A 115,343-nucleotide genomic window follows, 5' to 3' on the forward strand; every position below is an offset into this window, starting at 1 on the left:
CTATTGGCATGGCTTTAATAGCGTCAGAATAAGATACCGTGCCACAATAGCCATTAATCACCGGCAACTGAACTAATACCACCCGTTCTTGATATAATGCGGTTTTTAACGTATCCGAAACTTTAGCCGGGATTTTGTCATAATAACTTTGATAAGGCAGACCGACTTGCTGTAGGACAGGGTAAAAGTCTTTACAACTTTGGGGCTGATTAACCAGCTGGTTGACGATATCATCATAACCACTGTCATAAAAATGCTTGATGCGTGTTGGTTTTGGCTGATAAGAGAAGGACTGTGACGCCTCATCTTCCTCCCACATTAACCACTGCTTTTTTAACATCAGTTGATAAAGATACACAGGCTTTGCTATTCCTTAGCGCGTTTATTATTAAAATGGTTGTTATGACTCTTTATACACGAATTCGGTTAGTTATAGCATGCCACTGTGTGAAGGGGCAAGAAAAAGATAGGCGCGGCTCTATTTTTACCTTAATTACATAAAACCATTTTATTTGATCTGCTCCGATTTTAACGGAGATTTTTAATAACTATGTAAATCTTACATCTGAATAAAATATCGTAACATTCTATTATCATCGTTTTATGAAATCACCTGCCAATGCCATTAGGTGAAAGCGAAGATAAAGCTTGTTCCTTCAAGATTTGATATGTTACATATCCAGTAAAGATTATCAAAATAACTATGTTATACGCATCTATACAATTACAAACACAACTACTCAGCGCCAATTTGTGCTGTCATTTTAATTTGCCGATGTTCGCTAATCTCTAGATGACTTAATACGATTAACTGCGTGAAATGCCGCCGTAAAAAACGAGACAGCATCGGTCGTAATGTATGATTCGTCAATAACACCGGTGGTGCGCCTAATATATTTTGCTGTGCTAAGGCCTGTTGTGTTTGCTCAACAATTCGTTCAGCTAAACCGGGCTCTAATCCACTACCATTTTGCATTGCTTGTATTAGTATTCGTTCTAACCCCATGTTAATTCCGATTACCTGTATCTCATCTTTACCGGCAAACCACTGTTGAGTAATGGCGCGTCCTAAAGCCACACGCACAATGCTGATTAGCTCCGTCGGATCAGTTTGCTGAGGGGCATGTTCACAGAGCGTTTCAATAATGGTACGCATATCGCGAATCGAAACTTGTTCGGCAATTAAATTTTGTAACACTTTATGAAATACTGTTAATGTTACCACGGAAGGAATCAAATCTTCGACGAGTTTTGGTAGATCTTGTTTAATGCGATTAATTAATTCTTGCGCTTCCTGACGACCGAAAAGATCACCCGCATATTGTTGTAGTAAATGGTTTAGGTGAGTTGCTATCACGGTACTGCCATCTACAACGGTATAACCTAAAATCTGAGCATTTTCTTTATTATGACTATCAATCCAAATTGCCGGTAAACCAAAAGCCGGTTCGGTGGTGCTGATCCCCTCGATGGTTTCTGATACATGCCCAGGATTAATAGCTAACCACTTATTATTTTGAATTTCGCCGTTACCAATCTCCACCCCTTTCATTAAAAATTTATATTGATAAGGATTGAGTGATAAATTATCGCGAATATGTACCGACGGTGGTAAAAAACCAATCGTTTGCGCAAACTTCTTGCGTAGGCTACGAATACGCCCTAACAGTTCGCCATTTTGCGCTTGATCAACCATCGGAATCAATCCATAACCAACTTCCATCGCCAGTGCATCCTCAATAATTACATCTGACCAATTTGCTTCTACTGTGGAAGGAGTGGTTGCAGGTGGAGGAACCGGCTCATTTAATGCTGTTTGTGATTTTTTCTGGCGCGTTGTTACCCACCAAGCTAATGTTACTAATCCCCCCGTAAATAATAAGAAAACGATATTGGGCATACCAGGAATTAAGCCCAATAAACCAATCACTAATGCGGCTAAAATTAAAATTTGTGGGTTATTAAATAATTGCCCGAGCATCTGTTCACTAATATTCTGCTCTGAAGCCACCCGTGTTACAATAACGCCAGCCGCAGTAGAAATGATTAATGATGGAATCTGTGCCACCAACCCATCGCCAATAGTAAGTAATACATACGTTTTCGCAGCTTCACCAATTGCCAAACCATGTTGCGCAACCCCTACCAATAAACCACCAATAATGGTAATGGCCATAATCAGTAAACCAGCAATAGCATCACCGCGAACAAATTTACTCGCTCCGTCCATTGAACCGTAAAAATCCGCCTCTTGCGTGACTTCAGCACGGCGGATTTTCGCTTCATCTTCACCAATTAATCCAGCATTTAAATCAGCATCGATTGCCATTTGTTTACCCGGCATACCATCTAACGCAAAGCGTGCACCAACTTCTGCAATACGTCCAGCACCTTTGGTAATCACCATAAAATTGATAATGACCAGTATAATAAATACCACAATGCCAATGGCAAAATTTCCGCCAACTAAAAAATGTCCAAAGGCTTCAATTACTCGTCCCGCAGCATCACTACCAGTATGACCATGTAGTAAGACCACTCGCGTTGATGCTACATTTAACGACAGTCGTAATAATGTAGCAAACAGCAAAACCGTTGGAAATGCAGCAAAATCTAATACCTGACGGGTAAATAACGCCACAATCAAAATGATAATTGCTAAAGCAATATTAAATGTAAAAAATAAATCTAAAAGAAAAGGTGGTAACGGCAACACCATCATCGATAAAATTAGTAGGATTAATAAAGGTCCGGCCAATACCTGATAGTGAACATTTTTTAAGTTATGCTTAGCAAAAAAAGCAAATAATGGTGATTTATTCATGAGATTGGCGATGTCCTTTTTTGACTGCTGGATCAAGTGATGTCGGTACCGGTAAATGCTGCGGTTTTACCGGTGCTGTACCACCACGCTGGTGCCAACGTTTTAATTGATATACCCAAGCCAAAACTTGCGCAACCGCTGCATATAATTCAGCCGGGATTGTTTCACCGACTTCACTATGCCGATATAGCGCGCGTGCTAATGGTGGTGCTTCTAATTGAGGAATTTGATGTTCGCTAGCCAATTGCTTAATTTTAAGTGCGATTTTATCAACTCCTTTGGCAAGAACTTTAGGAGCATGCATGGTCTTTTCATCATACTGAAGAGCCACTGCATAATGAGTTGGGTTAGTAATAATCACATTGGCTTTATTCACATCGCCCATCATACGGCGCCTAGCGATACTTTGTTGCATTTGCCGTATGCGTCCTTTTAATTGTGGATCCCCCTCTTGCTCCTTAAATTCATCTTTAATTTCTTGCTTTGTCATCTTTAATTTTTTTAAATGGCTCCAAAATTGATAAAAAATATCAAAACCAACCATCGGTGCTAGTGATACCACAACTAACACCCCACAAAATAGAATCAAATTCATTGATTGACTTAATGCATGTACAAAAAATGTGTTCGGCAATGAAAGTATTGTCGGCAAGGTCGCCCATAAAAATCCCCCTGTCATCAAGGTAATTAATAACACTTTGAGTAAGCCTTTTAATAATTCAGCAATGATTTTACTGCTAAATATTCGCTTAAAACCGCTGACAGGGTTCAAACGTTTAAGATCAAATTGCATGGATTTACTACTAAATAATAAACCACCTATACACATCGGGGCGAATAATGCCACAATAACTAAAGCACATAGAATTGGTACGATTAACCAGAATCCTGTCTGCAATGAATGCATAAAATTGATCAGCATTAACTTTTCATCATTGCCAAACTGACTAACGACCATACCTTGCTGCATCATCATTGTTAAACTTGCGCTCATTTGCGATCCGAAAAAATATAATGATGCCAGCCCCACTAAAAGAATGACTACGGAGGTCAATTCCCGCGATCGGGGAATTTGCCCTTCTTCTTTGGCTTTTTTTAGTTTGCTATCGGTTGGCTGTTCACTTTTTTCTAAATCACTATCATTTGCCATAATGGCACGACTCTCGATGTGAATAACAATAAAGGTTATGCAGAGGGATCAGTATCGCGCTAAATCACGCACACTATTGGCAAGAAAAGACATCATTTTGTTACGTATTTTTAGCGTTTAACGAGGTTAACACCTCGCTAAGCAAGGTGTTGATTAAACTTTAGCGCGGGTAGTTGAAACCGTTTCTGTCGGTTGATAACCACCATTAGTATAAACGTTGGGATTATTTAATTTATTCAAAAAATCAATTGCTTGTTGCGCTTTATCCATACGATTTTGTAAAATTGCACCATTTTCACGGTTCATTTGCGCTAATAATGCCGTCGTTTCAACAATCGATACCCACTGACAGGATAATGATGGATTATCATGATAAGGTGATTCGATTTTCTGCTGTTTACCCATAGCAATACGCTGTTCATCAAGAATTTTTAAGCTAATCAATAATTGATTTTTTTCATCAATAATATTACTTAATTTATGCGCAGGATTACTTTCCAGTAAGATCATTTGTTCTGTATGAAGTATCTCTATTAATTGTTGTAATATTTCGACCATTTTGTTTAAAACATTATGGATTTCAACCATCATTATTCACCTTCAAAATCCATTTCATAGGTGATTTCTTCGAGAGAATTTTTGAGTAATGCATCAGCGATTTTAGCTGTATTAATGACTAAATCGCCGGCTTCAATTGCCTGTTTAATTTTAGCAATTTTTTCCATATTGATGTCATTGGTTGGTGAAACCAATAATGATGATGTCTCTTTTAAACTAACATTGGTACTGGCCGCTACAGCGTGTTCAGCTTGCAGCGGTTGACTTGGATGTTTTGGCTGAGCATTAATTAAATCTCGGTTCATCGTTCCGGTTATTGTTAAAACGGGTTTAGTTGACTCTATACTCATAACATTTCTCTTGATTATTGTTAGTTTAAACATTTGCTCAATATGATTATCGGCATTTTTTCGGATTTCATTAATTTTTTTTGTTGAAAACAGTAATGCCTTGATTGGTAACTGTTCCTAAAATAATTTTGCCACTTTGGGTACGCACATTAACGCTCTCCCCTAGTGCGGCATTGGTTAATGGTTTACCTTGGGTAATAATTTGGTAACCGTCCCCCGTAATCACTAATTGGACAAGTTGCCCAGCTTTAACTTGCCACGGTTTTCTAATCATCGTCGTTTTGATAGGTTGATCAACCACAATATTACGTAAAGCAATATGATTAATAACTTGATTTTTTTGTAAAATAACTGTTGATGGTAATTGATCTAACCGACCAGACTGTAAACGAACATGATCTGTTGAGATTAAACTTCCTGCAGCAATCGCTTGGTTAGCCACCACATAATTCCCCGCCACTGCAACATTCACAGGAATAAAAGCTTGCTTATTTGCACATTGGGCTTTTATCGTCACATTACCTGACATTTTATGTCGATTGAGCAAAGCTAATGTTGGTTTATCACAACTTAATTGTGGTCTTTGTTGCGAATAATGAATTGTAATATCATCAGCAATATCACGCCATTGTTCCGTAATAAATACTTCTATTTGTTGATCCAGTGAATTGGCAAACACGATATTGCCAGTCAACAAAAGGTAACTAGCAAAAAATAACATTTTAATTTTTATCATTATTTATCATCTAACTTATTAATCATTACAGCAATTTTACGCCATCAATAACATGCTTAAAGCAAAAAATAGGGACACTTTTTGTAGTTATTTATACGATGATTTTTTTTTGTGTCGCTTAAAATTCTTACCATACCAATAACAGAGTAGATACAATGCTTGATAAATTAGACACAATGATTGGATTTCACCGCCAGGCGCTCAATTTACGTGCCCAACGTCAACAGATCTTAGCCGCCAATATTGCCAATAGTGATACACCTAACTATCAGGCGCGTGATATCGATTTTAGAGTGGAATTAACCAAGGCTCTCGAGCAACATCAAGTCAAGCGACAAACCGCGATCGGATTGCATGTTACATCTCCTCAACATATACAAGTTAACCTACCACAGCAATTTAGCCCAGATGCATTATATCGGATACCCTTTCAGGATTCGGCCGACGGCAACACCGTTGATATGGATCTAGAACGTATGGCATTTATGGATAACAGTGTGCACTATCAAGGTAGCTTAACGTTTTTAGGCGAACAATTTAAAAGCTTAATGTCAGTCTTGCAACAAGGATAATAATCATGAGTTTCTCCATTTTCAATATTGCTGGCTCAGCGCTTACTGCTCAAACGCAACGCCTGAATATCAGCGCCAGTAATCTGGCCAATGCTGATAGTATCACTAGCACGTCTGGCGAAGCTTATCGTGCTAAACAGGTCATTTTTCGGGTTGATGATCAAGGCACCGGTAGTGTGATTGGTGGAGTAAAAGTAGCGAAAGTTATCGAAGATCCAGCGCCAATGAATCTGGTTTATGAACCGCATCACCCACTAGCGGATGCCCGTGGTTATATCCAAAAACCTAATGTCGACATCGTAAGCGAAATGGTCAACACCATCTCGGCCTCACGTAGTTACCAAGCAAATATTGAAGTGATAAATACTGCTAAAAACTTAATGTTAAAAACCCTCACCTTAGGACAATAACAAGGAATTATTATGGGCGTTTCGAGTATACCGGTTTCAGCAAATGCAATCGATCCGGCTAGTCGGTCAGTAAAAGCAACTCCATCTGATGGTAATAGCAGCCAAGAGTTACAAGATCATTTTTTAACCTTACTCATCGCACAGATGAAAAACCAAGATCCCACTAATCCAATGGATAACAGTCAGTTAACCTCTCAATTAGCCCAAATCAGTACCTTATCGGGTATTGAAAAACTTAATACCACTTTAGGTATAGTATCTGGGCAAATCGATAATAGTTTATCGGTTAATGCCAGTAATATGATTGGTCGTGGGGTAATGGTGCCAGGTGAAAAAATTTTGGTCGCCACGACGCCGGCTGAAGGTAGTACAGACAATGAAAACAATATGGAAACCATTACCACACCATTTGGTTTTGAATTATCGCGAGATGCGGATTCAGTTGTCATTACGATCCGTGATGAAAATGGTAATGTTGTGCGGGAAGTCGATCTAGGTAAAGTGCCAGCAGGCGTCAGTTCATTTTCATGGGATGGTGAACTTAATGATGGCACAATCGCTGCTGATGGTAGTTATACATTTACCGTCAACGCTAGTTATGATGGTCAAAAAATACCCGCAACACCACTCTCATATTCTATGGTATATGGCGTCATTAACAGCCGCATTAATAACACCGTTTTACTTGATTTAGGTATATCGGGCACAGTAAGCATTCACGACGTACGTCAAATTCTTTAAGGATCATTTATTATGGGATTTTCTCAAGCAATCAGCGGCATGAACGCCGCCGCACAACAGTTAGATGTCATTGGTAATAATATTGCTAATTCGGCAACCGCTGGCTTTAAAAGTGCTAGTATCTCTTTTGCTGATATGTATGCTGGTTCAAAAGTCGGTATGGGCGTGAAAGTGGCATCGGTGATGCAAAACTTTAATGATGGCACCGTTACCAGTACTAATAATAGTTTAGATGTAGCAATTTCTGGTAATGGTTTTTTTCGCTTAGTGGATAGTTCTGGACAGGCCTACTATACACGTAATGGTCAGTTTCAAATGGATAGTGAACGAAACATCATCTCTGCTGATGGTTTATATTTAACCGGTTATCTGGCAACAGGTAATCCACCAACCATTCAGCAAGGCGCTACGCCACAACCATTGAGTATTCCACAAACCATGCTTAATGCATCAGCTACCACCAAAGCAGCACTACAAGTAAACCTTAATTCAAATCATAGTGTTCCGAGCAAATCTCCAATTAATGCGAGTGATGCTGATACGTTTAACTATTCAACCACGATTACCACTTATGATTCACTTGGTAATCCGCACAATGTGCAACTTTTCTATGTTAAAACAGCAGATAATCAATGGGATGTGCATTATCTCGATAGTAGTGATCCTGATGCTGAATTGACTAAAGCTGGTGTAATGGCCTTTGATACATCTGGTAAACTGATAAGTGAACCCGAGATGAGCATTAATATTAACGGTATCAAAGGAGCTGCGGCTAATAGCTTTACCTTATCCTTAGCTAACAGTAGTCAACAAAATTTAGATAAAGAAGCCGGTAGTGTAAAAACACCTATTGTTGATGGTTATGTTGCCGGCGAACTAGTGGGTTACAGTATCAATGATGATGGATCAATTTATGGTATCTATTCTAATCAACAAACCATGTTATTAGGGCAAATCGCCATGGCTGACTTTGCCAATATTAACGGACTTGAATCCGCCGGAAATAACAACTGGCGGTCGACCAATCAATCAGGTGATGCTGTTATTGGTATAGCAGGTTCAGGAACATTTGGTTCTTTAACCAGCGGAGCGATTGAAAATTCAAATGTTGATATGAGTCAAGAATTGGTTAATATGATTGTTGCGCAACGTAACTATCAATCCAATTCTCAAACCATTAAAACTCAGGATCAAATTCTTAATACGTTAGTTAATTTACGTTAATTACATAAAAGGAATAAGTTAATGGATCGCGTTATTTATACTGCTATGTCGGCAGCCAGTCAGGCTCTTAACCAACAAGCAATTACTAGCCATAATTTAGCCAATGTCTCGACCACCGGATTTCGAGCACAACTTGCCACCATGAAAGCGGTTCCAATTCAAGGTAATAGTATGGCAACGCGAACATTAGTCACTACAACAACCCCACAATTTGACAATACAATGGGGACGTTAAATTATACTGGTCGTGAACTTGATATCGCATTAGCGCAAGATCATTGGCTGGCAATTCAATTACCTGATGGTAACGAAGCTTATACCCGTAACGGCGCAATTCAAGTAGACGAGAACGGCACCCTCACCGTTCAAGGCTACCCGTTACTGGGTGATAGCGGCGTGCTTACTATTCCTTTACAAGCTGAGGTGAGTATTAGCACTGATGGTACGCTTTCATCACTAGGCGCTGGCGACGATCCCACTACCATTGCCCAAGTGGGGAAAATTAAACGTGTTGCGCTACAACCGAACGAAATTGTACGAGGTGATGATGGCTTTTTTCATTTGACTGCTCAAACCAAAAATCAACGTGGCACGACCTTACCGGATAACCCAAACACCAAATTAATGTCTGGTGTATTAGAAGGCAGTAATGTCAATCCGGTTTCTGCCATGGTTGATTTGATCAGTCATTCGCGTAAATTTGAAATGCAGATGAAAAGTATCATGACCGCTGATGAAAATGCTCAAAAAGCTAACCAAATCTTATCATTAACTTAAATAGGATAAACAAATGATCAAATCATTATGGATTGCCAAAACAGGATTATCCGCTCAGCAGATGAACATGGATATTATCTCGAATAATCTTGCTAATGTCAGTACTACTGGATTTAAACGTCAAAGGGCCGTGTTTGAGGATCTACTTTATCAAACAATGCGGCAACCAGGTGCGCAATCTTCAGAACAAACGACCTTACCATCAGGATTACAGATTGGTACAGGAGTACGCCCTGTGGCAACCGAACGAATCCACAGTCAAGGTAATTTAGAATTGACAGATAACAGTAGTGATATTGCGATAAATGGTCAGGGTTTTTTCCAAGTATTGCTGCCCGACGGTACCCAAGCATATACCCGTAGCGGTGCATTTCAAGTCAATCAGAACGGTCAACTCGTCACCGCAAATGGGTATGAAATTCAACCTACTATTAATATCCCAAGCAATGCTACCAAAATGACCGTATCACGCGATGGTATTGTTAATGTCACACTGGCTAATCAATCCAGTCAAGTGCAAGTGGGACAGTTAACACTACATACCTTTATTAATGATGCTGGGTTAGAAAGTGTCGGTGAAAATCTTTATTTAGAAACTGAAAGTTCTGGAGCGCCAACTGAAAATACCCCAGGTTTAAATGGTGCCGGTTTGCTTTATCAAGGTTATACCGAAACATCGAATGTTAACGTAGCAGAAGAATTAGTTAATATGATCCAAGTACAACGTGCATACGAAATTAACAGCAAAGCCATTTCAGCATCAGATCAGATGCTACAACGGTTAAATCAACTTTAAGTTTAACCTATGGTCAACGTGATGAGATATGTTTGTATTATTACTGCTGTGCTTGTAACTAGTTGTGCTCAGTTACCGAAAAAAGCATTGGTGGAAGGTGAAACCAGTGTAACGCCACAAGTCCCCACTATCACCAATTATAGTGGTTCAATTTACCAAGCAGCACAACCCAGTAGCTACGGTTATCAACCTATGTTTGAAGATCGTCGACCACGCCATATTGGTGATGTATTAACAATTGTGTTGCAAGAAAACGTTAGCGCCAGTAAAAGTTCTTCGATTACAGCCGGACGAAATGGTTCAACTAATCTAGGGGTGAAAGCAATCCCAACTTTTCTTGATGGAGCCTTAGGTCGCGGTAAAATCGATGCGGATATCACTGGTGGTAATGACTTTAAAGGTTCCGGCGGTGCCAATGCCAAAAACACCTTTAGTGGTACCATAACAGTCACCGTTCAGGACGTTATGATCAATGGTAATTTAAAAGTAGTTGGTGAAAAACAGATTGCGATTAATCAAGGTACTGAGTTTATTCGTTTTTCAGGCGTCGTTAATCCAAGAACAATTAGCGGTAATAACACGGTGATATCAACCCAAGTCGCCGATGCGCGCATTGAATATGTTGGTAATGGTTATATTGACGAAGCACAAACAATGGGTTGGTTACAACGATTATTTTTAAATCTTTCACCTTTTTAAAACGGTTTATTATGTTAAAAAAATTGCATTTATTCATTTATCCTATTTTGATTATGATCATGTTACTAAACGACTGTTATGCCGAGCGCATCCGCGATTTAGTTACTATTCAAGGGGTAAGAGAAAATGCCTTAGTTGGTTATGGTATTGTCGTAGGATTAGATGGTACTGGAGACCAAACATCACAAACCCCATTCACCATTCAAAGTATTACCAATATGTTGTCACAACTAGGCATTACAGTCCCAACTGGGAGTAATATGCAATTAAAAAATGTAGCAGCCGTCATGGTAACAGCAAAATTACCACCTTTTCCACATATTGGTCAGCAAGTCGACGTAGTAGTATCATCACTGGGTAATGCGAAAAGTTTACGGGGTGGTACATTAATTATGACACCATTAAAAGGTGCAGATAATCAAGTCTATGCGATCGCACAAGGCAATTTACTGGTAGGAGGGGTCGGTGCCAGTTCTCAAGGGAGTAGTGTTAGTGTGAATCAATTAGCGGGTGCAACCATCCCGAAAGGTGCTACCATTGAGCGAGAACTCATCAGTAGTTTCGAACAGCAAAATGTTATCCATTTACATTTGCATCAATTCGATTTCACCCGTGCTTTAACCATTTCTAACGCGATTAATCAATGGCAAAAAGATTCGGCTATCGCCTTAGATGGCAGTACTGTTGCTGTAAAAATTCCCTCTGAAAGCAGTGAACGGGTTAAATTTTTATCATACGTGCAGGATTTACCGGTCGCCAGTACACCGGTTAGTGCTAAAATCGTCGTCAATACTCGTACCGGTGTGGTCGTGATGAATCAAAATGTTATGTTAGACAACTGTGCAGTAGCTCAAGGTAATTTATCAGTTATCATCAATAATCAATTGAAAGTGAGTCAACCTAACACGCCATTAACGGAAGGCGATACCGTTGTTGTTCCCGAAACACAAATAGCCGTGCATCAAACAAATGGTTCGCTACATAATATATCTACCAGCACCAATCTCAACCAAGTGATTAACGCACTGAATGAATTAGGTGCCAAACCAAGCGAATTAATATCAATTTTAGAAGCATTGAAAACAGCAGGCTGTTTACATGCTAGTTTAGAAACCATGTAGTTGTGATATCGTTAATGATGAATAATATTAATCACTATTCTAACCGCTTAGCTTTTGATATGTCAGGTTTACACCACCTTAAACAGCAGGCAATAAATGGTTCAGCTGACAATATCAAATATGTTGCCCAACAATTTGAAACATTATTTATCAATATGATGATGCAAAGTATGCGTAAAGCAGTACCGGAAGGCGGATTGTTTAACAGCTCTGCGACACAGATGTTTACGTCGATGTTTGATCAACAAGTTGCCCAACAAGCGGCCGGTAATGGTTTGGGTCTAGCCGATATGTTAACCAAGCAGTTGACGGCATCGATATCATCAGACACATCACAATCGAAATCTCCACATGCATTACAGATAACAGCCAATCAGGCACCAACATCATATTCTTTAGCCGAATCATTATTTACTGATTCGACAAATGTTTCCGTAAAAAATCTTGGACAAGTCTTATATCATAATCTAGCAAATCAACCATTTATCCAACCAACAGATAACTCACTTACGACAAGCTATTCCCCTGCGCAACACAATGATAATAATGTTGCACAATTTATTAATCAATGGCTAGATCCAGCGATCAAAGCAGCCAAGCAAACGGGTATTCCATATCAAGTCATTATTGCCCAAGCCGCACTAGAAACAGGCTGGGGGCAAAAACAGATTACAACTGATGATGGTAAACCGAGTTATAATTATTTTGCAATTAAAGCAGGTTCAACATGGCAAGGTAAAACAACGCAAATTACTACCTCAGAATATACAAAAGATGAAAAAATTAAAACCATACAGCATTTTCGTGTTTATGATAATCTTCGGCAAGCTGTCGAAGATTATGTCCGATTATTAAGTCAAAACCCACGTTATCAAATGGTGACCCAAGCGCCAACAGCCAAGGATGCAGCTATCGCATTACAACAAGCTAACTATGCCACCGACCCTAATTACGCTGACAAACTCATTCAGTTGATTGATAAGATCGAAACAATGATAGAATCAATTCGCCTACCACAAGCAGCTGGATTTATGCCAATCAAAATTTAATTTTTAGTTTTTGTAGATGATGTAGGAAATGGTTTTCTTACACCATGGCGTTATTTCGGGCATTAATCACTACAGTACAAAAGTTAACGCCTATCTATGCCGATTCATGGGCTGGCTTCCCACTCGCCATCGTGCGCTACAACACGCGAGCCGAGAGGTTGCGTTTAAAACCCTCGGCTCAGCTAAGTTCCAGTAACCATATATTGAGCGCGTTGCTATAAAGGCGAAACCAATAACAGGGTAAGCGAGCAACTGGCAGCTATAGTTAAAAATATTTCCTAATTATTCCCGGTAGCGGCTTTCATTGCGATTACAAAATCTGCTAATTTTTTCAGCATAACAGTAGGATTTGTTTGATTTTCCGCGATAATTTTTACCGTTGCCGAACCCGCAATTGCTCCAGCCGCTCCAGTTTGTATCGCTTGACTGACTTGTTGTGGGGTTGAAATACCAAATCCTTGAATCGCCGGCGGCGCATTAAACTGTTTGAGTTTGCTGAGTAAATGCGTTAAGGGTTTATTAGCTTTATTTTCGGTACCCGTTACACCAGCACGCGATACTAAATAGGTATAGCCTTGACCATTTTCCGCAATCGCTTTTATTACGTTATCATCGGCATTCGGTGGACAAATAAATATCGGTGCAATACCATGTTTTAATGCAGCTTGTTTAAATGGTGTCGATTCAGAAAGTGGCACATCCGCAACCAATACCGAATCTACGCCAGCTTGAGCACAGCGAGCATAAAAATTATCGATACCACCTTTAAACACGAGATTAGCATAGAGCAATAAGCCGATTGGAATGGTTGGATGTTTTTGGCGAATTTGGCTTAAAATCTCAAAACATTTAGCAACATTGATACCACCAGCAAAAGCACGTAAATTGGCTTCTTGAATTGTCGGACCGTCAGCTAATGGGTCAGAAAATGGAATTCCTAGTTCTAATGCATCAGCGCCAGCATTCACTAAGGTATCAATAATTTGCAAGGAGAGTTCTGGAGTAGGATCACCGATCGCAACAAAAGGGACAAACGCACCGCGATTTTGCTTAGTCAATTCTGTAAATAAGTCTTGATAGCGATTAGATATGGTAACTTGGCTCATGCGATTTCCCCTCTTGCTTTTAAAATATCGTATACGGTGAAGATATCTTTATCTCCTCTACCGGAAAGATTTACGATAAGTAATTGTTCTTTTTCTGGATCTTGTTTAATTAATTTCATTGCATAAGCCAATGCATGTGATGATTCTAATGCAGGAATAATCCCTTCATGGCGTGATAAGGCTTTAAAAGCTTCTAAAGCTTCATCATCAGTGATCGAAACGTATTGTGCTCGTCCGATGCTATCAAGATAAGCGTGCTGAGGTCCCACTGACGGGAAATCGAGTCCAGCAGAAATGGAGTAGGACTCCTCAATTTGCCCCTCTTCAGTTTGCATCATAGGTGATTTCATACCAAAATAGATACCGAGTTTACCATGTTTTAATGACGCACCATGATGACCCGTTTCAATACCGTGCCCGCCGGGTTCGACGCCAATAAGTTGAACGTTAGCTTCATCAATAAAATTGGCAAACATACCAATCGCATTTGATCCACCGCCAACACAAGCGATTACGGCATCAGGTAACCGGCCTTCTTTTTCTTGTACTTGTTGTTTGGCTTCAGCACTAATCATTTGTTGGAATTCTCGCACAATAGTTGGGAAAGGGTGCGGACCTGCTGCAGTACCAAGCATATAATGTGCACGTTCATAACTGCCTGACCAGTCACGCAATGCTTCATTACAGGCATCTTTTAGCGTGGCACTTCCACTGGTAACTGGAATCACGGTTGCCCCCATTAAACGCATCCTAAAAACATTGGGAGCTTGGCGCTGAACATCTTTTTCACCCATATAGATGCGACATTTCAAACCAAGTAGAGCGCAGGCAAGTGCAGAAGCAACCCCATGTTGACCGGCGCCTGTTTCAGCAATGATTTCAGTTTTACCCATGCGCTTAGCCAGTAATGCTTGACCTAATACTTGATTAGTTTTATGTGCACCGCCATGCACTAAATCTTCACGTTTCAGATAAAGCTTGGTTTTACTACCGGCGGTTAAATTACGACAGAGCGTCAACGGTGTAGGACGACCAGCATAATTCTTCAACAAATCATGAAATTCTTGTTGAAATGACGGATCATCTTTAGCGGCTAAAAATGCTTGTTCAAGCTCATCAAGTACAGGAATGAGTATTTGAGGTACATATTGACCACCAAATTCACCAAAATAAGGATTTAATTTTGCCATTATGTTTTCCTTTTATGGTTATCGATAAGATAACTTAAAATTTTTTATTCATCATTATTGGGTTAAGCAAAAGGGTAGCATCTTAACCGTGCAAAGAGTGTGTGTAATTGTTGTGCATCTTTTTTCCCCGGCGAGACCTCAACGCCAGAATTAATATCAAGCCCCGTTACACCCGTTTGTATCGCAGTGACCGCATTGTCTGGATTGATTCCCCCAGCCAAAATGACATTATCAAGCTTTTGATTAGCCAGTAATTGCCAATCAAAAGTTTGCCCTGTTCCGCCTTGTCCTTGATCAAAAATATAACGCTGGATAGCCGAATGAGTGTGGTCGGGTATAACATCCTGAATACTAAGTGCTTGCCAAATTTGGCACCTTTTTGGTAATAACGTCGCTAAGTGTTGGATATAGTTTTGATCTTCACTGCCGTGTAACTGTACCGCATATAATTTAAGCTGTTTAGCTAATTGAGCAACCTGTTCAGGGGTTTCATTTCTAAACACACCGACCCAATTCAATTTAGCAGCCGACATCACTAGGCGGGCTTGTTGTGGTTCAATATAGCGTGGTGAATCTGTTACAAAGATTAATCCGCCATACACCGCCCCAGCTTGATAAGCGGCTAATGCATCTTGCTTGCGAGTTAAACCACAGATTTTATTTTCACCCAATATTACTTTGCGAACCGCTAGTTCAAGGTTATATTCTGACATTAAGGCACTTCCAATTAAGAATCCCTGCGCATAATGACTTAAATCTAGCACTTGAGCATGAGTATAAATACCTGATTCACTGATCACAATGCGATCTGTCGGAATTTTTGCTGATAACTGTTTAACACGATTAAGATCAACTGAAAGATCACGCAAATCACGATTATTAATGCCGATCACTTTAGCATTTAATGTAATTGCTCGTTCGACCTCTTGTTGGGTACTGGCTTCCGTCAGTACCCCCATATTTAACTGATGTGCCAGCTGACTTAATGCTAGGTATTGCGCATCACTCAGTATCGATAACATCAATAACACTGCATCAGCTTGATAATAACGTGCCAAATAGATTTGATATTCATCGATAATAAAGTCTTTACAGAGTATCGGTTGATGGGTGTGCTGTTTCACTATCGGTAAAAAATCAAAACTGCCCTGAAAATATTTTTCATCGGTTAATACCGAAATCACATTCGCATAAACGGCATACGTTTTAGCTATCATTTCTGGATCAAAATCATCACGAATTAATCCCTTAGATGGCGATGCTTTTTTACATTCTAAAATAAATACACTATGTTGATCTGTTAATGCCTGATAAAAATCACGATCACTTGGCGCTAATTGTTCTTTAAAAGAAGTTAACGGCTGAGTTTGTTTTCTTTGAGCAAGCCAAAGCGCTTTATCAGTCACAATTTTTTTTAGTACTGTCGCCATTGCGACATTATTTTGGAGTGATTCCATTGCCATAAAATTAACCTCGTTGTGCTAAAGCCGCTAACAACTGATAAGGTTTACCACTGCGCATCATCGCAATCGCTTGTGCCGCATTAGCTGGTAAATCGTTGTGATCAAAAAGTTTCATTAACATGGCCACATTAACGGCAATCGCAGCTTCATTAGCCGGTTTACCACGACCTTGTAATATATCGGTTAAACTATCCCGATTTTGCTCTGGGGTACCGCCTTCAATATCTTTTAAAGTGTAAGTTGGTAACCCAAAGTCTTGGGGTGAAACATCATAATAGGTAATATTACCGTCGATAACTTCTGCCACATTACTCGTACCATGAATTGCCACCTCATCCATACCTGAGCCATGCACCACAATAGCGTGCTGATAACCTAACATACACAAGGTTTGCGCAATCGGTTCTAGTAAATCTCGATGATACACGCCCAGTAATATTCGTTTCGGTTTAGCTGGATTAATTAATGGCCCTAATATATTAAAAATTGTTCGTGTTTTAAGCTGTTGACGAATTGGCGCGGCATGACGAAAACCAGAATGGTATTGCTGGGCAAACAAGAAACAAACACCTAAATCATCCAGCGCTTGTCGTGCGATATCGGCAGACATATTCAGCTTAATCCCCAACGCAGCTAATACATCTGATGATCCAGATTTACTTGATACTCCACGATTACCATGCTTCGCCACTTTGAATCCTAATGCTGCAGCAACAAACGTACTGGCTGTGGAAATATTAATACTATTTGAACCGTCGCCACCGGTACCAACGATATCGGCAAAATCATAATCTGGTGTAGTAAACGGATCAGCATGGCTTAATAAAGCTTTAGCTGCACCAGCGATTTCTTGCGGTGTTTCGCCACGAACTTTCATACTAATAATGGCGGTAGCAAGTTTAGTAGGCTCTAATTTACCTTGAATTATTTGACTAAATAGCGTTTCACTTTCTGTTTGTTCAAGGGGTTGACCTTGATACAATTTATTTAAAATCGGTTGAATCAACCGTTCACTGGTTTGAGCTGCTGTTTTTTCCGGTGTGACGGAATCGGTTAACAAAATTGGCGGCGGCGTTAAAGCACATTCAATGGTTTGATTTAATAATTGTGCACCATTAATGGTTAAGATAGATTCAGGATGAAACTGAAAACCATATACACGATCTCGATCATTTCTCACCGCCATGACAATATTATCAAACATGGCATTGATCGTTAATGATTCAGGAATATTCTCACCTTTTAATGAATGATAACGTGCTACAGGTAACGGATTAGGTAAATCTTTAAACATCAATTTACCATCATGTTTAATCAATGACGCTTTGCCATGCAATATATCACCTGCTGGCACAATGGTGCCACCATAGGATTCCACAATCGCTTGATGCCCCAAGCAAATACCAATAATCGGTAATTGACCTTTTAAACGTTTTAATAGTTCAGGCATGCAACCGGCTTGACTTGGTGTACCAGGCCCTGGCGATAAAAACAGAATCGGATTATCAAGTTGAGACAGTTTATCAATGATGACTTGTGCCGGTAGGGTGTTGCGGTAAATTGTCACTTGATGCCCACTATAGCGGAGTTGATCTACTAAGTTATAAGTAAACGAATCAATATTATCAAGAAATAGAATATTCGCCATTAGAATTCTCCTGTGACATGATGTGCTTGTGCAATAGCCTGAATTACCGCACGGGCTTTATTACGAGATTCGTCAGCTTCGGATTGTGGATTGGAGTCTAACACCACTCCCGCGCCTGCTTGCACAGTGGCAATACCGTTTTCAACATACGCACTACGAATAACAATACAGGTATCTAAATCGCCATTAGCAGTAAAATAACCGATTGCGCCACCATAACTGCCACGTTTAGTTTTTTCTGATTCTGCAATCAACTGCATGGCTCGTACTTTTGGAGCACCGGTTAAGGTACCCATATTCATGGTTGCCTGATAGGCATGTAAAGCATCCAAATCGGTACGTAATTGCCCAACAATACGAGAAACTAAATGCATTACACAAGAATAACGATCCACTTTTAATAATTCTTTAGTATAACGACTCCCTGGTTGGCAAATTCTCGCTAAATCATTACGCGCCAAATCCACTAACATTAGGTGTTCAGCTAATTCTTTCTTATCGGTTCGCATTTCCAACTCTAAACGACTATCTAAATCATAATCGATAGCGCCTTGGGCTCTAACGCCTCGTGGACGAGTACCGGCTATCGGATAAATTTCCACTTGATTGGTCGATTGGGTATATTTTAGTGCACTTTCAGGCGAGGCGCCAAAAATCGTAAAGTCAGGATCTTGCATGTAAAACATATAAGGACTAGGGTTATTCTGCTTTAAAGTATGATAAGCGGCTAAAGGTTGCGGACAAGGTAAAGTAAAGCGTCGTGATGGCACCACCTGAAAGATTTCGCCTTGCTGAATTGCATCCTGCATCTTTTTCACAATGGTATTAAAATCATCATCACTGAGATTACAATCAATATCAATGTTAGTTAAAGATTGTTGTTGAATGGGTTTTAAAGGCTGTGCTAATTGTTGGCTAAGTTGCAATAACCGTTGTGTTAAACGCTCTTCTTCAGCTTGGTTTGGTGTAAATATACTCGCTTTTAAGGTGCTAGTAATATTTTTATGATTAATTTCCAATAAGGTTTCCGCAAGGTAGAAACAATAGTCTTGACAACGCTGCTCAGTAGCAAGAATTGGTAAATTTTCGAATCCAGCAACTAAATCATACCCAAATAATCCACCTAGAAATATAGCATCATTAGTTGCATCTGACGGTAATTTGACTAATTTCATCAGGTTACGTAATACATCAAAAACAGATAATGATTTTAAGCGTGAATCTTCATCTTGCACTTCATCAATTGGTGTAAAATTGATCGTAAGTGTTTGGGTTTCGGTGGATAATTGTTTTGTAACGTTTGTATTAAATGATTGTGCTAGTAACGGGAGTAATGTCGCGCCATTTTTCGTTAATGCTGCGACTTGAACTTGATGATTTAATGCGGTAATCCGTAGTGCTGAATCGATAATCATCACACTTTTAATACCTTGTTTATTATCAATTTCGGCTGACTCTAAAAGTAGTGTAGCATCGCGTTTTTCACAAAGTTGATTGAATATTTGGGTTGGATCGTTATTATAATGAACGATTTTTTTTAGTTGTTGCAACGTTGGCATTGTAATCCACTCCTTATTTAGATGAATATGGCATAAAAAAACCCAGTTAACTGGGTCAGGTTTTATTGATTATCGATTAAATCACATACCTCACCCGCCAAGTCAGGTTTGCCAACATAACGATATGTTTGTTAAAAAAAATATGAATCGTAAACCATGCATTTTGTTATTCTCAAGATTATTTTGTACTACTATACTAGTTCAGTGGTTGTTGTCAAGCTGTAAATCTTAGCCAAAATACCTTATTTAACCTGAATGTAAACTAATATAATTAATATTAGTTTACATTCAGGCTATTTTTAGGCATCATATTGCGGTTCACTAAAAATAAGAAAGGTCATTATTATGAAAAATCAGTCAACATATTGTTCACCATTTATTGACACCCTCGTGTCATTAACATCTTGGCAACGTAAATTACTTACAACATCAGTTGCTACACTATTTTTAGGCATAGCAGCTAACATCAGTATTCCAGCTTATCCAGTACCTTTTACTTTGCAATCATTAGCGGTATTGTTGGTCGGTGCCTTCCTAGGTCGTAAACTAGCAGCATTGTCTTTAATGCAATATTTATTTGTCGGAGCCCTTGGTTTACCCGTATTTGCTAATGGTAGTGGCGGTTTAGCAGCATTAATGTCACCTTCAGCAGGTTATTTATATGGTTATATCTTTGCGGCATATGTAGCAGGCTATGCTGCTGAACGTGGCTATGATCGTAAATTGTTAAGTGGCATTATTACTTTTGCCATTGCACATCAAATTTTATTTATTTTTGGCGTAGTTTATTTGAAATTTTATTTCCAAATCAGTTTATTTGAAGCATTTGAAATGGGTTATTTACCTTTTGTTGGTATTGATGCATTAAAATTCATTATTGCGACATTGATTATGTTTAGCTTATGGCGTCAAAGTGCTAAAAAATAATTTCTGTGTAGGCTGCATTATTTTTCAAAGCCTTGATAACGAGGATGAGTTTAATCATGCAGTTAGCTGCTCCGGTGCAACATTAGATTCGGTTAATATTGCGCAGATAAACCATGTTGGTTTATATATCGGTAATGGGCAAATCATTGAAGCAACTCAAAAACAAGGGGTGATCATGCGCCCCTTGTCCGCCTTTCTTGATGACGCTAATGAAAATGTGATTACAACCATTAATGAACCATCACTGATTGCACCAGCCATAGCGCGTGCTAAATCTTACTTGGGATTACCCTATAATTTTAGTTTTCATCCAGATGATAAAGGATTATATTGTAGTCAATTAATTACCCATGCTTTTAAAACACATCAAGGTAACGATTATTTTCAATGTTATCCAATGAATTTTAGAGATACTACCACTCAACAAATTCTGCCATATTGGATTAACTATTATGACAAGTTAAAACAAATCATTCCACATGATTTACCCGGTTCCCACCCACAACAATTATTACGACAAAGTTCATGTTTTGCGTCCATAATTCACTTAAAAACTCATGAAATGCTAACATTTGCTTGAGTATTCGGATACTCATCATATTGGATATTTTTACAGATAACTAATCGCAATATGTTTGACATTAAATCCATCGATTAATCTTAATTATGTACATCCATCTACGTAAACTAAATAGAGAAATTGAGAGAGCTATAGCAAAATCAGTCATCGTTATGGCACAAGATCTATTGAATCGATATCTTAGACAGATGCTAACAATTTAGCCACATTTTCGGTATGATATGTGGCAGATATTTTTGATTTAATGTAGGTTCACTAATGAAAACAGCATCAACAGCCATTTTTCCGGGTACATTTGATCCTATAACTAATGGTCATATTGATTTAATTACCCGGACAGCGTTGTTATTTCCACGTTTAATTGTTGCCGTAGCAGAAAGTCCCAATAAAAAGACTCTATTTACCTTGAATGAACGGGTTGAATTGGCAGAAAATTCACTTGCACATTTAGCGAATGTCGAAGTCATTGGCTATGCTAATCTAATGGCTGATTTTGCTAAAGCACATCAAGCTACAGTATTGGTGCGAGGCGTACGTACTACTTATGATTTTGAATATGAGCGACAATTAGCAGAAATGAATCGCAGCTTAAAACCTGATTTAGATACTATCTTCTTGATGCCTTCACTGGTAACAGGATTTATTTCCTCAACCATTGTCAAAGAAGTGGCGCTTCATCATGGCGACATTAGTGGTTTAGTACCAATTCATGTCAAGCAGGCATTATTAAAACGTGTTAGTTAAGTAGAATTGCTATGGTTTTATTTTATTCACCACCTAAAAAAACAGTTTCATCCAAAACAATCGATGTGACAATTCATGCCCTTGATGCGTTTGGGCAAGGTATTGCTGATTATCATGGTAAAACAGTATTTGTCAAAAATGCATTACCTCAAGAACAAGTCAAAGCAAAATTGACCGAAGATAAAAAGCAGTTTGCAAAAGCTAGTGTTATACAATATCAACGTAAAAGTCCGCAACGTATAACACCGCAATGTAACCATTATCAAAGGTGCGGTGGCTGTGAAATGCAACATATTCCAGAGCAATTACAACACGATGTTAAAGCTCAAGCCTTAGCGAATCTACTAAAAAAAGAGGCCGATTACACACTGGAAACAACAAACATTAATGTTATTGCAGCAACGCCCTATCATTATCGTCGTCGTGCACGTTTAGCAGTAATGTGGCAAAAAAATCAGTTATGGATGGGATTTAGACAAGTTGAATCAAATCAAATTGTCGATATAAAAATGTGCCCAGTATTAGTGCCAGAATTAGAACATTTATTGATACCATTAAAAAATTGTTTAACCCATTTAAAGGATAAAAAAGCATTCGGACATATAGAACTGCTCCATACTGAAAGCGGAAGCATGATAATTTTGCGGCATATCAAACCATTTTCTGATCAAGATATCACCACCTTAGTCACCTTTGCCAAACAACATGCGCTTAGCTTGTATCTTTTGGGGGAATCATTAGTTCACTATAGCGGTCCTCAGATGCACTATTATGACATTGATGGCTTAACTTTGACATTTAGTCCGCTGGATTTTATTCAAGTTAATAGCGAAATCAATCGTCAGATGATAGCTCAAGCACTTAATTGGCTTGATCTACAGCCAACCGATCAGGTATTAGATCTCTTTTGTGGCATGGGTAATTTTTCATTACCGTTGGCGAAGCGTTGCCAAAAAGTCATTGGCGTAGAAGGCGTTCCGGCTCTAGTTGAAAAAGCTAAGCATAATGCTATATTAAATCAGCAAAGTTTATTAGCCGAGGTCGATTTTTTTGTCAGTAATTTAGATGAAGTAACTAACCAACCATCTTGGTTCACGGCTGACATTAATAAGATATTACTTGACCCTGCTCGTGCTGGCGCTTACCCGATAATGGATAAAATTATTGCACATCAACCAAGCCATATTGTTTATATATCCTGTAATCCGGCAACGCTAGTCAGAGACAGTAAAAAACTAATTGAAGCCGGTTATCAAATTATGAAAGCTTCAATTTTAGATATGTTTCCACAAACTAAGCATATTGAGTCGATGCTACTGTTCATAAAATAAGGAACACAACTAATGGTATCAATACGAGAAGCACATCAATACAGTAACGAGCTTATTGCGTTAGAACAATTTGATGTTGAGCAATGGGCTAAACAAATCTTATGTTTAACCAATTCAAAATCGTATATCAAGTTTAAGTCGATATGGGATTTTTGTTTTGAGCATAGTGCTGGCTCACCTGAGCAAAGTGCCTATTTTCAATATGCGATTGAGATGGTGGAAATTTTATCTAAGCTTAATATGGACATTGATAGCTTATGTGCCGCATTAGTTTTCCCTTTTTTAGATGCTAAAATCATTCGCCATGAAGATATCAATGAAGAGTTTGATCGTGAAATCTTACATTTAGTGACCAGTATTATTCGTATGAAAGGTATTCGCCAATTAAGTGCAATTCGTAATGGTACGGCAACACTTGAACAGATTGATAGCATCCGTCGCATGCTATTAGCAATGGTCAACGATTACCGTAGTGTGATTATTAAACTGGCAGAGCGTATTACCTATTTACGAAAATTGATTAATGAACCTCGCGAAAAACAAATTCTGGCAGCAAAAGAGTGTTTCAATATTTATGCGCCGTTAGCTAATCGCTTAGGTATCGGTCAATTAAAATGGGAAATTGAAGATTTTTGTTTCCGTTATTTACATCCCGATGATTATCGTACCATTGCGAAAAACTTAAAAGAAAAACGACTTGATCGTGAACGATATATTCATGATTTTGTGGCAAATTTACAAAACATGATGGATCAAGACCATATTCGTGCTGAAGTTTACGGTCGACCAAAACACATTTACAGTATTTGGCGTAAAATGGAACGTAAACACTTATCCTTTGAACAACTTTACGATATCCGAGCTGTAAGAATTATTTGTGATAGAGTTGAAGATTGTTACGCCGCATTAGGTATTGTTCATAGCCAATATAAACATATAGCTAAAGAATTTGATGATTATGTTGCCAATCCCAAACCAAATGGCTATCAATCAATTCATACTGTTATCTATGGACCGCAAGACAAAACCATTGAAATTCAAATTCGCACTGAGCAAATGCATAATGATGCCGAATTAGGTGTTGCTGCCCACTGGAAATATAAAGAAGGCAGTACCGATAAAATGACAGCTTATGACCAACGAATTACTTGGTTGCGAAAACTGTTGGCCTGGCAACAAGAGATGTCAGAAAACGGTGAAATTCAAGAGCAAATCCGCAGCCAGGTTTTCGATGATCGGGTATATGTTTTCACGCCAAAAGGCGATGTTGTCGATTTACCGACTGGATCAACACCACTTGATTTTGCGTACCATATTCATAGCGATGTTGGGCACCGTTGTATTGGTGCCAAAGTAGGTGGACGGATTGTGCCATTTACTTATCAATTGAAAATGGGGGATGAGATTGAAGTAATTACCCAAAAACACCCTAATCCAAGTCGTGACTGGTTAAACCCAAATACTGGTTTTGTCAACAGTAGCCGAGCCCGAGCTAAAATTCAAGCTTGGTTTAAAAAACAAGATCGCGAAAAAAATATTGCGACAGGTAAAGATATACTTGAATCAGAATTAATACCATTAGAGTTAAATTTGAAAGATGTCGATAAACTGCTAATAAATCGTTACAACGCTCACACTTTTGAAGAAGTGTTAGCCGGGATTGGCAGTGGCGATATTCGTATTAATCAATTAGTCAATTACATTAATGCGCAATTTAATAAACCAACTGCCGAAGAAGAAGATCAGGCTGCATTAAAACAAATCACACAAAAAACCAATAACCTAAATAAAAACAGTAAGAAAAACAACAGTGAAATTATTATTGAAGGTATAGGCAATTTAATGATTATTATGGCGAAATGTTGTCGACCTATTCCTGGTGATGAGATCGTTGGTTTTGTCACATTAGGTAGAGGGATTTCAATTCATCGTGCCGATTGTGAGCAATTAATTGATTTAAAACAACATGCACCAGAACGGATTGTTAATGCAACATGGAATAGCAATACATTTAGTAGCTATACCATGGTAGTGAGAGTGATTGCTAATGATCGTAGCGGTTTATTACGTGATATCACCACGATTGTTGCTAATGAAAAGGTGAATGTTTTAGGCTTTTCCAGCCGACTCGATGCAAAAGGACAAGTCGCAACAATGGATATTGATATGCAAGTCAATAATCAAGAAGCAATCACACGGGTATTAAATAAATTAGCACAACTGCCAGACGTCATTGAAGCCAAAAGACTTACTAGCTAACATTTTAATAACCGACCGTTATTATTAATGATTTTGTGCAGGTTATTCTCTCGCTTATCGCACTGTTTGTTTCACCTTATAAGCAACAGCGCAATACATACAAAGTTGCGCTCAGACTGCCGAAGGTTTTTAAACGACCCCCTTATGCTCCTGCGTTCTGCAGCGCAGGGGTCAGGTCAAGGTAGTTTTGCAACTTATTTTTAATTATTAATCAATTGGTTATATAATACTATTTAGCTTTCTCACTTGCGGACTACCTAGTACAGCGATTGTCATAGAGTATTCGGCATGAATGCTAAATAAACTGTAAGCATATAGGATATACGATACGCGGAGGTTGATTAGTAAAATCGCTGAACTGAAGGAAGTCACCTAAAGAACTCTTGGTCGTGGGCGCCAGCGGGGGTATTAAAGTGCTAGCTTGAGCCACTAACTCCGACATGGGTAACATGTTAAATATTGTATTTTTGCCATTAGAATGTGAAATATTTAACACTTTTTAAGAAATTTTTGTTCAATGTGTTACAATAGATAATAACCGATTGTTTCTACATAATTTCCTAAAAAAACTTATTTAACACATTGCCTGGTATCCCTTTTCGTTTCTTAATTATCCTCAAATCATGTTTTATGATATGATAGTCGCCAGAACAATGAATAGATTTTGTATGTGATGTTATGCCCGCTTCATTCAATCCAACCAGACGATTATTAGTAAAAGGTATCGCTGCCGTTTGTTTATTATCTGCCACGCGTGTTGGTTTTGCCGCTCCCGCACAAATGGTTGCTGTACGGGTATGGCCTTCATCAACATATACACGAGTGACATTAGAATCAAATACGGCGTTAACGTATAAGCAATATATGTTAACTAATCCCAAGCGTTTAGTTATTGATATTGATGATCTCAACCTTAATGCCACATTTCGCAATATTTCCACCTTGGTGAAAACAGATGATCCTTATATTAAATTGATACGTGTTGGTCAATTTGATGCTAAAACGGTAAGGTTAGTGATTGAATTAAAACAAGATATCAAACCTAATTTATTTACCTTAAAACCGATTTCAGAATTTAAAAATCGTCTGGTTATTGACCTTTACCCTGCTCAAAATAATACTGGAGATGATGATCCTTTATTAGCACTTTTAAATGAATTTAATAAAGGACAATTAGATGACAATGAGCCGCCGGTGACAACAACGATTCAAAAAGATAAAAATAAAATTATTGTGGTTTTAGATCCTGGTCATGGTGGCGAAGATCCTGGCGCAATAGGTTACTATAAAACCCGTGAAAAAGATGTCGTATTACAGATTGCTCGCCGATTACGTGATTTATTGAAAAAGGAAAAAAATATCGCTGTACATATGACCCGTAATGAAGATGTGTTTTTACCTTTAATTGTGCGGGTTGAAAAAGCACGCGCATTACGTGCTGATCTGTTTATTTCGATCCATGCTGATGCTTTTATTAAACGTAGTGTTCGCGGTTCTTCGGTTTTTGCTTTGTCAACTAAAGGCGCCAGTAGCTCGGCTGCTAATTATTTAGCTCAGACCCAGAATGAAGCTGATGAAATCGGTGGTGTAAGTCGTAGTGGTGATCACTATTTAGATCATACGATTTTAGATTTAGTGCAAACAATTACTAAAAGTAATAGCTTAATTTTGGGAAACGCTATATTAAGTAAAATGAAAAATGTTAGTACGTTACATAATAGTCGGGTTGAAAAAGCTGGATTTGCAGTATTGAAAGCCCCTGATGTGCCTTCAGTCTTAGTTGAAACGGCATTTATCAGTAATCTTAATGAAGAGAAAAAATTGAAAACAGCAACCTTCCAAAATCAAATGGCTAAGGCGATATTTGAAGGAATCAAAGAGTATATTAAATTACGAAAAAAATAATTTAGGTATTTTGGCAAATTTTACTGACCTTTCATTGCAAAATTAATCCAAGACAGTCTCAACTCACGCCGTGTTGTGTCATTAGTTATAGAAAATAACTATATCAAATAATAATTAAATAGAATTATTCAATAACAAATATATTTGTTATCTTTAATTAAAGACAAAAATTAATCAATTAATTAAGGAAATAAATATGGCTACATCTGTTATTGGTTATCCAAGAATCGGTAAATTACGAGAACTTAAATTTGCAATTGAAGGGTATTTTAAAGGTGATAAAAGTCAAAATGAATTACTTGATTTAGCACAATCATTACGTAAAACTCACTGGCAAGATCAAAAACAATCTAACATTCGTTATATTTCTTCTAATGATTTCTCTTTTTATGATGCGGTACTCGATACAGCATGTTTACTTAATATCATCCCGAAACGTTATCAACAATTAGGTTTAGCTGAACTCGATCAATATTTTGCCATGGCGCGTGGTTATCAAGGTGATAAAGGTGATGTGCATGCACTGGCTATGAAAAAATGGTTTAACACTAATTATCATTATTTAGTACCTGAAATCGAAGAAGACACCGAAATTAAATTAGTGGGTAAAAAACCGTTCAATGAATATTTAGAAGCCAAACAATTGGGAATTGACACTAAACCGGTAATTATTGGTCCACTCACTTTATTAAAATTAGCTAAACGACCAAAAGGGCAAACTTACCAAACTTATGTGGCAGCAGTTGTCAAAGCATATCAAGATATTTTACATAATTTCGCACAATTGGGTGCCAGTTTAGTCCAAATTGATGAACCGATTCTAGTGACTGATCTAACTCAACAAGATATCCAATGTTTTGAAAACATTTATCAAACACTTTTAGCTGATAAACAAGTTAAGGTGTTATTACAAACCTACTTTGGTGATATACGCGATTGTTATCAGCAAGTGATTAATTTACCGTTTGATGCCATTGGTTTAGATTTTGTCGAAGGTAAATTAACCTTAGATTTGGTAAAAAAACAGGGTTTTCCACAAGATAAACTGTTATTTGCCGGTGTAGTAAATGGTAAAAATATTTGGCGTAATAACTATGCAAAAACATTAGCACTGCTTGAGCAAATTCAATCTATTACACAAAACATTGTGATTAATACCTCATGTTCACTGTTACATGTACCTTACACGTTACAAAATGAAACAAAATTAACGATTGCACAAAAAGCTTATTTCACGTTTGCTCAAGAAAAACTGCAAGAATTGGCGGAATTAGGTGAATTAGTAACACAAAAAAATCCAAAACAGCATGCAAATTATCAATCTAATCAAACATTATTTACACGTGAAAGAGAAGGCACTAATCAAACAATCCGTGATAAAGTTGCCGCCTTAACAGCGCAAGATTTTGTTCGTTTGCCGGTGTTTACTGAACGTGAAGCACTACAAAAGCAAGCGTTAAAATTACCACTGTTACCAACAACAACTATCGGTTCATTTCCACAAACCAGTGATGTTCGTTTAAATCGTGCTAAATTTAAGAAAGGTGAAATTACACTTGAACAATACACGACGTTCAATCAACAAAAAATTGCTGATTGTATTACGTTACAAGAAAAAATTGGTTTAGATGTGTTAGTGCACGGTGAATTTGAACGGAATGATATGGTGGAATATTTTGGTGAAAGCTTAAATGGTTTTGTATTTACCGAAAAAGCTTGGGTACAATCTTATGGAACACGTTGTGTTAAACCTCCAATCATTTGGGGAGATATCTCACGTTCAAAACCAATAACAGTTGCTTATTCGCAATACGCACAAAGTTTGACAGATAAACCTGTAAAAGGCATGTTAACCGGTCCGGTCACCATTTTAAACTGGTCATTTCCACGTGAAGATATTTCTTATAAAGACTCGGTATTCCAAATTGGTTTAGCCATTGCCGATGAAGTACTTGATTTAGAAAAGGCGGGTATCAATATTATCCAAATTGATGAAGCGGCATTAAAAGAGAAGCTACCATTGCGTAAAGCTGACTGGCATAGTGAATATTTAGATTGGGCGATTCCAGCATTCCGTTTAGTTCACCGAAAAGTGAAACCGACCACACAAATTCATACCCATATGTGTTACAGCGAATTTGACGATATTATCAAAGAAATTGATGATATGGATGCAGATGTTATTTCGTTTGAAGCCTCACGTTCCAATTTATCATTAATTGATGTATTAAAAGCGAATCATTTCAAAACTGAAGTCGGACCTGGTGTATATGATATTCACTCACCACGAGTTCCCTCTGTTGACGAAATTCGTCAGGTAATTGAAAAACTGTTAGCAAAAATCGATAAGTCAAAGCTATGGATTAATCCAGATTGTGGTTTGAAAACCCGTGGTGAATCAGAAGTCATTGCGAGCTTAACTAATTTAGTAAAAGCCACTCAGGATGTGCGCTTGGAGTTATAAAAATGAAAGTTAATCAGTTATTCAAAGATAAAACTGTATTGTCGTTTGAGGTTTTTCCACCTAAGAAGACCTCACCACTCGCATCGATTTACGGTACACTGCGGGAATTGGGTCATCTTAAACCTGATTTTATCAGTGTAACATACGGTGCTGGGGGCAGCTTAAACGGCGAAACGACCATTAATATTGCCCATGCAGTTAAACATACTTATGGTATTGAAAGTGTAGCGCATTTACCAAGTATTAATTTTAGCAAAGAAGAAATGATAACACTCATTGAACAGCTGAAATTAGCCGGTATTGATAATATTTTGGCTTTACGGGGTGATATCACCCCGGATGTAAAACCAAAACAAGATTTCCGCTATGCCAGTGAATTAGTTTCATTTATTAAGCAACATGGCGATTTTAATATTATTGGTGCATGTTATCCGGAAGGCCACACTGAAGCCGTAACTGTAAAACAAGATTTAATTAATCTTAAAGAAAAAGTAGATGCGGGTACCGATCAATTGATATCACAGTTATTTTTCGATAATGATTATTTTTATGTCTTTCGTGACAAAGCTGCTGATATGGGAATTCATGTACCGATGGAAGCAGGGATTATGCCTGTCGTAAATAAAAAACAGATCGAAAGAATGATTGCTATTTGTGGCGTGAATTTACCGAAGAAGTTTAAACAAATGATGGAGAAATATGAACATCATCCCGAGGCATTCCGTGATGCTGGGATTGCCTATGCGATTGATCAAGTGGTAGACTTAGTCTCCCAAGATGTCGATGGCGTACACTTATACACCATGAATAATTCCTTGATCGCTCGACGAATCCATGAGGCTGTCGCTTCGTTATTTACAATTCCTAAACACCCCACTGTTAAAGTATCCGCTTAAGTTAGTTTAACAAAATAAGTATGGGTCATACCGACCCATTCCCAACAATTAAGTTGTTGATTTTAATACACTTTTAAAATATATTAAAGAAATATTATCTATGTTCAGTTTATATAACAATCAACGTATATTACTTAAAATAATATCAACATTTTATGGAGCATAAAAATTGGGATAGAGAATATAGACGTAATAAAGAAGAATTGGTTGCGGGGGCTGGATTTGAACCAACGACCTTCGGGTTATGAGCCCGACGAGCTACCAAGCTGCTCCACCCCGCGTCAAAGTTGCGACTATAATATAGTATTTTGAAAATATTGCAATATTTCTCTCTCATTTATTTCGTCTTTTTATAAAATTATTCGATTTTTTATCAGAAAAATCGATTAGTTGCCAAGTTAAATGATAATAAAAATAGGATATGTTAGACTGCTAAAGTCTAATTATTAATTTAATTTTCTAACGAGAAGTAATAAAATGAGTCTGAGAAGTTTTGGTACAGTATTAATATGTTTATTGTCTAGTCTGAGTTATTCGATCACTGCTGTTGCTGGCTCATCAATCCATCAACAACGATCATTATATAAAGAATGGCAAACTAAATACACCACTTGGAATGATTCAAAACAACTTGAACAGCTTGCAGCATTAAAAGATTATCCTCTTTATCCTTATGCACAATACCAATATCTTAAGGCTCATTTGAGTACGATATCATCTGATGAAATTCAGATGTTTATCAAAAAAAATCACGATTTTCCATTGTCATCATCCTTAATGCAATCCTATATTGAGATGCTAACCCAACAAAAAAAATGGCAAAAAATTATTGAATTACCGATCGATAAATCCTTGGCGTCAAATTGTCGTTATAAATATGCGCTTTCCCAGCTCAATCAGCCAGATAAAGCCTTCGTTAATGTACAGAGATTGTGGCTATCAGCTAATGATTTACCTTCAGCATGTGATCCTCTTTTCACTGAATGGGAAAAAACCGGTGCCAAAACGGCTAATCTTATTTTGCAGCGAATTGAGTTGGCACTTAGCAAAAACAATATTAAATTAGCATCTTATCTAACTGAGCAACTTCCAGATAATTACAATACATTAAAAAAGAATCTATTAGCAGTACTTAAAAATCCACAAAATCTTGCCGATTTTGCCAAAAATATTACTGCTACACCTTTTAGTAAAAAGGTTGTCATACTATCATTTGCAAGATTGGCTAATAATAATACAGACTTAGCAACATCACTACTACCCACAATAAAACAACAACAGAATTTATCAGAAGAACAGGTAATTCAATTACAAAAAAGCATCGCTTTGAATTATTTTAATGCATCAGCTATAGAAGAACAGATTAATTGGCGTGACCATTTTATTAGTTTACATGGTGATACGCAGTTAGTCGAAAAACGGATTCGACTTGCGTTAAAAAATAATCAGTTAGATCAAGTGGCATATTGGCTAAATCTTTTACCAGAAACAGATAAACAAAAAGATGAATGGCGTTATTGGCAAGCTGTTATTTTAACTAACAATAATCAAAATGACGAGGCAAAAAAGATTTTACAAGGTTTAGCTAAAGGGCGCGGTTTTTATGCAATGTATAGCGCCCAAAAACTAAAACAAAAATATCATTTTAACTTTGAATATCCGGTAATAGCTAATGCTTCGCCAAAAATAGAATTAGCACGCTTGGTCGATCAATATGCTAAATTACCAGTTATACAACGTATTGAGGAACTTCGTTATTGGGACAATCTCTCTGAAGCTATTGCCGAGTGGCGATATTTTCTTCAGGATAAAAGTAATTCAAAGCACTATGCTGCAATTGCTCGTTATGCTTATTTACGTGGATGGGGTGAACATAGTATTCAAGCAACCATTATTGGTAAATTATGGGATAATTGGCAAGAACGCTTTCCAATAGTTTATCGCAAATTGTTTCATAAATTTACGCAAGATAAAGCTATATCATTATCCTTTGCTTTAGCTATTGCGCGTCAGGAAAGTGCATTAGATCCAACCGTACAATCACCAAGTGGAGCCAAAGGATTGATGCAATTAATGCCGGCAACAGCTAAAGATAGTGCGAAAAAAGTGGCTTTGAAAGAATATAAAAATGCTACGCAACTTTATGATCCCCTGATCAATATTCAACTTGGTAGCTATTATTTAGATTATGTTTATCAATTGTTTAATAAAAATAGAATATTAGCTTCCGCAGCCTATAATGCTGGACCAAATCGTCTCAACCGTTGGTTACAGGAAATAGCTAATGATTTGGATGCAGTGGCTTTTATTGAAAGCATCCCTTTTACAGAAACACGAAATTATGTTAAAAATGTGTTGGTTTATGATTATATTTATCAATTAATTTTAAATCAAAAGCCGTCTGTAATATTGAATACTAATGAATTAACCCAAAATTACCATAATGCGATAAATAAATGATAGTTTACATGACTCATTAAATGCATTATTGAATAATTAATTCTTTTAATCATTCGGCCCATTATTAGACAGAGATTAAATCAAATGTTTATAGTAAATTTTTTTAATTTAATGATTTTTTAAGAGAGTAAAATGGAAAAAGACGATTGGCAAAAAACGGTAGATTTTTTACAGCAGGCTTTTAACAATAATTATCAATATGATGTATTAAAATTACTTTTAACCCCAGATGAACGAAATGCTTTAATTACCCGAGTAAAAATTATATATGCTTTACTTGATGGCTCTATTAACCAACGGCAGTTAAAAGATCAACTTGGTATTGGCATTGCCACAGTAACACGCGGATCCAATTCCCTTAAAGAGGTCTCCCCCAATTTTCGCGCTTGGATCGAAAAAAACCTTTTAGAACAGCGTTAATAATCAAGAAAAATTATTGACGCTAATCCAATAAAAAACAACGTTAGCAGCTATTAGGTATTCATTTTTCATTTATGCACAATGGGGATACAATAATCGCATTCTATAACGTTAATGTCAGTAATATTATCTAATTTGGTTAATTGATTGTGATTACTGTAAATTTCAATAATTTTTCCTCGGCGCAATTGGACATTTAATAGTGGTATAGCTGAAAAATAAATTTGCGATAGGAAATCAATAAAACCAGCTGGTGCGCCAATATATTTAAAACATAGATATAAGCCACCAGGACAGACTATGCGTTCAACATTTTCTGATGAAATACTTTGATCATCGATTGCTATGCTATATAGCAATTCTTGTTCATCTTGACGATCTTTATCTTTACTTTTGACTAAGCAACTAAGCGAATAAATTTTGTCCGGTATCACTTTCTTTTTACTTAGTGTTTTTGCTAAATAATCATTAAAAAATTGCTTGCGAAATGCCACATTTTCATTAATAAAGGTATTCAAATCACAATTATTCTTATAAGTAATACCCCAAAATTCTTGCTCGGGTAGCGTTAAAAAAGTTGGTTCTGGAATCGAAAGATGATTTTTCTGTAATTCAATTGGCGGGGTCAATCCGCTAGGATTCCATAAATCATTACGTCGATAAGTTGCTGGCGTAACATTAAATTGTTTTTTAAAAGAACGGGTAAAAGTTTGTTGCGAATCAAAACGATATTGCATGGCAATATCAAGTATTGGTTTACTCGTCAGACGTAATGCTAGTGCTGCATGAGTAAGACGACGATGACGAATATAGGTTCCTAAAATTTGCCCAGTCACCTTCTTAAACATTCTTTGCAAATGCCATTTTGAATAACCCGATTTTTCGGCCACATGGTCAATGGACAAAGGTTGTTCAAGATTTTTTTCAATCCATTTTATTAAATCAGTTATAATATTTATTTGATTCATAGTATTCCATTAATTATGCAGTAAATCTTTTGGATTATGCCGTAACTATTGGTATAAGAAAAGAAAAATATTTAATTAATTTATTAACAATAAGAATGACTACCAGCTTGGTGGTCAGTTAAATCCTGCACCCCTTTTATTTCTGCAAATTCAGTCATGATTTGTGCTTCAATGCCTTCTTTTAAAGTGATATCAACCATTGAACAACCATTACATCCGCCACCGAATTGAAGTACAACGTAATTATCTTCAGTGATTTCTACTAAATTAACATGCCCACCATGGCTAGCTAACTGCGGATTAATTTGTGATTGAATCAAGTAATTAACCCGTTCAATTAAGGGAGCATCATCCGCCACTTTGCGCATTTTTGAATTGGGAGCTTTCAAAGTAAGTTGAGAACCTAATTCATCTGTCACATAATCAATGACGGTTTCTTCAAGAAATGGCGCACTAATTTCATCAATATAAACGGAAAAACCATTAAATTTTTCTTCAATATCGGTATCTTCAATACTATCTGGTGGACAGTACGATACACCACATTCAGCGGTTGGTGTTCCTGGATTTATCACAAAAACCCGAATTTGAGTTCCTTCAGCCTGTTTGCTTAATAAATTTCTAAAATGCATTTGTGCTGCATCTTGTATTGTGATAATTGACATAAATTTTACCTGAGCGTTCACTATTACCACTGGCTATAACGTAATCAGCCAAACGACAATAAATAGTTGATATGTTTAATCAACTATTATAAGGGTTGTTTTTGCTTTTACAAGCTTGTGCGACACAAACAGATGATCTGTATATGTTGTACACCTTGTTGGCGTAATACCTTACATGCGGCACGGATGGTATGCCCCGTCGTAACAATATCATCAATAATTGCAATCGATTTACCTTGGAGCGATGTTTGACAACTAAATACATTAACAATATTATCTTTGCGTTGTTGTTTAGACAAAGTTTTCTGATCGTAGGTCTGTTTTTGACGTTTGATCAAATATGGTTGGAAGTGTTTATTTAACCAATGACTAATTATTTTAGCCAATAATTCTGATTGATTATAACCACGAGACCAATAACGGCGTTGATGAAGTGGTATGCAGGTAATAATATCAGGTTTACGTATTCCGGTTTCATTACGAGCAGCTAACCATGCTAACATCATCATTCGTGCCAAAGGGTAAGCCAATTCAGGATGATCATTAAGTTTAAATCGATAGATTAATTTAGTAAAAGGTGGTACAAAATCGGCAACAGCAATAAGATTATCCCAATTAGGTTTTAATTTATCACAATGATGACAAGGTTTCGTAACAGGAAAAAGCGGTAATCCACATCTATGACAAACCGAAATTAATTTTGGTAAATAATGATAACATTGACTACAAATACCCCAGCTCAATCTGAGCGGCAATTGACAAATTATACAACGCAAAGATACCTCTTTTTAATATTTTTATGGTTTTACTGTGAACTCATTGAAATCATTCTAGTCAAACGAATTGGGTATTGGTATTATATATAGTAAATTTGAGAACTTGGTGCGAATAATAATTTTTCAATTTTCTTAAAAAACTAATTTATCGTTAAACAAGTCTCTATAATATAAGAATCAATTGAAGGATGTGAAATTGTGAAAAAAATAAAAATAATTGTTTTATCAGCTGTAATATCACTACTTTCTGGTTTCGCTCTTGCTGATACCAAAGTGTTAATGCAAACGAGTATGGGCGATATTGAGATTGAGTTAGATAGTCAAAATGCACCACTCACAACGAAAAATTTCCTTGAATATGTTAATGAAAAATTTTATGACGGTTTAACCTTCCACCGAGTGATTCCTGGTTTTATGATCCAAGGTGGTGGTGCAGATAAAGAATTAAATTTTCCTCAACCACACGCTCCAATCAAAAATGAAGCGAACAACGGACTAAAAAATGATCGTGGTACTATCGCCATGGCGAGAACGAGTGCGATTGATAGTGCTGCAAACCAATTTTTTATTAATGTCGTAAATAATAATTATCTTAATTATCAGTCACCCGAAGTTTTTGGTTATGCTGTGTTTGGTAAAGTAATCAAAGGTATGGATGTTGTCGATCAGATCGTTAATGTTAAAACCACCCGTAAAGGTCCACATCAAAACGTCCCTGTTGAACCTGTTTACATTATTAAAATGACTGTTGTGGATGAATCTGTACCAGAAAATCCGACAGGATCTGAGCAGTAAACGGTTTTTTTAAATAGAATCCTCTTGGGCGAGTCATAATTAGCTCGCCATTTTCATTGTATGCTGGCGTTAATGCTTTACCATTAGCTGCTTTAGGTCTAATTTGTAGATATTGACCTTGGCGGGCAGTAATGCGTTCTATTTTACCTAGCACAATCATATCCATCAATTCCTGCCAGTCATTTTTGAGTTGTAATTCTTGCTTAGCAGTTGGTTGCCATAATATTGGCATCCCAATTCGACGTAAGGCTAAAGGAATCGCTCTTTCTCCTTCAACAGGAATCCATAATACTTTACTAAGTTTATTTTTAACATGACTTGTTTCCCATGTAATTCCATGATTGGCCACCAAAGGCGCAACACTTACAAATGTCGTCTCTAATGGATAGCCATAGCGATTAACCGGTAATGTTTTCAATTCAATACCTAAATGGGCAAAATCTTGTTCAGCTTTACTCCCAGCATTGGCCCCTAAATAACATTCAAGTAACATGCCAACCCAGCCCTTTTGTTTTTGTAAGTTTTGCGGCACCGTTAACGACATCCTATTGGCGACATCACTTAAATTATATCCCGCAATTAACCGTGCACGCTGCATCAATTCAAGTTCATTTTTAGGAGGAGACTGTATGTTCATAATATTATTTTATTTGAAATAATTTGCCCACAATGGCATCTAATATTGAGGTATTTTAGCGCATTAACTATTATAGCTAAAAGGTTCTTACATTAAATTATGGTAGCACGATTAATAACATTGAGCGATGACACTAAACTTTAAAAAATAATTTTTTGGTTTTACCATATCATGGTTGTGGTATCGGGAGTGAATACCCGATACGAAATTAATAATATCGGAATGGTTTTAGAAGTTCAGATATAATGAATTATGACAACCCATTAAGCCGTTTTTTGAACCCAAGCAGCATAAGCATCAATAAATTGTTGTAAAAAGCTTTTACTCTTATCAGCAATATTACCGTTTTCATCAAATACATTAGCTACACCGCCAAAATATGCTTCAGGCTGTTGCATTGTTGGCATATCCAAAAATACGAGTGATTGACGCAAATGGTGATTGGCACCAAATCCACCTATTGCACCAGGTGATACTGAAATAATGGCTGCTGGTTTTTTACCCCATACACTTTTACCATAAGGACGCGACCCCACATCAATGGCATTTTTGATAACAGCAGGTACAGAACGATTATATTCTGGGGTGACAAATATGACGCCTTGACATGTCATTAGTTCTTGCCTAAATCGTGTGTAACTAGCGGGTGGGTTATCAGTATCAATATCTTCATTATATAAAGGTAAATCACCAATTTGAATTATTTTAAGTGTAAGCGTACTTGGTGCTAAATGTTCTAATACCTTAGCTACTTTAAGATTATATGAATCTTTACGTAAACTACCAACAAGTACAGCGATGGTTTTATTCATATTCAATCTATCCTTCTATAAAATAAAACAGCCAAAAAAATCGCCACGTTAAGTGGCGATGAATAAATGTAATTAATGACCTGATGAATCCATCTTACGTCCAGTCTCAAATAAAAACCAAGCACGTTTTTCAGTTTGATCAATCCATTCTTCAATTAAGCTTGCTGTTGCAGTGTCATTATATTTATCGCAAATATCATGAGCGACACGCATACGGGCTGTTAATTTGATATTATCCTGACATAATTCCGCTAACATATCAGATGGTTCAACAAAATCTGCATTGTTGTCGGAAATACTTTGTAACTTCGAAATATGACCAATTGAACGCAACGTTGTGCCGCCCAATTTACGTACGCGTTCGGCAATAGGATCAGTCATCGCAAATAGCTCTTCACCATGATCATCTAACATTAAGTGATAATCACGGAAATGTGGTCCACTGACATGCCAATGAAAATTTTTGGTTTTTAAATAGAGTGCAAATACATCAGCTAAAACTGAATTCATCGCTGCAGATATCTCTTTAGATGCCTTTTCGCCAAGATCAGTTGGAAATAGAATTGAAGATTGCTGCAATTTTTTAGCTTTTTCAACTTTTGCAGGTGCTAATTTTTTTGCGGTGGACTTTGGTGCAGTTTTAGCTGCCGATTTTGTTGAAGATGCAGCTTTAGCCATAATAAATCTCCTTATTTAACCTTAATTTGCATTTGATAAAAAATCATTAATAACTAGAATGTTATTTATACTAAAATAGCAATGTTTATATGCTAATGTCCAGTAAAATAAGAATTTTTTTAACTATCACTGCTATTTGTATTTAAATTAAAAAGCTTAAAAAATGACTATAATTTTCAACGAGAAGTGATCAAATAACTTATTTAACATTAATATTCAACTCCTTAATTTTTCGAGTTAAGGTATTTCTTCCCCAACCCAATAATTTAGCTGCATCTTGTTTATGACCACGGGTAAATTCGAGCGCACATTCCAGTAAAATTTTTTCAATATTATAAGTTATATCTGGCAAAATATTGTCTTCTCCATTTTTGAAAGCCTGCTTTGTCCATTGGCGAAGGCATTGTTGCCATTCTGGTGTATTATTGCTAAGCACTAATGGTTGATCAGTAAGGGGATTACTTTGTGATTCTGAATTAGCAATAGTGGAATTTAATAACAAATCGTGGGGCAAATCTTGTGGTAACACTTCTTTGCTTGAAGCCATAACTGTTAACCAACGGCAAAGATTTTCCAGCTGTCGTACATTTCCCGGCCAATTGAGTTTTGCTAATATGGTTAATGTTTCTGGAGCTAGCACTTTGGCCTCAACGCCAAGTTCTTTGGCGATAATTTGTAAAAAGTGATGTGTAAGTGCAGGAATATCTTCTACCCGTTCCCTTAATGAAGGTAGCACAATGCGAATTACGTTTAATCGGTGAAATAAATCTTCTCGGAATTTACCTTCTTTTACGCGTGATTCTAGATTTTGATGTGTAGCAGCAATAATTCTCACGTCCACTTTAACCGGTGAATAGCCACCAATACGATAAAATTGACCATCTGCTAATACTCTTAACAGGCGAGTTTGTACATCTAACGGCATATCACCGATTTCATCCAAAAATAGCGTGCCACCATTAGCTTGTTCAAAGCGCCCTTGTCTGACTTGATTAGCACCGGTAAAAGCACCTTTTTCATGGCCAAATAATTCTGCTTCAATAAGATCTTTAGGGATTGCAGCCATATTTAGAGCAATAAAGGGAGCATGCGGACGTGGGCTGTGTGTATGTAAAGCTTTCGCGACCAATTCTTTACCACTCCCTGATTCACCATTGATCAGTACACTAATTGATGATTTTGATAAACGACCAATAATTCTAAATACATCTTGCATGGCGGGTGCTTCGCCAATAATACCCGTACTGGTTTTGCTGTTTAGGTGTTCTGCAGCCTGATTTTTTTGATTATGTACAATGGCACGTTGTACTAAATGCACAACCTCATCAACATCAAAAGGTTTGGGTATATAATCAAAAGCGCCTTTTTGATAAGCATTTACTGCAGCATCCAGATCAGAATGGGCTGTCATAATAATCACCGGCAAAGCTGAGTAATACTCTTTAATGTATTTAAGTAAGGTTAAACCATCAATCTCCGGCATTTTAATATCAGAAATTAATACTGCAGGTTTTTGCTGACTACTTTGCAAAGTATTTAAGGCAATTTTACCATTTTCAAAACTCGTACAATGAAAGCCTGCTTGATTAAGCGCTTTTTCAAGTACCCAACGAATTGATTTATCATCATCAATCACCCATACTTCTTTTTGTGATTGAGAAAATGCTGCCTCTTGCTGCGGATAATGAAGATTTTTGTTAATGTTGACTTGATAATTCATAACATAACTCCTTATTAACGTATAGGCAGATAGATAGAAAATTCGGTATGGGTTGGCCAACTGATAAAGTCAATTTTGCCATGATGTTGATCAATAATATTGCGAGCAATGGATAGTCCTAAACCAGAACCATTTTGTCGGCCACTGACTAAGGGGTAAAAAAGAGTATCTTGCAAATGGACCGGAACGCCAGGTCCGTTATCTTCAATATCAATACGTGCACATAACCGATAACGCGTTCCGTGGATGGTGACTTGAAAAGCAGTACGGGTACGAATAGTAATCATACCATTTGCTTGAGTATCTAACGATTGTAGGGCATTGCGTATGATATTGATAATAACTTGTTCAAGTTGTTCTGGATCGTGTGAAAGTTCAGGTAAGCTTGGGTCATAATCACGAATGATAGCAATATTATCAGGTTTTTCTAACTTTAATAATGCGTATGTTCTTTCCAGTGCTTGATGAATATTAAGTACCTTTTGTTGTAATAGTTGTTGTGGTCCTAATAATCTATCGACTAAGTTTCTTAAACGATCGGCTTGCTCAATAATAACCTGAGTATATTCTTGAAGTTCATTATTAGGTAATTCTCGAGATAATAATTGTGCGGCACCTCTTAATCCACCGAGCGGATTTTTGATTTCATGCGCAAGCCCACGAACTAAATCACGGGCTGCCGTTTGTTGGGCATGCTGTAATTGTTCTTGTGATAAGCGCTTATGATTATTTAACGGTGTCATTTCGATCAGAATTCTATCGTTTGCAAATGGTTGAGCAGTGAGTGACAAAACAGATAGCTGATCGTTAATCACAATATTGACTTCGTTATCAGTGAACCCTTGTCCTTGTGATAACGCAGTATTCATTAGTGAAATATCTAACGAAGTATAACTTAATAAATCAGGAAAATAACCACCATACAGTTTTTTAGTGCTTTGTGCTAAAAGCTGTTGTGCTGCAGTGTTAGCGTAAATAATATTTAGTTGATTATCTAGTAACAAAATATTAGTAAGTAATGTATTCAAGATGGCATCAGTTTCGGATAGACTTTCAACAACCAAAATTTGCCTCCCTAAATAACGATAACAAAAATTAATATCCGAATTGTGCGCAGTGATAACACACAATCGGATAAAGAATCACATCAAGTCAGAATTAAAGACTATAGTAAAGTTCAAATTCAACTGGATGCGGAGTCATACGAACACGATCAACTTCTTCTGTTTTTAGTTTTATATATGCATCGATCATATCATTACTAAATACATTACCTCGTGTTAAAAATTCGCGATCAGCATCTAATGCATTAAGCGCTTCTTCAAGCGATCCAGCAACTTGCGGAATCAACTTCGATTCTTCAGGAGGGAGATCATATAAGTTTTTATCCATTGCATCCCCTGGATGAATTTTATTAATAATTCCATCTAGACCTGCCATTAATTGTGCAGCAAAAGATAAGTATGGGTTACTGGTTGGATCAGGGAAACGCACTTCGATACGACGCGCTTTAGGGCTACTAACAACAGGAATACGAATTGATGCAGAACGGTTACGTGCCGAGTAAGCTAACATAACTGGTGCTTCATATCCTGGTACTAAACGCTTATAGGAGTTGGTTGTGGCATTAGCAAATGCATTTATCGCTTTAGCATGTTTAATGATACCGCCGATATAATAAAGCGCCATTTCAGACAATCCAGCATATTTATCACCAGCAAATAAGTTTACCCCATCTTTGGCTAAAGATTGGTGACAATGCATACCTGAACCATTGTCACCAAACATTGGTTTTGGCATAAAGGTAGCTGTTTTACCATAAGCATGAGCGACATTTTGCACCACATATTTATAGATTTGCACTTCATCGGCTTTCTTAGTTAAGGTATTAAAACGGCAAGCGATTTCATTTTGACCGGCGGTTGCCACTTCATGGTGATGTGCTTCAACAACTAATCCTAATTGCTCCATAATGATACACATTTGTGAACGTATATCTTGTGATGAATCAACCGGCGGAACGGGAAAATAACCACCCTTAACACCGGGACGATGACCTTTATTACCTTCTTCGTATTTTTTACCACTATTCCATGCAGCTTCGATATCATCAATATGAACAAAGCTACCTGACATTGGGGTACCAAAACGAACATCATCAAATAAGAAAAACTCTGGTTCAGGTCCAACAATTACGGTATCTGCAATACCTGATGATTTTAAAAACTCTTCTGCTCGTTTTGCGATTGAACGAGGATCGCGATCGTATCCTTGTAATGTCGCCGGTTCTAAAATATCACAGCGGACATTAATGGTGATATCTTCATAAAATGGATCAATAACTGCAGTTGAGGCATCTGGCATTAATACCATGTCTGATTCATTAATCCCTTTCCATCCAGCAATGGAAGAACCATCAAACATTTTACCGTCTTCAAAAAAATCAGCATCGATTTGACTAACTGGAATAGTGATATGCTGCTCTTTTCCTTTAGTGTCTGTAAAACGTAAATCAATGAATTTGACATCATTTTCTTTTATCATTGTTAAAACTTTTTCTATCGACATGTCGTTTCTCCATGATGGGAATGAATTATAAGGATTATTAACTAATCCCTTGTAATTAATATTGTTATTCATTAAGCAATAAATATGCCAATTTTATTGCCGGCTAAAATTAATATAACTCATTTAATTTTCTATATATTATGCTTTTTGTTGTGTAATGGAAAAGTTTATATCATCAAAACGCACATGAGCATGCACTATTTTTGCACTGAATTAAGAAAATTGCACCAATATAATGCAAATTTGTTATTCATAGAAAAATAAATGAATTATTAATGAAATTGATTCCAAAAATAAACAGATTTTGGCTAAATTTTTAAAAATGATATTACTATTGGGCTAATGCGTTATTTATGGCACAGGTAAAATCATATACTTTTCGATTCAATACTATATTTCAAGCAATAATATCGCTATAATTTGAACTTAAATTTAACTAATTCATAAAATAGTAGGTAACCGTATTAATATGGACTATATCGTAAATGAGATTTTCCCATTTTTTAAATTACATCCAATTTTAACGTTAGGATGGCTGGTACTATTTATCATGCTCATCAATATCAGTATCAAAATGAAATTATCTAAAGTAAAAAGCATTAGTAATTTGCTTGCTGTACAGATGATGAACAATCAAAATGCCGTCGTGGTCGATTTGCGTTCTGCAGATAATTTTCGTAAAGGTCATATCACTGATTCAATTAATATTTTACCCATTGACATTAAAAATGGCAGCATAAAAGAAATTGAAAAATTTAAAGCATCACCAATAATATTAGTTGATGATAATGGCATTAATACAACAGAATCAGGAGATATCTTGTCAAAACAAGGATTTAGTCAAATCTTTACGTTAAAAGACGGTATCGCAGGTTGGAATGGTGAAAATTTACCATTGGTCAAATAAATAAAATAACCACAGGAAATAAGGGATTTATTATGTCAGAGCAAAATAGTAACCAACAGCAAGAAAATGGTTTTTCCATTCAACGTATCTATATCAAAGATATATCCTTCGAAACACCAAATGTACCACAGATTTTTACTAAAGAATGGCAACCAGAAGTTAATATTGAACTAAACACATCTTCACAAGTAATTGTTGACAATGTTTATGAAGTCTCTTTACGTTTGACCGTTACCACCAAATCAGGCGATCAAGTTGCTTATATTTGTGAAGTCACTCAAGCGGGTATTTTTTCAATTTTAGGATTAAATGGGTCGCAATTACAGCATTGTTTAGCGGCATTTTGTCCAAATATTCTATTTCCTTATGCCAGAGAGATGATTTCAAGTTTAGTGAATAAGGGGTCATTCCTACCAATCAATTTAGATCCAGTCAATTTTGATGCGTTATATGCCAATTATTTACAACAGCAACAAACCGAACAAACACCGGTTACTGATTCACCAGAAAATCTACAATAAATATTGCACAGATAAATTATCAAAGTAGGTAAATATGACTCGTCATTTAAGTTCAACAACTTCATCAAGTATCAGTGTTATTGGTGCAGGTTCTTATGGCACAGCCTTAGCGATTTTATTAGCACGCAATGGTTATGAAACCCTATTATGGGGACATGATCAGGCTGAAATGCAAGCTCTTGAACAAGATCGACAAAACAAAAAGTTCCTACCAGATATTTTTTTCCCTGCTAATTTAGCTATTGAATATGATCTTCAAAGCGTTGTATCGTCTTCACCAATTTTATTAATTGTCGTACCGAGTCATGCTTTCGGTGAAGTACTAAGTAAAATAAAGCCTTTTCTGCGGCAAGATTCAAAAATTGTATGGGCTACCAAAGGACTTGAGGTGAATTCTGGTCGGTTATTACAAGATGTCGCAAAAGAGATTTTAGGGGATGCGATCCCCTTGGCTGTAATTTCTGGTCCGACCTTTGCCAAAGAGGTCGCATTAGGTTTACCTACAGCAGTCACCGTTGCATCTACTGATGAGGCTTTTTTGAATGAATTACAAACGCTTTTTCATTGTAGTAAAAGTTTCCGTGTATATAGCAGTAAAGATTTTATTGGTGTACAGCTTGGTGGTGCAATTAAAAATGTAATTGCCATTGGTGCTGGTTTGTCTGATGGGCTGGGTTTTGGTGCCAATGCACGTGTTGCATTGATTACCCGAGGTTTAGCAGAAATGATGCGTTTAGGGGCTGCATTGGGTGCTGATCCAATTACCTTCATGGGCATGGCTGGATTAGGTGATTTGGTCTTAACCTGTACAGATAACCAATCTCGTAATCGTCGCTTTGGTATATTATTAGGGCAAAATAAATCGGTTGAAGAAGCAAAAGCCATTATTGCTCAAGTTGTCGAAGGTTGTCAAAATACCAAAGAAGTATGGACACTAGCGCAAAAATATCATGTAGATATGCCAATTACGGAACAAATTTATCAAATTCTGTACCGTAATAAAAATCCATTAGAAGCAGCAAAAACGCTGTTAGGTCGTACTCAAAAAGAAGAGTTAGCCAGTTCCAACACTAAATAAATGAGCATATTATTTATTGATAGGAGCATTATGTGAGTGTAGCAAAAAAAATAGTTAAGCCTGAACAATTGTGGACAACAATTCGTCTAGAGGCAACTGAATTAGTGAAATGTGAACCAATGTTGGCAAGTTATTTTCATGCTACCTTGCTTAATCATGACGATATTGCCAGTGCAATCAGCTATATTTTGGCAAATAAACTTGCTACTGAAGTAATGCCTGCAATAGATATACGAGAAGTGATTCGTCAAGCTTATCAAGCCGATCCACATATTATAAAATCAACGATAACCGATATTATCGCGGTTTATGTCCGAGATCCGGCCACCAATAAATATTCAACACCTTTACTATATTATAAGGGATTTTTAGCACTCCAAGCGTATCGGATCGGTCATTGGTTATGGAAACAAGAGCGAGAAGCATTAGCAATATTTTTGCAAAGTCAGATCGCTATTGTATTTGGGGTTGATATTCATCCCGCAGCTAAAATTGGTTGTGGTGTGATGTTTGATCATGCAACAGGTATTGTGATTGGGGAAACAGCAGTTATCGAAAATGATGTTTCAATTTTACAATCCGTGACACTCGGTGGAACGGGAAAACAAAACGGTGACCGACATCCTAAAATTAGGGAAGGCGTTATGATAGGTGCCCATGCGACTATCCTAGGCAATATTGAAATTGGTTGTGGCGCAAAAATTGGCGCAGGTTCGGTTGTGTTAGATCCCGTTCCGCCTCATACAACCGTTGCAGGGGTACCAGCTAAAATCGTTGGCTGCCCAGATTGCGATAAACCGGCACTGAATATGGATCAAGTTCTCTGATTGATAAAATTTTTTATAAAATAGGTTGGATACAATTCCTACTGTATATCAGTATCCAATAAATCTTATCTAATATTAATATCCATCGTTGGGAACGGAATATTAATATTATTATGATCCAAATCATTCTTTATATTTTCTAAAACTAAGGTTCTTACCGGCCCATAATTATCATTATCTGTCCAAACCATGACTAAAAAATTAATACTTGAAGTCGCTAGTTCATCAAGACGGATAATAATACCTAAATCTTTCATCACATTCGGAGTTCGTTCAACCGCTGATTGGAGTATCTGATAAACTTCTTTGATATCTGCCTTATAATCAATACCAATAGTTAAATCAATACGTCGATTAGGCTGACGGGTAAAGTTAATGATACTAGTCGCTAATACATGGCTGTTAGGAATTGTTACCGCTTCGCCTGTTGGGGTTAAAATCGTAGTCGAAAAAATTTGAATCGCATCAACTGTACCACGAATATTACTGACAATGACTAATTCACCCACTTTAAACGGACGAAATAAAATCAATAATACCCCTGCGGCGAAATTGGATAAAGATCCTTGTAAGGCTAAACCAATAGCTAAACCAGCGGCACCGATAATCGCTACGATAGAGCTCGTTTGTACACCAAGTTGACCTAATACTGCAACCAAGGTCAATCCCATAATGATATAACGGGAGGTAGAGCTGGTAAATTTGATTATAGTCGGTTCGACATTTTTGGCATTAAGAATTCTGCGTAATTGACTGCTAATAAACATAGCAATAAATCGTCCGACGATAAAAATCACAATTGCTAACCCAAAATGGATTACATAACCCAAAATGGCACTATCATATTTTTCAAAAAATTGTACGCTTCTGTTAATAATTTCCATGCTTAACCTTCTTATTGATTTTCAGGTTACCTGTTTAAATCTCAATTTAATCAGATATGGTGTAGCAACAAAAATGACTTAATATCGTCTTTTGTTACCTAAGCATTAACAAATTTTTGTTCTTCTTGTCGTTAATTGAATAATGAATATAATCTATTTTATAAATAAATCAAATAGTTAATTTCGATTAAAATGCAGTATTTTTTAATGAAGTTATAAATGCAGATGTTTAGAACAAACACCTGCTGATTTCAGTCATATTAATTGTTTACTAAGTAATGACCAGCGGATTTCAAAATCAGTTGTTGGTAGGAATTTGAAGCCAGAGCGCACATAGCGCGCCATCATTCCTTCACAAAACGCCAGTATTTGAGCTGATAATATTCGTTCATCGATAATAAAGCCACTTCCTTCACGAATCTTACGTTCACGAAGGATTTGTTTAAATTGCGTTTCAATACGATCAAATAATTGACTGACGCGATCTTGCAATTTTTCTTGCTCAAACATTAAAGCATGACTAGTCATTATTCGAGTTAAACCCGGATTTTTTTCCGAAAATCCTAAAATTAACGCCACAATTAATTTCAATCGGGTTTCAGTCTCTCTTTCTTCTTGTAAGATAAAATTAATTCGTGAAAGCAATGTATCTTCGATAAAGACAATTAAGCTTTCAAACATATTGGTTTTACTTGGAAAATGACGATAAAGCGCAGCTTCCGAAACCCCGACAGTTGCCGCTAATTTAGCTGTAGTAATCCGTTGAGAACCTTCGTTTGATTCAAGCATGGTAGCCAATGCTTGTAAAATGTCCTCTTTACGATTTTTGCGTTTGGTTGTCACGATTATTTCTTACCTGAATGACCAAAACCACCTTCACCACGAACTGACTCAGTGAATTCTTCTACAATATTAAACTCAGCCTGTACCACTGGTACAATAATTAGTTGAGCGATTCTGTCACCAATTTCAATGGTAAAAGGGTGTTGACTACGATTCCACAGAGGTACAAATAATTGACCTTGATAATCTGAATCGATAAGTCCAACTAAATTACCTAAGACAATACCATGTTTAGAACCTAATCCAGAACGTGGTAATACCAAAGCAGCTAGTTGCGGATCAGCAATGTGCATAGCAAGCCCCGTAGGGATTAAAATCGTCTCACCAGGTTTGATTTCAGTTGTTTTATCAAACATAGCACGCAAATCAATACCCGCTGACCCTGTTGTTGCATAGGTCGGTAAAGGAAATTCATGACCAAATCGTTTATCTAAAACTTTAATATCAATTTTTCTTTTCATTGTTATACTCATCATAATGTCTAATTATTTCATTAATAAGCTGTTGTGCTAACTTGGTTTTATTGGTTAATGGTAGCGATAATCTACCGGTTGACCAATATAAGGTAAGCGCATTATTATCACTGTTAAAGCCTTGTCCTTGTGAAGATACATCATTGGCACAAATCATATCCATGTGCTTGTGAGTAAGTTTTTTCAATGCATATTGTTCAACATTATTGGTTTCAGCAGCAAATCCAACCACAAAAGGACGATTGTGTTGTAAATTAGCGACATCAGCTACTATATCAGGATTTTTCACTAAGGTAATCGTTAATTCTTCACTACCTTCTTGTTTTTTTATTTTCTGATCAGCAATGCTTGCCGCCCGGTAATCGGCTACAGCTGCACAGGCAATAAAAATATCTGCAGTCTTTACCGACTCAAGAGTTTTTTGATGCATTTCTAGAGCTGTTTTAACATTATACCGATTAACATTTTGTGGGGTGCATAAATTTACCGGGCCACTAATTAAAGTAACCTTTGCTCCGAGCTCAGCGGCAGCCTGTGCAATCGCAAAGCCCATTTTACCCGAGCTATGATTAGAAATATATCGTACCGGATCTAAAGCTTCTTGCGTTGGTCCTGCAGTAATAACGATATTTAGATCTGTCAATTGCGCTGACAAAGCAAACTTTTCAACGATTTTAGTACATAGCTGTTGTGGTTCAAGCATACGACCTGGTCCGACATCGCCACAGGCTTGTTCACCTTGATCCGGTCCCCAAATAGAAATACCACGATGACTTAAATGTTGAAGATTATGTTGCGTAATTGTAGCAAGATACATATATTGATTCATCGCTGGAGCAATAGCAATTGGCGCCGTGGTTGCTAAGCATAAAGTCGTTAACAAATCATCGGCAATACCATGAGCTAATTTAGCAACCATGTTGGCAGTACATGGAGCAATAATTACTAAATCCGCCCATTTAGCTAACGCAATGTGCCCCATTGATAATTCCGCAGAGGAATCAAATAAATCGTAGGAAACATGATTACCCGACACAGCCTGAAGGGATAACGCTGAAACAAAATGTTTGGCTGATTCCGTCATGACAACTTGTACTTCAGCTCCCATTTTTTTCAATTGACGAACTAAATCCGGACATTTATAGGCCGCAATACCACCGGTAATCCCTAATAAAATATGTTTATTGGTTAAGTTCATATTGGTTATCTCTTACTCATAAAACGATAGTGTATCTTATCATAAATAAAATCAATAATTAAATGACTAACGTTGGTAAGATAATGTTAATCTTCAAAAGCTTAATTGATTAATAACAATATTAACTTATTAAAAGCTCTTTGGCATTTGCTAGGGTATTAGCAGTAATTTTATCGCCACCAAGTAAACGAGCTAACTCATTTAACCGCTGTTCACTATCCAATATTGTCATCCGCGTTTGAGTATGTTTACCGTCAGTCTGCTTAGCGACAAAATAATGATAATGAGCGTTACCGGCTACTTGAGGTAAATGGGTAACGGTTATAACTTGGGTTGATTGTCCCAATTGTCTTAATAATTTGCCAACTTTAGCAGCGGTTGGACCACTAATACCAACATCTATTTCATCAAATATTAGTGCTGGGGTTTCCATTTTCTGAGCGGTAAGCACTTGTAATGCTAATGCAATTCGTGACAATTCACCACCCGAAGCCACTTTTGCAATTGGCTGTAAGGGCTGTCCTGGATTGGTAGTCACTAAAAAGATCACTTGACTAAAACCAGACTCTGTTAACTTATTTTCATCTGCCTTAACATCGATATTAAAATGACCGTGTGGCATGGAGAGCTCACGAATACTTTTGGTAATTTTTTTTGATAATGTGGTTGCTACTTTTAGGCGTTTTTTATGTAATGTTTCCGCAATAGATAACGCTTGTTGATAATAAGTTTCAATGTCTTTTTTTAACTGTTCTCCATACTCGTCTTGAGAAGTTATCTGTTTAAGTTCATCAAGAAGTTGTTGATGTAAGTTTGGTAACTCTGCGGGTTTAACATGGTGTTTACGTGCCAAAGAGATTTGTTTTGATAAACGTTGTTCAAGTAACATCGACCTTGACGGATCAAGTTCTAAATTATCTGCATAATGATGCAGTTCATAACAGGCTTCTTTTATTTGAATATAGGCTTCTTCTAAAATAATAGCAACATTGTTGAGCTGATTATCCAGTTCTGTTACCTTATGCGCAATATTTTTAGCCTGATTGAGTTGGCTAAGGATATTAAATTCCGTATTTTCATCTAATAAATCAATTAATTGTTGATTGGTGTTGATTAATTGTTCACTGTTAGATAAACGCTTATATTCCTCATCAATTTGTTCATATTCCCCTTCGATCGGAGCGAATTCATTAAGCTCTTTCAGTTGATATTGTAACAACTGGATATGTGCTTCACGTTCATGACGAGACTTTTCATAGTTTTGATACTGATCTTTGGTATCTTTCCAGAGACGATAAGCCGCTTTCATCTTATCTAACAAATGATTATCAGCCAGATATTGATCCAAAATTAATTGTTGATGCTCAGTACGTAACAGTTGTTGGTGCTCATGTTGACCATGAATCTGGATTAACATTTGCCCCAGATCTTTTAGCTGACTTAGCGGAACAGCGCTACCATTAATAAAAGCTTTAGAACGACCGTCTTGACTGATAACCCTCCTTAAAATACATTCGTTATTATCATCCAATTGATTTTGGGTCAGCCATTTAAGCGCACTTGGTGTATCATCTAAAATAAAATGAGCAGAAATATCCAGACGATCACATCCATGACGGATGAATGAGACATCAGATCTTGCGCCTAAACAGAGGTTTAATGCATCGACTGATATTGATTTACCTGCGCCGGTTTCACCAGTAATCGCAGTCATTCCTGAATTAAGGTCGATAACCAAATGATCGACTATAGCAAAATTATTTACCGTTAATTGTGTCAGCATATTTTTATTATCAATAATGTTAGATTGATGAATATTATAGCAACAAAGACACTGTAAATAAATACAGTTTTAAATAAAAGTATGATGACTACCGCTAATGGCAATAGCTAAAATATCATACATAATCTATCATCTTAATTGATCCATAAACATAGCCAAGGCAATTTATCTAATGATATTAATAGATTATTTTATAGAACAAACAGTTAGTAATATTTGTATCAAGAATAAATAGTAGTGATATTTTATACGTATGTAAAAAAATAAAACGACATGGGTTAAAAATAAAAAACCACCTTAACGGTGGTTTTCTATCTACAACCATTGATGAATAACAATTATTCATAGATGCCTAATTTTTTTTCTAAATAATGGATATTAGTGCCACCTTTTTGGAAGTTTTTATCTTCTAAAATAGCAAAATGTAAATCGATATTAGTTTTAATACCATCAATAACTAATTCTGATAACGCATTTTTCATACGAGCAATAGCAATTTCTCGTGTTTCACCATAAGCAATCAATTTACCAATCATTGAATCATAATGTGGTGGTACGGTGTAACCAGCATAAATATGTGATTCCCAGCGAATACCAAAACCACCCGGAGCATGAAAACGCGTAATTTTACCCGGTGATGGCATAAATGTTTTTGCATCTTCGGCATTGATCCGACATTCAATCGCATGACCTTTGATATGAATATCCTTCTGCTTAATTGATAACGGAAAACCTGACGCGATACGAATTTGCTCTCTAATCAAATCAACACCGGTGATCATTTCTGTTACTGGATGTTCTACTTGAATACGGGTATTCATTTCAATAAAATAAAACTGATCGTTTTCAAATAAAAATTCAAAGGTTCCTGCACCACGGTAGCCAATTTCAATACAAGCATTAACACAACGCTCACCAATAAACTGACGCATTTTACCGGTAATACCAACTGCTGGAGCTTCTTCCAACACTTTTTGATGACGACGCTGCATTGAGCAGTCTCGTTCACCTAAATAAACAGCATGACCTTGCCCATCGGAAAGCACTTGAATTTCAATATGACGAGGATTTTCAAGGAATTTTTCCATATAAACCATATCATTATTGAAAGCTGTTTTCGCTTCCATTTTGGTCATTTTGATGGATTGTTCAAGATCTTTTTCGTTACGAACGATACGCATTCCACGACCACCACCACCGCCGGAAGCTTTGATTATTACCGGATAACCAATATTTTTAGCTATCTTTTTATTTAATTCTATATCGTTTCCTAACGGACCGTCAGAACCTGGTACACAAGGAACTCCAGCCGCTTTCATGGCATTGATGGCAGAAACTTTATCCCCCATCAAACGGATAGTATCCGGTTTTGGACCGATAAATATAAATCCAGAACTTTCCACTTGTTCAGCAAAATCGGCATTCTCTGATAAAAATCCATAACCAGGATGTATTGCCGATGCGCCAGTTACTTCTGCCGCAGCGATTAATTCTGGGATATTTAAATAACTTTTTGCTGATGGTGCAGGACCAATACAAACACTTTCATCGGCTAAAAGTACATGCTTAAGTTCTTTATCAGCTGTTGAATGTACTGCAACAGTTTTGATGCCAAGTTCTTTAGACGCTCTTAAGATGCGTAAAGCAATTTCGCCCCGATTAGCAATTAAAATTTTGTCAAGCATATCAAACCTCTAAGCAGCTATTTTAGTATTCATGTCATATAGAAGCATATTGAGAAGGACCAATATTATTCAATGACAAACAATGGTTGATCAAATTCAACCGGTTGACCATTATCAACTAAAATTGCTTTGATAGTTCCTGCTTTTTCAGATTCAATTTGATTCATCATTTTCATCGCTTCAACAATGCATAATACATCGCCGACATTAACTGTTTGGCCGACTTCAACAAATGCTTTAGAATCCGGGCTTGGAGTACGATAAAAAGTACCAACCATAGGCGATTTAATGGTATGACCTGTCATTGCACAAGCATCATTTTCACCTGTTGCAGGTTGAATGGTTTCATTAATTGGAGCACTAACCACTGCTGGTGCAGGTTGCGGTATATGAATATTTTGCACCGGATAGGCTACTTGAGAAACGGCACGACTAATTCTAACTGATTCTTCACCTTCAGAGATCTCTAATTCAGAAATGCCAGATTCTTCAACTAATTCAATTAATTTTTTTATTTTACGTATATCCATAAATAACACCGTATTTTCGTTTCATTGTCAAGATAAGGTTAATTTACTCTAAACCACCTGCTATCAACTCAATTGTGTTTATCATAAATAACTGATATGACTATTTTTGCCGAAATTAGCTGATAAATTGCTAAATTTTAAGACAATTATGTTCAGCGCGCAAGCATACACCTTTAATTTAAATTTGTCATTATATATCTCTTCCAATTGTGGATTTTACAAAAAAATTACAATAAAAATCCGATTAAATACAAAAATTCTAATTATTTGTAACTATGCGTTACTATATAAATAAGATACAATATCAGCCAATTTTTTGGATGCAACTAAATTAGGAATAACTTTTATTATGTTTAAAAAAATTCGTGGCATTTTTTCTAATGATCTCTCTATCGATTTAGGTACTGCAAATACGCTTATCTACGTTAAAGGACAGGGGATCGTCCTTAATGAGCCATCGGTTGTTGCTATTCGTCAAGATCGTAATGGTGCACCTAAAAGTGTTGCAGCCGTCGGTCACGCTGCTAAACAAATGTTGGGTAGAACACCTGGTAATATTGCAGCGATTCGCCCTATGAAAGATGGCGTTATTGCCGATTTTTCCGTTACGGAAAAAATGTTGCAATATTTTATTCGTCAGGTTCATAGCCACAGTTTTTTAAAACCAAGCCCACGAGTTTTAGTCTGCGTTCCTGTTGGTGCTACTCAAGTGGAAAGGCGCGCTATTCGTGAGTCAGCTTTAGGCGCTGGTGCTCGTGAAGTGTATCTCATCGAAGAACCTATGGCTGCTGCGATTGGTGCTGAATTACCTGTATCAGAGCCAACCGGATCTATGGTGGTCGATATTGGTGGTGGTACGACAGAAGTTGCGGTTATTTCATTAAATGGTGTGGTATATTCCGCTTCAGCAAGAATAGGCGGTGACCGCTTTGATGAAGCTATCATCAATTATGTTCGGCGTAATTTTGGCGCGTTAATTGGTGAAGCAACCGCTGAACGCATTAAACATGCTATCGGTAGTGCTTATCCAGGAGATGAGGTCTTAGAAATTGAAGTCAGAGGACGTAACCTTGCCGAAGGTGTGCCAAGAAGTTTTACCTTAAATTCCAATGAAATTTTAGAGGCTTTACAAGAACCATTAAGTGGTATTGTCAGTGCAGTTAAAGTCGCTTTAGAACAGTGCCCACCAGAGTTAGCTGCCGACATCTCTGAACATGGTATGGTTTTAACGGGTGGCGGTGCTCTGTTACGAAATATTGATAAATTGCTTTCAGCGGAAACGGGTATCCATGTTGTAATTGCAGAAGAACCATTGACTTGTGTTGCTCGTGGTGGTGGTAAAGCGCTTGATATGGTGGATTTGCACGGTGGTGATCTGTTTAGTGAAGAATAACTACTGTCCTTTTGCTCAAATCACTTTTTATTTTAGTAATAAAGGGTGGTTTGGCGAATGAAGCTGATTTTTTCTAAAAGTACGCCTTTGGGATTGCGTATTTTTTTGGCGTTGTCCTTTGCAATATCATTAATCATATGTGATATAAATTACCAACCTTTCACCGTTATAAGATATTATTTAGATACGGCTGTTTCCCCTTTATATTTTGTTTCTAACTCTCCATTATCAGCATTTAATACATTGAATAATTTATCCAAAACGCAACAAGAATTATTAAATGAAAACAAAACGTTAAGAAAACAATTACAAATGCAAGAAAGCGATTTGATTCGATTAAACGCCTTAAAGAAAGAAAATAATGAATTAAGAACATTATTAGGTTCACCATTACGTCATGATGAATATAAAAAGGTTGCCCAAGTTTTATTGGCTGATACTAACCCTTATGCCTATCAAGTTACCTTAGACAAAGGATCCCGGGAAGGTGTATTTGTTAAACAGCCTGTTGTTGATGAAAAAGGCGTCGTTGGTCAAATTTATAGCACTGCTTACAATACCAGTCGGGCTATTTTGATCTGTGATTCACAACATGCTATCCCAGTACAGGTTTTAAGAAATGGTTTAACCATGGTCGCTGTAGGTAATGGTTGTAATAATGACTTATTATTAGATTTTCTCCCGAATAATGTAGATATTCAAGTAGGTGACTTGCTGGTGACTTCAGGTTTGGGAGGGCGATTTCCACAAGGTTATCCGGTTGCTACAGTAAGTTCAGTTAAGGTTGATGAGCATGATTCAACACCAATTATTACTGCGGCACCAATCGCGGATTTAAAACGGTTACATTATCTTTTATTATTATGGAATGAAACTAATAAGCCTCAGGTAATAGCACCGGATCAAGAGACAAACACTAATGAATAATATTGCACATAATTATTGGGTGATTTGGGTAACAATTATTATTGGTCTGCTATTACAAATCATGCCATGGTCATCATCATTTTATATTTTTAAACCACATTGGTTAATGTTAATCCTTATTTATTGGATTGTTGCATTACCGCATCGAGTTGGCATAACAACTGCATTTTTGGTCGGTATAATTATTGATCTTTTCTTGGGTACCTTACTCGGTATACATGCGTTTATTTTTTCATTGATCGCTTACTTAGTACTATTTCGTTTTCAACTTATTAGAAATTTAGCGCTCTGGCAACAATCTTTCATTATTTTTGGTCTGTCAATTTGTTATGATTTATTACTATTATTATTCCAGATCATTCTTTATCGAGTGATTACCATCACACCATTAATTTTCTTTTCCAGTTTTGTCGACGGAATATTATGGGCATGGGTATTTTTACTCTTACGACAAATTAGACGTTGTTTTGCAATCGATTAAATGAGGAAATTATGTCAGTCGAATTGTTTATGAATATCACCCCTTCTGAAACACGAGTTGCTTACATTGAAGATGGTATTCTACAAGAAATTCACATTGATCGAGAATCGAAAAGGGGTATTGTTAGTAATATCTATAAAGGTAAAATTATTCGTATTTTACCGGGTATGCAGGCGGCATTCGTTGATATTGGCTTAGAAAGAGCCGCTTTTTTACATGCTTCAGACATTATGCCACATACGGAATGTGTATCAGATTCTGAACAAGAACAATTTCAAGTAAAAGATATTTCTGAATTAGTTCGCCAAGGTCAGGATATTATGGTGCAAGTGGTAAAAGACCCGATGGGCACGAAAGGAGCGAGACTAACCACAGATATCACATTACCGTCACGCTATCTGGTTTTTATGCCTGGACCAACTTCCGCTCATGTGGCCACTTCGCAACGTATTGAGAGTGAAGAAGAACGTCAACGTTTAAAAAATATTGTGGAAAAATATATTACCACAGAAGGGGGATTTATTGTCCGAACGGCAGCTGAAGGCGCAAGTGAACATGAAATTGCACAAGATATCCAGTTCTTACGACGTCTCTGGAAGAAAATTCAAGAAAGAATGTCACGCCCTGGTAGTAAAAATTTACTTTATGGTGAATTAGTCTTGTCGCAAAGAATACTACGTGATTTCGTTGGAGATCCAATTGAAAAAATTGTAGTCGACTCTAAAAGAACGTTTGATCTATTGTTTGAATTCACTAAAGAGTTTATGCCTGAGGTGACAAGTAAATTGGTGCATTATAAAGGTAATATGCCAATATTTGATCTTTATGATATTGAAAATGAGATACAACGCGCTTTAGATCGAAAAGTACAATTAAAATCAGGCGGTTATTTAATTATCGATCAAACTGAAGCTATGACAACTATCGATATTAATACCGGCGCTTTCGTTGGGCATCGTAATCTTGAAGAAACCATATTTAATACCAATATCGAAGCAACCATTGCCATTGCCAGACAATTACGACTACGTAATCTTGGTGGTATCGTTATTATTGATTTTATTGATATGCAACAAGCACTTCATCGAGAACGTGTATTACAATCATTACAGGAGTCGCTGAGTAAGGATCGTGCTAAAACCACCGTAAATTCATTTTCAGCATTAGGTTTGGTTGAAATGACACGTAAACGTACTCGCGAAAGTATTGAACATATTTTATGTGAAGAATGTCCTTCATGTCGTGGTCGTGGGATGGTTAAATCAGTCGAAACGATTTGTAATGAGATATTACGGGAAATTGTCCGGGTACATAAAGCTCACCGCAGTGAGTATCTGTTAGTTTATGCTTCTTCAGCGGTAGCAAATGCATTAACTGCTGATGAATCACATGCTTTAGCTGAGGTTGAAGTATTTGTCGGTAAACACGTAGAAGTGAAAGTCGAACCTTTTTATGTACAAGAACAGTATGATGTCGTATTAATGTAAGTAATTACTCACATTAACCATCTAATGTCATCTATGAGCAAGAGTTATTAATGATTAAATCGATTATAGGATATATATGATTTTAACAGAAGTTAGTGATCGCCTGCTTACGGCTAATAATCTTAAGCAAAATGATATCGCAAATTTATTGGATATCTTAGCCGGCAGGCAAATTGATTATAGTGATTTATATTTCTCATCCGGTTACTATGAAAGTTGGACATTGGAAGATAAGATTATTAAAAGCGCTAATTTTCATCAGGATCAAGGGGTGGGCGTACGAGCAATATCTGGTGAAAAAACCGGATTTGCTTACACAGATCAAATATCAATGGCAAAATTACAACAAAGTGCCATTGCAGCGCAAAGTATTACTAAAACGACAATCCCGTTACATGTAACCCCATTAAAATCGAGTAAAATTGTCCCAATTTATACCAACATAAATCCGATCAACAATACCAAACAAGAAGTAAAGATTGCATTACTCCAACATATCGATCGATTAGCTCGTTCCCTTGACCATCGTGTCATTGATGTGGTTGCCACCTTAGTGGGGAGTTACGAAGATGTGCTAATTGCGGCTACGGATGGCACCTTCGCAGCCGATACTCGTCCGTTAGTTCGATTATCAATTTCGGTGTTAGTCGAACAAGATAACATTCGCGAACGTGGCACAAGTGGCGGTGGCGGACGTTTTGGTTATGATTATTTCTTTTCAATCAACCCAAAAACAGGCGACAGTCAAGTTGATAGTTATACCAAAGAAGCCGTTAGATTAGCATTAATTGCTTTATCGGCTGAATCTGCACCGGCGGGCTCAATGCCAGTCGTATTGGGTGCTGGCTGGCCAGCAGTACTACTTCATGAAGCGGTTGGACACGGTCTAGAAGGTGATTTCAATCGTAAACAATCTTCGGTATTTAGTGGCAAAATTGGTCAACTTGTTACTTCAGAATTATGCACTATTGTAGATGATGCAACAATTAAAGATCGTCGTGGTTCATTAACAATTGATGATGAAGGTACCTTGGGTCAACGTACGGTATTAATTGAGAACGGCATATTAAAAGGTTATATGTTTGATAAACTTAATGCTAAATTGATGGAAACTTCATCGACAGGAAATGGTCGCCGTGAAGGCTATGCTTATTTACCAATGCCACGGATGACTAACACTTATATGCTTGGGGGTCAATCAAGCTTTGATGAAATAATTAACAGTGTTGATCGTGGTATATATGCGCCTGGTTTAGCGGGTGGGCAGGTTGATATTACTTCCGGTAAGTTCGTGTTTTCAACATCAGAAGCGTATTTGATCGAAAAAGGTAAAATAACTAAACCGATAAAAGGTGCAACATTAATTGGTTCAGGTATTGAAACGATGCAAAACATATCAATGGTTGGTAATGATATGACATTAGATATGGGGGTTGGCATGTGTGGTAAAGATGGACAAAGTGTTCCTGTCGGTGTCGGTCAACCGACGCTAAAAGTTGATCATTTGACAGTAGGTGGCACAATAAAGTAATAAAATTTATTTAGTATGTATTTTGGAGGGAAATAAAATTAATGGAAACAATCGTTACACTCTATAGTGCCTTTGTTAATTTGGACTATGCAACCCTATCTAATCCCAATGTGTTATGGATATTGTATGGTATGTTGTTTATGATCATTCTATTAGAAAATGGAATCTTACCAGCTGCTTTTTTACCCGGTGATAGTTTATTATTTTTAACCGGTGTATTAATTAGCCAAGATGTCTTTCATTTTGGTTTAATCAATGTGATTTTGATCTCTGGTGCAGCGTTTGGCACTTGGTTAGGTTACATTCAAGGTCGATGGCTAGGTAATACTAAAATCGTCAAAAGTTGGATGGAACATTTACCAGAAAAATATCATCAAAAATCAGAAGTTTTATTCCATAAATATGGCTTACAAGCATTATTTATTGGTCGCTTTATCGCATTTGTCAGAACTTTATTACCAATGATGGCAGGCTTATCCGGTTTACACAGTAAAAAGTTTCATATTTATAACTGGATCAGTGCAACGTTATGGATTTCATTAATTGTGACCCTTGGCTATCTATTTGGTAATTCACCTTTTTTCAAAGATTATGAAAAGCAAATTATGTCATTGCTGATGTTGATTCCAGTATTTTTATTAGTTATGGGATTAATATTCTCGGCTTGGATGGCATTGAAACGTTGGTTAGCCAATAAGAAATCGTCACAAACCAGTGTAAATAAAGATAAGAATTAAAAAGAAATCAACCGATAAGCCGGGTTCTGTCGAGGACAATCATTCATCTAGGCTAATGCTCACGCATTAGCTCAAGCAGTCTACCCGGATTCAACGCGGGCCGCGCCAATGAATCCCTATTTGACCTTGCTCCGAGTGGAGTTTACCATGCCACAACGGTTGCCCATTGTGCGGTGCGCTCTTACCGCACCCTTTCACCCTTACCTGATCTTAATTCAATAAGCCATCGGCGGTATACTCTCTGTTGCACTTGTCGTGAATTTTCGTTCACACAAAAATCCCCCAGGCGTTACCTGGCACTCTGCCCTATGGAGCCCGGACTTTCCTCCCCTTTATTTGTCTCCCCAAAAGGACAACAATAAAGCAGCGATTGTCTAGTTGATTTCCAAGGCAAGGATAACCGATTAATTCTGGGTTGTAAATGATTTTACCGATTATCCCAACTTGATTGTCGCATTTACCACTAATAAGCCATGAATTTTTTTGCTATTCTTCACGATTAAGTTTATCTGTTAATGCCTCACTTAACGTAGAGTAGAATGCGAGTTTATTTTCTATTGGCAGTAATTTAGCACGGGCCAATGTTTTTAATGGCTGAAACTGTAGTTCAGCAATAGATAAATCAACATCAGCAGGTAATGCATCAATAAAATGCGTCAACGCATTGAGACCACCAGCATCAAGTAATGGTACGGCATCCCACTGTAACACGATATGTTTATAACCATTAATACGATTATATAATTCTAAAAATATCTTTTCTGCGGCGGCAAAAAACAGTGGCCCATTGATACGTACAATTAACGTTTCTTCGGTACTTAATGGTGACTCGACTAATCTTGTCATGCGCGAAATACGACGCATAAATAGTAATGACGCTAACACAATTCCAAACGTGATAGCAATCACCATATCAAAAAGCACTGTTAACGACATACAAATTAACATAATAATAATGTCATCTTTAGGTGCACGTTTTAAAATATAGACCATTCGTTTAGCTTCACTCATGTTCCAGGCCACAATTAATAACAATGCCGCCATCGCCGATAATGGCAAGTAGGATAAAATCGGGGCAAAGCTTATTAATGCTAATAATACAACAATCGCATGAAAACAAGATGAAAGTGGTGATGTGGCGCCAGCTTTCACATTTGCAGCAGAACGAGCAATAGCCGCTGTTGCAGAAATACCACCAAAAAACGGCGCAAGAATATTACCTATTCCCTGACCAATTAATTCACTATTTGAATTGTGCTTAGTATGCGTCATTTCATCTAGCACAACTGCACACAATAAGGATTCTATTGCACATAGCATTGCCATGGTTAAGCCAATAGGTACTAATGCCGAAAATACCGCCCAATCCCAATGTAACTCGGCTGATTGCCACGGTAAAATAAATTCAGGTAATACCGCTGGAATACCATGTCCAATAGTACCATCAGGAAGAGTATAACTAAAACGCGAACCAATGGTTTCTACTGATAAACCAAATTGCTGTAAAAAAAGCATGACAACAACACCAACTAAAATAGCCGGTAAATGACCAGGAAATTTGAGCCTCAATTTTGGCCAAATAATCAAAATTACTAAGGTTGATATACCGACAAGTAAATCTGTGAATTGTAAGGTGGGAAAAGCTGTAGCTATAGCTGTCACTTTGCCAATATAACTCTCCGGCATATGTTCAATGTTCAAACCAAACAGATCTTTTATCTGCATTGTGGCTATAGTTATACCAATTCCGCAGGTAAAACCTAGGACAACAGGTAACGGGATATATTCAATCAACCGCCCTAAGCGAATGATCCCCATTAAGATGAGAAATATGCCGGATAACAGTGTAGCAATTAATAATCCAGATAAACCATATTGCATTGCAACAGGATAAAGAATAACCACAAAAGCCGCAGTGGGACCTGAAATACTAAATCGTGATCCCCCCGTTAAGGCGATGACAATCCCAGCGATAATAGCGGTATACAGACCATGTTGTGGTGCAACACCACTTGCAATTGCGAGTGCCATTGATAAAGGAATCGCGATAATACCAACGGTAATACCAGCAATAATATCTTTTAATAAACGTTGTTTGTTATATGGGGTCGTGATACAGGCAGCTTTAACCGCACTGCCGATCTGAATGATACTAATATTATGCCACTTCATGTTAATTTATTCATCAAAATCAGAATGTTTGATTAAACGGCTCTTTATTTATGACAATTACAATTAAAGCGAGCAAGACTAATCAAACAATTGGTTAATTAAGTGATTAATAAGATACGCCTTTTACATAAAAATAAAAGAGAATCACCACTTCATTAACAAAAATATTTGTCACGAAGCCATGTTATACATGCAATAAATGGTTAGATTTGTAACCAAAAAGTGACAGGACCATCATTAATGAGTGAAATTTGCATATCAGCGGCAAAAATTCCTGTTTGTGTCGGAATACGTAATTGACATAATGAGACAAAATACTCATATAAACGCTTCGCGTCTTCAGGCTTAGCACCTTTGGTAAAACTTGGTCGCATACCTTTTTTGGTATCAGCGGCTAATGTAAACTGAGAAACGACTAAAACACTACCATTTACCTGTTGAATATTAAGATTCATTTTACCGTTTTCATCACTAAAAATACGATACCCTAGCACCTTATCACATAATCGCTGTGTTGTTTCTTCATCATCGCCTTGTTCAACCCCGAGTAAGATTAATAAACCCTGTTCAATTTGGCCGACAGTTTGTCCAGTGACATCAACACTGGCTTGTTTTACACGTTGTATTAAAGCGATCATAATCTATCCTATTAATTATCTTCTTTTAATGCGAGATTGCTTTTACGATGATTATTATATTCTGCTAATGAAGCAGCAAATTCAGCACCAAACAAAATGATACACCATGAAAAGTAAATCCAAATTAATAACAGTGGTATTGACGATAACACACCATAAATTAGTTGATAAGTTGGGAATGACGTTACATACAGGGTAAATGCCCGTTTACCTAACTCAAACAAGATCGCAGCTAACACTGCGCCACACACCGATTCAATAACCGGTACTGCTTCTGTCGGTACAATACAATAAAGTAACCAGAACCCCACCACCGAAATAATGAAAGGAAGAGAATTAAGGAAAATTGAACTCACCGTTGAATCACTTAGCCATTTTGTAGAAAAAATATACGAACTGATCGCAACACTAGCTCCTATCAAAATTGGACCGAGTGTCAATACCGTCCAATACATGGTTAAGTTATACATAATTGAACGACGACGCTTGGTTCGCCAAATAAAATTTAATGCACTATCAATTGAACGGATTAATAATAAAGATGTAACGATTAAACCAATAATGCCAAATACCGTCATCCGATTAGTATTGGCAATAAATTGCTCAAAATAAGGAACCAATGTGTCACTAGCCGTAGGAGCTAAATTGTTATAAATATAAGTTTTAACATTGCCACTTACTTTATCAAAAATAGGAAAGGCAGAAAGTAATGAAAAGATAACGGTAATTAAAGGAATCAACGATAAAATGGTAGTATAAGCCAAACTTGCTGCAGAAGTGGTCAGTCGATCACGGATAATATGTTGTAATAAAATATTTATAAAGGTTTGAGCATCTTTGGTTGTATGACTTAAATTCAATTTAATCAGCTTCATTGATCTTCCTCAAGCAATTATTTTGGAGATAAAATACAGTCTGATATTCCATTACTTTCTAAACGCGTTTTAATACTTTCAGCTTCCGTTTTTGAATAGGATCCATCAACCATTACCCGATATAATTTATCGTTAACAATGGTTGCTGTCACACCAAACATCGCTAATTTTGCTTTTGCAGTTTCAGCATTGTCTTTATCTTTGAAAGCACCGCATTGTAAAATCCAATTATTTAACTGGGTTGCTGGGTTGGTCATCATATTAGCACTATCATTTATAAAATGATCGAGAATTTGCTGACGTTCTTGATTTTGTTGCTGTTTTATTTGTTGCTGTTGAATAGATAATTGATGATTTTCGGCTTTCTCTAACTCTTTCAAATAAGTCCAACGTTCTTCTGGTTTACTTGGTAAAGTGAATTGTGGTTTTTCAGTAATTTTTTTTATCGGGGGAGTCGGTTTATTACTGTTATTTGAGGAAACAAAATACAAAATAGCCACAAATAAAATGACCAAAAGAGAAACTAATACCACTAAAATATTAGGTATTTTACGTGATTTATTACTGGACTTAGCCTTACTTTTTTTTCTGGTACTTTTTTTGACATAATCACGTTGTGCCACAATTTTGCTCTCTTAATACGCTTCATTTAAATAGATTGTATAATGTACAAATAAAAAAAGTGGTTTACACCACTTTTATTTAGATTTAAACAAAATGTCTAAAAGCACAAAAATCTGTGCTTTTACGTCATTAACAGATTTAAGCTAATGCGCTGATCTGTTTTGTTAAGCTTGCTTTATGACGTGCAGCTTTATTCTTGTGGATTAAACCACGAGCCGCCTGACGATCAACAACAACTTGCATGTCTTTAAATGCTACTTGCGCTGATTCTTTATCACCAGCTGCGATAGCTGCGTATACTTTCTTGATATAAGTACGCATCATTGAACGACGACTTGCGTTGTGTTTACGGCGTTTTTCAGATTTAACTGCACGCTTCTTAGCTGATTTAATATTAGCCAAGGTCAACTCCCAAAATTAGTTTAACTAATTAAAACATAATTATCATTAAGGCGGAAAAATATGCCTTATTTAAGCTATTTTGTCAACAAGAAATTTTTGTTAAATCCATTTTTAATTTATCCTTAGTAAACTTTTTTATGATAAAATAGCGCACAGTTTTTTTGAATTATAAATTTTAGAAAGGGGAAGTTTCATGGCAATTATTAGAATGAAGGATCTTGATCTTAAAGGTAAACGTGTTTTTATCCGTTCTGACCTTAATGTCCCGGTAAAAGACGGTAAAGTCACTTCCGATGCACGTATCCGTGCATCACTGCCAACCATTGAAGACGCCATTAAACAAGGGGCGAAAGTGATGGTAACATCACACATTGGTCGCCCTACAGAAGGTGAATATAATCCTGAATTTTCACTTCAACCTGTTGTTGATTATCTAAAGGCTCACGTTAGTTTTCCTGTCCGCTTAGTAAAAGATTATCTTGATGGCGTAGATGTCAAAGAAGGTGAATTAGTTGTATTAGAAAACGTTCGTTTTAATAAAGGCGAAGGTAAAGACGATGAAGCACTATCTAAAAAATATGCAGCATTATGTGATATTTATGTTATGGACGCGTTTGGTACAGCTCACCGCGCTCAAGCATCCACTCATGGTGTAGGTCGCTTTGCTCCCGTATCTTGCGCGGGTCCATTACTTTCTGCTGAATTAGACGCGTTAGGTAAAGCATTAGATAATCCAGCGCGCCCAATGGTAGCGATTGTAGCGGGTTCTAAAGTATCAACTAAATTAACCGTACTTGATTCTTTATCAAAAATTGCTGACCAAATTATTGTTGGTGGTGGTATCGCCAATACTTTCATCGCTGCTGAAGGATATAATGTTGGTAAATCATTATATGAAGCCGATTTAATTCCTGAAGCAAAAAAACTTATGCAAAATTGCACTATCCCGGTTCCAACCGATGTTCGCGTTGCCACTGAATTTAGTGAAACAGCAACAGCAACATTAAAATCGGTAAAAGATGTGCAGAGTAATGAGCAAATTCTTGATATTGGTGATGCTTCTGCTGAAGAATTGGCTAAAATCATTAAAAATGCTAAAACAATCCTTTGGAATGGTCCTGTGGGTGTATTTGAGTTCCCTAACTTCCGTCGCGGTACTGAAATTGTTGCCAATGCGATTGCCGATAGTGCAGGTTTCTCTATTGCCGGCGGTGGTGATACATTAGCTGCGATCGATTTATTTGGTATCGAAGATAAAATCTCGTATATTTCTACTGGCGGCGGCGCTTTCCTTGAATTTGTGGAAGGTAAAAAATTGCCAGCTGTTGCAATGTTGGAAGCAAGAGGCAAATAATTAACTTTAACATAGTTACCAAGGATGAGAAATGACTCATCCTTTACTTTTTATAAAATCTATAGGTAAGAATAATGACAAAAATTTCAGATGTAGTAAAACCAGGTGTTATTACTGGTGATGATGTTCAGAAAGTGTTTCAAGTAGCACGAGAAAATAATTTTGCATTACCTGCTGTAAACTGTGTCAACACTGATACAATCAATGCTGTTATTGAAACTGCAGCTAAAGTTCGCTCTCCGGTTGTTGTACAATTTTCTAACGGTGGTGCACAATTTATGGCCGGTAAAGGATTAAAATTAGAAGGTCAAGAAAGTGCTGTATTAGGTGCAATTTCAGGTGCTAAGCATGTTCATTTGATCGCTGAAAAATACGGTGTACCTGTTTTAGTACATACTGACCATTGTGCTAAAAAATTACTACCTTGGGTTGATGGATTACTTGATGCGGGCGAAGCACATTTTGCCCGTACCGGTAAACCACTGTTTTCTTCGCATATGATCGATTTATCCGAAGAATCTTTAAAAGACAATATTGATCTATGCTGTCAATATCTTGCGCGCATGAAAGCAATCGGTATGACATTAGAACTTGAATTAGGTTGTACTGGTGGTGAAGAAGATGGTGTTGATAACAGCCATATGGATAGTTCTGCGCTTTATACCCAACCAGAAGATGTAGCATATGCTTACGAACGTTTAAATGAAATCAGTCCTCGTTTTACTATAGCTGCTGCATTTGGTAATGTTCATGGTGTTTACAAACCAGGTAATGTTAAATTAACACCAAAAATTCTCGATAACTCACAAAAATACGTATCAGAAAAATTCGACCTACCAGAAAAATCCTTGAACTTTGTATTCCATGGTGGTTCTGGCTCGACTCCAGAAGAAATTGCCGAAGCAGTTAAATATGGTGTAGTAAAAATGAATATTGATACAGATACACAATGGGCTAACTGGGAAGGTATTTTAAAATACTATAAAGCTAACGAAAGTTACTTACAAGGCCAATTAGGTAATCCAGAAGGTCCTGATTCACCAAACAAAAAATACTACGATCCACGTGTATGGTTACGTAAAGGTGAAGAATCTCTTATCGCTCGATTAGAATTAGCATTTAAAGAATTAAATGCAGTAGATGTTTTATAATCCACTAAGCATCTTGAGGCTACCAACCCACTATTATATAGTGGGTTTTTTTATGATAAAAATTTAATGATTTTGCTAGTTGAGTAATAATAAACAATGGTTATTTAGTCTGTTTACCAACCTTCAATCGGATCTACATCAATACTCCAACGGGTATTTTTGGCTTCTGGCAATTGTTCAATCATTAAAACCAATTCATTTAGCAGGATTTGTAATTTACTGCGTTGACTATGTTGTAGTAATAACTGCCAACGAAAATAACCGGCTTTTTTGGCTTGATTAGCTTGGTTTGGCCCCAGTAACCACAAATCAGGATCTGGGTAATGATCATTTAGCCACATGGCAACTTTTTGTAATAATTGTGGTGCATATTGATTATTGCGATCAGCGGCATGAATTAATACCTGATAGCTAAACGGTGGTAAAAATGTGTTTTTTCTTTCGACTAAGGTTTGCTTAGCAAAAGCGGGATAACCTTCATGTAATAAGATATTCAGTAACGGATGCTCAGGGTGATACGTCTGTAAAATCACCTCGCCAGTTTTATTTTCTCGTCCAGCACGTCCAGATACTTGGGTATAGATTTGCGCAAACCGTTCGGTAGCACGAAAATCACTGGAAAATAAAGCACCATCAACATCCACAATACCAACTAACGTTACATCAGGAAAATGATGACCTTTAGCGAGAATTTGGGTTCCCACTAAAATATGTCTTCCCCCTTGGTGAATAGCTTGCAGGTAATGATCCAAGCACCCTTTTTTACTAATTGAATCGCGATCAATGCGACTAACAGGAATACCAGGAAAGAGTATATTTAGTTGTTTCTCCAACTGTTCAGTACCAAATCCAATAGGAACCAAATGGGTTGAACCACATTTGGGACATTGATCTGGAATAGCTCGTGGTGTATCACAATAATGACAAATTAATTTATTTTGGTTCTGATGATAAGTAAAAGGTTTATCACACCGTGGGCACTCTGCAATCCAACCACAATCATGACATATCAACAATGGAGCAAATCCTCGGCGATTTAAAAAAAGCATCACTTGATTATCATTTGCTAAATGTTGATTAATTTTAGCAATAAGTGGTTGCGATAAGCCTGCCGCTAATACTAACCCTTTAATATCTAAAATGGTCTGCTTAGCCAGCTCTGCTTCACCGGCTCTTTCAGTCAATAATAAATGATGATATCGCTTACTTTCAGCATTATTTAATGTTTCTAAAGATGGGGTTGCCGAACCTAATACGATAGGTATATTCTCTATTTTGGCTCGTAATATCGCTAAATCACGCGCATGATAACGCCAACCCTCTTGTTGTTTAAAGGATGTGTCATGTTCTTCATCAACAATAATCATACCGAGATCACGAAATGGTGTGAATAACGCCGAACGCGTACCAATCACAATCGCAATATCACCACAACGACATTGCAGCCAGGCCGCTAAGCGCGCTTTTTCACTCATTGCCGAATGAAGCACTACCATCGGCACATTGAATCGTTGCTTAAAACGTTTTATTGTTTGGGGAGTAAGACCGATTTCCGGAACTAATACAAGTACTTGTTGTCCCTTACAAATCACTGATTGAATTGACTGTAAATAAACTTCAGTTTTCCCGGAACCAGTCACCCCTTCTAATAAATAAACGGCAAATTGAGTAAGATGTTGTTCGATACTCGCTATAGCATTAAGCTGCTGCGCATTGAGCTGAAAGGCTGGTTGTTGAGCTACAATATCCATATGCCAATGGTGTCTTACGGGTAATACTGCAACTTTTTCGATTAGTTTTTTTGCTTGTAATGCCTTAAAAATGGTCGGTGAAAAATCTGAATTATCGATTTTTCCACCAGATTGCATTAATTTCAATAAGGCTTGTTGTTTATGGGAACGTGTTAAATTACGATAATCAAATATTGTCCCTTTTTGGGTTAATTGCCATACCCATGTTTCTGCCAAAGTGGCAGGTCTCCCTTGACGAAGTAAAATGGGCAAAGCATGAAATAATACTTCCCCCAATGGATAATGGTAATAATCAGCGGCCCGCTTTAAGAATTGCCATAATTTGGCTGAATATAACGGTTGCTCATCAAGTAATAGATGAATTGATTTTAGTTTATCTGACGCAAATTGACTGTTATGACACAATTCAACGACGATACCAATTGCTTGCCGTCGACCAAAAGGCACTTGCACGCGTTGTCCAATACCAATGGTTTTCACCAGCACATCAGGCACAATATAGTCAAAAATCTGATGTAAACGAATGGGTAATACAACTTTGGCTATTAACATAACAATACAAGAAGAGAACGCAAAGCACTATATTACCACATTTATACTAATTTAGTTTGTTACCTATCATAAGTAAATGTGATTTTAACCAATCACACGAAATAATAATTTACCATAAATCATGATCCAAACGCTTCTACAAAAAACCGTTTATAAAATAGATAAAAGCTGTTTTATTAAGCTTATTTATCGGGTTTTGTTAATAGTACCACTTATTAAAATAATTATTTTACAGAAAAATAAACTTCTATTATTTTTTAATTTTGCAAAACCAAAACGCGCAAAAAATTATTATAATTTATAATGTTACATTAAAATTAAACGTGAGATAAATGAAAAATATGCTATAATTATTTCTAATAATCAGAAAGGGGAAATCTTACGATGAGTTGCTATAATAATATTTCTTTGAAGTATATATCGCATCGGCTTGGCCATTTTTGTACAAAAAAAACTGCCAATTTACGATCAAATCCATTTAAGTTTTTTGCAATTACACAAAGGGATTTTGTAACCTCTCGAAAGGATCATGTATTATCAACAACGTCTAAATTTTGCTTACTGTTTTTAATGGTATCTAGTTTAGCTGAAGCAGCACTTACGGCACAATCTGCCAATAGTATACAAGGTACAGCGCCTTATTTTACCTTTGATAAAGGAAAACATAAAATTACTACCACTGATGATTTGTTATGGATGAGTTTTAATCACGACGATCAAATGATTATCTATACAGGTGCCAACAACACATCATCGCTGGATGAACCAATTGAAGTACCACCATCAATTAGTACTTTTACTGATATTTTTTTACCCGTGCCGGTAGATGCTCCTTTTTCGAGAGACGGTAGTCAAACGATAAGTTTAGATGCGTTAGTGCGTCCTCCCTATTCCTATTGGGATGATGATGAAGGTGATGGTAAAAATAATGATGAAATTTCTGCACAAGGTAATTTGCGGCTTGAAATACGTGATGAAAATGGTTGGTTGATTAAACGGACAGACCCATTCGTCCCATGTAATTCAGATTATTATCGTATTATTTTAACCAATACCTCTGGCAAATTAATGACCAAATATGGCGTACCTAATTCCACTTCATTTATGATTAAACCGGTTACATTTTATATCCGTCATAAAGCGCAACCTTATGCTTGTTGGGCCGCACCCTACTTATTATCAAATGGTGGTCCTGCAAATAATAGTAATTATAATGGCCCAAGTAATCAATGGGATTTTAGCAAAGGATTTTTTCTCCAAGATTTGAATACCCCTTCTAGAAATTTTCCTACCATCGCGAGTAAAGGAAATTTTTTTACTTTAACAATGGCTGTATCGCAGGTAAGTGATATCTCATATAGCAAACAACCAAGTGATTCTAAATTAAGTTTAATTATTAGTAGTGCATCAGAAAGCCGTAATGTTGCAAAGATTGAAATCCTCGGACCAAGTGATGGTGCTACAGCTCAACAAGCTAAATTCACCCCTACGACTTTCACCATTTATGCCAATCAGGAACAAACTAAAGTTATTTATACATTTAAAATTAATAAGTGGTTTATTGTTAAGCCAGTAGAAAATACAGGCACGAGACCTATTCCTGGCATTTACTATTCTGAAGCGGAACAATACTGTAACGATTTAGGTTATCGTGTCCCTGGTGTATTAGAATTAACTAATGCGAATAATAGTTATGAACCCATCGAATGGAATAATGGACTTGCTGATCAACCTAATAATTATCAAAGAATCATTGGCGGTGGGTTATTAGCTGAATGGGGGAAAATGTTAAGCACCATATACACTAATGATGTGCTGGTAACTAAATTTTGGACCGCAGATTTTAAAAAAGATAATGATCAAATATTAAGATATACTGTTGGTACAAATACTGGTGATATCTACATATCTCAAGATAGCAATGATGCTCAAGGTATTTGTGTTTCACCATGATATATTGTTATATCATGGTTTGATATTTCATGGTTATCAATTTTTATAAAAGGGTATGAATGTGAGTGAATTAGCGCATCAACATTCATACCTATAAGTGTTAACAATTAATCATGATTAAGATCTAAACTTTTTGATTGCCATTGTTTAGACTTCCAACGCCAAGCATTAGCTAATCCTCGTAACCATTCGTCACAAGCAAAGCCGATCCAGATCCCAAGTAAACCCATTTGTAATGTAATACCTAAATAATAGCCAATTGGAATCGCAACACCCCACATAAAGATTAATGCCATATAAAACGGAAAACGCGCATCTCCCGTTGCTCTTAACGCATTAACCATAATAATATTTTGTGTTCGTCCTGGTTCCAAAAATAGCGATAAAATAAAGATTGGCAATAAAATTGTCATCACATCACTATTATTCGTAAAACCAGCAACAATGGTTTCCCTAAATAAGAAAAAGGGGATTACCACAATCGCCGTAACAATAATACCAAGTTTCAGGCTGCTAAAAGTTTGCTTATACGCTTGCTCAAATTTTCTTGCACCAACCAGATGGCCAACGATAATCTCATTACCCACACCGATTGCAATAGCAAACAGCATCATAAAATAGGCTAGCTGTAAATAAAGTGCTTGAGCAGCTAAAGTGGTTTCGCCCATTAACCCAATGAAAGCTGTCATAACAAGCACTTGTCCGGTCCATGACAAATTTTCACCAGCTGACGGTAAACCAATTTTTAAAATTTGTTTTAATACAGTCTTATTCCAATGAATAAAGAGCCTCAATTCCGCTTTAATCTTTAAATGATATAACATTATAAATGTGAGTAACAACACTCCTATCACTCGTCCCAAGACGGTCGACCAAGCAACCCCGACTAATCCCCATTGAGGAAATCCCCAATAACCATAAAGGACAAGAAAATTACCGGAGACCGTAATAATATTCATAATTAAAGAAACATACATCACGGCTTGAGAATAACCATATACTCGAATACACGAAGCCATAATAATGACAATTGCTTCAAAAAATAAGCAGACCCCTAAAATATGAAAATATTCAAAACTTAAATCTAAAATTGAGTTTGGAGTATTCATGGTTTTTAATACTTGATAACCAAACAGTGAAATAAATAGATAACAAAGTAAACCAATAATTAAATTGAATGCTATTGATAAATGAATAGCATGGCGGGCCTGCTGATAATTTTTAGCCCCTAAATATTGAGCCACAACAACGCTACAACCAATGCCAATAAAGTTGAAGATCGGAATAAAAATATCAAAAAATTGATTAGCGACCGTTGTTGCTGCCAACATCGCTATTGACACACGACTGATCATATAGGTATTAATTAATAACGTCGATAAATGTAAGAAAATATCAATAAATATCGGCCAACTTAATGAAAAAAGAGATTGATCGACAACCGCACGATCTGCTTTCATAAAATCCTGCTATAAAATAAATAAATTATAATTTTATTTTACATTATTTAAACTAAGAGGCGATATATCACTCTAAAAGGTAATGAATAAAATCGGAAGGAAAATGCCACGTTATTTATCATATTAAATAGCGCGACATTATGATTAACTAAGCCAAAACGTTAACAATTGATTCACACAGTAAAGACATATTATCTAGTGTCATACCAGCCACATTGATTCGACCAGAATTAACGATATAAATACCATAATCATTTCTTAACGTTAGAACTTGCTGTTCTGTTAAGCCACTAAATGAAAACATGCCATTTTGTTTAGCAATAAAACTAAAATCTTGCTTGGTCCCTTTTTCTTGTAAAGTTTTAACAAACAATTGTCGCATACGGTGAATACGTTGACGCATAACCGTCAACTCGGTAATCCATTCTTCTTTTAATTCTGGATTGTTGAGTATATAAGCAACAACATTTCCACCATGAGAAGGTGGATTAGAATAATTTGCTCGAATAACCGTTTTAACTTGACTAAATGCTTTATCCGCTACTTCAGCATTTTCAGCAATGAGGGTTAATGCCCCAACCCGTTCATTATACAAACCAAAATTTTTTGAATAAGAACTCGCAATTAATAATTCTGGTAAACTATTGGCAAATAGTCTGACCCCCAAAACATCTTCTTCAATACCTTGTCCAAAACCTTGATAAGCTAAATCAAATAGCGGTAACCAACGTTTTTTTATCGCAATATCTAAAATGATTTGCCATTGTTCAAGTGTTGGATCAATGCCTGTAGGATTATGACAACAACCATGGAAAAGTACAGCATCACCTTGCGGAATACGATTTAAATCTGCAATAAATGCATCAAAATTAATATCGTGATTCTTGGGATCGTAATAACGATATTCTTTAACTTTCAAACCGGCAGTCTGAAAAACATTACGATGATTAGGCCAAGTTGGATTACTTACCCATATGTGTTTAACTTTAATTTTACTGGCTAAGAATTCGGCCATGATTCTTAAAGCGGCTGTTCCTCCTGGTGCTTGTGCCGTTTTGACTCTATTTTCTTGAATTAGTTGGCTATCGTTGCCAAGAATTAGCTGTTGGGTTGCAAGATTAAATGTCGCTAAACCGTCTATAGGTAAATAGGTTTTGCTCTGTTCGTTTTTTAGTAAATAAGTTTCTGCTTTTTTAACGCTATTTAACACTGGTGTTAAGGTATTTTCATCTTTATAAATACCAACACTTAGATTAATTTTATTAATACGCTCATCTGCTCTAAAAATGTCAGCTAATCCCAGTATAGGATCGGCTGGTGCTTTGACTAAACTCTCGAACATGCGAACCTCAATAGTTATTTTTATATTGAGCTAATTATTATACGCTTGAAAAATCCAATTGAGCAATAGGTTTTAGCTGCGCTAAAAATTCAATTAAATTATCTGCTAGCAGCGTATTTTTATTATCAATTAATCTTTCCAATAAAATATTACCCGTTTGATTGTCGATAGATATAATTTCAGTATCATCATTCGTTGAAGCAATAAATACCGATGGTCGACGTTTAAGTTTTTTTTGCATAGTCAGATGAGCAATCAAGTGTTGTTCTAAACGAGCAAAATCCTCATCATTCCATACTTGAATTAAACTCAATGACACATCATTAAACACCGCTTGCATATCACCAGCATATTGCGTTTGATAAAAATAATGTGCGTCAGGATGTAACGTGATATTGATAACCTGCTCAACAATGGTTAATGACTTTCCTTCAGCTGCTACAGGGCGCCAAAATACCACCGAACCTTTTGTTTCAGTGATACAAGGTGATGGCATATCATATAGCGCCTCACTTTTAGGATCGTGTTGATAGGTAGCTTGCCATAGTTCAACGTAACGTTGCGTAAATTGCTCAAGTGCGGTTGATGGTTTTGTTATAATATTCATATTGACTAAATAATACCTTTAGTTTTAATGCTAAATTAGCTATGCTTAGTTAACTATAGATAGTGTAGCGAAAAATTACCAGCTTAAAATCATAATAAACGGTAGTAGCCATTTCAACACCAATTTGAATCAGAAAGAATAATTTTAAAATAAACGAGGTAGTTGTGATTACTCAAATTAGTCCTTTAGGATCCATGGATCTGTTGTCACAAATTGAAGTCAATACATTAAAACGTTCTGCCAGCAGTGAATTATATCAATTGTTTCGCAATTGTTCTTTGGCAACGCTTAATGCTGGAAGCAAAACAGATAATACTAAACAATTATTGGAACAGTTTTTATCATTCGAAATTAATGTCATTACTAATGAACGCGGAGTTAAACTCGAACTGATCGATCCTCCTCAAAGTGCATTTGTTGATAATAAAATTATTCGTTCCATTCAGGCTAATCTTTTTGCTGTATTACGTGATATTTTATTTGTTAACAGTCAAATTGTATCTATCAAAGGTTTATTACCTGACGAAATGAAAAAAGAGCATGATACTTATTACATTACCAACTTAGTTTTTGCTATTTTACGTAATGCCAATGCCCTTCATGTTGGCGAAGATCCTAATATGGTTGTCTGCTGGGGGGGACATTCCATTAACGAAACGGAATACTATTATGCGCGTCAAGTTGGTATGCAACTCGGTTTACGCGAGCTCAATATCTGTACTGGCTGTGGCCCAGGAATCATGGAGGCACCGATGAAAGGTGCCGCGGTGGGTCATGCGCAACAACGTTATAAAGACAGCCGATTTGTGGGTCTAACTGAACCGTCTATTATTGCCGCAGAACCACCAAATGCATTAGTCAATGAATTAATCATTATGCCAGATATTGAAAAACGCTTGGAAGCATTTGTACGTATGGCACATGGCATTGTGATATTTCCTGGTGGTCCAGGAACAGCTGAAGAATTATTATACATTTTGGGAATACTGTTAGATCCGGCTAACCAAACTCAAGCTTTACCGTTAGTTCTAACTGGACCGAAAGAATGCCGTGATTATTTTCAAGCTATTGATAGTTTTATTTATAATACATTAGGTGAACAAGCGACTAAACTTTATCAAATTGTGATTGATGCTCCTGAAGAAGTCGCTCGTATTATGAAAAGTGGTATTAAACAAGTAAAAGCGGCACGATTAGTTAGTGGTGATGCTTATGGTTTTAACTGGACATTAAAAGTAAATCAGGCCCTACAACATCCATTTGAACCAAGTCATCAAAACATGGCTGCACTTAATCTTCATAAAGACCAACCAATAGAACAATTAGCGGCAGATTTACGACGTGCTTTCTCAGGTATTGTTGCCGGTAATGTGAAAGAAGTTGGTATGCAAGAAATTGAAAAATATGGTCCATTTAAACTGCAAGGCGATCCGCAAATCATGCAACAATTGGATCAATTATTACGGCGCTTTGTTGCTCAAGATCGTATGAAATTACCCGGTGGTACTGCTTACAAACCATGTTATGAAATCTGTTTTTAAACTGATAACATCATGATTATTAAGGCAGACATCTCTTGATGTCTGTCAATCGTTTTAAATCAATTAATGATAAAAATCGCTATATTTATTAAGCCTGTATAGATATTGACTATAAAAATGATAGATTGAGGTAACCACGAAAGTCGGTATACTTATCCTTTATAAACCAAAAATAACATAGATTAAATATGCTATTTCCTATAATGATTACAAAGGAGCAATAACTATGGCCTATACTCTTCCTCCCTTACCTTATGCCTACGATGCATTAGAACCTTATATTGATGCCGAAACAATGCATTTGCATCACGATAAACATCACCAAACTTATGTTACCAATGCTAATACGGTATTAGCCACATTATCAGCAGATTTACAAAAATTGGCTCCTGAAGCATTATTAAAAAACTTAGATAATGTTCCCGCTGACAAATTAACTGCCGTGCGTAATAACATTGGAGGACATGTTAATCACACTTTATTTTGGGAACTACTTAAAGTTGGAACTGAATTAAAAGGTGATTTAAAAGTCGCCATTGAAAGAAGTTTCGGTTCGGTTGATGCTTTTAAAGAAAAATTTGCAACTGCTGCCGCAACCCGTTTTGGCTCCGGTTGGGCATGGTTGGTGGTACAAAATGGTGAATTAGCAGTGGTATCTACTGCTAATCAAGATAACCCAATCATGGGTGAAAAATTATCAGGTACCTATGGTACGCCGATTCTAACCTTAGATGTGTGGGAACATGCATATTATTTAAAATATCAAAATCGACGAGTTGATTATATCGGCGCATTTTGGCATGTCGTTAACTGGGATAAAGTTGCAGAATTATACGCAGCAGCGCAATAATTTTCTAATTAATATACCTCATTTTTGGGCACGTTTTAACGTGCCATCTCTTTTTTATTGTTATTAGCTCACACTTTTATCTTATTTCCCATCAAAAAAATTGAATGATTTATTTTCGTCAATAAAATAAGATTGAGATCTTCATCACTATTTTGCTTTTTTATTGCTCGTTTCAGTGACTAAAATCACAAAATCAAATTAATTAATTTGTGACGTGAAATATGTTAGTTCATTATAAAACTATCGAAATATATAAGTTCATATTCCAATAACATTTGAATTTATTATATTTTCATTTATAGCTGATTTTTTAAGACAGCATTTTACTTATCTCTGCCTTTTAGGAAGCAATGAAAATGAATAATGATAACCAATTAGTATCAAAATCACTAAAGAAATACCCTTTTTTAAAACGTTCCACTGCTTTTATAGTAAGTTCGTTGTTACTGTTTGATACTGTGCCTGTGTACGCTAACCATTTCTTAGAAGATGGATCCGTTACCGGAAATATTTTCTTCTGGAATCGAGACCGTGAAAGAAAAGATATCTCACAGGATCTAAATGGCAATAGGCAGTATCACGGTTATAAAAAGAATATTCGCCAATCCACTTTTAACGCTAATCTAGATGTAAAATCTGGTTTTATTGCTGATATACTAGCATTTGAAGTAGGTGGTTACGGCGCCTGGGAGGTGAGTAATGGCGGTAACGGTCATCCAAATGAAATTGGCTTCAGTGGTAAAAGAACTCGCTGGGATGAAAATTGGAAAAAAGATGTCAGTGGCGCCAGTGTTTATAAAGCATTAGTCAATTTAAAACTGGATGATAAATTTTGGCTTAAGGCCGGTTATATTCAACCATCCGGACAAACTTTGCTCGCGCCACATTGGAGTTTATTACCAGGTACTTACCGTGGTTTTGAAGCCGGTACAGTGTTTGATTTTCAAGACAATGGTGTATTATCCATGTCTTATATGTGGGCAGACAAATATAAAGCGCCATGGTATAAACGTGTTTACAATTTTCGCCAATGGGATAATAAAACTGAAATCAGTTATCTGCATTCCGCTGGTTTAAAGTATGATTTTAAAAATAATCTCGTACTTGAAGGGGCTTTTGGTCAGGCTCATAATTACATGAACCAATATTTTGCTAAAGCTTCCTATAAAATGGATGTATTAGATAACCCATTATCCATGAGCTATCAATTTTATGGCGCTAAAGATCAACATCACCGTGGCTTAGATGTATATGATGGATTAGCTTGGCTACAATCAGCAAGTTTACAATATCAAATAGGGCCAGTAGGTTTACGAGCTGAAGGGGTTATTGTTAAAGCCGAAGGTAATCAAGGCTTCTTTTTACAACGTATGACACCAAGTTATGCATCATCTAACGGTCGTCTTGACGTATGGTGGAATTCACGTTCAGACTTCAATGCCGATGGCGAAAAAGCATTGTTTGCTGAAATCAGTTATGATTTAGGTCATTTATCTAATTACTTGGCTGGTTGGCGTACCGCGACTTCCTATGCCTATGGTTGGGACGCAAAACCTAATTCTTCAAAAAACCAAAGTGGTCAGCGTAATTTCAAATCGCAAAGATTGATCGAATCAGCTTGGAACATTGATTTATCTTACACTGTACAAGAAAGTTGGGCGAAAGATAGTTCCTTCCAACTCCATTATACTCGCTATAATAACCACTCAAATAACCCAAGCTGGAGTAATGGTTACGACAATATTTTTCAAGATGAACATGATATAAAATTTATTGTGACTTTACCTTTCACCATTTTTAGCCCGAATCAAAAATAGGAAAACCGTATTATGAAAAGCTTTAAAACGACCTTATTAAATGCATCTATTACCGCATTATTAACGACTTTGGGATCATCAGCATTTGCGTCGCAAACCATTGTTGATACCCTTAGTCAACAATTAAAGGTAAATTATAAAGTGGTGGATAATCATGCAGCTAACCATGGCGTTGATTGTTCAAACTTAGGTGGTGATTGGGGAGCATGTAACAAAGCAACGATTTCTTTAACTAATAAAGGACCAGCAATTCAGGATAAAGATTGGGCGATCTATTTCAGTAGTATTCGTATGATTTTAGCCGTCGAGAATGAACAATTTAAAATAACCCATCTTACAGGTGATTTGCATAAAATCGAACCTACTGATAAATTCAGAGCTTTTCCAGCAAATGGCACGATCACAATTCCAATCATTGGTGAATATTGGCAATTAAGTGAAACAGATGTGCTACCACGTTGGTATGTTACATCAACGAATGCTAAACCAAAGATTATAAAGAATACTGACACCGAAACATTAGCCAATATTGTTTCGCCAATTGGTGAGCAATGGCGACGAACACCTGATGATCATAATATTTTGATGACACCACAGAGCCGTTTTGAACGGAATGCTGATGTTAAAAAATTGGATGCTAGCGCATTACGAGGTCAGATTATACCTACTCCAACTAAATTTACGTTGGCAAATGCGAATATTACATTGGATAACAACGGTGTTGACTTACAATTAAACAATCTTAACACCGCAAGTCAATCAGTGTTAAAAGAACAATTTAAAAAATTAGGTATTCCTTTAACAAATAAAGGTTATAAGATTGAAGCTAACATTAATACCAATAAAGCCAATAACACTGTACCCGGTGCCTATCAACTCAATATCACACCTAAAAAGGCTACTATTATCGCTTATGATGAAAGTGGGATTTTTTATGGTGTTGAATCAGTCTTATCATTAATACCAGCCAAACAAAAACCCGTTATACCTGAAGTTAGCGTCGAAGATGCACCGCGTTTTCAATATCGAGGTATTATGCTTGATACTGGACGAAACTTTAAAAGTAAACAGGCTGTCTTACGGCTTTTAGATCAAATGGCGGCTTATAAACTTAATAAATTCCATTTCCATTTAAGCGATGATGAAGGTTGGCGAATTGAAATACCTGGTTTACCAGAATTAACAGAAGTAGGTAGTCAACGATGCCATGATCTCACCGAACAAAGCTGTTTATTACCACAACTTGGTTCAGGACCGAACAATGATAATTTGGGAAGTGGCTATTTTAGTCGTGATGATTATATCGAGATAGTCAAATATGCAAAAGCACGATTCATTGAAGTTATCCCTGAAATTGATATGCCAGCACATGCCAGAGCGGCGATCGTTGCGATGGAAGCTCGTTATAACCGTTTAATGGCAGAAGGTAAGGAACAACAAGCGAATGAATTCCGCTTAGTTGATCCAACCGATACTTCAAATACTACAACGGTGCAATTTTATGATCGTAAAAGTTATCTTAACCCATGTTTAGACTCTTCAAAACGCTTTGTCGATAAGATTATTACCGAAATAGCGCAAATGCATCAAGAAGCAGGACAACCGATTTCTGTTTGGCATTTTGGTGGTGATGAAGCTAAAAATATTCATTTAGGTAATGGTTACCAAGATATTAATGCCGCCGATAAAGTCACTTGGAAGGGAACCATTGATCAAAGTAAAGAAGATCATCCATGGGCAAAATCACAAGCTTGTCAAACCTTAGTTAAGCAAGGTACGGTGAAAGATATTGAATATTTACCAAGTTATTTTGCAATAGAAGTAAGTAAAATCATTAAAAATCATGGCATTAATCACATGCAAGCATGGCAAGATGGTGTAAAACATGCCGAAAATGCTAAATCCTTCGCTGTCGATAAAGTGACGGTTAACTTCTGGGATGCACTATATTGGGGTGGATATGATTCGGCAAGTGAATGGACAAATAAAGGTTATCAAATGGTGATTTCAAACCCTGATTACGTTTACTTTGATTTTCCTTACGAAGTCAATCCAAAAGAAAGTGGTTACTATTGGGGAACGCGTTTTAATGATGAACGGAAAATTTTTAGCTTTGCCCCAAATAACTTACCACAAAATGCTGAAACGTCAACCGATCGAGATGGCAATGTCTTTAGTGCCAAAGGAACAATGAATTGGTCAGGTAGTTATGGTTTATCCGCTCAATTATGGAATGAAATTGTCCGTACTGATAATCAAATGGAATACATGATGTATCCTAGATTGTTGGCTGTTGCAGAACGGGCATGGCATCAATCAGAGTGGGAAATACCTTATGTTAAAAACCGTGAATTTAAACAAGGTGAAACACATTATGTTGATCAAACAAAGCTATTAAGCGATTGGACGCGTTTTGCCAATATTGTTGGTCAACGTGAATTAGCGAAACTTGATTTAGCGGGCATTGATTACCGTTTACCACTACCTGGTGCTAAAATTGTCGCCGGAAAATTAATGGCTAATATCGCGCTTCCTGGATTAACCATAGAATATTCATTAAATAATGGTAAAACTTGGTTAACCTATAAAGAAGAAACTGCAATTACCAAAAAACAGACAAATATACTAGTACGTAGCCGTTCTCTAGATGGTAAACGAACTAGCCGTAGTGAAATTGTTCAGTAGTTAGTTTATAAACGCTCCATCGCTTAGTCGGTGGAGCGTTTTTTAACTTCAATCCGATTTGTTTAGCAAAGTTTATTCTCATATTTTCGATATGATAGTGAGTAATACCATTATCAGCATCACTAATAAGTGGAAAACTAAAAAATTACTGGATTATCGCTGGTAAATATAAGAAAAAGCCACTAGCTTGATGAGCAAGTGGCTTTTAATTGAGTTAACTTAAGCGTATATCAAAACAAAATTGTTATAACACCATTCTGACAATATCAATCTCACCAAGTTCTTTATAGAGACTTTCGATCTGCTGAATATGTGTTGCATTAATCGTAATAGACACCGAATGATAATTGCCTTTACTACTTGGTTTTATCGATGGTGTATAATCGCCTGGCGCATGGCGTTGAATGACTGAAATCACCTTATCAACCAGCTCTGGTTTAGCTTCCCCCATCACTTTATAAGTAAAAGAACAAGGAAATTCAAGTAATTCATTGAGTTTGGTTGGTTGCATAATAATCTCTTTCGTTGTAATTAAGCTTATGATAAATATGGTGCTATATTTTTATTTATCAACTGTTTTTAACCCATTATAGTTAACTTTCACCTTTAGGATGTAAAATTAATCAAAAAAATAGCTAAACCACTGTCTAAATTTAAGTGCCACATAATCAACAGCCATACCAAAGAGTCCTGTTTCTTCGACCTTTTCTAATGTGACTAATGGTTTTTCTGCCACAACTTGATCATTAAGTAAAAATTGCATGGTACCTACTTTTGCACCTTGCTCAATCGGTGCGGAAATGTAGTCAGAATCCATTTTATATTTAATCTGTAAATTAACAGCTTGACCTTTAGGTACAGTAACATAGATATCGTCCATTGAACCTAACTCAACCTTATCTTCTTTGCCATACCAGATAGTTTTGGTAACTTTAGATTCATTGGCTTTCACTGGTGTTGTCGTTTCAAAAGAACGGAATCCCCAAATCAATAACTGCTTACTTTTTGATTCACGCTCTTTATCAGATTTGGCTCCCATAACAACTGAAATCAAACGTGTATTACCATCAACAGCTGACGCTACCAGATTAAAACCGGCATTATTGGTATGCCCAGTTTTAATGCCATCAACATTCAAGGTTGTATCCCATAATAATCCATTACGATTTAACTGTGGTTTATTCAGATTATATTTAAACTCTTTTTGTTTATAAATCGCATATTCATTAGGTAAATTATTAATTAATGCCTGTCCTAAAAACGCCATATCATGAGCGGTTGTATACTGATCTGGAGCATCTAAACCATGGACAGTTTGGAAATGAGTATTTTCTAAACCCAATTGTTTGACGTAATTATTCATTAATCCAACAAATGAATCCTGACTACCTGCGACATGTTCTGCCATAGCGATACAAGCATCATTACCAGATTGAATAATAATACCTTTGTTAAGGTCCTCAACCGAAACTTGTTTACCCACTTCAAGGAACATTAACGACGAGCCTTTTAAGACGGGATTACCTGTAGCCCAAGCATCTTTACTAATTAAGACCATATCCGAATTACTGATTCGGCCTGATTTAATTGCTTCACCAATGACATAACTGGTCATCATTTTAGTTAAACTTGCTGGATCACGACGTTGATCAGCATTGTGTTGCGTTAAAATTTCACCTGACTTAGCATCAATTAGAATATAAGCACCAACATTTTGCAATTGTGGTGCATCTGGAATAGGAAAATTAATATCCGCCTGTACGCTGCTATAAGCCGATAATGCTAAAAGTGCCAAGGTACATTTAAAATGTGTAAAAAATTGTTGTTTTCTCATCATACAAATCCAACGATAATTGAAATTTCAATAAATTATATGTTCTTTGATAACATATATCGGTGAGTGTGGATTGACATAATAATGCCAAAACTAGCCATTAAGACGATCAGAGATGAACCACCATAACTAATTAAAGGTAATGGTACACCAACTACCGGTAAGATACCACTAACCATCCCAATATTAATAAAAACATAGATAAAAAAGACCAATACAAATCCACCTGCTAAAATACGCCCAAAGGTATTTTGTGCTTGGGTTGCAATTATTAATCCACGAATGATTAAGCATAAAAATAGTGATAATAGGATTACTGCACCAATATAACCAAGTTCTTCGGCAATCACTGAAAAAATAAAATCGGTATGTCGCTCCGGAATAAACTCGAGCTGTGATTGCGTACCTTGTAGCCAACCTTTACCCCATATTCCACCTGAACCAATCGCTGTTTTCGATTGTAAAATATGGTACCCTTTTCCAAGTGGATCACGTTCAGGATAAATTAACGTTAAAACTCGCTCTCTTTGATAATCATGCATTAAATATAACCACATGATTGGAATAAAAGCAGCAACCGCCGAAAAAGCACAGAATATAAATTTCCAACTGATTCCAGCAAGAAAAATGATAAACAGACCTGACATCGCAATTAAAATAGCTGTTCCTAAATCAGGTTGCATCGCAACTAATAATGTTGGTACAGCAATAATTAACAGTGTTTGGATAATTGTTAATAATGGCGGTGGACAGTCACTGCGTTTAATAAACTTTGCCACCATTAAAGGGACAGCAATTTTAGCAATTTCTGATGGTTGAAAACGAATGAACCCTAAATTCAGCCACCGTTGTGCACCTTTACTGGTATGACCAAATATATCGACTAAAAGTAAAACGATAATGCAACCAACATAAAGATAAGGGGCAATTTTTTCATAAAAACGTGGGGGGAATTGCGCTAAGGTAATCATAACCATCAACCCTAAGATAATTTGTATTATCTTGCGTTGAGTCATAGCGACATCTTGACCACTAGCACTCCATATAACGTATACACTATATCCGAGTAATAAAACAATAAATAATAAAAATAATGGGTCAAGATGTAATTTTGACCAAATCGACTTTTTTCTATGGTTTATCATTAATCATCTCGTCTTCTTAAAGAATCTGATTCGTTCAAATCAGTTGATTCATCACCCAATAAATAATAATTCAAAATGCGTTTAGCCACTGCACCACCATTGGAGCTACCACCACCACCATTTTCTAACACTATCGCTAACACAATCTTTGGTTTATCAAAGGGAGCATAAGCAATAAATAACGCATGATCACGTAGGTGTTCTGGAATTCGGTCGGCATTATAAATTTCATCATTTCTTAAGCCATACACTTGTGCCGTACCGGATTTACCCGCTGCTTTAAATTGTGCATCGGCATAAACTTTACGTGCAGTACCTTTTGAGCCAAACATTACTTTATACATTCCTTCCTTAGCAATTTTCCAACTATTTTTATTGACTAAATTTGCTAGCGAAGCATCCTCAATAGGTAAGGTTTTATCCGGTTTTGATAGTGTATCATCCAGCAAATCTGATTTTTTTTGCAGTAGCAGGTGTGGTGTGTAAACAATACCTTCATTCACTAAAATAGTTAATGCTTTGGCCATTTGTAATGGCGTTGCCGTCCAATAGCCTTGGCCAATACCAACCGGAATGGTATCGCCTTGTAACCAATTTTGCTTATAACGGTTCTTTTTCCATTCTCGATTAGGTAGAACCGCTTTACTTTCTTCATTCTGTGAAATATCAATGCCACTACGTGAACCGTAACCAAATTTTTTCATCCAATCATTAATGCGGTCAATACCCATATCATAGGCTACTTGATAGTAAAAAGTATCCACCGATTCTTCAATGGATTTAACGGCATCAACTTTACCATGTCCCCAACGTAACCAGTCTCGATATCGTTTAGTTGTTCCAGGAAGCTGCCAGTAACCTGGATCATGTATTACGGTTTTTGGTGTGATGACTCCTTCACTCAAAGCGGAAACGGTTAAAAAAGGTTTAACGGTTGATGCTGGTGGATAGGAACCTAACATTGCCCGATTAAATAACGGTTTTTTCGGATCATTAAGTAATGATTTATATTTGTCAGAGGTAATACCATCTACAAATAAATTTGGATCATAGCTTGGACTCGAAACCAATGCTAACACTTCACCATTATTTGGATCTAAGGCCACGACGGCCGCACGTTTATCGGCTAATAATTGTTGAATATAAAGTTGTAAATTAAGATCAATGGTTAGATAAATATCATCACCGGCTTTAGGATCATGATGATTAAGCAACCGAACAATTCTTCCCCGATTATTAACCTCCACCTCTTCATAGCCGGGCTGACCATGTAATACGTCTTCATAGAAACGTTCTATCCCGATCTTACCGATATTATTAGTCCCCACATAATCAGTAAGTTTATTTTGTTCTTCTAAACGCGCTTTATCGACACTATTTATTTTCGATACATAGCCTAAAACATGGGTCAATGTTTGACCATAAGGATAATAACGATGTTGAGTCCCGGTAATGGTTATATAGGGATAAAGATGTTGATTGACGACAAATTGATTGATTTCTTTTGACGTTAAATTATATTTTAAGGGAACGGCACGATGTGATTTATAATTCAAACGCTCTTTTTGAAAATTCTCAATATCTTCATCGGTCAGATTCACCATAGGTTTAAGCTGTTCAAGTTGCTCATTTAAATTACTGATTTTATCCGGAATGATATTCAATTGATAGATAGTATTGTTTGTCGCTAACGCAATACCATTACGATCATAAATCATTCCGCGATTAGGCGGAATGGGGATGATTTCAATTCGGTTATTATTCGATTTGGTATTGTAATAGCCATAACTAAAGATTTGCAAATGCGCTAACATTACTAACAAAATAATCACCAAAATGATGATTACAGAAAAAGCAATTATCGCTCGACGCAAAAATAAATTGGCTTCGGCACTATGGTCACGGAATTTAGTGCGTTGATACCTTTTATACTGTTGTATAAGACGACTCCTTAGTATTAAGTTTATCTAGTTCACGCTGACGACGTTTTTCCGCTTGCCTAACTTGCTCCTCGGCATCCCATCTATCGTAAGCGTTTACAATTTTCGCTACAACAGGATGACGAACCACATCATCACTATGAAAATAGTTCAAACTAATATCATCGACTTCAGCTAAAACTTCAATGGCATGCTTCAGGCCTGATTTCTGATTACGGGGTAAATCTATTTGCGTAACATCGCCGGTAATAACCGCTTTTGAGTTAAAACCAATACGAGTTAAAAACATTTTCATCTGCTCAATGGTCGTATTTTGACCTTCATCCAGGATGATAAAGGCATCATTTAATGTCCGACCTCGCATATAAGCAAGTGGAGCAATTTCAATGACACTTTTTTCGATTAATTTTTCCACTTTTTCAAAACCTAGCATTTCGAATAAAGCATCATAAAGGGGACGTAAATAAGGATCCACTTTTTTACTTAAATCACCTGGCAAAAAACCCAGTTTTTCTCCTGCTTCAACCGCTGGTCTGGTTAATAAAACGCGACGAACTTCCTGCTTTTCTAAGGCATCGACCGCCATAGCAACCGCCAGATAAGTTTTACCAGTCCCAGCTGGACCAATACCAAAACTAATATCATGATTGAGAATATTGGACAGATAATGAGCTTGATTTGGGGTTCGTGGCTTTATCACTCCCGCTTTCGTTTTAATGGTAAATTTACTATTTTTGTAAAAATCATCAACCATTGAATCTGGATCAACTTTGATTAAAGCTCCACTTTCTATGATGGCTAAATGTACATCTTCGGGCTTTATATCGATAACATAATTAAAAAAAAGCGTTTGTTGATATAATGATTGTAAGATTGAACATGTTGCGTTTACACAAATCTCATTTCCCGTGACAGTAAATTGATTATTTTGTTGATTGATTTCTACATTTAAACGACGTTCAATTTGTTTGATATTGTCATTATGCGGCCCACATAGACTGTTTAATCTTTGATTATTGGCAGGTTCTATAGCTATTTCACGTTGAATGTTATTCAAAAGATCACCTTTGTTAAGTAGAATGAAATTTAATCCGATCAAATTTTATGATTGTTATAATATATCTTTTTACTGCATTACTTATCCCAACGACTTGGGAAGATAACAGAACGATTTAATATCCACATTTAACAACTTCATCTGTGGATATTAATGCTAACTCAACAATATATATTTTTTAAGGATAATACATACCAACACCTAATGAATTCTCTTTTTGCGTTCGAGCAATAATATCACTCGGTGATTCATTAGTGCGTAATGTCATTTCATCTTCAGTACGAATAACTTTACCGCGTAACGAATTTGGGTAGACATCAGTAATCTCTACATCGACAAATTTACCTATCATATCGGCACAACCTTCAAAATTAACAATCCGATTATTTTCAGTACGCCCAGTAAACTCTAGCGTATCTTTTTTCGATGTACCTTCAACTAATACACGTTGTACCGTACCTAACATTTGTCGACTAAATTGCATAGCTTGTTGATTAATTCTTTCTTGTAGAATATATAAGCGTTGTTTTTTCTCTTCTTCGCTTACGGTGTCTTCCATATCAGCAGCAGGCGTACCAGGACGAGCTGAATAGATAAAACTATAACTCAAATCAAAATTGACATCAGCAATCAGTTTCATAGTCTGCTGAAAATCTTCTTGTGTTTCACCAGGAAAACCAACGATAAAATCGGAACTAATTTGAATATCTGGACGAATTTTTCGCAGTTTACGAATAATCGATTTATATTCTAAAGCGGTATGGGTTCGCCTCATAAGATTCAATATCCGATCGGAACCACTTTGCACAGGTAAATGTAAGAAACTGACTAATTCAGGAGTATCACGGTAAACATCTATAATATCATCAGTAAATTCGATAGGGTGACTCGTTGTGAAACGAATTCGATCAATACCATCTATTGAAGCAACTAAACGTAATAATTCAGCGAAGGTACAAATTCCGCCATCAAAGGTTGCTCCTCGATAAGCATTGACGTTTTGTCCTAATAAATTGACTTCCCTGACGCCTTGAGCAGCTAATTGTGCAATTTCATAAATTACATCGTCGCAAGGGCGACTCACTTCTTCACCACGAGTATATGGAACCACACAATAAGTACAATACTTATTACATCCTTCCATAATGGAGACAAATGCAGTAGGACCTTCGCTACGAGGTTCAGGCAAACGGTCAAACTTTTCAATTTCTGGAAAACTCACATCAACCACATGGGCATTTTCCTGACTACTAACTTGATTAATCATCTCGGGTAGCCGATGAAATGTTTGTGGTCCAAAAATAATATCAACAAATGGCGCTCGTTTGCGAATATGTTCACCTTCTTGCGAAGCAACACATCCCCCAACACCAATGATCAAATTTGGATTATGTTTTTTTAAATTCTTCCAGCGCCCTAACTGATGGAAAACTTTTTCCTGCGCTTTTTCACGAATAGAACAGGTATTTAGTAATAATATATCTGCTTCTTCGGCATTTTCAGTTAGGACTAACCCATGGGTAGATTCAAGGAGATCTGCCATTTTTGATGAATCATATTCATTCATCTGGCAACCCCAAGTTTTGATATGTAATTTTTTGCTCATCAATTACTCAGCTAATTTAATTGTTGTTAAAATGAAAACGGTTTTAAATCCGCGATTTTAGCGTGTCATATTGTAATGCTTTGTTGTTGTTGAATCCAGTTAAAAAAACTATATTGTTCTGCTAAAAAAGAGTTAATAAGTCATAATGACTCATCATTTTTTATTTTTTGATTTAAGTTTATAGCGATTTGTATAAATTTTATAAATAAGCAATTTTAAATCTCAAATAAGAGTGACGTTGATCACACATCATACATTTTTATTTTTATAAATGAACGCTATTATTGAATATAACATTTGGGTATAATTGTCTCGCTTGATTATTATTTTTAGTAAAAATTATTATATTTAGCTTAATAAATTAGGAACTTTTAATGAATCAGTTGCGCTGCTTATTCGTAACCTTATTGTCTATTCTAGTATTTATGCATATCGCGTCTGCGCAAGAGCTTAACGTTACTGAAAATAATCCTACTAAAACAGAGGTGATAATCTCTGACCCTGCCATTTTAATCCCCGCATTACGTACCGCGGCCGAAAACGGTGAAATTGATGCACAATATTCACTGGGGAATATTTATCAACAAGGTTTAGGTGTTGATGTTAGTTATATAAAAGCGGCCTTTTGGTACAAAAAAGCAGCCGATCAAGGATCCGCCAAAGCACAAAACAACTTAGCTAATCTCTATTTAGATGGTTTAGGATTTAAACGTGATCCAGTAAAAGCGGTTGAATATTATAAAAAATCCGCAGCTCAAGGATTTGCCTTGGCACGTTTTAATCTAGGTTTAGCTTATAAAAATGGTAATGGCGTTAAAAAAGATATCACTCAAGCGATAGCTTATTTTACTCAAGCGGGTGATCAAGGGATATCCGATGCTTATCTCAATCTTGGCTTAATGTATTTTTTTGGCGATGAGGTAAAACAGAACAAAGCGACAGCAGCTGATTGGTTTAGTAAAGCTGCGAAAGATAAAAATAGTGAAGCTGAATATTATTTAGCCGTTATGTCAGAAAAAGGGGATGGTATTACGCAAGACTATATAGCGGCTATTTTCTTCTATACAGCAGCGGCTGAACATGGTCATGTTAATGCTATGTATAACTTAGGAATAATGTACGCAATGGGAATAGGTACTAAATCCGATAACCAAAAAGCTGCGCATTGGTTCACTGCAGCTGCGGAAGCAGGTAATGCTGAAGCCCAATATAATATAGGGGTTATGTACGATGTTGGTGGCGGTGTAGAACGTAACGCCGAAACAGCTGTGAAGTGGTATATTAAAGCAGCAGAACAAGGAAGTGTCGATGCTCAGTACAATTTAGCTGTTAAATATCTAGAGGGTGATGGTATTATGCAAAACAAAGGTCGTGCGATTTATTGGTTTACAAAAGCAGCCGTACAAGGCGATGAAGATGCTAAAGCAAGTTTAGCGCAACTATTAAAAGATGATAACTACACAGAAACCGTTAATTAACAGTGTTTGCAAACCATTTTAATGAACTTGATACTTATAAGTTGAAGTTTTTACAGTATGCGACAGTCCATCAGTCCTCAATTTAGACATTATTATGATGTTAAATATTGCATTTTGCCAATGAATACCGAAACAATCACTATTATTTAAGTAACAAATTTCTTATATTTCTTAATAACTAGCACGTTGATTTTAGCTAGCCTGCATTGGGGGATTAAATCGCCAAAATCTCATTTTTTAACTCGTCACCATTTATCATCTCGCGACTTAAATTGTGATTTATTTTCAATAGCAATTAACTTGCTATTGAAAATAAAATTTAAATAAATCATTTAGAGCTGAGCAAACCACTGATCTAATTTTTGTTTAAGTATTTCAATTCCGGTTCGTTTCAATGAAGAAAATGTCGTCACTGAAATATCGCCTTGAAATGGTAATATAGCTTCTTTGACCATATTTAGTTGTTTTTTCTGCGCTCCAGAAGCCAGTTTATCGGCTTTTGTCAGTAACAACATTACCGGTAATTGTGATTGCACCGCCCAGTCTATCATCTGTTGATCGAGATCTTTCAAAGGATGACGAATATCCATTAATATCACTAACCCTTTTAAACTTTCACGCTTATGCAGATATTCACCGAGTGATTTTTGCCATTTACGTTTCACCTCTTCTGGTACTTGAGCAAAACCATAACCAGGTAAATCAACTAAGCGACAATTAGGTACAACTTCAAATAAATTGATTAATTGCGTTCGACCGGGTGTTTTACTGGTTCTAGCCAGATTTTTTTGATTGGTTAACGTATTTAATGCGCTTGATTTTCCAGCATTAGATCGTCCAGCAAAAGCAATTTCCACTCCCGTATCAGACGGCAAATGATGAATATCCGGTGCACTGGTCACGAATTGCGTTTTGGCGTAATTTAATGGTGTGATAGTCATTGTACAATGCCTTAAGTTGATAAATTAAATCGCTTGGTAGTAAGTTAAGGATAAGCTTAACAGCGTTAGTAATATTGTTTTATCATTTGAGTAAGTGAATGAACATGCATAATCACATCAAACAAACATAACAGGGAACATTTTATCAAAAAACTGTATTTTTAGATACAGCTTATAAACATTAGCATGTTATTTTCAAATAAATTAGAGGAATACTTTGATGACGGCTAAAAGATGAGTTTCTTAAACAAAGACGATTGTATAAGGCATTAATAATGAAATTGCAATGCTTAACATCTTTCAAATACCCGAATAATGAGCTAGATAACCCTCAATATATTTAAATTCCAAAACGACACCACATAATATGCGACCTGAAGACTTTCGTAAAAAAAAATTTAGTTATCAGGCTTAGTAGCGCTATATTACGTTGTTACTTTGAAAGCGAAACGGGTAACACGATATATTAAAGATAATAAAACGATAACGACTATTCAAATCAATAACCAATCGCATTATGAATTAATATTCATTATTAATGAATAAATATTTACAGTGACCAATTTTCGTTTAAAATATTAACAAAAACCAATAAACATTTTAGGAAAGGCTTATGACTAAACAACAAAATCATGTTGTACGTGAACTCTTTGATAAAGTTATTCTTCCTGTCTATGCTCCAGCTCAGTTTATTCCAGTAAAAGGGAGTGGAAGTCGTGTTTGGGATCAAAACGGTGAGGAATATATTGATTTTGCTGGTGGTATTGCGGTTAATGCATTAGGTCATTGTCATCCTCATCTTGTTAAAGCTTTGCAAGAACAAAGCGAAAAACTTTGGCATGTTAGTAATGTATTTACCAATGAACCCGCTTTAAAATTAGCTCAACGACTGGTCGATAATACTTTCGCTGATCGGGTTTTCTTTGCTAATTCTGGCGCGGAGGCTAATGAAGCAGCATTAAAACTAGCACGTCATTATGCTATTGAAAATTTCAGTCCATATAAAACCAAAATTATATCTTTTACCCATTCCTTTCATGGAAGAACCTTTTTTACCGTATCGGTTGGTGGACAGGCTAAATATTCCGATGGTTTCGGTCCAAAGCCGGCTGACATTGTTCATGTGCCATTTAATAATTTGGATGCTGTTAAAGCTGTTATCGATGACCATACCTGTGCTGTTATTTTAGAACCAGTACAAGGTGAAGGAGGACTGACATCGGCCACACCAGAATTTTTAGTCGGCGTTCGTCAATTATGTAAGCAATTTAATGCTTTACTCATTTTTGATGAAGTACAGTGTGGTATGGGAAGAACGGGTAGTTTATTTACTTATCAGCAATATGGCGTAATACCGGATATTTTAACCTCAGCCAAAGCACTCGGTGGTGGTTTTCCCATTAGTGCGATGCTCACTACTGAAGCAATTGCTTCAGTCATGTATCCTGGCGTACACGGCACAACCTATGGTGGCAACCCATTAGCATGTGCGGTTGGTTGTGCGGCTTTTGATATTATTAATTCTTCTGAGGTTTTAAATGGTATTCAAATAAAACGTAAACTATTTATTGAATTATTAGAAAAAATTAATCAACAATTTGCTATTTTTAGTGAATATCGAGGCAAAGGCTTATTACTTGGCGCACAACTTACAGAACCTTATCAAGGCCGGGCGAGTGAATTTTTGAATATGGCTACTGAATATAAAGTCATGCTTTTAAATGCAGGATCTTCAGTACTTAGATTTACACCTTCATTAGTGATCACCGAAGAAGAAATCATACAAGGTATGGAACGTTTTGCAAAAGCAGTAGCTAAAATAGTGATTAACAAATAACAGTGGTGTGCAAGTTGCTCTTTCGATTACCCTAATTGGCGTTGTACTTTTCAAGCAACAACGCAATATACGGTTAATGATGTTTAGGCAATCAAATAATTTTAAACGAAAAACATCATCCTCCTGTTTTAAGTTACGCAGGGCCGACTAGACTAGCCAGCCCTCGATTCTGACATAGGCACTGTATTAAATATGGCATTTTGTCATTACAGCCTTACCTATCGCCTTCTTTACCTAATAAGCAACTAAGGCAAATAATGACAAGCAAACAAATAAATCCATAAAATGGCAGCTAAGAGAATTGATAACAATACCGCTGCTGAACCGTAATCTTTAGCTCTACCTGACAGTTCATGATGTTCAAAACTAATACGATCAACGACACATTCAATAGCACTGTTAATCAATTCTACAATCAGAATAAACCCTACTGAGCCAAGTAATATAATGCGTTCAAAAATCGAAAAATCCGTTAACATCACTATTATATTGGCAACAATAAGAAGATAACATTCTTGGCGAAATGCAGTTTCATTGATAAATGCGGATTTTAATCCTTGGATCGAATATTTTCCTGCATTAATAATACGTTTTATACCTTTTAGTTTTGTCATTATAATTATTCACTTATTTATTAATTATTATTTATTATTATCTAACATAACCATAGTTCATTAAACGTTGGAAACGTCTCTCTTGTAGAGCTGGTAATTCCATTTCAGTTAATTCATCAAGATCACTAATTAATCGTTGTTTTAATGATTGCGCTATTGCAATATAGTCACGATGAGCACCACCGAGCGGTTCTTCAACAATCGCATCAATAAGATTTAACTTCAATAATTTGTCAGATGTCATATTCATCGCTTCGGCGGCTAATGATGCTTTGTCAGCACTTTTCCATAAAATAGACGCACAGCCTTCAGGCGAAATAACTGAATAGGTACTATACTGTAACATATTCACTTTATCGCCGACACCTAATGCTAATGCACCTCCAGAACCACCCTCACCAATCACTGTACAAATTGTTGGTACTTTTAGACGTGACATTTCACGTAAATTACGGGCTATCGCTTCAGCTTGACCACGCTCTTCTGCGCCAATTCCTGGATAAGCACCTGGGGTATCGATAAATGTGATAATAGGGAGTTTGAAGCGTTCGGCAAGCTCCATTAATCTTAAAGCTTTACGATAACCTTCTGGAGCTGGCATTCCAAAATTTCGATAAATTTTTGCTTTAGTTTCACGACCTTTTTGATGGCCAATAACCATAACCGGGCGTTCATCTATACGGGCAATGCCGCCGACAATCGCTTTATCATCTGCAAAAGCGCGATCACCATGCAATTCATCAAAATCGGTAAAAATCTCATTAATATAATCCAGTGTATAAGGTCGATTTGGATGACGTGCTAATTGAGCAATCTGCCATGGGGTTAAATTAGAAAAGATTTTTTTGGTTAATTCCTGATTTTTTTTGTTAAGCTGTTTTATTTCTTCATCAAGATTGATATCCAGTTGTACTTCCTCTGAATTCATATTCTTTAAGGAATCAATTTTAGCTTCTAATTCAGCAATTGGTTTTTCAAAATCTAAAAAATTATTCATAATAGTCCAACTTATGGCCTCTTATTTAAGTTTATTCTTCAATAAGTTAATTTAAATAAAATAGTTAACGTCATTGTACGATTAATAATATTAGCTGATTTACATCAATAAACTAAATGGTAGTTATTAAAATTTCCGTTAATTCTACTATGTATTGGGTACAGATCGCTAGATATTTAATAATTAATCTTATTTTTTTACCAAATTTATTGTTTATATACCAATATGTTATCCTATAAAATAGGATAGTTATTAATTAATCAAACTCCAATTCCACGCGTTCATTACCAAGTAACGTTTTTAAACTAATCAGCAAATTATCAGTTGGTGTCACACGCCAAGTTGTACCAAATTGGATACGCGCTCTGGCTTGATCGGTTTGATAATAGACATTAACTGGAATTGTGCCATTGCGATGTGGTTCAAATATTTTTTGTAATTGTTGTAAGAAAAATGGATTCACTTCAGTGTCTTGTAAAGAAAGACTAAGTCCTTTTACATATTTTTCACGTGCTTCGCTCAGTTCTACAATTTCTCTGGCTGTAAGCTTGAAGCCACCATTAAAATCATCAACACTGACTTGCCCGGATACTATCAAAATTTTATCTTGTACCAGATGATGTTCAAATTTTTCTAATGTTTCACCAAACGCCATGACTTCAATACGACCTGAACGATCGTCTAAGGTAAATAAACCGATGCGATTGCCTTTTTTCGTTAACCGAATACGAGCCGAAATCACTAATCCAGCAAATGTTGCCATTTTTCCCCATCCGGTAGGATTTGCTTCACTGATCCGCGCACCATTGGTATAACGACTTAATTCTTTAAGGTATTGGGTGACAGGATGCCCAGTTAGATACAATCCTAAAGCTTCACGTTCCCCCTCAAGTAATACTTGTTCTGGCATTTGGGCAACACTACTATAAGCTCGTTCTACTTGTTCAGGTTCTTCGGCTAATACACCAAACATATCTTCCTGACCAATATCTTGTGCTTTAGCATGTTGATCAGCCGCCTGTATCGCATCATTAATACTGTGCAATATTGCTGCACGATGTGGGCCTATTTTATCAAATGCACCTGCCATAGTGAGTTTTTCTAATACCCGACGATTGAGCTTCTTAATATCAGTTTTGGCGCATAATTCAAATATATTTTTAAAGTAACCTTGCTTACCTTGGTTATTACGTGCTTCAACAATAGCTTCAATAGGACCTTCACCAACACCTTTAATTGCACCAATACCGTATACTATCTCACCTTTATCATTGACATGAAAGTGGTATAAACCACTATTAATATCGGGTGGATTAACTTTAATACCCATTCTTAAACATTCATCCACTAAGCCAACAATTTTATCAGTATTATCCATATCAGCCGTCATCACAGCTGCCATGAATTCGGCAGGATAATGGGTTTTAAGCCATAATGTTTGATAAGAGACTAAAGCATATGCTGCAGAATGCGATTTATTAAAGCCGTAACCAGCAAATTTTTCAACTAGATCAAAGATTTTCATTGATAATTCGCCATTTACTCCTTGTTTTTCAGCCCCTTCTTTGAATACCGAACGCTGTTTTGCCATTTCTTCCGGTTTCTTTTTACCCATGGCGCGGCGTAATAAATCTGCACCACCTAAGGTATAACCGGCTAACGTCTGAGCAATTTGCATTACTTGTTCTTGGTACAGAATTATGCCATAGGTTGGTTCTAAAATTGGTTTTAATGATTCATGCTGATATTGGCTGTCAGGATAAGAGACTTCTTCCCGTCCATGCTTACGATCTATAAAGTTATCTACCATGCCAGATTGTAGCGGACCCGGTCGAAACAGTGCCACTAACGCGATCATATCTTCAAAACAGTCTGGTTTTAAGCGACGAATAAGATCTTTCATACCGCGTGATTCTAACTGGAATACTGCTGTTGTTTCAGCTTTGAGTAATAATTCAAATGATGCTTGGTCATCTAACGAAATACGATTAATGTCAACTAACGGTTTACCCTCACGTTGCATACGCTCATTAATCATCGCTAATGCCCAATCAATAATCGTTAATGTTCTTAAACCTAAGAAGTCGAATTTAACTAGCCCAGCATATTCAACATCATTTTTATCGAATTGGGTAACCGGATGATGTCCCTCTGAATCACAATAAATCGGTGCAAAGTCAGTAATTTTAGTAGGTGAAATCACTACCCCTCCAGCATGCTTGCCGGCATTTCGCGTTACCCCTTCTAATTGGCGAGCAATGTCAATGAGTCCTTTAACATCTTCATTATCATTATAGAGTTCTTTTAAACGCGGTTCGGCGTCAAAAGCTTTAGCCAGTGTCATACCAGGATCCGGGGGAACTAATTTGGAAATGCGGTCAACAAAACCATAGGGATGACCCAATACTCGCCCCACATCACGGATTACTGCTTTCGCGGCCATGGTACCAAATGTAATAATTTGTGATACTGCATCACGACCATACATTTCTGCTACATGCTCAATAACTAAATCACGTTTATCCATGCAAAAATCAACATCAAAATCTGGCATTGAAACACGTTCTGGATTTAAAAAACGTTCAAATAGTAAGTCAAATGCTAATGGATCAAGATCGGTAATTTTTAATGCATACGCCACTAATGAGCCGGCCCCCGATCCGCGTCCTGGACCAACTGGGACGGCGTTATCTTTCGACCATTGAATAAATTCCATCACAATCAAAAAGTAACCTGGGAATCCCATTTGATTGATAACAGATAATTCAATAGCTAACCGTTCATCATATTCTGGACGGCGTTCTTTACGAACTAGTGGATCTGGAAACAAAAAAGCTAACCGTTCTTCAAGACCTTGCTTGGCTTTATGTACCAGAAAATCTTCGGTACTCATTTCACCAGTAGGGAATTGGGGAAGAAAATATTCACCTAATCGAATTGAAACATTACAACGTTTAGCGATTTCAACACTATTAATTAAGGATTCTGGAATGTCAGAAAACAGTTCAATCATTTCAGCTTCACTACGGAAATATTGCTGCGCTGAATATTTTTTAGGACGCTTTGGATCATCTAAGGTGTCGCCATCATGAATAGCAACTCGAATTTCATGGGCTTCAAAATCGCTGGCAGAAATAAATCGAACATCATTACTTGCCACAACAGGTAAATCGTACTGTTCAGCCAATTTAAGTGCTTGTTTTATAAATAACTCTTCATTTTCTCTTCCGGTACGGATGAGTTCTAAATAACAAGCATCAGCAAAATGGCTTTGATAAAATTCGATTGCCCGAGTCACAATGGCTTGATTGGCACGAATTACACCAAAACCAATATCACTATGATAACTGACTAATAGAATTAAACCTGTTTTGTGATCAATAAGCCACTGTTTATCAACTACCGGACCATCATTGATATAGCCACGTTGGTAGGCTTTTGAAATTAATAATGTTAAGTTATGATAACCTTCATTATTGGCTGCTAATACCGTAATATCATAAAATTCATCCAACTCTTCATCACGAATTTTCAGATCAGCACCAATAATGGGTTTTAATCCTTTTGATAAAGCACTACCATAAAATTTAACTAATCCACATAGGTTAGAAAAATCAGTAATTGCAATCGCCGGCATATTCATCGCAACGGCTTGCTTGACTAAAACATCGATTTTAGCCATGCCATCAATCATGGAAAAATCACTATGAACATGGAGATGAATAAACTTAGGATCTGACATAACTTTGTATTATTAACCAATAAAAATTTATTTATTATAACATTAAATCCACACGGTTTGAGATAATCTTCTGCGGTTATTAATTTATCATTATAAGGATTTCTCCTAGGCAATAGTATGGAAACAAAACAACGACAGAGATGTTCTAAAAAAGCACTTTACCGAGCTTAAATTTATTAGTGATTACTCACATTTTATGGTGATAGCTAATCCTCCACGCGATGTTTCTCGATATTTAGCATTCATATCACGCCCTGTTTTGTACATGGTTTCAATTACTTTATCGAGCGAAACTTTCGCTGCAGTAGTACGACGTAACGCCATACGGGTAGCATTAATGGCTTTTACTGCAGCAATAGCATTGCGTTCAATGCACGGAACTTGTACTTGTCCGCCGACGGGATCACATGTTAGTCCTAAATTATGTTCCATGGCAATTTCTGCAGCGATACACACTTGCTCAGGATTACCACCAAGTAATTCGGCCAATCCTGCTGCTGCCATCGAGCAAGCCACCCCCACTTCCCCTTGACAGCCTACCTCAGCGCCAGAAATCGAAGCATTGGTTTGATAAAGTTGGCCAATTGCTCCACAAGTTAGAAAAAAACGCACATAACTATCTGGGGTTAATGGGGTCACAAATTTATCGTAATATGCCAAGATTGCAGGAATAATCCCACAGGCGCCATTGGTTGGTGCAGTAACTACCCGACCACCGGCAGCATTTTCTTCACTAACAGCTAACGCAAACATATTCACCCAATCAATCACTATCATAGGATCTGTGATCATCATTTGTGAGGAAGCGATTAACTGTCGGTATAATGCATATGCTCGACGTGGTACTTTTAATGAACCGGGTAATAAGCCTTCACTATGAATACCTCGCTCTATGCAGTCTTGCATAGTTTTACCTACCCGTAAAAAATAAGCTTCAATGTCAGCATAACAATGATAGCTGAGCTCATTTTTTAATACTGTAGTGGAAATAGACAACGCATGTTCCTGGCAATATTGCAATAACTTTTCCGCACTGGAAAAAGGATACGGTAACAGAATTTTAGCCGGCTCTACCTGACCAAAATCCTGTTCAGCAACAATTTTTCCACCACCCACCGAATAATAAGTTTTTTGTAATACGATGTTAGGCCCCTGATAAGCGGTTAATGTCATACCATTTTCATGTAATGGTAAAAATTCATTATGAAACCGCATACATTGTGTTAACGGAAAATCGATTTCATAGTCACCTTGATAAATCGGTAAACGACCACTGTTACTTACTTTTTCAATAAAGCTAGGGATTTCATCTATATCCACCGAATCAGGTTGATTACCGGCTAACCCCATAATAATTGCAATATCAGTTTGGTGACCTTTACCAGTTAGAGATAACGATCCATACACATCAGCAACAATAGTGGTTACTGTTGGTAGTAAATTTGTATCAATCAGTTGATCAATAAATAATTTACCCGCTTGCATTGGTCCAACAGTATGCGAACTAGATGGACCAATACCAATTTTAAATATTTCAAATATTGAGCTCAATACTCACTCCTTCACATATCGAACTATGATCTTTCGATAATCAATCTCAACTGTTTATCCAACACATGATCATGTTAAATTACATTAAACCATATAACGTGGCTGAAATCGCAATTAATCCTGTTATCACAATAAATAAGTTACTTAATCTTCCGCGATAGTTAGCTAATGCTGGTAATTTATGAATCGCATACATCGGTAAGATAAAGAGTAATATCGCTTGTACAGGACCACCAAGTGACTCAATCAAGGTTAAAATACTAGGATTAAACGTCGCAACAATCCAAGTTGTTAGAAACATAAAAATCGCGGTTATATTATTTAATCGTTTGGGCATAATACTAATGTTTTTGTATCGTAATGCTTTAGTAACAACCCCATTAAAGCCTTCTCTAGCACCTAAATAATGACCTAAAAATGATTTAGACATTGCCACTAAAGCTATAGGCGGAGCCACATATTCAATAAGCGGTGAATTAAATCGGTTGGCTAAATAAGATAATATTGAGATATTTTGCGCCTTGGCCTCCAATAGTTCAGCTGGTGTTAGACATAATACACAGCTAAACACAAAAAACATCACCGTCACCACCATCATCACATTACTCATAGCAATAATTCGTGTACATTTTGCTTCAGCAAATTGATCACCATATTCCTGACGTTTAGCCACGGCTAAAGATGAAATAATTGCCGAATGATTAAATGCAAAAACCATAACTGGAATCACTAACCATAAAGTTAGCCAAATACTCTGAGTTTGGTTAGTTACATTACCTGACCAAGAAAAATTATCAAATATTGCCATATTCCATTCCGGAATTAAAAATAATGCAAATGCCATTAATACAGTCAGAAAGGGAAATACCAAAACAGACATAACCTTAACAATTAAATTTTCGCCAAAGTGGACAATCGACATCAAAATTGCCAGTAGTATAAATGACAATAATATGCGTGGCGGGGATGAAAAACCCAATTGATGGACAATAAAGCTATCAACGGTATTGGTCACCCCAACACTGTAAACTAATAAAATGGGATAAATCGCTAAAAAATAGAGTAGGGTAATTCCGTCGCCAATTGTTCGCCCAAACGCTTGTTCAACCACATCAGTAATATCACTATCATTATTTTTTCCCGACAATACAAATCGGCATAATGCTTGGTGAGCGAAGAAGGTCATTGGAAAAGCAAGCACCAACATTACCAGTAATGGAATTAAGCCCCCGACTCCAGCATTAATGGGAAGAAATAATACACCAGCCCCCACAGCAGTACCATATAGACTTAACATCCAAACAGTATCACTTGCTCGCCATCGAGGAAATTTATTATCAGTTGTACTCTGATAATTAACATTTTTTTGAGTTATCGTTTCGTTATTCATTGTAAATTAATTTTTGAATTGTCCTACTTATTTAAATGGGTAAGAATAATAACAAAATTTACTTATCATGACGTGATTTTTTTTAATTAAATAAATCGTTATTATTCAATTTGTTGAATATTATTTCATTTTTATATTGTATTGCGTATCACAATCATCGCTTTCTATTATGATGGAATCATTTATTTAAACATAAATACCGTAAAAGGTAACTCAGTCAAATTCTGATTAGATAAGCGTATTTTCAACTTGTCACATAGATAATTGCGATACTTTATAGGTAATCTTTTATTATCAATTAATAATAAAATTACTTTGGTGTTGTGCTAGCTACTGCTAAACTAGCTAGCATTTTATCATATTTATAAATCAATTTTTTGGGATAAATTCATGCGAACCAGTAAATATCTTCTTTCTACGCTAAAAGAAACCCCAGCAGATGCTGAAGTGGTTAGTCATCAATTAATGTTACGTGCCGGCATGATCCGTAAAGTTGCCGCCGGATTATATACTTGGCTACCCACTGGTTATCGTGTACTTAAAAAAGTTGAAAACATTGTTCGAGAAGAGATGAACAAAGCTGGAGCCATTGAAGTATTAATGCCTGTGGTTCAACCTGCTGATATTTGGCAAGAGAGCGGTCGTTGGGAACAATATGGTCCAGAATTATTGCGGATAAAAGATCGTGGCGATCGTGATTTTGTGTTAGGCCCAACACATGAGGAAGTCATTACTGATTTAATCCGCAATGAAGTGAGTTCATACAAACAATTACCCTTGAATTTTTACCAAATTCAAACAAAATTCCGTGATGAAGTTCGTCCTCGTTTTGGGGTAATGCGTTCACGTGAGTTTATTATGAAAGACGCTTACTCATTCCATACATCACAAGAATCATTGCAAACAACTTATGATGATATGTATGCTGCTTACAGTGCTATTTTTACCCGTATTGGTCTTGATTTCCGAGCAGTACGCGCCGATACCGGCTCTATTGGTGGCAGTTCATCACATGAATTTCAGGTGTTAGCCGATAGTGGTGAAGATGATATTGTATTTTCAACCGAATCCGATTACGCGGCAAATATCGAAATGGCACAAGCATTAGCACCGACACAAAGCCGCCCAAAACCGACTAAAGCTATGGAATTGGTTGATACACCAAACGCGAAAACTATCGAAGAATTAGTCGAACAATTTAATTTACCGGTTGAAAAAACAGTTAAAACATTAATCGTTAAAGCGAGCAAAGAAAGCGGACAACAATTAGTTGCCTTATTGGTTCGAGGTGATCATACTTTAAATGAAATAAAGGCCGAAAAATTAGATATTGTCGCTTCACCACTGGAATTTGCCACTGAAGAAGAAATTCGTGCTATGGTTAATGCAGGTCCTGGGTCATTAGGTCCAATTAACTTAACTATGCCAATTATTATCGATCGTGATGTTGCAGTAATGAGCGACTTTAGTGCCGGCGCCAATATCGATCATAAACATTATTTTAATATCAACTGGGAACGTGATACAGCGCTACCACGCATAGCTGATATTCGCAATGTTGTGGAAGGTGATATCAGCCCTGATAATAAAGGTACACTACAAATCAAACGTGGTATTGAAGTTGGTCATATTTTCCAACTTGGCACTAAATATTCACAAGCCATGAACGCAACTGTCCAAGGTGAAGACGGTAAAAATCATGTGATGATTATGGGGTGTTACGGTATTGGCGTAAGTCGTATTGTTGCCGCTGCAATCGAACAACGCCATGATGATCGCGGTATCATTTGGCCAGAGGCTATTGCACCATTTCATGTTGCCATTATTCCTATGAATATGCATAAATCTGAACAAGTACAACAAGTGGCAGAGCAACTTTATGCACAATTGCAAGCAGCAGGAATTGATGTACTATTTGATGATCGCAAAGAACGCCCAGGCGTGATGTTTGCTGATGCGGAATTGATTGGCATTCCACATACTATTGTGGTTGGTGAACGTAATTTAGTGAATGGTGAAGTAGAATATAAACATCGATCCAGTGTTCAAAAAGAAATTATCAATATCACTAAAATTGTTGATTTTATCAAAACCAAATGTCGATAAAATAACTAGTGGGCATTATTGCCCACTTTCTAAATAACCTTACTTGTACTCTCTTTTGTTTGATAAATCATACTTACGCAAAATCAACCGAGAACATCGCAAATATAAAGACACACCTGTTTACATTTTCTGTCAGCAAATTAATTTGTATGAAACAATTTAAATCATTTTTTGATCGTGTATCTACTGGATATATAATTGGCGGATCTATGCATTATTCGTTTCTGAGTTCTGCTGTTTTTTCGAGTTGTTGAAAAAAGGGGTAAAGCGACTTTAATCTGTGATAAGTTATCAAGTATTGTTGAGTACAAACAAGACTATACAAAAGTAATTTCATGTGATGAAAATCGTATAGAAGAATCAGGTGTAAAAATCAGATGTAGTAAGTATTCTACTCGTTACGATGACTATACATTACTAATTATTGACTGTGATCAGCGATATTACGAAGGTTCAGCTACAGATTAATTATTATTGTTTCTTCAAAGGCTATATTTCATGATATAGCCTTTTCTATATTAGAACTTATAACACTATAATATCCTAATACTGTTTAATCTTTTAGTTACTCTTTTTTTTGAAAAAAAACATTATAATAGGTGATGTATACATAATGTTATGTATATGCGTTGTTAGCGCAATTTAACTATTAAAGAGTTCTTCACTCAAAAGGGGACTATGTATGTTACAAATAGGCCAATTAAACTTTCTACACTATAAGCAGAGAATGTGATTTGTATAGTAATTTATATCAACGAATGAGAAAAGTTATTGGTATAAGACGTGCAATTTATTTTAGATTGAATATTTCAAAATATTATAAATTGCCTGATTATGATCTTGTTTTTTGGCTATTGTTATTATTGAATTGCAAAATCCGAGATTACAAAGCAAATATAAAGATGATTATTTGTTTAAATTAAAACGAATTTCCGACTCTTTATCAAGTAAAGATCGTAATATTGTTTCGGATTATAATACAACTCTCATTTATGGTAGGGTATAATTTTCTGTATAACATATATAAGAAAAATTAGATAATTTTTCAAAAAAGTAACTATTTATTTATAAATAGTTACTTTTAATTTAAAGGAGTATTTTGTGAAAACTACTATCGTTAAACTTGCTGTTAATTTTAAAACAAAGTCGAAGTGGAGCAAAGAAGCAAAAAAGAACAACTTAACCCTGTCCAATTGGATTATTAACAAATTAAACTCAGATATTGAATTTGATTGCAATCAACATGTAGATTTACATAATGATATACCACCTTCTCATCGATATTTTATATCTATTACTGTTCCAATCGAGTATAAAGGCTATTGGGTTTTTTCTGCTAGAACTCAAGGAAAGAAACTACGGGTATGGATTGTTAATAAGTTAAATCATGGTATTGATTAGAATTTTGTGTTTATCTCTTTCTTTGTCTTTAATGCGCTATCAATTAAAGGATAGCACCCACAGCGTAACAATTTATAAAAATTGAATTTTGAAAACACTAATTATTGAATAATTGTTCACGCACCGCCATTAAAGCAAATCCTAATAAATTTTTTCCACGCCAAGTTAACGGATTGTCAATATTGTGACTATCCTCAGCTAAACCAATGCCCCAAATTTTATCTACTGGACTTGCCTCAACTAAAACTCTATTTTTAGTTGCTAATAAAAAATCGGCTAAGGATTGATTCTGCGAAAATTTAGCTAAATTACCGGCAATTACAATCGAAAAGCAGTTGTCTTGCCATATTTTTTCATTAAACCCCCTCACCTGACGACCTAATGCTTTAGCAGTACCTGGATCGTGGGTTTTCAGGATATCGTGTAATATTTTATTATCGTTAAAGAGTCTCGCTTTTGCAGCCATCATATAATGTTCAGCCGTTGCATAATAAATATCATCAACGATAAAAGAACTTGAATACCATTGGCTAAAACAGCATTTCGTTATCACTGAAGATGGTCGTTTTTGTTTATGTCCCCAAAAATAAAGATATTTAAACCGTTCGCCCGTTCTATAACGTTGGCAAAGTTCTTTAATATCCATCATCATTCCTTATTAGCTGCATTGTTATATTTTAAATTTATAATAATTTTGGCAACATCATATACATCAAAAAGATGAAGATTATCTATTAACAAAATATATAAAAACACGCTTAACGTTTGGTTTCTAGACGAGTCATTTTTTTCATTTTCTGTTCAATGCGCTGCCGTTTTAATGGCGATAAATAATCAACAAAAAGTTTACCTATAAGATGATCCATTTCATGTTGAATACAAATTGCTAAAATACCATCAGCATCAATTATATATTCTTCACCATTACGATCAAGCGCTTTGATCTTTATCTTCTCAGCTCGAGGCACAAAACCACGACATTCAGGTACTGATAAACATCCTTCTTCAATACCGGTTTCACCCTCTTTACTGATCACTTCGGGATTAATAATGACATATACATGATCACGCTCTTCTGATACATCTATCACAATAATCCGCTGATGAACGTCAACCTGAGTCGCGGCTAAGCCAATGCCTTCTTCGGCGTACATGGTTTCAATCATATCATCGATAATTTGTTGTATTTCGGGGGTAACCGTATCAACCGGTTTAGCCACTTTGCGTAGCTTTTCATCAGGAAAACGTAATACAGGTAAAATAGCCATAAATTTTTCGATCTGCCTCTCAGTCAAGGGATTTAAATTTGGTATAGTTTAAACACTATTTAAACTAATGCATAGGGTATAAATATCTATTAGTAAAATAGTATGTTATGAATAAATATGAATTATTAATCCGTTTTTCAATGCTAGAACATAAAAAACCTTCAAAATTAAAGACATATATTAACACATCAGTTAATGATATTGATGATGAATTGATATTACGGCAGTGCCAACTCAGCAAAGAACAGATCCAACAATTTTATCAATTTAATGTTCAACCAATATTAGATTGGTTAAATCAGGATAATCATCATTTAATTAGTTACTATGATCCAGCCTATCCAGAACAGCTAAAACAAATTAACAACGCGCCACTTTTTTTATTTGTCACAGGCGATCCTTTGCTATTAGCCACTGCCCAGCTCGCGATGGTTGGTAGCCGACAATTTACCGATTATGGCGCACAATGGGCTCGCTATTTTGCTGCAGAATTAGCTATAAATGGATTAACAATTACCAGTGGTTTGGCATTAGGGATTGATGCTATCAGCCACCGTGGGGCATTAGATGTAAAAGGTAAAACCATCGCCGTACTAGGTAGTGGATTAAATTATATCGCGCCAAAAACAAATCATTACTTAGCCCGCGATATTTTAGCTAATCAAGGCGCTATCATTTCTGAATTTTTACCTAATATTCAAGCTCGTTCAGAATATTATCCACGCCGTAATCGCATCATCAGTGGGTTAAGTTTAGGAACTTTTGTCGTTGAAGCATCACCCAATAGTGGATCTTTAATCACAGCACGCTATGCATTAGAACAAAATCGTGATGTGTTTGCATTACCGGGTGAAATAGATCATCTTAATAGTGGCGGTAGTCATTGGTTAATAAAACAAGGAGCATATTTGGTCACTAAACCTAGTGATATATTAGAACATTATACTAATCATTTAAACTGGTTAAAAAAGCAGACACAATTATATGCAACATCATCGTTACTCCACAATGATATTTTAGCAGTAATTAATCATCATGCTATGCCCATTGATATCATTGCTGATAAAACCGGACAAACTGTAACCGATGTTGCAATAAAACTAGTAGAACTAGAATTAGAAGGGTTAGTTAAAACAGTATCAGGTGGTTATATAAAAAATGGTGCGTTAGCTATTGATAATTGATGGTATAAAAATGAAATTAATGATGTAACTTGATGAAGTATATCATTAGCCTTAAAATGTTCTATCGTTAACTATTATTTGTTCGTTAAAACTATGACAGCACTAACCCTTACTGAATCTTGTCAGCGTTTAATCACTGGAGAAGTCATCGCTTATCCGACCGAGGCAGTATTTGGCTTAGGCTGTGACCCCGATAATCAATCAGCTATTTTAAAATTATTATCTTTAAAACAACGATCACCAGAAAAAGGATTGATATTAATTGGTGCTAATCTAGCACAATTAAAACCTTATTTTGATAAAACTCTTTTAACCAAACAACAATTACAATTAATTAATCAGCCATCCGATCAAGCTATCACATGGTTAGTGCCGAAAAATGCCAATACCCCACTTTGGTTAACCGGACAATTCGATTCTATTGCCATTCGGATTTGTCATCATCCTTTGGCTCACCAACTTTGTTTAGCGTTTGCTAAACCAATTGTTTCAACGAGTGCTAACCTTTCAGGTTATCTACCATGCCGAACACTGACTGAAGTTGAAACACAATTTGGCTGTTCATTTCCTGTATTAAATGGCGAAACCGGTCACCGATGTAATCCATCGCAAATTCGTGATATTTTCACCGGTGATATCATTCGACAAGGATAACGATTATGCAATCCACTCTTTATATTGGCGTCATGTCTGGTACCAGTTTAGACGGTATCGATATTGCTTTAGTCGATATTTCAGTTGATAACATCACATTTATTAGTGGCGAATGTTATCCGTTACCAAGCTCATTAAAAGCCAATTTATTACAGTTATGTCAACAACAGCAATGTACATTACTTAAATTAGGTGAGCTCGATCATCAATTAGGTCAATTATACGCGCATTGCATTAATAAGTTTATTCAAACCCATCATTTAGATAGAACACAAATTAATGCCATTGGTTGTCATGGGCAAACTATTTTTCATTCACCTAATGGCTGCTATCCCTTTACAATGCAAATAGGTGATGCAAATATCATTGCTGCAAAAACAGCCATCACAACCATTGCTGATTTTCGCCGTAAAGACATGGCATATGGTGGTCAGGGTGCACCTTTGGTACCTGCTTTTCATCAGGCAATATTTAGTGATCCCAATAAAAATCGCATTATTTTAAATATTGGCGGCATAAGTAATATCACGGTGTTATCCCCTAATCATCCGCTTATTGGTTTTGACACAGGTCCAGGTAATGTATTACTCGATAGTTGGATTGCTAAACAATTAGCACTTCCTTACGATAAAGATGCTAAATGGGCAAAAACAGGTAGCGTAAATCAACCCTTGTTACAACACTTATTAAATGATGAATATTTTCGATTACCCTATCCGAAAAGCACTGGACGTGAACGATTTAATCTTAATTGGTTACTCGATAAATTGACCGGCTTTTCTCTCGCACCACAAGATATTCAAGCAACACTTATCGAACTTACGGTAATAGTAACAACTACAGCTATAATAAATCAAATATCACTGAATAAACAATTACCAAATGAATTATTAATCTGTGGTGGCGGTGCTAAAAATCCATTGCTTATGGCGCGGTTTGCAGCATGGTTACCCAATTGGTCAGTAAAAACGACTGATGAGTTAGGTACTAGTAGTGATTATATGGAAGCTATTGCTTTTGCTTGGTTAGCTTATTGCCGAATACATAATTTATCGAGTAATATTCCAACAGTAACTGGTGCAACAAAAGCCATAAGTTTAGGAGTGATTTATCCTAAATAATAAAAAATATAAAATAATAAGATATAAAACTAACTCATGAATTAATTTCAACTTAAGTATGTTTATAAACCAATAAAATACAGTGCTAATTAAATCAAACCCGCACGTTGTAAGCCTTTTACAATTCCATCATGATTATTATCATCAGTGATAAATTCAGCGAGTTGTTTTAACGGTGTGACTGCATTAGCCATTGCGATTGGATGATCAACTATCTCAAACATCTCAATATCATTAAAGCCATCACCAAATGCATAAGTTGGAATATTTTGTAATGGGGCTTTTTGTAATAATTTTTTAATCCCAAAAGCCTTAGAACTTTTTGCATTAATCACATCGACACAATAAGGTGTATTACGTACAAAGCTCAGCTCTGGGAAAACATCACGATAAATTTCTTCGCCACTTTCACATAAAAGCAATAACATTTGAATCGGTTCTTGATAATGAATCTTATCATCAACCGGTGGAATAGCTTGTTGTAAATAGTGATAAAATTTCGTTGCTGGTTCGCCGAGTTCAGAAATACGCATAATATAATCATTATAAAAAGCGATAGGAATACCCGTTTCTGAATGAGAAAATTGCAATATACGATCTATTATCTGAGGGTCAATATCATTTGAAAAAATTGGTTTTCCCTCAAAAATAACTGATTGACCATTCATACTCACAATAGAATTAATGCCTGTATGCTGCATAATATGCTCAATTTCAAATAATGATCGACCCGTTGCAATTATGGGTAATATGTTATTTTCTCGCAACTTTTTAACTGCTTTAACCGTACTATCAGCCACTTTAATATCACGAGTTAGTAAGGTTCCATCTAAATCGAAAAAAACTATTGCTTTAGCATTATTCTTCACGTTTCCCCTCCATAACGTTATAAATTAACTATGGCTTTAATAAAAGGAATGGTTAACTTTCTTTGTTCGGTGATAGTGGCTTTATCTAATTTATCTAATAAATTAAATAATGAACGCATATCACGATCGACCCGTTTTAATAAGAATAGTCCGACGTCAGTAGACAACTCAAAACCACGCAATTTAGCACGTAATTGCAAAGCATTTAATTTATCGCCATCGCTGAGTTCTTTTAATTGATAAACTTGTCCCCACTCTAATCGAGACACTAAATCAGGTAAACTAAAAGGAATTTGCTTTGGTGAATGATTACCAGTAATTAATAATTTTGCTTGTGAATTTTCTAATAACCGATTAAATAGATCAAAGATAGCTTCTTCCCATTGCTTATTACCGGCAATATGATCGATATTATCTAAACACACCAAATCATAATTTTCTAATCCAACTAAAATATCCGGGGTTAACAATAAATATTGCTCAAGTGGAATATAGCTAATTAATTTATGGGAAAGTGACATATCATGACATGCTGCATGTAACAAATGCGTTCTTCCCGAAGATGCGTTAGCCCAAAAATAGAGAGAGTGAAAACCCGTCTTATTTAAAAACGCTTTCAAATAATTGATTAATAATTCATTATAACCGGTATAAAAACTAGCAAACGTTTCAGTATCCGGTAATGAAACTGGTAGCACCAACTGATGGGAATGAATCGCTAATACCTCGCTCTATTTTATGACCCATGTAGTATAAATTCTGAAACCTAAAAAGCAATATGAAGACAAAAAAGAAAAATTCAACACAGTTTTATCATCATCATTAATAAAATAAATATTCGATATTATTGAATAAATTAATTAAATTGAGATGCTAAGATAAATAACATTTATCTTAGCAAAATTTTATTTATGCGGTAAAATCAGATTCAATACAATAGCGGCGATACCACATAAACTAATACCTTGTAAAACATAATTACCAAAATCAAACACCATTCCACCAATACCAAATACCAGAACTAATGCTGTGATACACATATTACGTGAAATAGAGAGATCAACTTTATGTTTAACTAATATATTGACTCCAACAGAAGCAATAGAACCAAATAATAATACCATAATCCCCCCCATAACAACGGAAGGAATAGATGCTAGAAATGCTCCCACTTTACCAACAAATGACATAACAATAGCCCATATTGCCGCCCATGTCATCACGCGCGTTTTAAAGTTACGTGTTAATGTCACAGCACCAATGACTTCAGCATAAGTAATACAAGGTGGCCCACCTAAAAAACCGGCTACTGATGTTGCTAATCCATCACCAAACAATGTTCTTTGTAACCCAGGATTTTTGGTATAATCTTTGCCTGTTACACTACTAATTGCCATAATATCACCAACATGTTCAATTGTCGGAGCAATGACAATCGGAATCATATAGAGTATAGCCTGCCATTGAAATTCTGGATAAGAAAAATGCGGTAATGAGAACCAAGGAGCACTAATAATCGGCTGAAAATTGACTAACCCAAACCAAATTGACAAACTATACCCAACGATAATACCGGAAATAATCGGTACCAATTTAACAAAACCTTTTGCCCAAATTGCAACAATTAGTGTCGTTATTAAAGAAGCCATTGAAATAATAATTAACTGGTATTTCGGTAAACTTGTTTCGATATCGCTCCCCATTGCCATCTTGACAGCAACAGGCGCTAAAGATAAACCAATTACCATAATAATCGGACCGGTCACCACTGGCGGTAAAATGCGTTCAATAATATTCGCACCATTAATTTTCACTAAAAAGGCAAACAACATAAACACTAAACCAGCTGCAACTAATCCACCTAATGTCGAAGCAACTCCCCACATTTTAACACCATAAGAAATAGGGGCAATAAAAGCAAAAGATGATGCTAAAAATACCGGCACTTTACCACGCGTTGCGATTTGAAAAAGTAATGTCCCTACGCCAGCAGTAAATAATGCTACATTAGGATCAAGTCGAGTCAGAAGCGGAACTAAAACTAATGCGCCAAAAGCAACAAACAACATCTGAGCACCAGTGATAATATCTAACAATGTATGCTTAGAAAGGTGTTGAGAAATATTTTTAGAAACCATTATTGTTATTCCTCTTTAAATTTAATAAATTACAGACAGAAAAAAACCGGCTATCGCCGGTTTAAAAATTGATTTATTTGGTACCAAAAATTTTATCTCCCGCATCACCAAGACCAGGGAGAATATATCCTTTATCATTTAATTTTTCATCAATTGATGCCGTATATAATTCAACATCTGGATGCGCTTGTTCTAAAACTTTGATCCCTTCTGGAGCCGCAACTAAAACTAAAACTTTAATATTTTGACAACCAGCTTGCTTTAAAAGATCGATTGTTGCAACCATCGATCCACCTGTAGCTAACATTGGATCGACCACTAAAGCTATACGATCTTCAATATCAGATGTTAATTTCTGGAAATAAGGTACTGGCTCAAGGGTTTCTTCATTACGATAAAAACCAACCACACTAATTCTAGCACTTGGGATATGTTCTAAAACGCCATCCATCATACCTAAACCTGCCCGTAAAATCGGTACTACTGTGATTTTTTTACCTTTAATACGTTCAACTTCGATTGGACCACACCAACCTTGAATTGTAACTTTTTCTGTTGGCAGATCCGCCGTGGCTTCATAGGTTAATAAACTACCGACTTCGCTGGCAAGCGCTCTAAAATCTTTAGTTGAAATATCATGTTCACGCATTAAACCTATTTTATGGCGGACAAGGGGATGTTTGACTTCGACAATTTTCATGAAATGACCTCAGTGTTTTAAATCTATTAATCATTTAAATTTAAATGACCACTGGCGGCAGATTGTAACATGAATAACTTAATAAATAAAAATCAATTTGTGACCACACATCAAGTAATATGTGGTCTTGATAAAAATTTTTTAATTTAAAGCTGTCAATTTTTGAATAATTAATAAGTTACGTTCAGCATCTAACTGCGGAATTTGTAATTTTATACAGTTTTTTAATTGATAATCATGGGATAGGTTAGTTAACTCTTCTTGTGAAGCTTGACTTTTTAATGCATAGAATAATCCCGTTTTATTTGGTAAATGTTGACACCAATCAAGCATATCCATCAAAGAAGCAAAAGCACGACTGATTACGCCATCAAACTGTTTATGACGATACGCTTCAATTCGACTTTGTTCCGGATGAATATTACTTAATTTTAGTTCGAATTGCACTTGTTTTAAAAAGCGCACACGTTTACCAAGACTATCAACTAAGTCGAAGTGTTTATCTGGATTAATAATGGCTAGTGGAATCCCTGGTAATCCAGGGCCGGTTCCAACATCAATAAATTCTTGACCTAATAAGTATGGAGAAATGACTAAACTGTCCATAATATGTTTTATCAACATTTCATTAGGATCACGTATAGACGTTAAATTATAAGCTTTATTCCATTTATCAAGCATCATGACATATTGAATCAATTGATCAATTTGTGCCTCGCTAATCAAAAGATCCGTTTGTTGAATAAGTTTAACTAATTGGCTTTTTAACATAACTTATAGTGCCTTTTTACAGATGTAATTTTTTTTCTTTAAATAAACTAATAACATTGAGATTGCAGCTGGAGTTATCCCTGAAATTCGCGAAGCTTGACCGATAGAAACCGGTTTATGTTGTTTTAATTTGGCAACAACTTCATTAGATAAACCTGAAATATCAGCATAATCAATTTCTTGCGGAATTAGTGTTTCTTCATTACGTTTCTGTCGTTCGATTTCTTCAATTTGCAATTTAATGTAACCATCATATTTAACTTGTATTTCAACTTGTTCTGCAGCTTGTCCTTCTGCTAAACCTGGAGCAAATAGTGATAATGATTTTAAGGTTTTATAAGTCATCTCTGGACGTTTTAATA

Annotated in this window: 100 protein-coding genes, 1 tRNA gene and 1 other RNA gene (1 of these 102 running past the window's edge); 44 read left to right on the plus strand and 58 right to left on the minus strand. The window is 36.3% G+C overall.

What is annotated here, in order from left to right; all coding sequences use genetic code 11:
• The 6 genes from JMI89_RS02435 to flgA form a co-directional block, all read right to left on the minus strand.
• A partial coding sequence (locus JMI89_RS02435; protein ID WP_220679257.1) for a hypothetical protein occupies positions 1 to 319 on the minus strand: 319 nt, incomplete at its 3' end.
• Positions 320 to 736: 417 nt separating this feature from the next.
• Positions 737 to 2,824, minus strand: coding sequence for a flagellar biosynthesis protein FlhA (flhA, locus tag JMI89_RS02440; protein ID WP_220679258.1), 2,088 nt, complete (start codon positions 2,822 to 2,824; stop codon positions 737 to 739).
• Positions 2,817 to 3,974: a flagellar biosynthesis protein FlhB gene (flhB, locus tag JMI89_RS02445; protein ID WP_220679259.1), complete on the minus strand. Its 1,158-nt coding sequence runs from the start codon at positions 3,972 to 3,974 to the stop codon at positions 2,817 to 2,819. Before flhB ends, flhA begins: the two co-directional genes overlap by 8 nt.
• Positions 3,975 to 4,127: 153 nt before the next feature.
• Positions 4,128 to 4,565 carry a flagella synthesis protein FlgN gene (locus JMI89_RS02450; protein WP_187756409.1) on the minus strand — a complete coding sequence of 146 codons (438 nt, stop codon included), beginning with the start codon at positions 4,563 to 4,565 and terminating at the stop codon, positions 4,128 to 4,130.
• Entirely contained in the window at positions 4,565 to 4,882 is a 318-nt protein-coding gene (gene flgM / locus JMI89_RS02455) for a flagellar biosynthesis anti-sigma factor FlgM (protein ID WP_187756408.1), read from the minus strand. Before flgM ends, JMI89_RS02450 begins: the two co-directional genes overlap by 1 nt.
• Positions 4,883 to 4,952: 70 nt before the next feature.
• Complete coding sequence (flgA, locus tag JMI89_RS02460) at positions 4,953 to 5,618, minus strand: flagellar basal body P-ring formation chaperone FlgA (RefSeq protein WP_187756407.1); 666 nt, start codon at positions 5,616 to 5,618, stop codon at positions 4,953 to 4,955.
• A gap of 155 nt (positions 5,619 to 5,773) precedes the next feature.
• On the opposite strand from flgA, the gene flgB reads away from it, so the two are divergent.
• The 9 genes from flgB to flgJ are packed head-to-tail and all read left to right on the plus strand — an operon-like array spanning position 5,774 to position 13,007.
• Positions 5,774 to 6,190, plus strand: a complete 417-nt coding sequence (flgB, locus tag JMI89_RS02465; protein ID WP_220679260.1) for a flagellar basal body rod protein FlgB — start codon at positions 5,774 to 5,776, stop codon at positions 6,188 to 6,190.
• Positions 6,191 to 6,192: 2 nt separating this feature from the next.
• Positions 6,193 to 6,600, plus strand: a complete 408-nt coding sequence (gene flgC, locus JMI89_RS02470) for a flagellar basal body rod protein FlgC (protein ID WP_370633701.1) — start codon at positions 6,193 to 6,195, stop codon at positions 6,598 to 6,600.
• 27 nt (positions 6,601 to 6,627) lie between these two features.
• Complete coding sequence (gene flgD, locus JMI89_RS02475) at positions 6,628 to 7,341, plus strand: flagellar hook assembly protein FlgD (RefSeq protein ID WP_370633702.1); 714 nt, start codon at positions 6,628 to 6,630, stop codon at positions 7,339 to 7,341.
• 12 nt (positions 7,342 to 7,353) lie between these two features.
• Positions 7,354 to 8,565, plus strand: coding sequence for a flagellar hook protein FlgE (gene flgE, locus JMI89_RS02480; protein ID WP_220679263.1), 1,212 nt, complete (start codon positions 7,354 to 7,356; stop codon positions 8,563 to 8,565).
• Between the two features lie 21 nt (positions 8,566 to 8,586).
• Entirely contained in the window at positions 8,587 to 9,342 is a 756-nt protein-coding gene (locus tag JMI89_RS02485) for a flagellar basal body rod protein FlgF (protein ID WP_220679264.1), read from the plus strand.
• A 13-nt stretch (positions 9,343 to 9,355) separates the two neighbouring features.
• Positions 9,356 to 10,138, plus strand: coding sequence for a flagellar basal-body rod protein FlgG (gene flgG, locus JMI89_RS02490; RefSeq protein ID WP_187756402.1), 783 nt, complete (start codon positions 9,356 to 9,358; stop codon positions 10,136 to 10,138).
• Between the two features lie 21 nt (positions 10,139 to 10,159).
• Positions 10,160 to 10,837, plus strand: a complete 678-nt coding sequence (locus tag JMI89_RS02495; RefSeq protein WP_255562841.1) for a flagellar basal body L-ring protein FlgH — start codon at positions 10,160 to 10,162, stop codon at positions 10,835 to 10,837.
• An 11-nt stretch (positions 10,838 to 10,848) separates the two neighbouring features.
• Complete coding sequence (locus JMI89_RS02500; RefSeq protein ID WP_220679266.1) at positions 10,849 to 11,958, plus strand: flagellar basal body P-ring protein FlgI; 1,110 nt, start codon at positions 10,849 to 10,851, stop codon at positions 11,956 to 11,958.
• Positions 11,959 to 11,972: 14 nt separating this feature from the next.
• Positions 11,973 to 13,007, plus strand: a complete 1,035-nt coding sequence (gene flgJ / locus JMI89_RS02505; protein WP_220679267.1) for a flagellar assembly peptidoglycan hydrolase FlgJ — start codon at positions 11,973 to 11,975, stop codon at positions 13,005 to 13,007.
• 278 nt (positions 13,008 to 13,285) lie between these two features.
• Here the strand turns inward: flgJ and trpA are convergent, their stop codons facing one another.
• The 5 genes from trpA to JMI89_RS02530 form a co-directional block, all read right to left on the minus strand.
• Positions 13,286 to 14,113 (minus strand): tryptophan synthase subunit alpha, encoded by an 828-nt coding sequence (gene trpA, locus JMI89_RS02510; protein WP_220679268.1) that lies wholly within the window; start codon positions 14,111 to 14,113, stop codon positions 13,286 to 13,288.
• Complete coding sequence (gene trpB / locus JMI89_RS02515) at positions 14,110 to 15,303, minus strand: tryptophan synthase subunit beta (RefSeq protein ID WP_187756398.1); 1,194 nt, start codon at positions 15,301 to 15,303, stop codon at positions 14,110 to 14,112. The genes trpA and trpB overlap by 4 nt, the downstream gene beginning before the upstream one ends.
• Before the next feature lie 62 nt (positions 15,304 to 15,365).
• A complete protein-coding gene (gene trpCF, locus JMI89_RS02520) occupies positions 15,366 to 16,733 on the minus strand; it encodes a bifunctional indole-3-glycerol-phosphate synthase TrpC/phosphoribosylanthranilate isomerase TrpF (RefSeq protein WP_187756435.1) in 1,368 nt (455 codons plus the stop codon).
• A 37-nt stretch (positions 16,734 to 16,770) separates the two neighbouring features.
• On the minus strand, positions 16,771 to 18,414 hold the full coding sequence (gene trpD, locus JMI89_RS02525) for a bifunctional anthranilate synthase glutamate amidotransferase component TrpG/anthranilate phosphoribosyltransferase TrpD (RefSeq protein ID WP_187756397.1): 1,644 nt from the start codon (positions 18,412 to 18,414) through the stop codon (positions 16,771 to 16,773).
• On the minus strand, positions 18,414 to 19,973 hold the full coding sequence (locus JMI89_RS02530) for an anthranilate synthase component 1 (protein WP_187756396.1): 1,560 nt from the start codon (positions 19,971 to 19,973) through the stop codon (positions 18,414 to 18,416). The genes trpD and JMI89_RS02530 overlap by 1 nt, the downstream gene beginning before the upstream one ends.
• A 345-nt stretch (positions 19,974 to 20,318) precedes the next feature.
• Here JMI89_RS02530 and JMI89_RS02535 point away from each other — a divergent pair, with 345 nt between their 5' ends.
• The 8 genes from JMI89_RS02535 (at position 20,319) to metF (ending at position 31,079) form a co-directional block, all read left to right on the plus strand.
• Positions 20,319 to 20,900 (plus strand): biotin transporter BioY, encoded by a 582-nt coding sequence (locus tag JMI89_RS02535; protein ID WP_187756395.1) that lies wholly within the window; start codon positions 20,319 to 20,321, stop codon positions 20,898 to 20,900.
• Entirely contained in the window at positions 20,887 to 21,480 is a 594-nt protein-coding gene (locus tag JMI89_RS02540; RefSeq protein ID WP_187756394.1) for a YiiX/YebB-like N1pC/P60 family cysteine hydrolase, read from the plus strand. Before JMI89_RS02535 ends, JMI89_RS02540 begins: the two co-directional genes overlap by 14 nt.
• 258 nt (positions 21,481 to 21,738) lie before the next feature.
• Complete coding sequence (gene coaD, locus JMI89_RS02545) at positions 21,739 to 22,224, plus strand: pantetheine-phosphate adenylyltransferase (RefSeq protein ID WP_187756393.1); 486 nt, start codon at positions 21,739 to 21,741, stop codon at positions 22,222 to 22,224.
• A gap of 11 nt (positions 22,225 to 22,235) precedes the next feature.
• The gene (rlmD, locus tag JMI89_RS02550; protein WP_187756392.1) at positions 22,236 to 23,555 is read left to right on the plus strand and encodes a 23S rRNA (uracil(1939)-C(5))-methyltransferase RlmD; all 1,320 of its coding nucleotides are present in this window, start codon (positions 22,236 to 22,238) and stop codon (positions 23,553 to 23,555) included.
• Between the two features lie 12 nt (positions 23,556 to 23,567).
• Positions 23,568 to 25,814 carry a GTP diphosphokinase gene (gene relA, locus JMI89_RS02555; RefSeq protein WP_187756391.1) on the plus strand — a complete coding sequence of 749 codons (2,247 nt, stop codon included), beginning with the start codon at positions 23,568 to 23,570 and terminating at the stop codon, positions 25,812 to 25,814.
• A gap of 678 nt (positions 25,815 to 26,492) precedes the next feature.
• Complete coding sequence (locus JMI89_RS02560) at positions 26,493 to 27,719, plus strand: N-acetylmuramoyl-L-alanine amidase (RefSeq protein WP_187756390.1); 1,227 nt, start codon at positions 26,493 to 26,495, stop codon at positions 27,717 to 27,719.
• Between the two features lie 196 nt (positions 27,720 to 27,915).
• Positions 27,916 to 30,183 (plus strand): 5-methyltetrahydropteroyltriglutamate--homocysteine S-methyltransferase, encoded by a 2,268-nt coding sequence (gene metE / locus JMI89_RS02565; protein ID WP_187756389.1) that lies wholly within the window; start codon positions 27,916 to 27,918, stop codon positions 30,181 to 30,183.
• 2 nt (positions 30,184 to 30,185) lie between these two features.
• The gene (gene metF, locus JMI89_RS02570; protein ID WP_187756388.1) at positions 30,186 to 31,079 is read left to right on the plus strand and encodes a methylenetetrahydrofolate reductase [NAD(P)H]; all 894 of its coding nucleotides are present in this window, start codon (positions 30,186 to 30,188) and stop codon (positions 31,077 to 31,079) included.
• A 204-nt stretch (positions 31,080 to 31,283) separates the two neighbouring features.
• Here metF and JMI89_RS02575 read toward each other — a convergent pair.
• Positions 31,284 to 31,360 (minus strand) — tRNA-Met (locus JMI89_RS02575).
• A gap of 196 nt (positions 31,361 to 31,556) precedes the next feature.
• Here JMI89_RS02575 and sltY point away from each other — a divergent pair.
• Positions 31,557 to 33,539, plus strand: a complete 1,983-nt coding sequence (gene sltY, locus JMI89_RS02580; protein WP_187756387.1) for a murein transglycosylase — start codon at positions 31,557 to 31,559, stop codon at positions 33,537 to 33,539.
• 132 nt (positions 33,540 to 33,671) lie between these two features.
• Positions 33,672 to 33,959 carry a trp operon repressor gene (gene trpR / locus JMI89_RS02585; protein WP_187756386.1) on the plus strand — a complete coding sequence of 96 codons (288 nt, stop codon included), beginning with the start codon at positions 33,672 to 33,674 and terminating at the stop codon, positions 33,957 to 33,959.
• A 68-nt stretch (positions 33,960 to 34,027) separates the two neighbouring features.
• Here the strand turns inward: trpR and robA are convergent, their stop codons facing one another.
• From robA to JMI89_RS02600, 3 genes are all read right to left on the minus strand, one after another.
• Positions 34,028 to 34,927, minus strand: coding sequence for an MDR efflux pump AcrAB transcriptional activator RobA (gene robA, locus JMI89_RS02590; protein ID WP_187756385.1), 900 nt, complete (start codon positions 34,925 to 34,927; stop codon positions 34,028 to 34,030).
• A gap of 83 nt (positions 34,928 to 35,010) precedes the next feature.
• Positions 35,011 to 35,586 (minus strand): Fe-S biogenesis protein NfuA, encoded by a 576-nt coding sequence (gene nfuA / locus JMI89_RS02595; RefSeq protein ID WP_343066791.1) that lies wholly within the window; start codon positions 35,584 to 35,586, stop codon positions 35,011 to 35,013.
• A 113-nt stretch (positions 35,587 to 35,699) separates the two neighbouring features.
• Positions 35,700 to 36,368 (minus strand): phosphoribosyltransferase family protein, encoded by a 669-nt coding sequence (locus tag JMI89_RS02600; RefSeq protein WP_187756383.1) that lies wholly within the window; start codon positions 36,366 to 36,368, stop codon positions 35,700 to 35,702.
• Positions 36,369 to 36,563: 195 nt separating this feature from the next.
• Here JMI89_RS02600 and JMI89_RS02605 point away from each other — a divergent pair, with 195 nt between their 5' ends.
• On the plus strand, positions 36,564 to 37,163 hold the full coding sequence (locus JMI89_RS02605; protein WP_370633703.1) for a peptidylprolyl isomerase: 600 nt from the start codon (positions 36,564 to 36,566) through the stop codon (positions 37,161 to 37,163).
• Here the strand turns inward: JMI89_RS02605 and mutH are convergent.
• The 6 genes from mutH to glnA all read right to left on the minus strand — a co-directional run bounded on the left by mutH (position 37,105) and on the right by glnA (position 43,578).
• The gene (gene mutH, locus JMI89_RS02610; protein WP_187756382.1) at positions 37,105 to 37,800 is read right to left on the minus strand and encodes a DNA mismatch repair endonuclease MutH; all 696 of its coding nucleotides are present in this window, start codon (positions 37,798 to 37,800) and stop codon (positions 37,105 to 37,107) included. The genes JMI89_RS02605 and mutH overlap by 59 nt on opposite strands.
• Positions 37,801 to 38,063: 263 nt before the next feature.
• The gene (locus JMI89_RS02615; RefSeq protein WP_281382633.1) at positions 38,064 to 38,612 is read right to left on the minus strand and encodes an NADPH-dependent FMN reductase; all 549 of its coding nucleotides are present in this window, start codon (positions 38,610 to 38,612) and stop codon (positions 38,064 to 38,066) included.
• A gap of 72 nt (positions 38,613 to 38,684) precedes the next feature.
• Positions 38,685 to 39,290 carry a Dps family protein gene (locus tag JMI89_RS02620; RefSeq protein ID WP_187756380.1) on the minus strand — a complete coding sequence of 202 codons (606 nt, stop codon included), beginning with the start codon at positions 39,288 to 39,290 and terminating at the stop codon, positions 38,685 to 38,687.
• Positions 39,291 to 39,489: 199 nt separating this feature from the next.
• Positions 39,490 to 41,010, minus strand: a complete 1,521-nt coding sequence (glnG, locus tag JMI89_RS02625) for a nitrogen regulation protein NR(I) (protein ID WP_187756379.1) — start codon at positions 41,008 to 41,010, stop codon at positions 39,490 to 39,492.
• Positions 41,011 to 41,024: 14 nt separating this feature from the next.
• A complete protein-coding gene (glnL, locus tag JMI89_RS02630) occupies positions 41,025 to 42,074 on the minus strand; it encodes a nitrogen regulation protein NR(II) (RefSeq protein ID WP_187756378.1) in 1,050 nt (349 codons plus the stop codon).
• Between the two features lie 94 nt (positions 42,075 to 42,168).
• Positions 42,169 to 43,578: a glutamate--ammonia ligase gene (gene glnA, locus JMI89_RS02635; RefSeq protein ID WP_187756377.1), complete on the minus strand. Its 1,410-nt coding sequence runs from the start codon at positions 43,576 to 43,578 to the stop codon at positions 42,169 to 42,171.
• A gap of 469 nt (positions 43,579 to 44,047) precedes the next feature.
• Between glnA and JMI89_RS02640 the strand changes: the two genes are divergently transcribed.
• From JMI89_RS02640 to cysE, 4 genes are read left to right on the plus strand one after another with little or no spacing between them, the layout of a single operon-like run.
• Positions 44,048 to 44,485, plus strand: a complete 438-nt coding sequence (locus JMI89_RS02640; protein ID WP_187756376.1) for a rhodanese-like domain-containing protein — start codon at positions 44,048 to 44,050, stop codon at positions 44,483 to 44,485.
• A 32-nt stretch (positions 44,486 to 44,517) separates the two neighbouring features.
• Positions 44,518 to 45,006 (plus strand): protein-export chaperone SecB, encoded by a 489-nt coding sequence (secB, locus tag JMI89_RS02645; RefSeq protein ID WP_187756375.1) that lies wholly within the window; start codon positions 44,518 to 44,520, stop codon positions 45,004 to 45,006.
• A gap of 34 nt (positions 45,007 to 45,040) precedes the next feature.
• Positions 45,041 to 46,084 (plus strand): NAD(P)H-dependent glycerol-3-phosphate dehydrogenase, encoded by a 1,044-nt coding sequence (gene gpsA, locus JMI89_RS02650; RefSeq protein WP_220679270.1) that lies wholly within the window; start codon positions 45,041 to 45,043, stop codon positions 46,082 to 46,084.
• Between the two features lie 50 nt (positions 46,085 to 46,134).
• A complete protein-coding gene (gene cysE, locus JMI89_RS02655; RefSeq protein WP_187756433.1) occupies positions 46,135 to 46,911 on the plus strand; it encodes a serine O-acetyltransferase in 777 nt (258 codons plus the stop codon).
• Between the two features lie 65 nt (positions 46,912 to 46,976).
• On the opposite strand, the gene JMI89_RS02660 is transcribed toward cysE, so the two are convergent.
• The 7 genes from JMI89_RS02660 to accB all read right to left on the minus strand — a co-directional run bounded on the left by JMI89_RS02660 (position 46,977) and on the right by accB (position 54,307).
• Positions 46,977 to 47,795 (minus strand): mechanosensitive ion channel domain-containing protein, encoded by an 819-nt coding sequence (locus JMI89_RS02660; protein WP_187756373.1) that lies wholly within the window; start codon positions 47,793 to 47,795, stop codon positions 46,977 to 46,979.
• A 255-nt stretch (positions 47,796 to 48,050) separates the two neighbouring features.
• A complete protein-coding gene (slmA, locus tag JMI89_RS02665) occupies positions 48,051 to 48,638 on the minus strand; it encodes a nucleoid occlusion factor SlmA (protein ID WP_370633699.1) in 588 nt (195 codons plus the stop codon).
• A gap of 2 nt (positions 48,639 to 48,640) precedes the next feature.
• Entirely contained in the window at positions 48,641 to 49,099 is a 459-nt protein-coding gene (dut, locus tag JMI89_RS02670) for a dUTP diphosphatase (RefSeq protein ID WP_187756372.1), read from the minus strand.
• Positions 49,083 to 50,309: a bifunctional phosphopantothenoylcysteine decarboxylase/phosphopantothenate--cysteine ligase CoaBC gene (gene coaBC, locus JMI89_RS02675; RefSeq protein ID WP_187756371.1), complete on the minus strand. Its 1,227-nt coding sequence runs from the start codon at positions 50,307 to 50,309 to the stop codon at positions 49,083 to 49,085. Before coaBC ends, dut begins: the two co-directional genes overlap by 17 nt.
• Positions 50,310 to 50,430: 121 nt before the next feature.
• Positions 50,431 to 52,092, minus strand: coding sequence for a DNA repair protein RecN (recN, locus tag JMI89_RS02680; protein ID WP_187756370.1), 1,662 nt, complete (start codon positions 52,090 to 52,092; stop codon positions 50,431 to 50,433).
• 338 nt (positions 52,093 to 52,430) lie between these two features.
• Entirely contained in the window at positions 52,431 to 53,777 is a 1,347-nt protein-coding gene (gene accC, locus JMI89_RS02685; RefSeq protein ID WP_187756369.1) for an acetyl-CoA carboxylase biotin carboxylase subunit, read from the minus strand.
• 65 nt (positions 53,778 to 53,842) lie between these two features.
• A complete protein-coding gene (gene accB / locus JMI89_RS02690) occupies positions 53,843 to 54,307 on the minus strand; it encodes an acetyl-CoA carboxylase biotin carboxyl carrier protein (protein WP_187756368.1) in 465 nt (154 codons plus the stop codon).
• 349 nt (positions 54,308 to 54,656) lie between these two features.
• On the opposite strand from accB, the gene JMI89_RS02695 reads away from it, so the two are divergent.
• The 6 genes from JMI89_RS02695 to JMI89_RS02720 all read left to right on the plus strand — a co-directional run bounded on the left by JMI89_RS02695 (position 54,657) and on the right by JMI89_RS02720 (position 60,863).
• Entirely contained in the window at positions 54,657 to 55,700 is a 1,044-nt protein-coding gene (locus JMI89_RS02695) for a rod shape-determining protein (protein ID WP_187756367.1), read from the plus strand.
• 57 nt (positions 55,701 to 55,757) lie between these two features.
• Positions 55,758 to 56,627, plus strand: a complete 870-nt coding sequence (gene mreC / locus JMI89_RS02700) for a rod shape-determining protein MreC (RefSeq protein ID WP_187756366.1) — start codon at positions 55,758 to 55,760, stop codon at positions 56,625 to 56,627.
• The gene (gene mreD, locus JMI89_RS02705) at positions 56,620 to 57,108 is read left to right on the plus strand and encodes a rod shape-determining protein MreD (RefSeq protein WP_187756365.1); all 489 of its coding nucleotides are present in this window, start codon (positions 56,620 to 56,622) and stop codon (positions 57,106 to 57,108) included. The genes mreC and mreD overlap by 8 nt, the downstream gene beginning before the upstream one ends.
• Before the next feature lie 11 nt (positions 57,109 to 57,119).
• Entirely contained in the window at positions 57,120 to 58,595 is a 1,476-nt protein-coding gene (gene rng, locus JMI89_RS02710) for a ribonuclease G (RefSeq protein ID WP_187756364.1), read from the plus strand.
• Positions 58,596 to 58,671: 76 nt separating this feature from the next.
• Positions 58,672 to 60,126: a metalloprotease TldD gene (gene tldD / locus JMI89_RS02715; protein ID WP_187756363.1), complete on the plus strand. Its 1,455-nt coding sequence runs from the start codon at positions 58,672 to 58,674 to the stop codon at positions 60,124 to 60,126.
• Positions 60,127 to 60,167: 41 nt separating this feature from the next.
• The gene (locus JMI89_RS02720) at positions 60,168 to 60,863 is read left to right on the plus strand and encodes a DedA family protein (protein WP_187756362.1); all 696 of its coding nucleotides are present in this window, start codon (positions 60,168 to 60,170) and stop codon (positions 60,861 to 60,863) included.
• Here JMI89_RS02720 and rnpB read toward each other — a convergent pair.
• The 6 genes from rnpB to rpsT form a co-directional block, all read right to left on the minus strand.
• An RNA gene (gene rnpB, locus JMI89_RS02725) (RNase P RNA component class A) lies at positions 60,863 to 61,249 on the minus strand. The two genes, JMI89_RS02720 and rnpB, sit on opposite strands and share 1 nt — an antisense overlap.
• Positions 61,250 to 61,349: 100 nt before the next feature.
• Entirely contained in the window at positions 61,350 to 63,035 is a 1,686-nt protein-coding gene (gene dauA / locus JMI89_RS02730; protein WP_220679272.1) for a C4-dicarboxylic acid transporter DauA, read from the minus strand.
• 203 nt (positions 63,036 to 63,238) lie between these two features.
• A complete protein-coding gene (gene dtd, locus JMI89_RS02735; protein ID WP_220679273.1) occupies positions 63,239 to 63,673 on the minus strand; it encodes a D-aminoacyl-tRNA deacylase in 435 nt (144 codons plus the stop codon).
• Between the two features lie 11 nt (positions 63,674 to 63,684).
• Entirely contained in the window at positions 63,685 to 64,548 is an 864-nt protein-coding gene (locus JMI89_RS02740) for a virulence factor BrkB family protein (RefSeq protein ID WP_220679274.1), read from the minus strand.
• Between the two features lie 17 nt (positions 64,549 to 64,565).
• A complete protein-coding gene (locus JMI89_RS12010; protein WP_220679275.1) occupies positions 64,566 to 65,171 on the minus strand; it encodes an SPOR domain-containing protein in 606 nt (201 codons plus the stop codon).
• A 139-nt stretch (positions 65,172 to 65,310) separates the two neighbouring features.
• Positions 65,311 to 65,574, minus strand: a complete 264-nt coding sequence (gene rpsT / locus JMI89_RS02750; protein ID WP_220679276.1) for a 30S ribosomal protein S20 — start codon at positions 65,572 to 65,574, stop codon at positions 65,311 to 65,313.
• Positions 65,575 to 65,767: 193 nt separating this feature from the next.
• Between rpsT and pgk the strand changes: the two genes are divergently transcribed.
• Positions 65,768 to 66,928, plus strand: coding sequence for a phosphoglycerate kinase (gene pgk / locus JMI89_RS02755; protein WP_187756356.1), 1,161 nt, complete (start codon positions 65,768 to 65,770; stop codon positions 66,926 to 66,928).
• Between the two features lie 74 nt (positions 66,929 to 67,002).
• Positions 67,003 to 68,079, plus strand: coding sequence for a class II fructose-bisphosphate aldolase (gene fbaA, locus JMI89_RS02760; RefSeq protein ID WP_187756355.1), 1,077 nt, complete (start codon positions 67,003 to 67,005; stop codon positions 68,077 to 68,079).
• Positions 68,080 to 68,192: 113 nt separating this feature from the next.
• Here fbaA and priA read toward each other — a convergent pair whose 3' ends face one another.
• Entirely contained in the window at positions 68,193 to 70,382 is a 2,190-nt protein-coding gene (gene priA / locus JMI89_RS02765) for a primosomal protein N' (RefSeq protein WP_187756354.1), read from the minus strand.
• Between the two features lie 570 nt (positions 70,383 to 70,952).
• Here priA and JMI89_RS02770 point away from each other — a divergent pair.
• Complete coding sequence (locus tag JMI89_RS02770) at positions 70,953 to 72,335, plus strand: hypothetical protein (protein ID WP_187756353.1); 1,383 nt, start codon at positions 70,953 to 70,955, stop codon at positions 72,333 to 72,335.
• 107 nt (positions 72,336 to 72,442) lie between these two features.
• Here the strand turns inward: JMI89_RS02770 and JMI89_RS02775 are convergent, their stop codons facing one another.
• From JMI89_RS02775 to syd, 3 genes are all read right to left on the minus strand, one after another.
• Complete coding sequence (locus JMI89_RS02775) at positions 72,443 to 73,795, minus strand: MATE family efflux transporter (protein WP_220679277.1); 1,353 nt, start codon at positions 73,793 to 73,795, stop codon at positions 72,443 to 72,445.
• A gap of 148 nt (positions 73,796 to 73,943) precedes the next feature.
• Positions 73,944 to 75,137 carry an amino acid aminotransferase gene (locus JMI89_RS02780; protein ID WP_220679278.1) on the minus strand — a complete coding sequence of 398 codons (1,194 nt, stop codon included), beginning with the start codon at positions 75,135 to 75,137 and terminating at the stop codon, positions 73,944 to 73,946.
• A gap of 37 nt (positions 75,138 to 75,174) precedes the next feature.
• On the minus strand, positions 75,175 to 75,744 hold the full coding sequence (syd, locus tag JMI89_RS02785; protein ID WP_187756350.1) for a SecY-interacting protein: 570 nt from the start codon (positions 75,742 to 75,744) through the stop codon (positions 75,175 to 75,177).
• A gap of 164 nt (positions 75,745 to 75,908) precedes the next feature.
• Between syd and ppnN the strand changes: the two genes are divergently transcribed.
• From ppnN to JMI89_RS02805, 4 genes are all read left to right on the plus strand, one after another.
• Positions 75,909 to 77,285 (plus strand): nucleotide 5'-monophosphate nucleosidase PpnN, encoded by a 1,377-nt coding sequence (gene ppnN, locus JMI89_RS02790; RefSeq protein ID WP_220679279.1) that lies wholly within the window; start codon positions 75,909 to 75,911, stop codon positions 77,283 to 77,285.
• Positions 77,286 to 77,511: 226 nt separating this feature from the next.
• A complete protein-coding gene (locus JMI89_RS02795; RefSeq protein ID WP_187756348.1) occupies positions 77,512 to 78,135 on the plus strand; it encodes a Fe-Mn family superoxide dismutase in 624 nt (207 codons plus the stop codon).
• Positions 78,136 to 78,491: 356 nt separating this feature from the next.
• Entirely contained in the window at positions 78,492 to 79,952 is a 1,461-nt protein-coding gene (locus JMI89_RS02800; protein WP_187756347.1) for an OprD family outer membrane porin, read from the plus strand.
• A 12-nt stretch (positions 79,953 to 79,964) separates the two neighbouring features.
• A complete protein-coding gene (locus tag JMI89_RS02805) occupies positions 79,965 to 82,637 on the plus strand; it encodes a beta-N-acetylhexosaminidase (RefSeq protein WP_220679280.1) in 2,673 nt (890 codons plus the stop codon).
• 244 nt (positions 82,638 to 82,881) lie between these two features.
• Here the strand turns inward: JMI89_RS02805 and ybeD are convergent, their stop codons facing one another.
• From ybeD to miaB, 6 genes are all read right to left on the minus strand, one after another.
• The gene (gene ybeD / locus JMI89_RS02810) at positions 82,882 to 83,148 is read right to left on the minus strand and encodes a DUF493 family protein YbeD (protein WP_220679281.1); all 267 of its coding nucleotides are present in this window, start codon (positions 83,146 to 83,148) and stop codon (positions 82,882 to 82,884) included.
• Positions 83,149 to 83,256: 108 nt separating this feature from the next.
• On the minus strand, positions 83,257 to 84,471 hold the full coding sequence (locus tag JMI89_RS02815) for a serine hydrolase (RefSeq protein ID WP_370633704.1): 1,215 nt from the start codon (positions 84,469 to 84,471) through the stop codon (positions 83,257 to 83,259).
• A gap of 35 nt (positions 84,472 to 84,506) precedes the next feature.
• Positions 84,507 to 85,616, minus strand: a complete 1,110-nt coding sequence (gene mrdB, locus JMI89_RS02820; protein ID WP_187756344.1) for a peptidoglycan glycosyltransferase MrdB — start codon at positions 85,614 to 85,616, stop codon at positions 84,507 to 84,509.
• A complete protein-coding gene (mrdA, locus tag JMI89_RS02825; RefSeq protein ID WP_220679283.1) occupies positions 85,616 to 87,490 on the minus strand; it encodes a penicillin-binding protein 2 in 1,875 nt (624 codons plus the stop codon). Before mrdA ends, mrdB begins: the two co-directional genes overlap by 1 nt.
• A 52-nt stretch (positions 87,491 to 87,542) precedes the next feature.
• Entirely contained in the window at positions 87,543 to 88,613 is a 1,071-nt protein-coding gene (locus JMI89_RS02830) for a PhoH family protein (RefSeq protein WP_220679284.1), read from the minus strand.
• A gap of 178 nt (positions 88,614 to 88,791) precedes the next feature.
• Positions 88,792 to 90,219, minus strand: a complete 1,428-nt coding sequence (gene miaB / locus JMI89_RS02835; protein WP_187756342.1) for a tRNA (N6-isopentenyl adenosine(37)-C2)-methylthiotransferase MiaB — start codon at positions 90,217 to 90,219, stop codon at positions 88,792 to 88,794.
• A gap of 374 nt (positions 90,220 to 90,593) precedes the next feature.
• Between miaB and JMI89_RS02840 the strand changes: the two genes are divergently transcribed.
• Positions 90,594 to 91,697 carry an SEL1-like repeat protein gene (locus tag JMI89_RS02840; RefSeq protein WP_187756341.1) on the plus strand — a complete coding sequence of 368 codons (1,104 nt, stop codon included), beginning with the start codon at positions 90,594 to 90,596 and terminating at the stop codon, positions 91,695 to 91,697.
• A gap of 332 nt (positions 91,698 to 92,029) precedes the next feature.
• On the opposite strand, the gene yihA is transcribed toward JMI89_RS02840, so the two are convergent.
• Positions 92,030 to 92,632 carry a ribosome biogenesis GTP-binding protein YihA/YsxC gene (yihA, locus tag JMI89_RS02845; protein WP_187756429.1) on the minus strand — a complete coding sequence of 201 codons (603 nt, stop codon included), beginning with the start codon at positions 92,630 to 92,632 and terminating at the stop codon, positions 92,030 to 92,032.
• Positions 92,633 to 93,251: 619 nt separating this feature from the next.
• Here yihA and JMI89_RS02850 point away from each other — a divergent pair.
• Positions 93,252 to 94,475, plus strand: a complete 1,224-nt coding sequence (locus JMI89_RS02850; RefSeq protein ID WP_220679285.1) for an aspartate aminotransferase family protein — start codon at positions 93,252 to 93,254, stop codon at positions 94,473 to 94,475.
• Positions 94,476 to 94,720: 245 nt separating this feature from the next.
• Here the strand turns inward: JMI89_RS02850 and JMI89_RS02855 are convergent, their stop codons facing one another.
• From JMI89_RS02855 to JMI89_RS02875, 5 genes are all read right to left on the minus strand, one after another.
• Positions 94,721 to 95,089 (minus strand): diacylglycerol kinase, encoded by a 369-nt coding sequence (locus tag JMI89_RS02855; protein WP_220679286.1) that lies wholly within the window; start codon positions 95,087 to 95,089, stop codon positions 94,721 to 94,723.
• Positions 95,090 to 95,126: 37 nt separating this feature from the next.
• Complete coding sequence (accA, locus tag JMI89_RS02860; protein ID WP_220679287.1) at positions 95,127 to 96,086, minus strand: acetyl-CoA carboxylase carboxyl transferase subunit alpha; 960 nt, start codon at positions 96,084 to 96,086, stop codon at positions 95,127 to 95,129.
• 256 nt (positions 96,087 to 96,342) lie between these two features.
• Positions 96,343 to 99,828 carry a DNA polymerase III subunit alpha gene (dnaE, locus tag JMI89_RS02865; RefSeq protein ID WP_220679288.1) on the minus strand — a complete coding sequence of 1,162 codons (3,486 nt, stop codon included), beginning with the start codon at positions 99,826 to 99,828 and terminating at the stop codon, positions 96,343 to 96,345.
• Between the two features lie 183 nt (positions 99,829 to 100,011).
• Positions 100,012 to 101,379 (minus strand): L-serine ammonia-lyase, encoded by a 1,368-nt coding sequence (locus JMI89_RS02870; RefSeq protein WP_220679289.1) that lies wholly within the window; start codon positions 101,377 to 101,379, stop codon positions 100,012 to 100,014.
• Between the two features lie 79 nt (positions 101,380 to 101,458).
• The gene (locus tag JMI89_RS02875) at positions 101,459 to 102,769 is read right to left on the minus strand and encodes a serine/threonine transporter (protein WP_187756335.1); all 1,311 of its coding nucleotides are present in this window, start codon (positions 102,767 to 102,769) and stop codon (positions 101,459 to 101,461) included.
• Positions 102,770 to 103,159: 390 nt separating this feature from the next.
• Between JMI89_RS02875 and proS the strand changes: the two genes are divergently transcribed.
• Together proS and JMI89_RS02885 are read left to right on the plus strand one after the other, a co-directional pair.
• Positions 103,160 to 104,875 (plus strand): proline--tRNA ligase, encoded by a 1,716-nt coding sequence (gene proS / locus JMI89_RS02880; protein ID WP_220679290.1) that lies wholly within the window; start codon positions 103,160 to 103,162, stop codon positions 104,873 to 104,875.
• A 1,101-nt stretch (positions 104,876 to 105,976) separates the two neighbouring features.
• Positions 105,977 to 106,276 (plus strand): hypothetical protein, encoded by a 300-nt coding sequence (locus JMI89_RS02885; protein WP_187756333.1) that lies wholly within the window; start codon positions 105,977 to 105,979, stop codon positions 106,274 to 106,276.
• A gap of 97 nt (positions 106,277 to 106,373) precedes the next feature.
• Here JMI89_RS02885 and JMI89_RS02890 read toward each other — a convergent pair whose 3' ends face one another.
• Together JMI89_RS02890 and def are read right to left on the minus strand one after the other, a co-directional pair.
• Positions 106,374 to 106,922, minus strand: coding sequence for an NADAR family protein (locus JMI89_RS02890; RefSeq protein ID WP_220679291.1), 549 nt, complete (start codon positions 106,920 to 106,922; stop codon positions 106,374 to 106,376).
• A gap of 112 nt (positions 106,923 to 107,034) precedes the next feature.
• Complete coding sequence (gene def / locus JMI89_RS02895; RefSeq protein WP_220679292.1) at positions 107,035 to 107,544, minus strand: peptide deformylase; 510 nt, start codon at positions 107,542 to 107,544, stop codon at positions 107,035 to 107,037.
• 107 nt (positions 107,545 to 107,651) lie between these two features.
• Here def and dprA point away from each other — a divergent pair, with 107 nt between their 5' ends.
• From dprA to JMI89_RS02910, 3 genes are all read left to right on the plus strand, one after another.
• Positions 107,652 to 108,728 carry a DNA-processing protein DprA gene (gene dprA / locus JMI89_RS02900; protein WP_220679293.1) on the plus strand — a complete coding sequence of 359 codons (1,077 nt, stop codon included), beginning with the start codon at positions 107,652 to 107,654 and terminating at the stop codon, positions 108,726 to 108,728.
• Positions 108,729 to 108,821: 93 nt separating this feature from the next.
• On the plus strand, positions 108,822 to 109,382 hold the full coding sequence (locus JMI89_RS02905) for a Sua5/YciO/YrdC/YwlC family protein (protein WP_220679294.1): 561 nt from the start codon (positions 108,822 to 108,824) through the stop codon (positions 109,380 to 109,382).
• A 5-nt stretch (positions 109,383 to 109,387) separates the two neighbouring features.
• Positions 109,388 to 110,503 carry an anhydro-N-acetylmuramic acid kinase gene (locus JMI89_RS02910; RefSeq protein WP_187756329.1) on the plus strand — a complete coding sequence of 372 codons (1,116 nt, stop codon included), beginning with the start codon at positions 109,388 to 109,390 and terminating at the stop codon, positions 110,501 to 110,503.
• Positions 110,504 to 110,592: 89 nt separating this feature from the next.
• On the opposite strand, the gene JMI89_RS02915 is transcribed toward JMI89_RS02910, so the two are convergent.
• The 6 genes from JMI89_RS02915 to mnmG all read right to left on the minus strand — a co-directional run.
• A complete protein-coding gene (locus tag JMI89_RS02915) occupies positions 110,593 to 111,372 on the minus strand; it encodes a Cof-type HAD-IIB family hydrolase (protein ID WP_220679295.1) in 780 nt (259 codons plus the stop codon).
• Between the two features lie 17 nt (positions 111,373 to 111,389).
• Positions 111,390 to 112,088 carry a DnaA inactivator Hda gene (gene hda, locus JMI89_RS02920; RefSeq protein WP_187756427.1) on the minus strand — a complete coding sequence of 233 codons (699 nt, stop codon included), beginning with the start codon at positions 112,086 to 112,088 and terminating at the stop codon, positions 111,390 to 111,392.
• Between the two features lie 189 nt (positions 112,089 to 112,277).
• The gene (locus tag JMI89_RS02925) at positions 112,278 to 113,510 is read right to left on the minus strand and encodes a uracil-xanthine permease family protein (protein WP_220679296.1); all 1,233 of its coding nucleotides are present in this window, start codon (positions 113,508 to 113,510) and stop codon (positions 112,278 to 112,280) included.
• Between the two features lie 73 nt (positions 113,511 to 113,583).
• Positions 113,584 to 114,210, minus strand: coding sequence for a uracil phosphoribosyltransferase (gene upp, locus JMI89_RS02930; RefSeq protein WP_187756326.1), 627 nt, complete (start codon positions 114,208 to 114,210; stop codon positions 113,584 to 113,586).
• A gap of 141 nt (positions 114,211 to 114,351) precedes the next feature.
• On the minus strand, positions 114,352 to 114,981 hold the full coding sequence (gene rsmG / locus JMI89_RS02935; RefSeq protein WP_187756325.1) for a 16S rRNA (guanine(527)-N(7))-methyltransferase RsmG: 630 nt from the start codon (positions 114,979 to 114,981) through the stop codon (positions 114,352 to 114,354).
• Positions 114,982 to 114,984: 3 nt separating this feature from the next.
• Positions 114,985 to 115,343 carry the 3' portion of a tRNA uridine-5-carboxymethylaminomethyl(34) synthesis enzyme MnmG gene (gene mnmG, locus JMI89_RS02940; RefSeq protein WP_220679297.1) on the minus strand. Its footprint extends 1,534 nt past the window's final position, so the window shows 359 of its 1,893 coding nt (coding positions 1,535-1,893); its start codon lies beyond the right edge, outside the window — the gene reads right to left on this strand; its stop codon occupies positions 114,985 to 114,987.

Origin of the sequence: Frischella sp. Ac48 (genome assembly GCF_019641635.1) — a bacterium.
GTDB lineage: Bacteria > Pseudomonadota > Gammaproteobacteria > Enterobacterales > Orbaceae > Frischella > Frischella japonica.

Coding starts and splice junctions, on each gene's coding strand:
- relA (WP_187756391.1), top strand. CDS start 23,568: ATGGTATCAATACGAGAAGCACATCAATACAGTAACGAGCTTATTGCG.
- trpB (WP_187756398.1), bottom strand. CDS start 15,303: ATGGCAAAATTAAATCCTTATTTTGGTGAATTTGGTGGTCAATATGTA.
- JMI89_RS02615 (WP_281382633.1), bottom strand. CDS start 38,612: ATGAATAAAACCATCGCTGTACTTGTTGGTAGTTTACGTAAAGATTCA.
- JMI89_RS02910 (WP_187756329.1), top strand. CDS start 109,388: ATGCAATCCACTCTTTATATTGGCGTCATGTCTGGTACCAGTTTAGAC.
- JMI89_RS02800 (WP_187756347.1), top strand. CDS start 78,492: ATGAATAATGATAACCAATTAGTATCAAAATCACTAAAGAAATACCCT.
- JMI89_RS02500 (WP_220679266.1), top strand. CDS start 10,849: ATGTTAAAAAAATTGCATTTATTCATTTATCCTATTTTGATTATGATC.
- coaBC (WP_187756371.1), bottom strand. CDS start 50,309: ATGAACTTAACCAATAAACATATTTTATTAGGGATTACCGGTGGTATT.
- metF (WP_187756388.1), top strand. CDS start 30,186: ATGAAAGTTAATCAGTTATTCAAAGATAAAACTGTATTGTCGTTTGAG.
- recN (WP_187756370.1), bottom strand. CDS start 52,092: ATGCTGACACAATTAACGGTAAATAATTTTGCTATAGTCGATCATTTG.
- JMI89_RS02695 (WP_187756367.1), top strand. CDS start 54,657: ATGTTTAAAAAAATTCGTGGCATTTTTTCTAATGATCTCTCTATCGAT.
- mrdB (WP_187756344.1), bottom strand. CDS start 85,616: ATGATAAACCATAGAAAAAAGTCGATTTGGTCAAAATTACATCTTGAC.
- flhB (WP_220679259.1), bottom strand. CDS start 3,974: ATGGCAAATGATAGTGATTTAGAAAAAAGTGAACAGCCAACCGATAGC.
- accA (WP_220679287.1), bottom strand. CDS start 96,086: ATGAATAATTTTTTAGATTTTGAAAAACCAATTGCTGAATTAGAAGCT.
- JMI89_RS02855 (WP_220679286.1), bottom strand. CDS start 95,089: ATGACAAAACTAAAAGGTATAAAACGTATTATTAATGCAGGAAAATAT.
- secB (WP_187756375.1), top strand. CDS start 44,518: ATGTCAGAGCAAAATAGTAACCAACAGCAAGAAAATGGTTTTTCCATT.
- trpA (WP_220679268.1), bottom strand. CDS start 14,113: ATGAGCCAAGTTACCATATCTAATCGCTATCAAGACTTATTTACAGAA.
- JMI89_RS02740 (WP_220679274.1), bottom strand. CDS start 64,548: ATGAAGCTGATTAAATTGAATTTAAGTCATACAACCAAAGATGCTCAA.
- trpR (WP_187756386.1), top strand. CDS start 33,672: ATGGAAAAAGACGATTGGCAAAAAACGGTAGATTTTTTACAGCAGGCT.
- flgM (WP_187756408.1), bottom strand. CDS start 4,882: ATGAGTATAGAGTCAACTAAACCCGTTTTAACAATAACCGGAACGATG.
- flgG (WP_187756402.1), top strand. CDS start 9,356: ATGATCAAATCATTATGGATTGCCAAAACAGGATTATCCGCTCAGCAG.
- trpD (WP_187756397.1), bottom strand. CDS start 18,414: ATGGCGAATATTCTATTTCTTGATAATATTGATTCGTTTACTTATAAC.
- miaB (WP_187756342.1), bottom strand. CDS start 90,219: ATGAGCAAAAAATTACATATCAAAACTTGGGGTTGCCAGATGAATGAA.
- JMI89_RS02640 (WP_187756376.1), top strand. CDS start 44,048: ATGGACTATATCGTAAATGAGATTTTCCCATTTTTTAAATTACATCCA.
- JMI89_RS02890 (WP_220679291.1), bottom strand. CDS start 106,922: ATGGATATTAAAGAACTTTGCCAACGTTATAGAACGGGCGAACGGTTT.
- mutH (WP_187756382.1), bottom strand. CDS start 37,800: ATGAACATACAGTCTCCTCCTAAAAATGAACTTGAATTGATGCAGCGT.
- dprA (WP_220679293.1), top strand. CDS start 107,652: ATGAATAAATATGAATTATTAATCCGTTTTTCAATGCTAGAACATAAA.
- JMI89_RS02770 (WP_187756353.1), top strand. CDS start 70,953: ATGGTATCTAGTTTAGCTGAAGCAGCACTTACGGCACAATCTGCCAAT.
- JMI89_RS02875 (WP_187756335.1), bottom strand. CDS start 102,769: ATGAATAACGAAACGATAACTCAAAAAAATGTTAATTATCAGAGTACA.
- JMI89_RS02560 (WP_187756390.1), top strand. CDS start 26,493: ATGCCCGCTTCATTCAATCCAACCAGACGATTATTAGTAAAAGGTATC.
- mreC (WP_187756366.1), top strand. CDS start 55,758: ATGAAGCTGATTTTTTCTAAAAGTACGCCTTTGGGATTGCGTATTTTT.
- JMI89_RS02850 (WP_220679285.1), top strand. CDS start 93,252: ATGACTAAACAACAAAATCATGTTGTACGTGAACTCTTTGATAAAGTT.
- JMI89_RS02450 (WP_187756409.1), bottom strand. CDS start 4,565: ATGATGGTTGAAATCCATAATGTTTTAAACAAAATGGTCGAAATATTA.
- JMI89_RS02775 (WP_220679277.1), bottom strand. CDS start 73,795: ATGAAAGCAGATCGTGCGGTTGTCGATCAATCTCTTTTTTCATTAAGT.
- flgJ (WP_220679267.1), top strand. CDS start 11,973: ATGATGAATAATATTAATCACTATTCTAACCGCTTAGCTTTTGATATG.
- sltY (WP_187756387.1), top strand. CDS start 31,557: ATGAGTCTGAGAAGTTTTGGTACAGTATTAATATGTTTATTGTCTAGT.
- upp (WP_187756326.1), bottom strand. CDS start 114,210: ATGAAAATTGTCGAAGTCAAACATCCCCTTGTCCGCCATAAAATAGGT.
- flgA (WP_187756407.1), bottom strand. CDS start 5,618: ATGATAAAAATTAAAATGTTATTTTTTGCTAGTTACCTTTTGTTGACT.
- JMI89_RS02495 (WP_255562841.1), top strand. CDS start 10,160: ATGAGATATGTTTGTATTATTACTGCTGTGCTTGTAACTAGTTGTGCT.
- priA (WP_187756354.1), bottom strand. CDS start 70,382: ATGTTAATAGCCAAAGTTGTATTACCCATTCGTTTACATCAGATTTTT.
- coaD (WP_187756393.1), top strand. CDS start 21,739: ATGAAAACAGCATCAACAGCCATTTTTCCGGGTACATTTGATCCTATA.
- robA (WP_187756385.1), bottom strand. CDS start 34,927: ATGAATCAAATAAATATTATAACTGATTTAATAAAATGGATTGAAAAA.
- trpCF (WP_187756435.1), bottom strand. CDS start 16,733: ATGGCGACAGTACTAAAAAAAATTGTGACTGATAAAGCGCTTTGGCTT.
- JMI89_RS02535 (WP_187756395.1), top strand. CDS start 20,319: ATGAAAAATCAGTCAACATATTGTTCACCATTTATTGACACCCTCGTG.
- metE (WP_187756389.1), top strand. CDS start 27,916: ATGGCTACATCTGTTATTGGTTATCCAAGAATCGGTAAATTACGAGAA.
- dtd (WP_220679273.1), bottom strand. CDS start 63,673: ATGATCGCTTTAATACAACGTGTAAAACAAGCCAGTGTTGATGTCACT.
- rlmD (WP_187756392.1), top strand. CDS start 22,236: ATGGTTTTATTTTATTCACCACCTAAAAAAACAGTTTCATCCAAAACA.
- JMI89_RS02840 (WP_187756341.1), top strand. CDS start 90,594: ATGAATCAGTTGCGCTGCTTATTCGTAACCTTATTGTCTATTCTAGTA.
- rng (WP_187756364.1), top strand. CDS start 57,120: ATGTCAGTCGAATTGTTTATGAATATCACCCCTTCTGAAACACGAGTT.
- pgk (WP_187756356.1), top strand. CDS start 65,768: ATGGCAATTATTAGAATGAAGGATCTTGATCTTAAAGGTAAACGTGTT.
- JMI89_RS02815 (WP_370633704.1), bottom strand. CDS start 84,471: ATGAGAAAACAACAATTTTTTACACATTTTAAATGTACCTTGGCACTT.
- syd (WP_187756350.1), bottom strand. CDS start 75,744: ATGAATATTATAACAAAACCATCAACCGCACTTGAGCAATTTACGCAA.
- mreD (WP_187756365.1), top strand. CDS start 56,620: ATGAATAATATTGCACATAATTATTGGGTGATTTGGGTAACAATTATT.
- JMI89_RS02805 (WP_220679280.1), top strand. CDS start 79,965: ATGAAAAGCTTTAAAACGACCTTATTAAATGCATCTATTACCGCATTA.
- dauA (WP_220679272.1), bottom strand. CDS start 63,035: ATGAAGTGGCATAATATTAGTATCATTCAGATCGGCAGTGCGGTTAAA.
- JMI89_RS02780 (WP_220679278.1), bottom strand. CDS start 75,137: ATGTTCGAGAGTTTAGTCAAAGCACCAGCCGATCCTATACTGGGATTA.
- flhA (WP_220679258.1), bottom strand. CDS start 2,824: ATGAATAAATCACCATTATTTGCTTTTTTTGCTAAGCATAACTTAAAA.
- ybeD (WP_220679281.1), bottom strand. CDS start 83,148: ATGCAACCAACCAAACTCAATGAATTACTTGAATTTCCTTGTTCTTTT.
- flgB (WP_220679260.1), top strand. CDS start 5,774: ATGCTTGATAAATTAGACACAATGATTGGATTTCACCGCCAGGCGCTC.
- JMI89_RS02485 (WP_220679264.1), top strand. CDS start 8,587: ATGGATCGCGTTATTTATACTGCTATGTCGGCAGCCAGTCAGGCTCTT.
- JMI89_RS02660 (WP_187756373.1), bottom strand. CDS start 47,795: ATGGAAATTATTAACAGAAGCGTACAATTTTTTGAAAAATATGATAGT.
- dut (WP_187756372.1), bottom strand. CDS start 49,099: ATGAAAAGAAAAATTGATATTAAAGTTTTAGATAAACGATTTGGTCAT.
- dnaE (WP_220679288.1), bottom strand. CDS start 99,828: ATGTCAGATCCTAAGTTTATTCATCTCCATGTTCATAGTGATTTTTCC.
- glnG (WP_187756379.1), bottom strand. CDS start 41,010: ATGAATTATCAAGTCAACATTAACAAAAATCTTCATTATCCGCAGCAA.
- glnA (WP_187756377.1), bottom strand. CDS start 43,578: ATGTCGATAGAAAAAGTTTTAACAATGATAAAAGAAAATGATGTCAAA.
- accB (WP_187756368.1), bottom strand. CDS start 54,307: ATGGATATACGTAAAATAAAAAAATTAATTGAATTAGTTGAAGAATCT.
- JMI89_RS02905 (WP_220679294.1), top strand. CDS start 108,822: ATGACAGCACTAACCCTTACTGAATCTTGTCAGCGTTTAATCACTGGA.
- gpsA (WP_220679270.1), top strand. CDS start 45,041: ATGACTCGTCATTTAAGTTCAACAACTTCATCAAGTATCAGTGTTATT.
- flgE (WP_220679263.1), top strand. CDS start 7,354: ATGGGATTTTCTCAAGCAATCAGCGGCATGAACGCCGCCGCACAACAG.
- tldD (WP_187756363.1), top strand. CDS start 58,672: ATGATTTTAACAGAAGTTAGTGATCGCCTGCTTACGGCTAATAATCTT.
- JMI89_RS02925 (WP_220679296.1), bottom strand. CDS start 113,510: ATGGTTTCTAAAAATATTTCTCAACACCTTTCTAAGCATACATTGTTA.
- fbaA (WP_187756355.1), top strand. CDS start 67,003: ATGACAAAAATTTCAGATGTAGTAAAACCAGGTGTTATTACTGGTGAT.
- rsmG (WP_187756325.1), bottom strand. CDS start 114,981: ATGTTAAAAAGCCAATTAGTTAAACTTATTCAACAAACGGATCTTTTG.
- accC (WP_187756369.1), bottom strand. CDS start 53,777: ATGCTTGACAAAATTTTAATTGCTAATCGGGGCGAAATTGCTTTACGC.
- JMI89_RS02795 (WP_187756348.1), top strand. CDS start 77,512: ATGGCCTATACTCTTCCTCCCTTACCTTATGCCTACGATGCATTAGAA.
- JMI89_RS02530 (WP_187756396.1), bottom strand. CDS start 19,973: ATGCCAACGTTGCAACAACTAAAAAAAATCGTTCATTATAATAACGAT.
- proS (WP_220679290.1), top strand. CDS start 103,160: ATGCGAACCAGTAAATATCTTCTTTCTACGCTAAAAGAAACCCCAGCA.
- JMI89_RS02620 (WP_187756380.1), bottom strand. CDS start 39,290: ATGGCTAAAGCTGCATCTTCAACAAAATCGGCAGCTAAAACTGCACCA.
- JMI89_RS02720 (WP_187756362.1), top strand. CDS start 60,168: ATGGAAACAATCGTTACACTCTATAGTGCCTTTGTTAATTTGGACTAT.
- def (WP_220679292.1), bottom strand. CDS start 107,544: ATGGCTATTTTACCTGTATTACGTTTTCCTGATGAAAAGCTACGCAAA.